A 107,263-nucleotide genomic window follows, 5' to 3' on the forward strand; every position below is an offset into this window, starting at 1 on the left:
TCCACCGCCACCTGCGCCGGCTCCACCGCCACCTGCGCCGGCTCCACCGCCACCTGCGCCGGCTCCACCGCCACCTGCGCCACCGCTACCGCCACCTGCGCCGGCTCCACCGCCACCTGCGCCCCCGCTACCGCCCCCATCTCCGCCCGCCGCGAAGGCCCAACGGTCGTTCTTGCCGGCGTTCGACCCTCCTCGGACTGCGGCGCTTGCCGTATTGCGGCCGCCGAATTGCGATGGCTGCATGACCTGGCCCGTCGACCTGGGCGCGTTCAGGCAGACGGCCTCGCCGAACGGGTTGTAGCGGTCGCAGTGGCTGGACGTCGTTGCGGCGCGCGTGGCCGTCTGGATCTGTGGCATCGGCCTGGATCGAAGCTCGCCCGCATCCGGCCGCGCCAGCGGCACCGGCGCGGATTCGTTCGGTTTCGGTTGCGCGATCTGCGCGGGCTCGGCGTCCCTTGCCGTCTCGGTCACATTGAGAGGCTCATGGACGTTCGCGGGTGGCCGGGCCACGGCCGTTGTTGTCACGCGCGTGGGCCGGGGTTGCGGCACCCGCGCGCGTTCGGCAGCGGGCGCGTAGGCTTCGGCGACCTGCGGCGCCGCCGAAGCTTCGGCCGGGGTGGGCGCTGGATCATCGACCGCCACCGTGGTGGCGACAGGATCGGCTGGCGTCGCAGCGACCGGCTCGCGCTCGGCCGCCGGGGGCTGCGATGCGGCAAGCTCCTGCGAAGTGCGCGATCGATCTGTGTCGGTGACGGCTTCGGTCGTCGGCCTGGCCGTCTGAGTTGCCTCGGCCGGTGGCCGGCTTTCCGGCGCCTGCGTCGACTGCCACGCGCCCGGGCTCGGCAGCGAGAGCGGCGGCCCTTGTGTCGCCGACCGGCCCAGGTACCAGAGCACGAAGGCCGCATGCAGCAGGGCCAGTACGATCAGCAGCCACACGATCGACGTGTCGACGCCGGGCGGCACCGGAATTCCCAGGACACGCCGGGCCGTGCCGGCTGCACGCTGGGCGCGTGCCGGGGGCCAGGTGTCCAGCAACGGTGGCCGAGCCTGTGTTTTGTCCGCATCGGCAGGCCCCTGCTCGATCGGCCAAAGCGTCTGCACCGGCGAAAGCTTTCGAGCGCAACTGCGGCAGTAGTGGGCAGTGTCCCGGTTGAGGGTCCGGCAGGCGTCGCAGACCCTGGTCATCTGGTGCGGTGGAATGGCGGGCCCCGGCGGCTGCCAGCCGCTCCAATCGGGCTGGGCCGGTGTGATCTGGCTTGCGTTGCTTCGCATCGCAGGACCTGCCAAGGCTATGACAGGACCGGCACGAGCACCGTCACGCCCGCCAGCGAATTGATGACCAGCCAGAAGGCCATCAGGTCCCAGACCCGGGCCCATCCGTGCACCACCGGCCGGGCACCCGCCTTGGTCGGCACCGTGTCGTTCGGTTCGCCGGCGTAGTAGGCCGGCAGCTTGTGAGAGCACCCCTTGCACAAGCGCGCGGAGCCGAGGTTGATGGTGCTGCAGGCTTCGCAGACTTCGGCGGAGACGGCGCCCGTGCGCAGCATCGCGAGATCGATCAGGTTGCCGAACGCGATCTCTCCGGAAGAGCTCGCGGTCCCGATGGCGGTGGATGTCATGGTGGCTCTCCTGAAGGATCAATGGACGCGGGTGCTAGGGCAGCCGGCGCAGGAGCCGTTGCTCTGCGACGGCCAGTCTCGCGAAGGTCAGGAGGTCTTCATCCGAGGGCCCGGGTCCGCAGCCGGCCAGATGCCTTCTGAAAGCCTCCACGATCCGCGCATGCACGGCCTTCCTCACGCGCATCGCCGCCATCCATGCGCTGCGCGCCTTCAGGCCTTCGGCGACTCTCGGCGGCCGCGCCGAGCCCGCCGGATCGTGAGCGGCGTTCAACGAGCGGCGCCGCCGTCCGGCGGCCGGCTTCTTCGGGTGCTGTGTGACAGTTCTCGGCATCGTTCTCAATGTTGGAAGAGAGGGTGTGAAAAATTCACATCCATGACGTTCTTGTCCTATAGTGGGACGCACGCCTTTGTCGGACAGTAGCGCGTGTCGCTGTCAACTTGGTAACGGCGCGTTGCCTGCCCCTTCGTCATCCCCGAGGAGATCCGTGTTGCACCTGCCATTGCGCGTTCTGTTCGAAATCCGGCTGCGCTGGTCCGATGAAGTTCCGCAAGAGGCCTCCGGCCGAGACGGTGGCTTGTGGTTTCCAGATACGCTCCACAACCGCATGAAGCTCGACGAGGCGATGGCAAGAGGGAACAGGCTGTATGGCGACCAAACGCACTGGGTTGAAAAGCGCCAGGCCTGAGGCTCACGTTTCCGCACGCGCCGGCGAGGCGCAGGGGGCCGGCGAACGCATGGGCTGGGCCCTGGAGGCTTGTGCCCGCGTCTTGCGCCCCGTGGTCCGGCTGGCACTGGCCTTCGGTCTCAAGCACGCCCATTTCGAATCCCTGCTGCGGGAGCTCCTGATCGACGAGGCGCGCCGTGCCTGGCGGGCCAAGGGCGCCGAGCCGAACATCAGCCAGCTGTCGGTCACCACGGGGCTGAACCGCAAGGTCGTGACGGCCAGCGTGCGCGAAGCCGAGGAACACCTGCCGCACACGGAGACCTCCGCCGCCGCCAAGACGCTCACGCTGTGGCTGCAGATGGTCACGGACGATCCGGCCCTGCGCAGCCTGCCCATCGTCGCGGACGGCGAGACCGCGTCCTTCGAAGCCGTGGCCCGGCATGCCAGCCGCGGCAACGTGCACCACCGCACGATCCTCGACGAGCTGGTGCGCCTGAACATGGCGACCGAGCAGGCCGGCCGCGTCGAGCTCGACGCGGCCGGCTTCGTGCCGGCGAAGGATCTCAAGAGCATGCTCGCCTTCCTGGGCGACAACGCCCGCGACCATCTTCTTGCCAGCGTGGGCAACACCCTGGGCGCCGCGCCGCCGTTGCTCGAGCGCTCGGTGTTCGCGGCCGGCATCGCCGTCGAGGATTGCGAACGGATCCACCAGCTGGCGCGGCAACGATGGGGCGCGCTTCACCATGAGCTGACGCGCGAGATGACGCGTGCGTTCGACGCGGCGGACAGCGAGGCCTCCGGCCGCATCCGTGTCGGCATTTACACCTACTATGAAGACGCGGCGGGAGAGGTAAACACCGATGCCGCGCCCCACTCGAAACGATCGGACGAACAAGCATGACGAATGCATTCCTGCGCGCTGGTCTCCTCGCGCTGTCGATGACGCTGCTGCTCTCGTGCGGCGGTGGAGGCGGCGGGGGGGGCGGTTTCGCCGTCGGCGGTGCCGGTATCGCGGGACAGCAACTGTCGGGCGCAGGTTCGAGCGATGGGAGCAGCCCGTCCGCCGGTGGCGGCGATGGCCAGGGCGGCAGCACGGCCGGCGGCACGTCCGGCGCGGGCAGCAGCGCCACCGCGTCCTCGGGCGGCGACGGCTCTGGCGTGGGCTCCGGCGGCACCGGCGTGAGCACCGCGGACGCGGCCGGCATCGGCGCGGTGGACGGCGCGGGCAGCATCATCGTCAACGGCGTGCGCTACAACACCGACACCGCCATCGTGAACGTCGAGGACGCACCCGCACTGCAACTGGGGATGAGCGCGAAGGTCACGGGGCCGGTCGATGCCGACTTCACGAGCGGCATCGCCCGCCGGGTGGATTCCGCGGCGGACGTGCGCGGTCCACTGTCCGCGATCGATCTGGCACAGGGCCGCTTCGTCATCCTGGGCACGACCATCACCACCGACGAGGCCACGGTCTGGGGCGATGCCTCCGGCCTGGCCGCCATCCCGCCGGGCAGCACCTTGCAGGTCTGGGGCCTGCCGGCTGCGCCGGGCGTGCTGCGGGCGACGCGGGTGGAGCAGCGCGGCGCTTCCACGCCGATCCTGACCGGCACGGTGCAGAACCTCGACAGCCTCCGGCGCACCTTCACCATCGGCAGCTTCACCGTCGACTACGGCGCGGCGGCGTTGTCCGGCAGCCTCGACGGCAGTCCGCTCGCCAATGGCACCCTCGTGCGCGTGCGTGCGAATGCCGTGCTGCCGGGCCGGCTGCAGGCCACGCTGGTGCAGTGGTGGTATCCGGTGCCGGTGGCCAACGGCACGCCGGTCCAGCTCGCGGGCATCGTCACCGACTTCGCGGGCCTCGGCTCGCTGCGCGTGCTGAACGTGCCGGTGAACGCGTCCTCGGCCAAGATCAACGGCGGCCCTGCCGGATCGGTGGGCAATGGTGTCAAGGTCGACGTGGCCGGCGTCATGCAGAACGGTGTCCTGCAGGCCTCGAAGCTCAAGATCCGCCACGTGCCGGGCACGGGCGGGCCGGTGTCCTTCACCCTCATCGGCACCGTCGGCAACTTCAGCTCGCCGGCCAGCTTCCAGGTGCGGGGCCAGCCCGTCGATGCCAGCGGCCCGGGCGTGGTGTTCGTCAACGGCACGGCTGCAAACCTGGGCAGCGGGGTCAAGGTCAGCATCGAGGGATCGCAGGTGGTGAACGGCGTGCTGATCGCCACGCGGGTGGTCATCGAATGACCTGGACTGAACGGCGACATGCGCACCCTCGGCCTTCCCACCAACGGCAAGATCCCCGTGCTCGGCCTGGGCACCTGGCGCATGGGCGAAGACCCCGCGCTGCGTCGCGAAGAGGTGGCCGCGGTGCGCGCGGCCATCGCCATGGGCTACCGCCTGATCGACACCGCCGAGATGTATGGCGAGGGTGGCGCGGAGGAGGTGGTGGGGCAGGCCATCGCCGAGGCGCTGCGCGCGGGGGACGTGAAGCGCGAGGCGCTGTTCGTCGTCAGCAAGGTCTATCCGCACAACGCCAGCCGCCGCGGCACGCCCGCGGCCTGCGCGCGCAGCCTGGCGCGGCTGGGCCTGGACCGGATCGACCTCTACTTGTTGCACTGGCGCGGCCAGTTCCCGCTGGGCGAAACCGCCGAGGCGATGCGTTCGCTCGTGGACAAGGGGCTCATCGCGCACTGGGGCGTGAGCAACCTCGACACGGACGACATGGAGGAACTGGCGGCGCCGGATTGCGCAGCCAACCAAGTCTACTACTCGATGGGCGCAGCCCGGCGTCGTGGCCATTCCGAAGGCGGTGCGCGAGGCCCACCAGCGCGACAACCTTGCTGCTGCCGCGCTCAGCCTGAGCGCGGACGAGCTCGCGGAGATCGACCGCCTGCATCCGCCGCCGCGGCGCAAGAAACCGCTCGCGATGATCTGACGCTGCGCGGAACCGCTACCGCTTGCGCACCGGCGCCTTGAGCGTGGGCGGCTTGGCGGAGGCCGGCTGCGGATAGAGCGCCGCGATGAATGCCTTGTCCGAGTCCGACAGGACCGTCCCGCCGTGGATGGCCTGGCGCGACAGCAGCATCTCCGCCGGGAAGTCGTGCAGCATCACCGAATGGGGGTCGAAGGGCCGGTACGGCGGCACGCTGGGCGGGTTGAGGCCCAGGATGTTGTGCTCGACCTGCTCGCGCGACCAGTGGTTGGGCGGGCCCGCGTACATCTTCATCACCGCCTCGCGGTCCCATTCGATGCCGCCGTCCGGATTCTTGTGTTCCTGCCACAAGCCCAGCGCGTGGCCGAACTCTTTCAGCACGACGCGCTGCAGCTCGGCATCCGGGGTGCTGGGGGTGAGCCACCCGAAGTTCATGGTCGGCTGGTTGGCCGGGACGCTGCGGGCATCGATGCCCACGTAGGACCAGCTGCCGGCCTGCGGGTCGAACGCGATGCGGATGTCGGCGGGCGTCCTGCTGCGGTCGGACAGCACCTGGTAGCGCAGGTTCGCATGCTCGAACCATTGCGCCGCGCAGCGCATCACCCGCTTGCGCAGGGCCGGATCGCCACCGATGAAGCGAATGCGCAGCGTGCTGCCGTTGGGCCACAGCTTGAGCGGCCCCGCCCGGGGCTTTCTCGCCGGCTTGGGCTTGGAGGCCCGCGGGTGCTCGGGCTGCTGGGTCATCGCCTCCACGTGCTCCCACAGCGCGTCGTCATCGGGGCGGCGCGCGAGCGCCTGCGCTGCGATGCCGCGCAGCCGGCCGCCGGTGGCGGCGTCCTGCACGAGCGCGGCGATGGCGCCCGAATCGCCTGCCTTGTCGGGGCGGCGGTCGCCGAAGAGCGTGCGCAGATCGGCGTCGCCGAAGGCAATGCCGAGCAGGGCGGCCAGGCGATCCAGGCCCCAACCGTCGGCGCCGAAGTCCTCCGGCAGGCCGTCCTCGATGCGTGCCACGGCCGCATCGCGCAAGGGGGCGAGCATCTCGCTCGCGCGGTCCGCCTGGAGCAGGGTCTGCTTCTGCGCTGGCGCCAGCGACAGCAGATCGGCCAATTCGTACCAGGCTGGCACGGGCGCGGCGCCGGCCAGCTCCACCGTCCTGCCCCCCGCGCCGCCGATGCGCACCAGCGCGCGCAGCGCCTGGACGAGCGAGTCGCGCTCCCACGAAAGCGCGTGCGGCTTTGAAAGCTCGGAGAGCGGGTCGGTGCGGACGAGCACGGCGCCACCCTCCGCCGGGTCCTGCATCGGCGTCCCCAGCGCGCGGGCGATGCCCGAGAGCGTCACCTGGGTGCCGGTCTCGGTGGTCTCGAAGTGCCTCACGGCGGCGATGGTTCCGACCTGACGCATGAGGCGCGGGTCGAAGGTATCGCCGGTGCTTTCGTCGAGCACGCAGAAGACCGCGTTGTCGCCGCCGTTCTGCACCTTGAACAGGCTGCTCGTCGACTCGGGCCGGGTCAGCAGCAACCGGGCCTCGCGTCCGGGGAAGAGCACCACGCCACGCAGGGGCATCAGCGGCAGGAAGTTGGGGTTGGCCTGCTGCCGCCGCTCGTCCAGCAGGCGGCGGGTGTCGCGCAGGACGAGGCCGCGATCGGTGTCTGCATCGCGCGAGGGAAGGCTTCGCTCGGCACGCAGCACGGCGGCGTTCACGTCGCCCAGCTCCGCGGCCGGCAACTGCCTGGCGGCTGCCTTCAGTGCGAGCAGCGCGTGGTAGGTGATGAAGGGCGTTTCCTCGCCCACCCGCTCGCCGAGCCAGGCGCAATGGCTGCCCTCCGGCCGCAACTGCAACAGCACCGCGGCGGCCAGGTGCAGGCCGGGACTGGCGCTTCCGGTCCATGCCTGCAGAGGCCAGTCCTCGCGCGAGGCCAGCAGCTCGCGCATGCGCCGGACGATTTCCTCCATCGCTTGCGTGCGCGCGGGGCCGGGCTGCATGTCGCCGCGGCGGCGTTCGTAGGCCTCGGCCAACTCGGTGATGGCTTCATCGGACGGCAGCACGAAGCCAAAAGGCGTCTCGGCCGCGGCCAGCACGTCGGGCCAGCGTACGCCGCAGCGCACGCACAGCTGCTCCAGAACCCGTTCCGGAATGCCGCCGGTGGCTGCCAGGATTTCTTCGGCCAGCTGCTCTGCCTCCTTGGGGGCCAAGCCGTCGAGGCCGGCTTCGCCGCCGTGGCGGTCGATCCAGTAGCGCAGGTCGTCGTGTGCGATACGGCCGAGCGGTGGGAGAAGCCCGCTCGAACCGGTGAGCAGCATCACGCTGGCCAGGGCGCCTTCGCCGATCACCGCCTCCGAGCCCTCGGCGCGGTCCAGCAGGTAGATGGAGGCGGGCAGCTCGGCGGCCAGCAGGTCTCGGAGATCGGTGCGCTGTGCGTCGTCCAGCCGCTCGACGCCGTCGATGGCGATGACCAGCGGCCGCGCCCGTGCCAAGTAGGTGGCGCGGTGGTGGATGGGCCACCAGGGCGCTCGCGCCTCCAGGCCCAGGGCGATGGCGAGCGAGGCCCGCAGGGGTCGCGAATGCGCGGAGTCGGGCGCCAGCCACAGCAGTGCGGGTGCGCGCTCGTAGTGGCCGAGCAGCCGCAGCAGCACCCAGCGGTGGCCATGGACGCGCGGTCCGCGGATCAGGTGCATTCCCGTTTCCGACTGGCGAAGCGCTTCGCGATGGGCCGCGCGCTGCGCCACGAAATCGAGCTCGCGCAGTGCCTTGCAGACCACCGCGGGATCGCCGCCCTGCGGCGCCGGCGGCAGCGCGGGCATGGCCTCGCGCATGGCCAGGAACCATTGCCTGGACAGGCTGGCCGATCCGCCGCCGCCCTCCGCCTGCGCCATCCAGGCCCGCGCGTACGCAGGGTCGACGAAGTTGACGGCCGTGAGCTGCTGCGCATGCCGGAGTTCCGAGCGCTCCATCCACGCGCCGTGCCGCTCGGCGTACAGCCACAACAGGGTGGCGACCGCCTCCAGGCGCTTCTGGCCATGGTGGGCCACCAGGCGCATCAGCAGCAGTTCGCGTACCGGCGCGTCCATCACGTAGAGCCCGTTGCCCTCGGCCTCGCGGCACAGCGTGGACAGCAGCAGCCGGGCCTCGACCCAATGCGGCACCCGCTCGCGGTCGAAGAAGAAGTTGATGCGCAGCAGGTGCAGCAGGCCCGGATCCAGGGCCACCGGCAGCGCTGCATGGGCCGCCAGGTCGAGTGCGGAGCGTGCCAGGCCGGCTGGATCAGCCTCGCCCATGCTGGCGGCTGCCGCCTGCAGTGCACGCTCGAACTGCGCGAGCCGCCGCTCGGCCAATCCGCGTGCCTCGCCGTCGCTCACAGCGGCCGCTCCAGCGGGACCGGATGCCCGCGCAGCGCGTTGACCGCGAGGTGGATGCCGGAGCGGTCCATCGCATACATGGGCACGTGCCGCGCCAGGTGGGCCGCGACGGTATGGGCCCACAGCGGCTGCGGCACCGGGTTGAGCCAGACCACGGCCGAGGCACCGCGGCGCAGGGCCTTGACGAAGGCCAGCGAGTCCTGCACGCGGCCGGCATCGGCACGGCCGCGCGCGGCGCCCGCATCGCTGACGATCAGCGCCGCGGTGCCCGGCGCCATGCCCGCCACCAGCGCGCGCAGCGGCTGGCCGTGCTCGAGCTGCGGATCGGCATACACCCGGCCGGCATCCAGCGGTTCGATGCGCGAGAGCACCGGATCGAGCGCGGGAAAGAAGTCGCCGGGGTCGAGCTCCGATAGCAGCGAGCGGTCCGTGCCCTCGGTCGGCATGTCATGGAAGTAGTGCAGCGAGGTCTGCTGAAGCAGGCCGGCTTCGCGCACCGCCGTGCAGAAGGCTTCGACAAAGGGCGCGTAGGGCGCCATCGAGCCCTCGACGTCGACGAAGAGCGCGAGCCGTGCGGCGTTGCGCCGCCGCGGCACCAGGACCGGCGGCATCGCGACGCCGGTGCGCAGGCGCTGCTGCAGCGTCTGGCCAAGGTCGAGCTCGCTCGGCGGGCCGAAGCGCATGGGCTTGCGCAGGCGGCGGAAGGCCTGGGCGATCTCGCGGTGCGTCAGCGGGTACTGCTCGACCAGCAGCAGCCGCGCATCCGCGATCTGGACGCGGGGCAGCGTGAGCGCCGGGATGCCGATGGCGTTGCGGCTGACGCTGAGCTGGATCTCCTCGACCCGCTCGGGTGGCGGCGGCTCGCGCGGGGCGCCGGCCTCGCCGCGCGCGGACGCGGGCCTGCCGGTGGCCGCGGCCGACGAGGTGCCGGCGACCGGCTCGGGCGTCCAGTGCTCCGGCCAGGCCAGCCGCGCGAACAGGGCGCGCACGATGTCGGCCTCGCGCGGCGACTTGGCCCACAGCGCGACCAGCAGGTCGCGCAGCGCATCCGGCGACGACCAGCCGAAGCCGGCGGTCAGCGCCAGGCGCAGCGCGTCCAGGTCGGGCGGGCCGATGGGCAGGCGCCGGCGCTGCAGCTGGGTGAACAGTTCGCGGATCAGCGCGAACGCGTTCGGCGGATCAGACACGGCGTGCCGTCGGCATCGAGGACGGAAAGGCCGCATGCGCCTTGTCCAGGTCCGCGACGTTCTTGATCAGCGCCTGCACCGCCGGCAGCCGGTCCAGCTCGGCCGGCTTGGTCTTGCGGGCCTGCAGGTAGCCGACCCAGTCGAGCAGCTCGGACAGGCCGGGCTTCTTCAGCAGCTCGCGCTCGCGCAGCTTGTTCACCACCTCGATGGCCTTCCTGCGCAGGTCGGCATCGTTGATGTCGTGCTGGGCCAGGATTGCCTCCAGCTCTTCCTCCGGGAACTTCACGTAGTGGAAGATGCAGCGGCGCAGGAAGGCGGTGGGCAGCGCCTTTTCCTCGTTGTGGGTCACGATGATGATGGGGCGCAGCGCCGGCTGGTCCGACGGCACCTTGAATGCGATCTCGGGCGCCTCGGCCACGTCGAACTCCAGCCGGTCCAGCTCGCGCAGCAGGTCGTTGGGGAAGTCGAGGTCGGCCTTGTCCACCTCGTCGATCAGCACGACCGATCGGCGCCCGTGGCTGGCGCGGATGATGGCGCGCCCGAGCGGGCCGAAGCGGATGTAGTCCGCCACGGTGTTCGCGCGGCGCGGCCGGCCCGCCGTCGTCGACAGTTGCACGTCGTGCAGGCGGCGCACGGCGTCGTAGGTGTAGAGCAGGTCCTGCGCCTTGCTGGTGGACTTGATGTAGCTCTCTTCGATCGGCAGTCCGAGCGCGTAGGCGACCGCATGGGCGAGCCGGGTCTTGCCGCAGCCCGGGTCGCCCTGCAGCAGCAGCGGCCGGCCGAGCGCGATCGCGAGGTTGACCACCTCCTCCAACGCCGGACTGGCCAGGTAGGCTTCGCGCTGCACCTCCGCCTTGGGCGGCCGGCTGGCGGGCACTTCGTCGGCGCCGGTTGCCTCGATCCTGCGCGTGGCGGGCAGTTTCGCGCGGCGATCGAAGCGCAGCGACAGATCGATCTGGTGGCGGGAGCTCATGGCGGATCCTCCTTCCGTGTGCGCCCGGTTCAGGGCGGCGTTCTGAAGCGCTCGCGCAGCACCGCCTGCGGCAGGTTCTGGCGCAGCAGCGCGATGGCGGTCTCGAGCGCGAAGTAGGCGACGTCGGTCGAGGGGGACTCAGCCTGGTCGGCGGCCTGGTGCAGCCAGAGCTTGAACTCGTCGCGCAGGTCCGCGGACCAGCCCTTGTCGCGCGTCACGTCCTCGACCCATTCGTAGAGGTCCGTTTCCTGGAACCGCGGCAGCGGGAGCCCCACGCAGCGTTCGGGCAGCCTGCCCTCCGCACGCGTGTTCAGCAGCAGGACCAGGTGGTTGTTCAGCACCTCGGCATAGGCCTCGAAGAGCTTGAGCAGCAACCGCTCGATCGCGTCGTCCGGCGCGTTGTCGGCGTCGACCATGCACACCACGTGCTCCACGGCGAGCCGGGGCTTGAGCCGGGCGATCAGATCGATGGTCTTGTCGACCGGCGTGAACCGCTCGTCGAGCCGCATGCGCGAGGCGCTGGTCGATGCCGGCACGCCCAGGTGCAGGCGCAGCCGCTCGATCACGTTGGTGACGACGTTCTGCTCGGCGCCGCACAGCACGAGGACCACCAGCCGCTTGCGCGGCATGGAGAGCTCCTTGCGCCACACCGCCTCCAGCGGCCGCAGGTCGAAGGCGCGGGTGTGCAGCAGCTCGGCCGCGCCGGCGGGGCGGTCGGCGCCCATCACGCGGGCGAAGGCGAGCAGGCTGTCGTTGCCCGGGCGCCGCGCGAGCGCCACCTCCAGCACCTTCGCCAGGCCGCTCTCGCCGCCCCTGGCCTGGACCAGGTCCAGGAATTCGTAGGCCATGTCGTCCAGTGGGCCCTCGGCCACGCTGGCGGCCAGGCTCCTGACCTGGCCGGTGGCCTTCGCGAACTGGGCCAGTGCGTTGCGCGTGGTGAAGGCGTCGACGAGTGCGTCGCGGAAGGCTTCGATGTGGTCGCCGTACCGCAAGTGGATGTCTCCGGCCGATGTTCAGCCCTGGGCCGGCAGGAGACCGAGCCTGCCTTTCGCGCGCAGGCGCTCGACGATCGCGCTGGTCGCGATGGCCCGGTTGCTCGGGTTGGCCTTCGGGCCCGTACGGTGATGCAGTCCCAGCAGGGTCCAGCCGGACGCGAAGCAGGGCGAGCCCGAGGAGCCCCTGTCGGTTTCGGCCGTGTGCTCGTAGATGGCCTGCTCGTGCCCCTGCAGCCAGCCGGTGACGGTGCCTGCCGCCACCTCGAGCGTGCGCCCGGCCGGATGCTGCAGGACGATGCAGCTTTCCTTGGGCAGTTCGAACTGGCGCGTGCCCAGCGCCAGCCAGCCGCGCTTCGTACCGTCGGGCATGGGCTCGTTGCCGATGTCGTGCGCGAGCTGGAGCAGCGCGTAGTCGAGTTCCAGCTTGTGGCTGGTGTCCAGGTAGTCGGCGACGGGATCGGCGGGCACCTCGATGCCGGGGTCCGCGGGCGCCTGCCCTTCGGCCGCGCGGAAATCGAAGCACGCGGCATAGTTCTTCGGCTCGCCCAGTTGGCCCGAGCCGGGCGCCGACTCGAAGACATGCCAGTTGCTCATCACCAGCCGCGGGCCGACCAGGAAGCCGGTGCCGATCGGCTCGCCGCCGGAGCGGATCTGGCAGACGCGCCGCTCGCACCGGATCATCTGCTGCCGCCAGCGGCCGGCGGATTCGAGGCCGGAGGCCTGGATGACCCGAGCCTGGAAGCCGGCATCGAGCGCTGCCGCCGCGGGGCCGGTGAAGGGGGCCGGCGCGAGGCCGTGCGCGGCGGCGATGTCGCCCAGCATCTCGTTGCCGGGATTGCGGGCGGCTGCATCGCGCAGCAGCATCTCGGTCCAGCCCTTGGCCTCGGTGAGTTCGAGCAGGTCGAAGGCAACGTCGTCGAGCGGACCCTTGCCGACCTTGGCCTCCAGGTTGATGTCCAGCGCGAAGGCCGCCAGTTGCTTCAGCGCCGCCCAATTGCGGTAGCCGTCGACCAGTGCGTCGCGTGCTGCCTCGAGCTGGTCCGGGGTGAGCCGTTTCATGGCGAAAACCAGCATATCAGGCAAAAGAGCGGCGTCCAACCGGAAGATCACCTTCCGGGTGGACGCCGCCCTGGCCTCGGCGCGCGAGGCGAAAGATCAGTGGGCTTCGGCCTGCCTGGCGGCCGCGATGATCGCGTCGTCGTCCTGCTTCGCACCGTTGAGGAACAGGTTCAGCGCCACCGCCGAGATCGAGGCCAGCAGGATGCCCGACTCCACCAGCGAGTGGATCCCGTGCGGCATCCATTGCTTGAAGTTGGGCGCGATCAGCGGAATCATGCCGATGCCGATCGACACCGCGACGATCATCGCGTTGTGCCGGTTGCCCTTGAAGTCCACGCCGCCGAGGATGCGGATGCCGGTGGCCGCGACCATGCCGAACATCACCAGGCCGGCGCCGCCCAGCACCACCGTGGGCAGCGACTCCACCAGCGCCGCCATCTTGGGCAGCAGGCCCAGCACGATCAGGATCGCGCCGCCGGCTACGCAGACGAAGCGGCTCTTGATGCCGGTCACCGCCACCAGGCCCACGTTCTGCGAGAAGCTGGTGTAGGGGAAGGTGTTGAACACGCCGCCGATCAGCGTGCCCAGGCCGTCGGTGCGCAGGCCGCGCGCCAGGTCCTTCTGGCTGATGTTGCGGCCGGTCATCTCGCCCAACGCGAGGAACATGCCGGTGGACTCGATCATCACCACGATCATGATCAGCGTCATGGTGAGGATCAGGATCGGGTCGAACAGCGGCATGCCGAAGTGGAAGGGCAGCACCACGTCGACCCAGGCGGCCTTGCCCACCTTCTCGAAGGTCATGAAGCCGAAGATCGTGGCCACGACGGCGCCGATCACGATGCCCAGCAGCACCGAGATGTTGGCGATGAAGCCCTTGGCGTACTTCACGATCAGCAGGATCGACACCAGCACCAGCGCTGCAATGCCCAGGCCGCCGAGGTCGGCGTACTTCGGGTTCGGCACCGAGGGCACGATCGCCAGGCCCTTGGGAATGGGCGGCACCGAACTGCCGGGCGAAGTGACCTCGGCCAGCCACTTGGCGTAGACCGGATCGACGATGGCGGGCGCCGTCGGGCCCACCGGGTTGCCGAAGATCCAGTTGATGCCCACGCGCATCAGGCTGATGCCGATGACCGCGATGATGGTGCCGGTCACCACCGGCGGGAAGAAGCGCAGCATGCGCGATACCAGCGGCGCGATCAGGATCGATATCACGCCCGCGCCGATGATGGCGCCGAACAGCAGCTGCGCGCCGTTCTGCCCCGGGTTGGCGTTGGCGATGGCGACCATCGGCGCGACGGAGGCGAAGGTCACGCCCATCATCACCGGCAGCTTGATGCCGAACCACTGCGTGGCACCCAGCGCCTGGATCAAAGTGGCGATACCGCAGCAGAAGAGGTCGGCCGAGATCAGCAGCGCAACCTCGTCGGGGCTGAGCTTGAGCGCGCGGCCCACGATCAGGGGCACGGCGACGGCGCCCGCATACATCACGAGCACATGTTGCAGGCCAAGGGCGGTCAGCTTGCCGGTGGGAAGGCGCTCGTCGACGGGATGGACGGCTGGCAGTGAGGTGTTGGCGCTCATGCAGGTGGACTCCTGGATGCGATGTCAGAGGGGTGCAAGGCCGCCTCGCCCCGGCGGCTCACAAGTTTGTACGCCAAACTGTATACACTTTAGGCGGAGCGGCGTATGGCGGAAAACCCGGGGGCGCCATCAGGCCGGCAGCGAACCCAGCCGATCCACCACCAGGTCATGCAAGGCCTGTGCCGCTGCCGACAGGCTGCCTTCGCGCCGCTGCACCAGGTAAATGCGGCGGCTGAGCTGGGGCAGGGGCAGCGGGCGGATGGCGATGGTGTCGCGCTTGAACTGGTAGAGGGTGAGCGTGGGCACGACGCTGATGCCGAGGCCGGCCTCGACCATGCCCATCACCGTGGCGAGCTGCTCGACCTCCAGCAGCGTGTTCATCGCCAGCGGGTGCAGTGCGGCCTCCAGGGCCTGGCGTACGCTGCTGTTGCGCGCCATGTGGATGAAGGGCCAGGGTGCCAGCTTGCGCAGCGTGAGGCGGGGCTCGGCGGCCAGCGGATGGTCGGCGCGGCACACCAGGTGGAAGCGGTCGGTGCACAACACGCGCAAGCGCAGCTCCGCCGCATCGGCGGCGCGGGTGCCGCCGGAGGCCAGGGCAAAGTCGGCCTGGCCTCCGCGCACGAGATCGATGCAGGCATCGGAGAGCAGGTCGCTCAGGGCCAGCTCGATGCCCGGCCAGCGGGCGTGGAAGTCGGAGAACAGCGCCGGCAGCCAGCCTGCCGCCAGCGAGGGCAGGGCGGCCACGTGCACGCGGCCCTTGCGGCGCTCCACGTGGTCGCCCAGGTCGCTGACCGCGCGCTGCATGTCGCCGAGCAGGCGCCGCGCCGAGGGCTCGAAAAGGCGCCCCTCCGGCGTGGGTTGCACGCTGCGCGTGGTGCGGTCGAACAGGCGGGTGCCCAGCTCTTCCTCCAGTGTTCGGATCAGCGTGCTGAAGGCAGGCTGCGAGAGGTGGCAGGCCTGCGCGGCCCGCGTGAAGTTGGGGAGGTCGACCAGCGCAAGGAAGGCGCGCAGCTGGCGGGCGGAAAGCTCTGGTGCAGGCATTGATCTGAATTCTGGATAAGCCCATCTGAACTTTCGATTTTACGAATCACTGTGCGCGGCCTACATTCACCGCAACGACACGAGCCGGCACATGAATTCATCACCTGCCTCCCCTTTGCTGATCGGCTGCGCAGCCGGCTTCTCCGGCGACCGGACCGATGCCGCCGGGCCGGTGGTCGAGACCTTGATCGCCCGGCTGGCGCAGGGCCCGTCGGGGCAGCGCGCCTTCCTCATCTTCGAGACCCTGGCCGAGCGCACGCTGGCGCTGGCGCAACTGCGCCGCCGCGCCGATCCCGAGGCCGGCTACGAGCCGCTGCTGGACGCCATGCTGCGCCCGGTGCTGGCGCGCTGCCTCGCGCACGGCATCCGGATCGTCAGCAACTTCGGCGCCGCCAACCCGCGCGCTGCAGCGCGCTGCATCGCCAGGCTGGCGCTCGAGCTGGGGGCGCCGGCACCGCGCATCGCGGTGGTGGAAGGCGACGATCTGTCGGACCCGGCGCACCGCGCGTTGCTGCGCGAGCAGCTCGGGGCGGCCATCGACGGCATGCGGGTGGTCAGCGCCAATGCGTACATCGGCGCGGAGCCGATCGCGGCGGCCCTCGATGCGGGCGCGGACATCGTGGTCTGCGGGCGCATGGCCGACCCGTCGCTGGCCGTCGGTCCGGCGATGTCGCATTTCGGCTGGGCGGCCGACGACTGGACCCGGCTGGGCCGCGCCACCATGGCGGGTCACCTGCTCGAGTGCGGCGCCCAGGTCTGCGGCGGCTACTTTGCCGATCCCGGCTTCAAGGACGTGCCGGACATGGCGTCGATCGGCTTTCCCATCGCCGAGATCGACAGCGACGGCGGCTGCATCGTCGGCAAGGCCGACGGCACCGGTGGCTGCGTGACCGAGGCCACGGTCAAGGAGCAGTTGCTCTACGAGGTGCACGACCCGGCCGCGTACCTCACGCCCGACGTGGTGGCGGACATCGCGGAAGCCGAGGTGCATGCGCTGGGACCGGACCGTGTGGCACTGTCGGGCGTTCGTGGCCATGCGCGGCCGGCGCACTACAAGCTCAACGTCTGCCACGAAGGCGGCTGGCTGGCGGAGGGCGAAATTTCCTATGCCGGCCCGCGCGCCGAATCGCGGGCCCGGTTGGCCGCCGACGTGCTGCGGCAGCGGCTCGCGGGCCTGAGTCTGCGGGTGGACCTGATCGGCGCGCTCAGCATCCTGGGCGACGATGCCGGCCGAGCACTGGCCGCCACGTCCGCCGGCGAGGGGCGCGACGTGCGGCTGCGCGTGGCCGCCACGCACGAGGCCCGCGAGCAGGCCGAGCGCCTCACGCGAGAGGTGATGGCGCTCTACACCTGCGGACCGGCTGGCGGCGGTGGGGTGCGCACGGCGCTCACGCCGCGGCTCAACACCCGCTCCTGCCTGCTCGCACGCGAGTTCGTGCCGGTGCGCTTCGAGATGCTGGAGGCTGCATGAGTTCACCGCTTCGCGTGCCCCTGTTCCGTGCCGCACACGGCCGCACCGGCGACAAGGGCGACCGCTCCAACATCAGCGTGATCGCCTGGCATCCGTTGCTCTATCCGCTGCTGGTCGAGCAGGTCACGCCCGAGGCCGTGGCCGCGCAATTCCGCCACCGCGCCCCCGACCGCGTGCAGCGCTTCCTGCTGCCGCGCCTCGCGGCGATGAACTTCGTGCTCGACGGGGTGCTGGATGGCGGCGTCAACGATGCGCTCAATCTCGACGCGCATGGCAAGGCGCTGTCCTTCCTGTTGCTCGACATGGCCATCGAGGTGCCCGAGGCGCTCGCGGACCTGCTGGCAGGACCCCCCGAGGGCTGAAGCGCCTTTTTCTTTCTTCTTCACCAGAACTCCCAGGAGACAAACAGCATGATTCGATCGCCATCCTTCGCATTCGGCCTGGCCGCGCTGCTGGCTGCCGGCGTCGCCGCGGCCCAGGGCTATCCCGACAAGCCCATCACCTTCGTCGTGCCCTTCGCGGCTGGCAGCGCGACCGACCAGATCGCCCGCGCCTTGGGCACCGGCATCACGGCCGAGACGAAGCAGCCCGTGGTGATCGACAACAAGGCCGGTGCGAGCGGCTTCATCGCCGCGCAGCAGGTGGCCAAGGCTGCGGCCGACGGCTACACGGTGCTGATCACCACCAACACCACCCACGCGGCCAACGAGCACCTGTTCAAGAAGCTGCCCTACGACCCGGTCAAGGACTTCGCGCCGGTCGCGGCGCTCGGCAAGGGCGGCCAGATCATGGTGGTGAACCCGAATTCGCCCGTGAAGACGGTGGCGGAGTTCGTGGCGCTCGCGAAGAAGGAGCCGGGCAGGCTCAGCTTCGGCAGCGGCAGTTCCTCCAGCCGCATGGCCGGCGAGCTGCTGCAGCAGATGGCCGGCATCAAGCTGCTGCACGTGCCCTACAAGAGCAACCCGCTGGCGGTGACCGATCTGCTGGGCGGCCAGATCGACATGATGATCACCGACACCGCCACCGGACTGCCCCAGGTCAAGGCCGGCAAGCTGCGCGCGCTGGGCGTCTCGGGTGCGAAGCGATCGCCGCTGGCGCCGGAGCTGCCCACCATCGCCGAGGCCGGTGTCAAGGGCTACGAGATGGGCTACTGGTTCGCAGCCTACGCGCCGGCGAAAACGCCGCCGGCGGTCGTGAACCGGCTCAACGAGCTGTTGGTGAAGGCGGCGAAGAGCGAGGCCGCCAAGACCGCGTTCTACGACCCGAGCGGCACCGAGGTGTTCACCAGCACGCCGGAGGAACTCGCGAAGTTCCAGGCGGGCGAGTCGCAGAAGTGGGGCCGCATCGTGAAGGCGGCCGGCATCGAGGCTGAGTGATTTCGGCGACTTGTCGTTGCGCAGGACTTCGGTAAGACCTTGGGCTGCGCGCCCAGCGCGCTCGATTGGTGCGCTGCAGCACGAGATGCACGTTTGGGAGGCACCCCTGTGGGAAGCCCCGTCCTGCCACGCATCGGCGAGTTGCCCAAGCTCTTTTCCACAACGTTATTCACCGGCCCGGGGGATAAATCGCCCTCGTAAACGGGGGGGCGAAGGGGGTTGGAGACCTTCGACTTAACCACAAGCCGGACTAACAAATAAGTCATGCCATGGCAAGGCTGTTAGCGCCAAGTGACAGCCGCTTCGTGGTGCATGGCGGCGCCTGAGAACGCAGATGCAAATCTGACCAATTCTCGCCAAACCCCGTGGGTTGAAAGACTCTTCCTGGGATGCGCCTCGCTGGGCCAAGGACACCGAAGCGGCAGAACGCCCCTTCCGCGTCGCGCCCCACGACTGCGCCTGGCGGATCCCGGCGGCCACGCATCAAGGCCGCGGGCTCGGTGCATCGAGTGGCCGCAGCGACCCCAGCACGGTCGGCAGCAGCTCCGACACTGTCGGGTGGATGAAGACGGCGCGCTGCACGGTGTCGACGGGCTGCCGCGCATACATCAGCGTGAGCAGCGCGTGCACCGCTTCGTCGGCTTCCACGCCGAGCAGGGTGGCGCCGACCAGGTGCCGCGTCTCTGCGTCCACCAGCACGCGCAGGAAGCCTTGTTCTTCGCCCTTCTGCACCGCCCGGCCGACGCGTGACATCGGCAGCTCGCCGATCAGCGCCGGTCGGCCGCTGCGCAGCGCTTCGGTCACCGAGAGCCCGATGCGGGCCAGCGGCGGGTCGGTGTAGAGGGCATAGGCGGGGATGCGGTCGCTCACCCGCCGCGCGTCGCCGTCCAGCAGGTTGGCCGCGACGATCTCGAAATCGTTGTACGCCGTGTGCGTGAACGCGCCGCGGCCGTTGCAGTCACCCAGGGCCCAGATGCCCTCGACCGAGCTGCGCAACTGGTCGTCGACTTCGATGTAGCCGCGTTCGTCGCACTTCACGCCAACGTGTTCCAGGCCGAGGTCGTCGGTGTTCGGCCGCCGTCCGGTCGCGTTGAGCACGTGCGTGCACAGGAACTCGTCGTGATCGTCGCCGCAGCGCCAGCGAACCGCGATGCGCTGGCCTTCCTGGCGCAGTGCGAAGCACTCGGTACCGGTGCGGATCTCGACGCCTTCGCGTTCGAGAATGGCCTGCACGGCGGCCGCCACGTCGGCGTCCTCGCGCGGCACGATCTGCGCGCCGCGCTGCAGTACCGTCACGCGGGCGCCGAAGCGCCTGAACATCTGCGCGAACTCCAAGCCCACATAGCTGCCGCCGACAACGGCCAAATGCTCGGGCAGGCTGCTCAGCGCCAGGAGGGAGGAGTTGTTGAGCGTGCTCACGCCGTTGGCGATCTCGGGCGCCAGCTCGTTCGCCCGCCCGCCGACGTCGAGGAAGACGCGTTCGCTGTGCAGCACCCGGTCGCCCACGCGCACCCGGCCGGGCGCCTCGAAGCGGGCGTGGCCCAGGACGACCGTCACGCCCGCCATGCCGCGCAGCCATTTCTCCACGTTCTCGCTGGAGCGCCCGGAGATGCGGCTCTTGCGCGCCATCACCGCGGGAAAGTCGACCTCCGCCTCGCCGCGGATCGAGATGCCGTAGTCCGCGCTCCGCCGCAAGATCGCCGCCACGTGCGCGCTCGCCACCAGCGCCTTGGTCGGAATGCAGCCGGTGTTGACGCAGGTGCCGCCGAAGCGGTGGCGCTCGATCATCGCGGTACGCCAGCCGGCCTGCGACAGGCGGTTGGCCAGCGCGGGCCCGGCCTGTCCGCTGCCGATGACGATGGCATCGAAGGTCTCGTCCATGGGCATCTCCTTGGAAGCGGGCAGTGTCTCAGGCCGGCGGCGCCTTGTGGAGCATGTCGCGCCGTTTGATACAAACTCGTACGCTCTGATGCCATGTCGACGCACCTCCCCATGACCCCACCCACTCTTGTCCGGCCGGTCTCTCAGGACGATCAGGCCGCCTGGCGACCGCTCTGGGACGGCTACAACGCGTTCTACGGTCGCCGGGGCGAGACCGCGCTGGCCGAGCACATCACGCAGACGACCTGGCAACGCTTCCTCGATCCCGCGGAACCGATGTTCGCCCTGGTCGCGGAAGACCGCGGCAGCCTCGTCGGCCTGGCCCATGGCCTGCTCCATCGCAGCATGACGCGCATCGAGCCGGTCTGCTATCTCTCCGACCTGTTCACCCTCGAATCGCTGCGCGGCCGAGGCATCGGGCGGCTGTTGATCGAGGCGGTGTACGCGCAGGCGAAAGCGGCCGGTGCCTGGCGTGTCTATTGGCAGACGCAGGAATCCAATGCCGCTGGCCGGCTGCTCTACGACAAGGTCGCGCAGCACCACGGATTCATCGTCTACTCGAAGGAGCTGTGAACACCATGCAATTCGTCACCTGCACGCACGACGCCCATGCCGGCGCCATCCTCGACATCTTCAACGACGCCATCGTCCACTCGACTGCGCTCTACGACTACAAGCCGCGCACGGCAGAGAACATGGTCGGCTGGTTCAAGGCCAAGGAGGCCGGCAACTTCCCCGTGATCGGCGCCGTCGGCGAGCAGGGCGAATTGCTCGGCTTCGCGAGCTACGGCACCTTCCGCGCCTGGCCCGCTTACAAGTATTCGGTCGAGCATTCGGTCTACGTGCACAAGGACCATCGCGGCAAGGGCCTGGGCCTTCTGCTCATGCAGGCGCTGATCGCGGCGGCCCGCGCCCAGCAGCTCCACGTGATGGTCGGTGCCATCGACCTGGCCAACAAGGGCAGCATCGCCCTGCATCAGCGGCTGGGCTTCGAGCATGCCGGCACCATCCGGCAGGCTGGCTTCAAGTTCGGGCGCTGGCTGGACGTGGACTTCTGGCAGCTCGTGCTCGAGACGCCGGTGCAGCCGGTCGATGGCTGATCGCTTCAGGCCAACAGGGCCTTGACCAGGTCGAGCTGGCGGTCCGGCGCGTCGCTGCCCAGCTGCAGGTTGGCTTCGATGCGCGAGAGGTGGTCGGTCATGCAGGCCACCGCGGCCTCCACGTCGCCGCTGCGGCATACCCGCAGGAAGTCCGAGTGCTCGTCCGAGGAGCAATGCGGGTCGTTGGAGGAGTGGTAGAGCATCGCGATCAGCGAGCTGCGCGCCACCAGTTCCCGCACCAGCTCGGCCAGCGTGCGGTTGCCGGCGGCCTCGGCGAGCGCGACGTGGAAGTCGCCCAGGAGCTTCTCGCGTACCGTGCCGGTGGTCGTCGTGGCGCTGAGCGTGGTGCGCTCGAACTGGATGTGCTGCTCGAGCGACCGGTAGTCCGCGGGGCGGGCCTTGGCGACGAACAGGCGCACCACCTCGCTCTCGAGGATGCGGCGCACGCCGAAGACCTCGCGCGCTTCCTCCACGCTGGGCTTGCTGACGAAGGCGCCCTTGTCGGGGATCATCTCGATCAGCTTGTCCTTGGAGAGGGTGAGCAGCGCGGCGCGGATCTTGGTGCGGCTGACGGCGTAGACCCGGCCCAGCGCCTCCTCGCGCAGCCAGGTGCCGGGCGGCAGGCGCTTCTCGACGATGGCGGTGGCGATGTCCTGGGCGATGCTCTCGATGGTCGCGCTCTTGTCGGGCGCGGCGGCGCCGTCGGGTGGAGCCGCGAGGGGACTTGCGGTGGCTTTGGTGACGCGGGGCATGAGGCGATTGTGGACGGACTGTGCTGGCGTTGTGAACGGGGCGATCGCCGTCAGTCTGCGGAGACGTCGAAACCGAGTTGCTTCTGATGCGTGATGGCCAGCAGATGCACCATCGTCGGCTCACCTTCCGCGCCATCGACCACGAGATAGAGCACCACATGGTCGTCCATCACGTACTCGCGCACCTCGGCGGTTTCCCCCAGCGCCGAGAGCCGCTTCGCGATCCGCGCGGCTACGGCCTGCGCCTCCACGGACTCCACGTCCCTGCGCAAGAAAGGCCGGCCGATGCGCGGGTGCCGCTGGAGGATGGGGACCACCGTATCGCCAAGGGCCTCGAGCAGGCGGTCGTAGCCATGCGCACACTGGTTCTCGATCCAGAACGACTCGATGTCTTCGAGATTCAGCGCAAAGTTGTGTGCATAGCGAACGAGCGCCAGAGGCGCGTCTGCCTTGGCGCCGGCCATCTCAATCGCGGGCGCCGCGGATGCCGGCTTTGCGCTTGCGTTTCAATGCCGCCAGACCCTTTGCTGCATCGATGGTGTGCCCGGCCGCCACGTCAGCCAGGCCCTTCTCGACCTCGTCCAGCAGCAGCAGGTGGATCCGCGCGCGTTCCAGCCGATGGTAGTGATCGAGACGCCTGGCATCGATCACGGCGACGGCCGGCTCCCCATTCTTGGTGATGATCTTTTCGGCGCCGTTCTGCACTTCGAGCACCAGGTCCGACAGGTGAGTGCGGGCAACGGAAAAGGGGACGATGTCGCGAACAGAAACAGCCATGCAGCCTCCGATGATCGGGAAAATGCGCAATATTCAGCGCATTCTAGCGACCTCGGCGTGGCTGCTAGGCCGCGCGCTTCAGCGCCGGCGCCGCGGGCGGCAGCGTAAAGCCTTCCAACACCCCCGCCATCGGCTTCGGCAGAGGACTTGCCAGCTCGCCGCGCTTGCTGGTGGCCAGGCGCAGGTTCACCAGCGACTCGACCAGCTGCGTGCCGGCCGCCACGCCGTCGACCACCGGCACCCCCAGCACCTGCCCGATGTGGGCGCACAGGTCGGCCATGCCGGCGCAGCCGAGCACGATGGTGTCCGACCCGTCCTGCTCCAGCGCGCGCCGGCATTCGTCGACGATGCGCTCGCGCGCCTTGCTGCCCGGCGCCTCCAGCTCCAGCACCGGGATCTCGCAGGCCCGCACGTTGGCGCAGAAGCGATCCATGCCGTAGGCCTGCGCCAGGTGGCGCGCCTGGCCGATGGTGCGCGACAGCGTGGTCACCACGCTGAAGCGGGTGCCGACCAGGCTGGCGACGTGCATGGCCGCCTGTGCGATGCCGACCACCGGCCCGCGCGCCAGCTCGCGCGCCGCTTGCAGGCCGGGGTCGCCGAAGCAGGCGATGACATAGCCGTCGATGCCATCGCGCTCGCCGGCCGCGATTTCCTGCAGCAGCCCGGGCACCGCCAGCGCCTCGTCGTAGTGGCTCTCGATCGAGGCCGGCCCCATCGCCGGGCTGACCGCCACGATCTCGGTGCCGGGCCGCGCGACGGAGCGCGCGCAGGCACCGATCTTCTCGGTCATGCTCCAGGTGGTGTTGGGGTTGATGATCTTGATGCGCATGGCGGACTCGGTACTTCTTCAGTTCAGGATTTGCGGTTGAGGAGGGTGTAGATCACGAAGCCCAGGCCCATGCCGATGAACCAGGCATAGTTGGCAGCGCCGCGCCAGGCGGGGATCAGCACGCACAGGATCGGGATCAGCGCCGAGGGGATCATGGTCCACACGGCCTTCATGTTGTAGCCCTTGGTGTACCAGTAGCGGCCCTTGCTGCTGAGCGTGTAGAGGTCGTCGACCACCACGTGCTGCTTCTGCACCAGGTAGAAATCGGCGATCAGGATGCCGAACAGCGGGCCGATGAAGGAGCCCAGCACGTCCAGCGTGTAGTGGATGACCTCGGGGTTGTTGTAGAGGTTCCACGGCGTCAGGAAGATCGAGCCCACCGCGGCGATCATGCCGCCCGTGCGCCAGCTGATGTGCTGCGGCGCGACGTTGGAGAAGTCGAAGGCCGGCGAAACGAAGTTGGCCACGATGTTGATGCCGATGGTGGCGATCATGAAGGTCAGCGCGCCCAGCACGACCGCGGTGGTGCTGTCGATCTTGCCCACGGTGTGGACCGGGTCGGTGATCAGCTCGCCGAACACCGGCAGCGTGGCCGCGGTGGTGACGACGGTCAGCAGCGAGAAGAACACGAAGTTGATCGGCAGGCCCCAGAAGTTGCCCTTCTTCACCGCCTCGAAGCTCTTGCCGTAGCGCGAAAAGTCGCCGAAGTTGAGCATCGGGCCGCTGAAGTAGCTCACCACCAGCGCGATGGCCGACAGCATCACGGGCAGGGCGTCCCAGCCCTCGAACTTGACGCCGCCGAGGTTGAGGTCGATGTTGCTCCAGCCGGCCTTCCACACCAGCCAGCCGCACAGGATGGCCATCACCACGTACACGCCCGGGCCGGCCCAGTCGATGAACTTGCGGATGGCTTCCATGCCGTGCCAGAACACGAAGGCCTGCAGCACCCACATGACCATGAAGGCGACCCAGCCCAGCGTCGACAGGCCGGCGAAGCCGTGCAGCTTGACGTCAGCGTAAGGCGCCAGGTGGGGGAACAGGTGCAGCGCCAGCACCATGAAGGCGGCCGAGGCCAGGTAGGTCTGGATGCCGTACCAGGCCACCGCGATCAGGCCGCGGATGATCGCCGGGATGTTGGCGCCGCGCACGCCGAAGGAGGCGCGGCAGATCACGGGGTAGGGCGTGCCCGTCACCTGGCTGGGCTTGGCCACCAGGTTGCAGAAGAACTGCACGATGCAGATGCCCACCAGCAGCGCGACCAGCACCTGCCAGCTCGACAGGCCCAGTGCGAACAGGCTGCCCGCGGTGATGTAGCCGCCGACGCTGTGCACGTCGGACATCCAGAACGCAAAGATGTTGTATTGGCCCCAGGTCTGCTTCTTCAGGGGCGCGAGGTCCTCGTTGGTGAGGGCCGGGTCGTAGCCCGGCTTGATGACGGCGTTGGATTCGGCATGCGATGCGTGGCCCGGGGTGGGCAGGTCCACGCTGGCTTGGCTGACGGCGGTGTTCACGGGTTTGTCTCCTCGTGGCGGGTGGCGGGTTTCCGGACGGTATGTCCGGTTCGGTGATTGCACCCTATATTTGTATACAAAAAATGCGTGCAATCAAGCCCGAATCACGATCCGAAGATCGGGGTTTACCCGGGGAGGTGGTGGCGCCGGTTCAGGCGCCGCGGCGGCGTGCCTTCAGCGTTTCGGCGATCAGGAAGGCCAGTTCCAGGCTCTGCGAGCCGTTGAGGCGCGGGTCGCAGGCGGTGTGGTAGCGCTCGGACAAGGCGGCCTCGGTGAGGCCCTGGGCACCACCGGTGCATTCGGTGACGTCTTGCCCGGTCATCTCGAAATGCACGCCCCCCGCGTAGCTGCCGGCCGCTGCGTGCACGGCGAAGAAGCTGCGCACCTCCGCGAGGATCCGCCGGAAGTCGCGGGTCTTGTAGCCGGAGGCGGTGGTCACTGTGTTGCCGTGCATCGGGTCGCAGCACCACACCACGGTGCGCTGTGCCCGCTGCACGGTCTCGATCAGCGCGGGCAGCCGCTCGGCCAGCGTCTCGGCGCCCATGCGGGTGATCAGGACGATGCGGCCGGGTGCGTTGTCGGGGTCCAGGGCATCGAGCAGGCGCAGCACGTCCTCGCCTGTGGCGCTCGGACCGAGTTTGATCCCGAGCGGGTTGTCGATCCCCCGAAGGAACTCCACGTGCGCGCCGTCCAGCGCGCGCGTGCGCTCGCCCAGCCACAGCATGTGCGCGGACCCGCCGTAGCAGCGACCGGTGCTTTCGTCGCGGCGCGTCAGCGCCTCCTCGTAGTGCAGGTGCAAGGCCTCGTGCGAGGTGAAGAACTCCACTTCCTTGACCTGCGGCGTGCGGCGTGCATCGAAGCCGCAGGCCTCCATGAAGGCCAGGGCCTCGCCGATGCTCTGTGCCACGGCCTCGAAGCGCTCGCCCTGAGGGCTGCGGCGCACGAAGTCCGCGGTCCAGCGGTGCACCTCGTGCAGGTCCGCGAAGCCGCCCTGGGCCAGGGCGCGCAGCAGGTTGAGCGCGGCGGCCGAGTGCGAATAGGCGCGCAGCAGGCGCTGGGGGTCGGGCTCGCGCGCATCGGCGCTGAACTCGGCGCCATTGACGATGTCGCCGCGGTAGGAGGGCAGGGTGAGGGTGCCGTCGGACTCGACCTCGGAAGAGCGCGGCTTGGCGAACTGCCCCGCGATCCGCCCCACCTTGACCACCGGGCAGGCGGCCGCGAAGGTCAGCAACACCGCCATTTGAAGGATCACGCGGAAGGAGTCGCGCACCGCCTCGGTCCGCAGGTCCTCGAAGCTTTCGGCGCAGTCGCCGCCCTGCAGCAGGAAGGCATCGCCGTGCGCCACGTCGGCCAGGCGCTGGCGCAGCGTCGCCGCCTCGCCCGCGAAGATCAGCGGCGGCCAGCCCTGCAACTGGCGCAGCGCGCCGTCGAGCGCGCTCGCGTCCGCGTAGCGTGGCATCTGTGCCGCGGGGAACTGCCGCCAGCTTTGCGGCGACCAGGGCGCCCGGGGTTCGACCGTGTTCATCGCTGCGCCTTTCGTGCACGTTCGATGCGACGCAGGATAGCGCGGCGCATGCCACCGTGGCGCGCCGGCTTGATCAACAATCGCGCGATGGATGCCAGGAACGGGAACGTCGCCGAAGAGGCCCGCCTCGTGCGGGTGCGCGGCGTGGTGCAGGGCGTGGGCTTTCGTGAGAACTGCGTCCGCTACGCGCGCCGGCACGGCATCGCCGGCTGGGTGCGAAACCGACATGACGGCTCGGTCGAGGCCCTGCTGCAGGGCGCACCGCAGCAGCTCGCGCAGATGTGCGCCTGGCTGCGCGCCGGCGTTCCGGGGGCGCGGGTCGATGCGCTCGAGGTGGAGGCGGCGGGGGTGCCGTCGCCGCGGCTGGAAGGCTTCGGGCGGCTGCCGACGATGTAGGCGCGCGCAGCCCACCTCAGGCCGAAAAGCGCATCACTCCATCTTCCAGCGCCCCGAAGCGCAGGCTCAGCAGGTCCGCCACGTAGTTCTGGTTCAGCTTCCACGGCTTGTGCAGACCCTGCTTGGGCAGCGTGTCCAGCGCGCGCTCGAAGTAGCCCGAGGAAAAATCGGTCCAGGGCGCGAGGGGCATGGACGGGTCGTCCGTCTGCGGCACGCATTGGCGTGCGCCGGTGCGCCGCATGTGCCGCAGCAGGCGGCAGACGAAGATGGCGGCCAGATCCGCCTTCAGCGTCCAGGAGGCATTCGTGTAGCCGAAGACCGACACCAGGTTCGGCACGCCGGCGAACATCAGGCCCTTGTAGCTGAGCAGTTGGCCCGATGCGAGCCGGCGGCCGTCGACGCTGACCTCGAGTGCGTCGAGCGACTTGAGCTTCAGCCCGGTGGCGGTAACCACCAGGTCCGCCGGCAGCTCGGTGCCGCCCGCCAGCTTCAGGCCCGTCTCGGTGAAGCGATCGATGCGGTCGGTCACGATGCTCGCGCGGCCCGCGCGGATGGCCTTGAACAGGTCGCCGTCGGGCACCAGGCACAGGCGCTGCTCCCAGGGGTTGTAGCGGGGCGTGAAATGCGTGGCGACGTCGTAGTCGGGTCCGAGCTGGCGGCGCACCAGCTTGATCATCATCGACCGCGCAGCCTCCGGCCGGCCCCGGCACAGGCGGAAGACATACATGGCCAGCAGCACGTTCTTCCAGCGAGACATCGCATGACCTGCACGGGTTCCCGCGACGCGCTGCAGCCAGCGGGCCAGCGGGTCCGCGGACGGGCGGGACAGCATGTAGCTCGGTGAGCGCTGCAGCATGGTCACGTGAGCCGCGCGCTCGGCCAGCGCGGGCACCAGCGTCACCGCGGTGGCGCCGCTGCCGATCACGACCACCCGCTTCCCGTCGTACGCGATGTCTTCATCCCAGTGCTGGGGATGCGCGATGCGGCCCTTGAAATCCCCGCGGCCCGCGAACTCGGGCGTGTAGCCCTCCGCATCGTCGTAGTAGCCGACGCACATCAGCAGGAAGCTGCAGCGCAGGTGGAGCGGGCCTTGCCCCTCGCGCTCGATCTCCACCGTCCACGCGGCATCCTCGGAAGACCAGGCCGCGCGACGCAGGCGGTGGCCGTAGCGGATGCGCTGCTCGATGCCGTGCTCGCGCGCGGTGTCGCGCAGGTACTGCAGGATGGTGGGGCCGTCGGCGATGGCCTTGTCGCCGGTCCAGGGGCGGAAGGCATAGCCCAGCGTGTACATGTCGGAATCGGAGCGCACGCCGGGGTAGCGGAACAGGTCCCAGGTGCCGCCCAGCGACTGGCGCGCCTCGATGATCGCGACGCTGTGGCCGGGACACCGCCGCTGCAGGTGGCAGGCGGCCCCGATGCCGGACAGCCCGGCACCCACGATCAGCACATCGACGAACTCATCGGCCATGCGGCGACTCCGTGGCGCCGCGCCTCAGGCGTAGCGCTCGCGCGCGAGGCGCGCGCCTTCGGCCAGGGCCTGCAGCTTCTTCAACGCGATCTCGCGTTCCATCGGCGCCAGGCCGCAGTTGGTGCAGGGCAGGAGCCGGTCCCTGGGCACGTAGCGCAGCGCCTCGCCGATGGTGTCGGCGATCTGCTCGGGCGTCTCCACCGCATCGCTGGCGACGTCGATCACGCCGACCATCACGTCCTTGCCCTCCAGCAGCGCCATCAGCTGCGCCGGCACGTGCGAGTGGAAGCATTCGAGGCTCACCTGGTCGATGCGGCTCTTCGCGAGGGCCGGGAAGACCGCCTCGTACTGGCGCCATTCCTCGCCCAGCGAGGCCTTCCAGTCGATGTTGGCCTGGATGCCGTAGCCATAGCAGATGTGGATCGCCGTGGTGCAGCGCAGCCCCTGCGCGGCGCGCTCCAGCGCCCGCACGCCCCAGTCCGCGGCCTCCTTCATGTAGACGTTGAAGGCCGGCTCGTCGAACTGGATGACGTCGATGCCGTCGGCCTCCAGCGCCAGCGCCTCCTGGTTCAGCAGCTCGGCGAAGGCCATGGCGAGTGCGACGCGATCGCCGTAGTGCCGGTCGGCCACCGTGTCGACGATGGTCATCGGCCCCGGCAGCGTGAACTTGGTGCGGCGCTGCGTGTGGGCGCGCAGCAGGCGCGCCTCGGCCTCGTGCACGCGCCCCTTGAGCCGCAGCGGCCCGATCACCTGCGGCACCATCGCGTCGTAGCGGTTGTTGCGGATGCCCATCTTCACCCGGTGCTCGAAGTCGATGCCCTCGACCTGCTCCAGGAAGCCGTGGACGAAATGCTGGCGCGACTGCTCGCCGTCGCCGATCACGTCGAGGCCCGCGTCTTCCTGGGCCTTGATCCACAGCAGGGTGGCATCGGCCTTGGCCTGGGCAAGCTCGGCGCCTTCGAGCTTCCAGGCCGGCCAGAGCTTCTGCGTTTCGGCCAGCCAGGCGGGCTTGGGCAGGCTGCCTGCGATGGTGGCAGGGAAGAGGGGGCGCGGCATGGGGGCTCCTCGTGGACGGCGGAGGCCCGAGCGTAAACCCAACGCGCACCGGCTGCTCGTTGAACAGGCAATCCGGCCGCAGGCCTTGCAGGACAAGGCTTGTGCGAGTTGTTCCGGCGGTTGTCCACAAGCTTGTCCCCGGTTCGCGGGGACAGGTGACGCGGGTCCATCCGGGGCCGATGTCAGGCCATGGCGTCCTGTTGCAGCATCTTCAGCAGCACGGCCGCGCCGCACTGCTTCGACACGCTCTCCGGATCGAACACATGGTCCGCGACGAAGCGACCCTTGACATAGACAGGCGAGAAGCTCCAGAGATAGGGCGACGGCAGCCCGCGCCGGCGGTACCCGAAGCCGTTGAAGGCTTCCCAGCGAAACAGCATGCGCGCCACGCTCCAGTCGGTCTGGCCGACGTAGCCTTTCATGGCCAGGGCGTCGCGCGCACTGTCTTCCCATCGGAACGGCGGATTGCCGGACTGCGGCCGCCCGGCCGGAACATGGATCGTGCGTGCCGTGAGCGGGTCGCCGTTGTGCAGGTGGCCGTTGAAGTTCATGTTGGCTTCGAGCGCATGCATGATGCCGATGAAATGCCAAGGCATCCCCAGCTTCTCGCCCAGCGCACGGTAGCGTGGGGCGCTGGCCAGCAGCCGGGCCACCTGTTTCTGGACCGCGGCCGCGCGCTCGGGCCGCACCTGGCAGCGGTCGAAGTAGATGCGGTACTCCGCCGCGATGTCGGCAAAGTCCGTCGATTTCGCGATCGGGGGCAGTGGTGCGTCGGGCGACGAAGGCAGGATCGCCAGCGACTCGGCCTCGCTGTCCGTGGCGACCGGGGCGAGATGGACAGCGCCATCGAAGTTGGCAGTCACGGTGAACATGCCGTTGGGCTGCATCGTCCTGGTCACCGTGGCACCGATGGCCTGGAAGTCCGACGTCACTTGGTCGACTTCTTCGGCCGGCACGTCGCGCAGTATTTCCTGTGAGCTCATGGCATGTTCCTAGCGGTCGAGTCTGAAGAAGGCCGCCGCTTTCGCGCGCTCCTGGGCGAAGCTGGCGCCGCGGATGAAACTCACGACGCTCACGCGGATGCCCCGGTCGGCGAGATACTTCTCGAGTTCGCGGCGCCGCTCGACATCAACGCGACCGTTGGGAAAGACGAAATTGCGCAGCAGCATGCCGCTGTCGTCATTGCGAAAAGCCTCGTCGGAGGTGACCACTGTCACGGCGTTCGTGACGCTGGGCGGTTGGCCTTTCGATGGGTCTCCCTTGTCGACCGAAGGCTCGGCCTTCTTGACGGAGAGATTGACCTCCGCCTCGATATTGGACGGCACGCACAGGATGGCGTAGCTGCGGATCGCGCTCATGGCCGCCGGCCGGTTCCTGTAGCCGGGTTGAAGATTCTTGCGGTAGTTCTCTTGCAAGGTGCGGACCATGCTTCGCACAGACGAGGGGTCGAGGTCATACAGCAAGTTGCTGCTGAGGTTGTCCACGGTCGCGCCGGCCAATCCGAAGGCGATGGCCACGATGGATACGTCCCTGGCTGCGGATTTCGCCGCCGCCATCACGCCGGCCGCGGCCGCGCCGAGCAGGCCGATCTCCGACACCACGGTCCGCCTGTCGCGATTGAGGCGGAACAGCGCATGCATGTAGCTCTCGCACTTGCGATCTGCGTAGTCCATGCCGGCGGCAACGACCAGATCCCAATCTGTGTTTCCCGGCGCCGGGGCCGCTACCTGGGCTAGCAGGTACAGTTCCGCCAGCACCTGGTCCTGGGCCTTGCGATGCGCTTCCATCTCTCCCGGGACGAATTCCAACCCGGGGCCAGCCTCGAGCTGGGAGACATTGCGGTAGGTCGCGCAGCCCCCGGCCAGCAGACACAGAAGCCCCAGTACGAGCATGCGGGCGAATACGGAGGGGGACATGGCAGCCACTCGTTGCGTGCGACAGGGCGAAGCTACGCCGTCGTGCGCAGCCGCACATCCTCCATTGAAAGGAGCCTGCGTGCTCCAAGCAAATCGGCCCGCGCGCGACGCCGGTCGCGGGCGGGCCGATCGGGCGGACGATTCGGCGTCAGCCCAGCAGGTCGTGCAGCGTGCGCGCCACCACCTTGGTCGCGCGGCGCAGGTCTTCCAGCACCAAGCGCTCGTCGCTGCGCTTGGCATGCGATTCGAGCACGGTGCGCGGGCCGGCGCCGTAGATCACGCCGGGAATGCCGGCCTCGACGTACAGCCGAACGTCGGTGTACAGCGGCGTGCCCATGGCCTTGATCGGCTCGCCGAAGACCTGGTGGCCGTGCTTCTGGATCGCGTCGACCAGGGGCTTGTTGCCGGGCAGCGGCTTCATCGAGTTGGCCAGCAGGATGCGGCGGATCTCGACCGAGATGCCGGGGCACTGCTCGGCCGCGTCGGCGATCACCTGGCGGATCGTGGCCTCGACCTCCACGGGGTTCTCCTCGGGAATCATGCGGCGGTCGAGCTTGAAGCTCACCTTGCCGGGCACGACATTGGTGTTGGTGCCTCCCTCGATGCGGCCGACGTTGAGGTAGGGGTGCGTGATGCCCTCGACCTTCGACGTGACCTGCTGGTAGAGCTGGTTCTGCGCGTAGAGCGCGTTGAGGATGTGCACCGCGCCCTGCAGCGCATCGACGCCGGTGGTGGGCACCGCGGCATGCGCCATCTTGCCGTGCACCGTCACGTCCATCTGCAGGCAGCCGTTGTGGGCCGTCACCACTTCGTAGCTGAAGCCCGCGGCGATCATCAGGTCGGGCTTGGTCAGCCCGTTCTTCAGCAGCCAGCCCGGGCCGAGGATGCCGCCGAATTCCTCGTCGTAGGTGAAGTGCAGCTCGATGCCGCCCTTGGCCGGCTTGGCCACCGCCTCGAGCGCGCGCAGCGCGAAGGTGAAGGTGGCGAAGTCGCTCTTGCTCACCGCCGCGGCGCGCCCGTAGAGACGGCCGTCCTCGATCTCACCGCCGTAGGGGTCGTGGGTCCAGCCCTCGCCGGGCGGCACGACGTCGCCGTGTGCGTTCAGTGCCACGGTGCGCCCGCCGCCGCCGTACTGGCGGCGCACGATGAGGTTGGTGATCGATTCCAGGCCGTAGTCCTTCACTTCCTGCGCGGGCACCACGTGCTTCTCGGCCGCGAAGCCGTAGGCCTCGAGCAGCTCGGCGGTGCGCTCGGCATGGGGCGCGTTGTTGCCGGGCGGCGTGTCGGTGGGTACGCGCACCAGCTGCTGGAGGAAGCGCACCTCTTCGTCGAAATGGGCGTCGATCCAGGCGTCGATCTTGTCGTAGTCGGTACTCGTGGTCATGTCAGTGCGCCTTTTCAGCAGCGAGGTTGTCGAGCAGGAGCTGGAAGGCTTCCACCGCCAGCTGCATGTCGTTGTTGGTGCTCGATTCGAGCGGGTTGTGACTGATGCCGGAATTGATGCCGCGCACGAAGAGCATGGCCTGGGGCATCACCTCGTGCAGCTTCATCGCGTCGTGGCCGGCGCCGCTGGGCATGCGGAAGAGCGGCACGCCCAGCGTGTCGACTGCCTTCTCCCAGCGCTGCTGCCAGTCGGCCGCGCTCGGTGCGGCGGAGGCGCGCATGCTTTCCTCCAGCGTGTAGCGCACGCCGCGGCGCTCGCAGATGGCCTTCAGCTCGGCGATCACGTCGGCGGCCAGCGCGTCGCGCTGCGGGTTGTTGGGCGCACGCATGTCCAGGCTGAACTTGCAGTGGCCCGGCACCACGTTGATGGAGCCGCTGGGCACTTCCAGCATGCCGACGGTGGCGACCGAGTCGCCGTCTTTGGCGGCACGCTTCTCGGCGAAGAGGATCAGCTCGGCCACCGCGGCGGCGGCGTCGCGGCGGCGGTCCATCGGCGTGGTGCCGGCGTGGCTGGCCATGCCGATCACCTCGCCGACGTAGCGCACGCCGCCGTTGATGGACGTGACGATGCCCAGCGGCAGGTCGAGCTCGTTGAGGACAGGGCCCTGCTCGATGTGGACCTCGACGAAGCCCAGGTACTTCGACGGATCGCGCTGGAGCTTGGGGATGTCCTCCTCCTTCAGGCCGGCGATCTTCCGGGCCTCGCGCATGGTGATACCGTCGGCGTCCTTCTGGTCCAGCCACTTGGGGTCGAAGTGGCCGGTCAGTGCGCCCGAGCCCAGGAAGGTGGCCTTGTAGCGCTGGCCTTCCTCCTCGGCGAAGCCCACCACCTCGAAGGCGTAGGGCAGCCGGCGGTTCTGGCGCTTGAGTTCGCGCACGCAGGCGATGGGCACGAAGATGCCCAGGCGCCCGTCGTACTTGCCGCCGTTGCGCACGGTGTCGTAGTGCGAGCCGGTCAGCAGGGTCTTCGCGTCGGGCGTCGCGCCATCGTAGCGGCCGACCACGTTGCCCACCGCATCGATCTTGACGCTGTCGAAACCGGCGTCGCGCATCCAGCCCGCGATCATCTGCGCGCAGGCGCGGTGTGCCTCGGTCAGGTAGGTGACGGTGAGCTGGCCCTTCTCGGCATAGCCCGGGTCGGTGTGCGTGGCGAGCTGCTCCTGCCAGTCCCACACGTCGTTGCCCAGGGTGGGCGTGACGCCGAACTTGTCGTCCAGCCGGATCTCGGCGATGCGGTGGATGTTGCGCAGCGCCTCGGCGCGCTCGAAGTCCGGATGGTGGTGCACCCGGCGCTCGAAGGTGTCGATGATCTCGCGCTTCGGCAGGCCCGTGCCGCGCGGCCCGCGCACCGCGAGGATGAAGGGGAAGCCGAACTTCGCGTTGTAGTCGGCGTTGAGCTGCTGGATCTTCGCGAACTCGTCGGGCGTGCACTCGGTCAGGCCGGCCTTGCCCTGCTCGTGCGTGGATTCCGCGGTCAGCGTCTTGCTGACCATGGCCTTGCCCGCCAGCTCGGGGTGGGCGCGGATCAGGCCCAGCTGTTCCTCCGCCGAGGCCTGCGCCACCGCCTGCACCAGCGCATGCTTGAGATGCGCCAGCGAACGGAAGGGCCGCGCGGCGGCGGCGCGCTGCGCGATCCAGGGCGAGTGCTCGTAGGTGCCGTCGAGCAGCGCGGCGACCTCGTCGGCCGATGCGGCGTTCAGTTGTTCGATGGTGAGTGCCATGTCAGGCTCCCTTCGTGTCGGAGTAAGGATGGGTCGCCTTCCAGTGGCGCGCGATGTCGAGCCGGCGGCAGACCCACACGCGGTCGTGCTTCGCGACGTGGTCCAGGAAGCGCTGCAGCGCCGCGATGCGGCCGGGGCGTCCAAGCAGGCGGCAGTGCATGCCGATGCTCATCATCTTGGGCGCCTCGTCGCCCTCGGCGTAGAGGGCGTCGAAGCTGTCCTTCATGTACTGGAAGAAGGGGTCGGCATGCGAGTAGCCCTGCGGCAGCGCGAAGCGCATGTCGTTGACGTCCAGCGTGTAGGGCACGATGAGCTGGGGCACCACGCTGCCGTCGGTCTTCTGCACCTTCATCCAGAAGGGCAGGTCGTCGCCGTAGTAGTCGCTGTCGTACTCGAAGCCGCCGTAGTCGGCCACCAGGCGGCGGGTGCGCGGGCTGTCGCGGCCGGTGTACCAGCCCAGGGCGCGCTCGCCCGTCAATTTCTCGATCGCTTCCATGCCCAGGCGCATGTGCTCGCGCTCGCCGGCTTCGTCCATGTTCTGGTAGTGGATCCAGCGCCAGCCGTGGCAGGCGATCTCGTGGCCGAGTTCCTTGAAGGCGGTGGTCAGCTCGGGATGGCGCTCCAGCGCCATCCCGACGCCGAAGACGGTGAGCGGCAGGCCGCGCTTCTCGAACTCGCGCAGGATGCGCCAGACGCCGGCGCGCGAGCCGTATTCGTAGATGCCCTCCATGCTGATGTGCCGATCCGGGTAGCTGGCCGGGTTGAACATCTCGGAGAGGAACTGCTCGGAGCCCGCGTCGCCGTGCAGCACGCAGTTCTCGCCGCCTTCCTCGTAGTTGAGGACGAACTGCACCGCGATGCGCGCGCGGCCGGGCCATTGGGCATGGGGGGGATTGCGCCCGTAGCCGACCAGGTCGCGCGCATAGGGCAGGGTGGAGTCGTAGATGGTGCTCATGGAAGGGCGTGGGTCAGGCGGCCAGTGCGACCGAGATGTCGTGGGTGGGGACCTTGCGGTCGAAAACGAGGTTGGCTTCGACGTTCAGCAGGTGCTCGGTCATCAGTTGCACCGCGCGGTCGGCGTCCTTGGCGGCCAGGGCCTTGACGATGTCGGCGTGCTCGTCGTTCGAGTGCTCCGCGGCGGTCGCGCTCTGGTACATCAGCGTGATCAGCGCGCAGCGGGAGATGAGCTCGCCGAGGATCTGCGCCAGCACCTTGTTGCCCATGAGCTCCGCCATGCGGACGTGGAAGTCGCCCAGCAGCTCGGTGCGATCGGAAATGTCTTCGCCGGAAACGGCGGCCTTTTCCAGCGCCACATGCTCCTTCAGCGCCTTGATCTTGGCGGGCGTGACGGTGCGCACGAACTCGCGCGTCATCTCGGCCTCGAGCATGCGGCGCACCGCGAAGACCTGCTTGGCCTCGTCCACCGCCGGCGCCGCGACGAAGGCGCCGCGGGCGGGCTCCAGGCGGATCAGCTTGTTCTGCGAGAGCTGGAACAAGGCCTGGCGCACCAGCGTGCGCGACACGCCGAAGTGGTCGGCCAGCTTCTGCTCGGCCAGCTTGCTGCCGGGCTGGAGCCTGTGCTCGACGATGGCCTTGGTGAGCGCGTCCACGATGGCGCGGGTGGTGGTCGAATCCATGGTTTCCATGATAGACCCAAAGCCAAGAAGTGTATACACTTTTGTCCACCGGAATTTCCCCAATGCCTTGAAGGAGCATCACCATGGGCTTGAGCACCCACGTCCTGGACACCATGCACGGCGGCCCCGCGGCCGGCATGGACGTCGCGCTTTACACCACCGACGGCCCCGGCGAGGACGCCCGCGCCACGCTGGTGAAGCGCTTCAACCTCAATTCGGATGGCCGCAGCGACGGCCCGCTCTATGGCGACGGCGCGCTGAAGGCCGGCACCTACCGGCTGGTGTTCGACGTCGCGGGCTATTTCAAGTCACGCGGCGTGAAGCTGCCGGAACCGAATTTCCTCAACCGCGTCGCGCTGGATTTCGGCGTGGCGAACCCCGACCAGCACTACCACGTGCCGCTGCTCGTCAGCCCGTGGAGCTACTCGACCTACCGCGGGTCCTGAAACTGAGAGAGCTGTCCCTCGCTGAGCGTATCGAGCTGGAAATGCCCGCCCTTGTCCCACAGCCAGGTGTCGGTCCAGGTCAGCTTGCCGATGCGGCTGGCGGCCGGGTAGGGCGCTGCGGAAAGCACCGTGCGCTCGATCTCGGCGATCACCTCGGGCGCATGCTGGGGTGCGCGCATCCAGTGCATCGAGGTCACGCGGCCATTGGCGTCGAGGTTGACCTGCAGCGTGCCGATCGCATAGAGCAGCGGTGGCAGCTTGCCGGCGTAGATGCGCTGCGCGTTGCGTGCATAGATGTGGCGCGCGGCGTCCTGCCTGTACTCGCGGGGGGTGCCGGCAGCCGAGGGCCGCGGGATGGCGTTGGAGCCTGGTTCGACCTTGGCCTCGCTCAACTGGCCGGGCACGGAGCCCTTCTGTCCGGCCGGGCCGAGGCCGCCACAGCCGACGAGACCGAGGGCCGTGGTCAGGACGGCCGCGAAGGCGCGGCGCAGTGGCGTGGTGGGCAGCGTGAATGTCATGCAGGGATTTATACCGTGCGCGCATGGCCCTTCCGCAACCGGAGGTATCGCAGATGAATGGTCTGGTCGACGACCTGCTCGCGCACCTCGCGCGCGGCGAAGAAGGCGTGCTGGTGAGAGTCGAAAACACACAGGGTTCGGCACCGCGCGAAGCCGGCACCTGGATGGCGGTGTGGGCCGATGGCCTGACGGCCACCATCGGCGGCGGCCAGCTCGAGTTCCAGGCGATCGGCGAGGCGCGAGACTTCCTGGCCGGCCGCACGGACGTCCAGGGCGTGCGGCGTTACCCGCTCGGCCCGAGCCTGGGCCAGTGCTGCGGCGGCGTGGTCTTCCTCTCGTACCGGCGCATCGGGCCGGCGGACGTCAAGGCGCTGCAGGCGGAGCTTCTGGCGCACCTGGAACCGGTGGCCCTTTTCGGCGGCGGCCACGTGGGCGCGGCGCTGGCACGCCTGCTCTCCACGCTGCCCTTCAAGGTGCGCTGGATCGACAGCCGCGACGGCGTGTTCCCCGACGCCTTGCCGGCGCAGATCGAGACCGAGCATTCCGACCCGGTGCAGGACGCGGTCGCCCAGGTCGCCCCCGGCTCGCGCGTACTGATCATGAGCTTCAGCCATGCCGAGGACCTGGACATCGTGATCGCCTGCCTCAAGCGGCTGCGCGCGCGGGGCGACCTGCCCTACGTGGGCCTGATCGGCAGCAAGACCAAGTGGGCCACCTTCCGCCACCGGCTGGAAGCGCGCGGCTTCACGGCCGAGGAGCTGGCGCGCATCACCTGCCCGATCGGCGTGCCCGGCATCACCGGCAAGGAGCCGGAGGTGATCGCCGTGGCGGTAGCGGCACAACTGTTGATGCAATGACGCTCTCCCCCAGGCTCCCCCACTTCGTGTGGTTCGCCAACCCCCTCACCGGGGGCAACACCGGCGGCCCGGCAAAGCCGGTTCCGCGGTGTTCCTGGACCGGAGCTTGCTTGTGGCGGTCGAGGGTTTTCCTGCATGCCATGCGCGAAAAAATTGCTCGAACTCAAGGCAAAAAGTGTATACACTTCAGTCCACAAGCCGCAGCGGAGCGAGGCACCCACAGCCTGCGTTCGCGGCCATTTCCCTGCTTACAGCGCCCGCGGTGGTGAGCAGTCCAAACCAGGGTTAGCACATGGAAAGCTACTACCTCGACTGGGCCAATCTGCTGCTGCGCTGGGTCCACGTCATCACCGCCATCGCATGGATCGGCGCCTCCTTCTACTTCGTGATGCTGGACAACAGCCTCGAGAAGCCGCAGGACCCCGAATCGCTGGACAAGGGCGTCGGCGGCGAGCAGTGGGCGGTGCACGGCGGCGGCTTCTACAACATGCAGAAGTACACGCTGGCGCCCAAGAAGATCCCGGACCACCTGCACTGGTCCTTCTGGGAAAGCTACTCCACCTGGATCAGCGGCTTTGCGCTGTTCACGATGTCCTACCTGTGGAACGCGAGCACCTACCTGATCGACAAGTCGAAGATGGACTGGCAGCCGGGCGCCGCGATCGGCGTGGCGCTGGCCTTCTTCGTCGTGTTCTGGATGGTGTACGACGGCATCTGCCAGATCTTCGGCCGCCGCAAGAACGGCGACACCATCGTCGGCGTGCTGGTGGCGGTCTTCATCGCCTTCGCCACCTGGCTGGCCTGCCAGTGGTTCGCCGGCCGCGCCGCCTTCCTGCTGGTGGGCGCGATGATGGCCACGACGATGAGCGCGAACGTGTTCTTCTGGATCATCCCGGGCCAGCGCAAGAGCGTGAAGGCGCTGCGCGAGGGCAAGCCGGTCGACCCGATCCACGGCCAGCGCGGCAAGCAGCGCAGCGTGCACAACACCTACTTCACGCTGCCGGTGCTGTTCGCGATGCTGAGCAACCACTACAGCTTCACCTACACGCACAAGTACAACTGGCTCGTGCTGCTCTTGATCATGCTCGGCGGCGCGGCGATCCGGCAGTTCTTCGTGGTGCGGCACCGCTTCAAGCTGGGCAACGCCGGCAATCCGCTGCCGTACGCCATGGTCGGCGTGGTGGTGCTGGGCCTGTCGATCATCTGGATGCGCCCCGAGCCGGCCGCCGCGCCGGTGGCCAGCGCCGCCGCTGCGCAGAAGGTGGCCTTCGGCGACGTGAAGAAGGTGCTGGAGCAGCGCTGCTACATGTGCCACGGCGCCCAGGTGCAGATGAAGAACGTGCGGCTGGACACCCCTGACCAGGTCGCCGCCCATGCCCAGGCCGTCTACCAGCAGGCGGTGGTGACGAAGATCATGCCGATGAACAACTCGACCGGCATGACGGATGCCGAGCGGACATTGCTCTCGAAGTGGTTCCAAGAGGGCGCCAAGACGAACTAGCAAGGCCCGGCGCCACGCGGCGCGTGGACAATCGGGCCCCGGAGACTGAAAGCACATGAACGCATCCAAGGTCCTGCCCGATCCGCGCACCGCACCGCGCGATTTCCTCCGATATCTCTACGGCGTCGCGGTCGAGCGCGCGCTGCCGCTGGCCAGCATGGGGCCGCACCTGCCGAAGCCGCCCAAGGGCCGCACGCTGGTGCTCGGCGCTGGCAAGGCCGGCGGCTCGATGGCGCAGGCGCTCGAGGCCCTGTGGCCGGCCGACGCGCCGCTGTCGGGCCTGGTGGTCACGCGCTACGACCACATCCCGCCGCGCCCGGAAGGCCTGGCGAAGCGCATCGAGATCGTGGAAGCAGCGCATCCGGTGCCGGACGAGGCGGGCCTGAAGGCCGCCGAGCGCATCCTCGCGCTCACGCAGGGCCTGACGGCGGACGACCTGGTCCTGTGCCTGATCTCCGGCGGCGGCTCGGCGCTGCTGACGCTGCCGGCCGAAGGGCTGACGCTGGCCGACAAGCAGCGCATCAACAAGCAATTGCTCGAATCGGGCGCGCACATCGGCGAGATGAACTGCGTGCGCAAGCACCTCTCGCGCATCAAGGGCGGCCGGCTCGCGGCCGCCTGCGGGCCGGCGAAGGTGGTGACGCTCACCATCAGCGACGTGCCGGGCGACGACCCGGCCGTGATCGCCAGCGGCCCCACCGTGCCCGATGCCACCACCTGCGCCGACGCGCTGGCGATCCTCGACCGCTACGGGATCGAGGTGCCGGCGCCCGTGCGCGCCGGCCTGGAGAGCGGGGCGCTGGAAACACCCAAGCCCGATGACGCGGTGTTCAAGGGCCACGAGGTGCATCTGATCGCCACCCCGCAGCAGTCGCTCGAGGCCGCGGCCGCGGCGGCGCGCGCGGCGGGCATCGAGGCCCACGTCCTCAGCGACGAGATGGAGGGCGAGTCGCGCGAAGTGGGCAAGGTCCACGGCGCGCTGGCACGTGCCGTCGCGCTGCGCGATGCGCCCTTCGCGAAGCCCTGCGTGATTCTTTCGGGCGGCGAGACCACCGTCACCATCCGCCCCCGGCAGCCTGGCCAGGCCAAGGGGCGGGGCGGGCGCGCGGGCGAGTTCTGCCTGGGCCTGGCGGGTGCGCTGGCCGGGCAGCCCAAGGTGTGGGCACTGGCCGCCGACACGGACGGCATCGACGGCGTCGAGGACAACGCAGGCGCCTTCGTCACGCCCGACACCCTGAAGCGCGCGGAGGCGGCAGGGCGCAAGCTGGCCGACCACCTGGACCGCAACGACGCCTACGGCTACTTCGACGCCATCGGCGACCTGTGCGTGACGGGGCCGACACACACCAACGTCAACGACTTCCGCGCGCTGCTGGTGCTCTCTGGTCTTTGTCCAGAAGACAGTCGATAAACGCACCGAGGACGGCTGGTCGATGCTGCCTGTTTGGGTAATAGAGAAACAACCCGGGGCGCGAAATCGACCAGTCCGCCAGAACTTGGACCAACCGGCCCTGTGCCAGAAGCTCACCCACGCCATCTCGCTCGAAGTGATAGGCAATGCCTAGCCCGTTTAGCGCTGCAGCAACGCCAATGTCTGCGTGATTGGTGACGACGGGGCCGTCCACCGTTACTTCAAGTCGTTGCCCCCTTTTTTCGAATTCCCAGCGATAGTGCCTGCCGTCCATCTGGAGACGCCAGTTGATGCATGCGTGGTTGTGCAAATCGGCGGGTGTCTTGGGTATGCCTCGACCAGCGAGGTAGTCGGGAGACGCCACGGCAACCATGTTCAGGTCTGGCGTGAGGCGCACGGCGATCATGTCCTTCTCAAGCTGGCCACCCACGCGGATGCCCGCGTCAAATCGGCCGACGACGATATCGGCCAGCGCGTCATCGACCACGATGTCGAGCACCACGTCAGGATATGCCTGATGGAAGCGTGAAAGCCTGGGCGCAATGACGGTTCTCGCTGCGATCCCCAACGTGTTGATTCGAAGCGTGCCCGTGGTGTGTCCCGCGGCTTCACTGGCTTCAGCGACTGCAACAGCCATCTCTCGAAACAGCGGGGCTATGCGCCCATAGAGCAGCTCGCCACTCGCCGATGGCGCGACGCTTCGTGTCGTGCGATTCAGAAGGCGTGTGCCGATCCGTCCTTCAAGCTGTCGAATAGTCTGGCTGAGCGCAGAGGGCGACAGGCCCAGATGCTCTGCCGCCCGGGCAAAGCTCTTGCGTTCCACCACCGCGGCGAAGGCCTTCAGTTCAGCGAATTCGGACCCGCGCATTATGTATTCCGTTCTACACAGCCCGTTTAGATTCTAGAGTATTCCCTACATTGATCCCGGCGCGCATCCTAAGGCCATCATCAACCACATGGAGCCATCGACATGGACGCCTTGACCCTTCCCGAGCCAATTGCCGCGTATTTCGCGGCTGAGAACAACCCTGAGGCATTGGCGCATTGCTTCACGGCGCAAGCCGTCTTGAAGGACGACGGCCACACCTACACGGGCATCGCCGCCATCAAGGCGTTCATGGCTGCTGCATCGGCCAAATACAGCGCAACCATCGTGCCTTTCGCGCTGGAGCGGGAGGACGGCTTCCATGCCGTCCGCGCACAGGTGACGGGCAGCTTTCCTGGCAGCCCGATCGATCTGTCTTGTCGCTTTGGACTCGAACGCGGTCTGATTGCATCGCTGGAGATCACTGCATGAGCTTCGATCTCCAACTGAATGGGCAGCGTGCCCTGGTCACGGGCGGCACAAAGGGCTTGGGCGCTGCTCTCGTCACGAGCCTCCAGGATGCCGGAGTACAGGTGATGACGACTGCACGCTCTGCTCCCGAGAAGCCTCTCGAGGGTGTGGCGTATGTCCAGACCGACTTGACGACCGCGGAAGGCGTAGCGCAGCTTGCGCGTGCGGTAACCGAGCGCTGGGGCGGCGTGGACATCTTGATCAATTCCCTCGGAGGCTCGAGCGCACCGGCAGGTGGTTTTGCGGCCCTCAATGACGAGGTGTGGTTCTACGAACTGAACCTGAACTTCATGTCTGCAGTTCGACTCGACCGTGCACTGCTCCCCGCAATGCTGGCAAAGGGCGCAGGCGTCGTCCTGCATGTGACCTCGATCCAGCGTGTGCTTCCGCTTCCCGAGTCGACTACCGCCTACGCCGCGGCGAAGGGTGCGCTCTCGACGTACAGCAAATCCTTGTCGAAGGAAGTCACGCCGAAAGGAGTTCGCGTTCTGCGAGTCTCGCCAGGCTGGATCGAGACTGAAGCTTCGGTTGCATTCGCCGAGCGAATGGCCGCCCAGGCAGGCACAGACTACGAGGGTGGCAAGAAGATTGTCATGGACTGGCTCGGCGGAATTCCGGTCGGTCGGCCCGCCAAGCCGCAGGAGGTCGCAGACCTGATTGCCTTCCTTGTCTCTCCGCGAGCGGCGTCGGTGTCAGGCACCGAACACGTGATCGATGGCGGGACGGTTCCCACGGTTTAAGAATCTTCGCCCTCACCCGCTTGAACCGCTCAATGTCGACGGTCGCGTGCGGGAACCCTTCGGTCAGGGGCCAGGAGTTGCACTGGCCGTGATGTGCCCGAGATGTTCATCGCCGGAAGACCCCGACAGCGCAACCTGGGCGACACATGTTTATTGCGTGGATAGGGATCCTGAAGAAATTAATGGCCGCTTTGATGGCCGAACGACGGCGAGAGGTGCAACGGGTTCGATTTTTTTGCAACCCTATGAAGCGGCTATTTCCATACGATTTCGATCACTCTCTTCAACTTCACAGGACTCTTCAATGAACACCGGAATTCGCAAGTTCATCGTCGCCGCGGCTGCAACTGCCAGCATCATCGGCCCGATTGGTGGCGCGCATGCCCAGCCGATACAGGCCAAGAACGTCGTGCTGGTGCACGGTGCCTTCGCCGATGGCTCGGGGTGGCGCAGTGTCTACAACGAACTGACGGGCCGAGGCTATCGGGTGACCATCGTGCAAAACCCGCTGACATCTCTCGCCGACGATGTCATGGCAACCAAGCGCGCGATCGCCCGCCAGGACGGTCCCACGGTCCTGGTCGGCCACTCATGGGGCGGTACCGTGATCACCGAGGCTGGCGTCGATCCGAAGGTCGTCGGTCTCGTCTATGTCTCCGCCCTATCACCCGACGCCGGCGAGACCACCGCCGAGCAGTACGCCGGTTTCTCGGCCCCCGAGTTCGTCATCGACACGCACGCTGACGGTTTCGGCTTCGTCAACAGGGACAAGTTCAAGATCGGGTTCGCCGGCGATGCCAGCGATGCAGACGCCGCGTTCTTGAGGGACTCACAGGTGCCTATCAACATGTCGGTGTTTGCCACCAAGCTCAATCACGCCGCTTGGCGGACCAAGCCGAGTTGGTCGGTCATTGCAACCGACGACAAGGCCTTCGATGTCCGGATGCTGCACAAGATGGCGAAGCGCATCGGCGCGACGGTCACCGAGGTCAAAGCCAGTCACGCCGTCTTCATGACACAGCCCAAGGCCGTTGCAGACGTGATCGATCGCGCGGCGCGGGAAGCCGAGCCCGCAGGGTCGAAAGCGGCGAATCGCGGCGCAAAGTCACAGTAGTCGCTGACTGGCGGCTGTAGGCTCAGCATTGGCCATCGAGGCCGGACCATTGGACCATTTCAAAAGGCCGTCCAATGCTGGGCAGAGTTCCTGGCCCCACGCCGTCATACCGGTTCTGGCCTTGCCGGCTCGTGGCATGCGCAATCAGACTCTCAAACTTCCGACCGTGATGCGAGAGTTTCCAGGCGATGCGCTTTGCGCAGCGTCATTGGGGAAGGTTAGGACTTGGCCATCACATCTCGCAGCTTCACTTCATCGGATGCGATGGCAGCCAGTTCCAGCAGTGTTCGCTTCTGGCTCTTGTCCAGCTGGCGGGGACGGAAGTCAATGACGCAGATCGACCCAAGGGCAAAACCGTCCGGGTCATAGACCGGCGCGCCTGCATAGAAGCGAAAGTGCGGCGCATCCGCTACTGCAGGGTTGAGGGCGAAGCTGGGATGTTCTTTGAGGTCACGGACTTCAAAGATTCCTTTTTGCAGGACCGTATGGTTGCAGAAGGCCCAACTGCGCGGCGTCTCCACCATGTCCAGACCTTGGCGAGACGAGCCTGCGCCTGACTTGCTGGTGCGTTGGCAACACTCACCAGCCCGGTCTTCGCCAGGCGACCATCGGTCGCGAGATTTATCGACGCGTGGAGAACTACGGCGGCACGCCCGATTCGACACGTCGCGGCGTCGGCGGCCCGGTTCATGTCGCTCCCGCTCGCGCGGCGCAACCGATTGCGAACGCCATGATCTCCGCCGCTGACACGCTGGGCATCCCGACCTTCGACAATCCGAACGGCGCGATGATGGAAGGCCCCGGCGGTGCGGCCCTCAACGACCTGATCGTCAAGGATGATCGACGCAATTCCATCTACCGGGCCTATGTGCATCCTCGTCGTGGGCAGCCCAACCTCATGCAGTCGGGCGTGGGTTCTGAAGATGAACTGAGTCGCCACGGCATTCCGGTGGTCCAGCACCTGCCAGGCGTGGGCGCCAACCATCAGGACCACGTGTCGTTTGCTGTGATCTTCGAGGAACATCCGCTTCGTCCAAGAACTCGGTGCGCAAGCGTCGTTCAAGGGTTTGGTCAAAGGCGAGAGCCTTCCCGGAAAGTTGGACACGAAGGCGCTCGAAAACTACGCACGCAACGCAGCCGTGACCTATTGGCACCAGTGCTGCACGGCCAAAATGGGCCGAGACACGATGCCTGTGGTCGATGCGCAGCTCCGGGTCTATGGAGTGAAGGGCCTGCGTATTGCAGACGCATCCATCATGCCGCACGTGACGAGCGGCAACACGATGGCACCGTGCGTCGTCATCGGCGAGCGCGCAGTCGAGGAGATTCGCGCCAGCCATGGCATCTGAGCATTGTTCGAGATCCCCTCGTTGACCCACATGGCGGGCGGGCATGTTTCGCTGTGCCTTCGACAACCGGCTCACTGCGCGAGGCAGCCCCCGCCGGCCCTTGCCTTCTTCCATCACCAGAATCTTTTCAACACAGGAACCATCAGAATGAACACGACGCAATTCTTCAGCGGTTGCCCTCGCCGGAATGAGGGGAAGGTGTCCGAGGAAGCCGATGCTTGCAGGTTAAAGACATGACAGAGCGAGGTCTGAACGCCTGTGCCGCTGCCTCGGCCTATGGAGTGACGCCGCCGACAGCGCGCAAATGGCCGCAGGCGCCGCTGGCCTGGCCGATGCCTCCAGCCGCCCGGCGTGCTCGCCGCGGGCGATCTCGCCAGCCACGGTGGGAAGGGTTCGGGCCCGTGCGGGCTTGTCGCACCTGAGCGATCTGCAGCCAGCCGAGCCGGTGGTGCGCTATGAGCACGAGGCACCCGGGCAGATGCGGCACATCGACACCAAGAAACTCGGGCGCATCGAGCGGCCCAGCCATCGCGTCACCGGCAACCGGCGCGATTCGCTCGATGGTGCCGGCTGGGAGACGCTGTTCGTGGTCATTGACGATCACGCGCGCATCGCCTTCACGGACGTGTACCCGGACGAGAAGACGCCCCAGGCGGTGCAGTTCCTGCATAACGCGGTGGCCTACTACCGCAGCCTGGGGGTGACGGTTGAGCGGCTGCTGACCGACAACGGCTCGGCCTTCCGCTCCAAGGAGTTCGCCAAGGCGTGCCAGCAGTTGGGCATCCGCCATCGCTTCACGCGGCCGTGCCGGCCGCAGACCAATGGCAAGGCCGAGCGGTTCATCCAATCGGCGCTGCGCGAGTGGGCCGATGGCTTTATCTACCAGAACTCCAGCGAGCGAACCCAAGCCCTCGATCACTGGCTGCACCACAACTGGCATCGCCCACACCAAGGCATCGGAGGCGTCGCTCCCATGACCAGACTCAACAAGTCAAGAAAAAACCTCTTGACGCTTCACAGCTAGTGCGCCGTCGTTCTTGCGGCGGCGGCATCACTCCCTGATGTTCGCCGCCTGCACGATCTTCTGGTTGCGCGCGTACTCCGCCTGCACGAACTTCCCCAGTTCCTCGGCCGAACCGCTGCCCGGCACGGCGCCCTGTTCCTGCAGCTTGGCGCGCACTTCCGGATCTTTCAGCACCGCGTTGAGCTCCTCGTTGAGCCGCTTGACGACCGGCCCCGGTGTCTGTGCCGGCGCAAAGATGCCAGTCCAGCTCACCATCGAATAGCCCTTGAGGCCCGGCATCTCGTCGAAGGCCGGCACCTGGGGCAGGGCCTCCAGCCGCTTGCTGCCGGTCACGCCCAGGGCCTTCAGCCGGCCGCCGTTCACGTGCGGGATGGCGCTGGTGCTGACCAGCATCGCCAGGTCGACCTGGTTGCCGATCACGTCGGTGGCGATCTGCGCCCCGCCGCGATAGGGCACATGGGTCACGAAGATGCCGCTCTTCTCCTTGAGCAGTTCCATCGCGAGCTGCAGCACCGTGCCCACGCCCGAGGTCGCGTAGTTGTACTTGCCGGGCGCTGCCTTGGCGAGCTTGACGAAGTCGGGATAGCTCTGCACGGCCAGGCCGGGGCGCGCCACCAGCACCATCGGCGCGGTGTTGAGCATGCCCACCGGCGCCAGATCCTTCAGCGGATCGAACTTGAAGGCGGCGGGGTTGATCAGCCGGCCGATCGCGATCGCGCTGTCCGGGCCGGCCACCAGCGTGTAGCCGTCCGGCGCCGCGTTCACCGCCTTGGCCACGCCGATGGCGCCGCCGGCGCCGGTCACGTTCTCGATCACCACCGACTGCCTGAGCCGTTCGCCCAGCTTGGTCGCGATCAGGCGGGCGTTGAAGTCCACGCTGCCACCCGCCGAGTAGGGCACGATCAGCGTGATGGGCTTGGCGGCGGGCCAGGCGGCCTGGGCGATGGCGGCACCGGGCAGGGCGGCGGCCAGCAGTGCGGCAAGAAGCAGGGGCTTGAGCTTGGGCATGGTCAGTTTCCGTGAGGGAGGGCGTCGGGGGGCAGCTGGGCGCGCAGCGCGTCGAATTCCTGGCTCCACTGCGCGCGCCATGCACGGCGCGTGCCGTCGTCGATCCAGGCGCCGTCGAGTCCGTTGTGCATGAAGGCGCGCAGGTCGTCCGCGCCGAAGCCGAAGTCCCGCACCATCATGGTCCAGGCCTGGGTGGGCGTGACCTTGTGCAGCGTGGGATCGTCGGTGTTGGGATGGATGCGCAGTCCCAGGCCAGGCATGCGTCGGATCGGGTGATCCAAGGCCCAGCGCTCGGGCGGCAGGGTGCGCAGGTAGTAGGAGTTGGTCGGCACCACGGTGAAGAGCACGCCGCGCTCGGCGCACTCGCGCGCGAAGTCCGGCTGGTCCACCACCGTGTAGCCGTGGTCGATGCGGTCGACCTGCAGCAGGTCGAGCGCGGTGCGCACGTGGGTCCAGGGCATGCCGAACTCGCCGGCATGCGCGGTGGTCTTCAGGCCGGCGCGGCGGGCGTTGCGGTAGGCCTTCAGGAAGAGTTCCGGCGGGCGGTCCACCTCGCGGTAGTCGATGCCGATGCCGATGACTTCCTCGCAGCGGTTCGCCGTCACCCATTCGACCATTTCGACGGCAGCCTCGGGGCTGGCCTCGCGGTCGATCGCCGCGATCAGGCGGCCGGTGATGCCGAAGTCCCGCTCTGCATCGCGGATGGCGCGCACGATCGCTTCCTGCGCCGCGCGGTAGGCGATGCCGGAGGCGTGCGCGGTGCCGGTCGGGTTCCAGAAGAACTCGCTGTAGCGCACGTGGTGGGCGGCGGCATCTTCCAGGTATTCGTAGCTCAGGCGGTGCAGGTCGTCCGGTTCGCGCACCAGTTGCGCGTCCAGCGCGCGGAGCACGCGCAGCACGCCCACCGGCTTCTCTCCGCGCGTGTAGAAGTCCTCGACCTCCTGCTCGGCCAGCGGCGCGCCGGCGCGGCGGTTGAGCGCTGCGAAGGTGTCGTGGCGCACGGTGCCGAACAGGTGGCAGTGCAGCTCGACCTTGGGGATCGCGTGCAGGAAGGCGTCGAGCGGGGTGGGTGCAATTGGCATGCGGGCCAGTCTAGTGAGCGCATGGTCATAAGAAAAGTTTTGAATTTCTATAATTTGATTCAACCAGTTGATGAGCGAGTGCCATGGCCTCCCTGCCCCTGCGTGCCCTGACCCTGCGCCAGCTGCAGTTCTTTTCCGTGCTGGTCCAGGAGGGCCAGTTCGGCCGCGCCGCGCGGCGCCTGTCCATCACCCAGCCGGCGCTGAGCAACGCCATCAAGCAGATGGAGAAGCTGCTCGGCGCGGAACTGCTGACCCGCACCACCCACCGCCTGGAGCTCACGCCTGTGGGCGCCGAAGTGCTGGCGCGCACCGACTTCCTGGTCAACACGGTGGAAGTGGCGCTGCGCGACATCGAGAGCACCGTGCGGCGCGGCCGCGCCTTCGTGCGCATCGGCGTGATTCCCTCGGCGAGTTCCAGCGTGGCGACGGCGGTGAGCGGCTTCCTGCGCGAGACCGGTCACGAGGCCGAACTGGCCTGGCGTGACGCGCCCTCGACCACGCTGCTGGCGGAGGTGCGCAGCGGCCAGCTCGACATGGCCGTCGCGGCCATCACCGAGCCGCCGGGCGGGCTGGCCTGCGTCGACCTGTTCCGCGATCCGCTGGTGCTGGTGTTGCGCCGCGACCACCCGCTGGCAAAGGCGCAGGAGGCGAGCTGGGAGGCCATCGGCCGCGAGCGGCTGGTGCTGTTCGAAAGCGGCAGCATGCCGGCCCTGGGCGACCCGGCGCGGGCGCAGTTCGCGCAGGGCGCCGAGCCCTACCGGGTCAGCTACTCGGAAACGCTCTACGCGCTGGTGCGCGGCGGGCTGGCGCTCGGGCTGATGCCGCGGCTCTACACCGACTCGCTGCGCGATCCGGAATTGAAGGTGCTGCCGCTGGCGAAGCCGCGCGTCGAGCGGCGGGTGGTGCTGGTGTACCTGCCGGGGCCGATGCGCAACGTGGTGGCGCAGGCGCTGATCGCCTTCCTGCGGCAGCGTCTGCCTGCGCCCTCGGCGGCCCCCGTTCGCGCACCGCGTCGCCGTGGCGCGAACGCGGGGTAGCTGAAGATATCGTCGCAGCTGTCACAACAGGCGTTCACGGCACGTCTTGAAGATGATGGGCAGCCGAATCAAGATGAAGCTGTCCTCGATCTCAACGAACCAAAGGACCAGCCATGAAAGTCGTGATCATCGGAGGCAGCGGCCTCATCGGAAAGAAGCTGTCGGCCCTGCTTCGGCCGGCCGGCCATGAAGTGATGTCGGCCTCGCCGTCCTCGGGCGTCAATGCCGTGACGGGGGAAGGGCTGGACCAGGCGCTGGCGGGTGCGCAGGTGGTGGTCGACGTGACCAATTCGCCTTCTTTCGAGGACAAGGCCGTGCTGCAGTTCTTCCAGGCGTCGACCCGCAACCTGCTGGCGGCCGTCGCCAAGGCCGACGTGGGTCACCTGGTGGCCCTGTCGGTCGTGGGCGCCGACCTGCATCCCGACAGCGGCTATTTGCGCGCCAAGGTGGCGCAGGAATCGCTGATCAAGGGCGGCGACGTGCCCTACACCATCCTGCGGGCGACCCAGTTCTTCGAGTTCCTGGCGCCGATCGCCGATTCGGGCACGCGCGGATCGACCGTGCGCGTGTCGTCGGGCATGTTCCAGCCGGTGGCGGCGGCCGACGTCGCGGCGGCGCTCGCCGACATCGTGGGCCAGGCGCCACTCAACGGCTTCTGCGAACTGGGCGGGCCCGAGCGCGCTCCGCTGGACGACCTGGTCCGCCGTGTGCTCCAGGCCAAGCGGGACGCGAGGACGGTCGAGGGGGATGCCGATGAACCCTACTTCGGAACGCGGGTGAGCGACGATTCCCTCATGGCGGGCGAGAAGGCCAGGATCGGCAGCACCTCCCTCGAGAGCTGGCTGGCGGCACAGGCGAGCGCGGGCTGAGCGGCACGGTCCGGCGGCGCGCCGGGTGGGGTGGGGCGGGCCCGATCAGTGCAATTCGGCCGCCATGTGGATCGTCTCGCGCACCCGCGGGTAGATCTGTGCGTTCCACTTGCTGCCGCTGAACACGCCGTAGTGGCCGACGCCGGCCTGCAGGTGGTGGACCTTCAGGTAGGGCCGCACGCTGGTGCACAGGTCCTGCGCGGCCACGGTCTGCCCGATCGCGCAGATGTCGTCGCGCTCGCCCTCCACGGTCAGCAGGGCGGTGCGGCGGATCGCGGCAGGATCGACCCTGCGCTCGCCCACCGTGAGCGCGCCGCGCGCCAGGTCGTAGGTCTGGAACACGCGCTCCACCGTCTGGAGGTAGAACTCGGCCGGCAGGTCGTTCACCGCCAGGTACTCGTCATAGAAGTCGCGGATCACCGCCGCCTGGTCGAGTTCGCCCGCGGCCAGGTGCTCGTAGAGGCGCTGGAACTGCTGCCGGTGGCGCTGCGGGTTCATGCTCATGAAGGCCGCGAGCTGCAGGAAGCCGGGGTACACGCGCCGCATGCAGCCCGCGTGCGGCCAGGGCACGCGGCTGATCAGGTTGCGCTCGAACCAGTCGATGGAGCGCTCGTTGGCCAGCTTGTTCACGGCCGTGGGATTGATGCGGCAATCCACCGGCCCGGCCATCAGCGTGAGGCTCCGCGGCGCGGCGGGGTGGTCGTCCTCTGACATCAGCGCGGTGGCGGCCAGCGCGGCCACGCAGGGCTGGCACACCGCCACCATGTGCGCGCCGGGGCCGATCGCCTCCAGGAAGGCGATGAGCTGCAGCGTGTAGTCGTCCAGGCCGAAGCCGCCCTCCCACAGCGGTACGTCCCGGGCGTTGTGCCAGTCGGTCACGTAGACGTCGTGGTCGCGCAGCAGGGTGCGCGCGGTTTCGCGCAGCAGCGTTGCGAAATGGCCCGAAAGTGGTGCAGCCAGCAGCACCGGCGGATGCACCACGGCGGTGTTCTTGCGGAAATGCAGCAGCGTGCCGAAGGGGGCGCGGAGGAAGACTTCCTCGTGCACCTCGACCGCCTCGCCGTCCACCATGACGCTGTCGATGCCGTAGGCGGGCCGGGTGTGCGTGAGGCGCAGGCGCGAATAGACATCCGCCAGCGCAGCGAACTGCCGCAGGGCGCCACGGGCGGCGGCCTCGTCCCAGGCCGGGCCCCCGAGGTACTGCGCGGCGAGCCGGGAGGGCGAAAGCAGGTCGGCATTGGTCTGGTAGGCCCGGTACAACATGCACCGGCCGAAGGCAATTTGCGGGCCAAGGCCGGCAAATGGCCGCGGGCGCCGCGCACTGTTCTGGCACAGGCCTTGCACGGTTCGTGCTGCCCATCCCGGCAGACCAGGAGTCAGCATGGCCGCCAAACCCGTTCTCACCATCAGCAGCCGCAACTATGGGGCCTGGGCGCTGCGCGGCTGGCTGATGTGCCGGCTGGCTGAACTGGACTTCGTCGAGAAGGTGATCCCGCCCGACGACCCGGCGATGAAGGCCGAGATGCTGCTGCTCTCGTCGTCCATGCGGGTGCCGTCGCTGCAGCACGGCAAGGTGACGGTGTGGGACACGCTGGCGATCGGCGAGTACCTGCACGAGATCAAGCCCAAGGCCGGACTGCTGCCGGCAGACATCGGCGCGCGCGCCCATTGCCGCGCGATCTGCGGCGAGATGCATTCGGGCTTCGCCTCGATGCGTGGGGCTTTGCCGATGAACATCAAGGCGCACTTTCCGGGCTTCAAGATCTGGTCGCGCGCGCAAGCCGACATCGACCGCATCGTGCAGATCTGGCTCGAATGCCTGCAGGCCTACGACGGTCCGTTTCTCTTCGGCCGCCAGCCCTGCATGGCCGATGCCATGTACGCGCCGGTGGTCACCCGCTTCATCACCTACGACGTGGCGCTGGACAAGCTTTGCGCCGCCTATGCGAAGCGCATCGCCGAGCTGCCGGCGATGCAGGAATGGGTCGCGGCGGCAAAGCTGGAGCCGGAGGAGATCGACGAGCTGGATGCGGAGTTCTGAGACGAAGCTCTCCCCCCGGGCTCCCCCACTTCGTGTGGTCCGGGCCGACGGTGCGGTTCATCTCGAAACTCAGAGCTCGGTGGCGAACTCGCGCAGGTCGCGCGGCGGCCGGCCCAGCCATTCGGCCAGCGGCGCGTTGTCCGCGACGTTGTCCAGCTCCAGCATCACGCGGGTGTCGGTGCACCAGGGCAGGGCGGGAATGAAGTCGCCGATGCGCGCGCTCAGCGCGCCCATCCAGGCCGGCAGGCGCAGCAGATGCGCCGGCTGCGCGGTGCCGGCGCGGCGCGCGCCACGCAGCGTGGCGATCAGCTCGGCCAGCGTCATCTGGCGTGCGCCGCCGAACTCGATCACGCCGCGGAAGGGTGAAGCCGGGTCGGCCAGCGCCGCCGCCGCGTGGGCCAGGTCCTCGACGTAGACCGGCTGGAGCCTGGCGCCGAGTGCGGGACCGGGCATCGCCAGCACCGGCAGCATGGCCAGGGTGCGGAACAGCTGGGCCGCATCGCCGCCCGCGCCCAGCACCACCGAGGGCCGCAGCGCGATCCAGGAGGGGCCGTCGGCAGGCAGGGCCTGGAGAGCGGCCTCGGCGGCGCGCTTGGTGCGCGCGTAATGCGTGGCGTTGTCCTGGTCGCCGCGGCCGATGCCCAGGGCCGAGATCTGGACGATGCGGCGCACGCCGGCCTGGGCGCAGGCCTGGAAGAGCGCGGCCGGCACGGCAGTGTGCACGGCCTGCATCGGCCGGCGCGCGCTGTCGCGCAGCACGCCGACCGCGTTGACGACCGTGTCGACGCCCGCAAGCCGCGGCAGCCACGTCGGGACCTCGGTGTCGCGCGAGAAGTCGATGGGCACATGCGGCAGGTCGGTGCGAAGCCGCGTGGCGCTGCCGCAGCTCACGCGGTGGCCGGCCTGCAGCAGTGCGGCGGCGATGCGGCTGCCGATGAAGCCATTGGCGCCGCAGACCAGGACATGGAGGGGCGTGCTCATGGTCGTCTCTTTCATCGGCGGCCGGGCGACGGCAGCTCGCAGGAACCAGGCGCGAAGGCCGGGGACGGGCGGGTCATCGAAACTGCCTTTCTCGATATTTCAGTCAAAACAGAAACTAACAGTCAAAAAAATGTTCACATGGGCAGGCTTGCATGGTGGGCGTCCGGATCGTCGCTGCCCTTGTCGCTGTCGCCGCGCACGAACCTCTGCACGCTGGCGCCCAGCGTGAGCACCTTGTCCAGCGTGGACGGCGACAGGCGCAGCATCTCGTCGGCCCAGCTGCCCAGCTTGGCCATCAGTTCCATGGTGGCGCGGATGCGGTCCTGCGCGTCCGCCGGCTCTCCGGCGAAATCGGGGCTGGCGATCACCTCGCGCAGCATGCGGATCGTCGGGTCGAACTCGCGTTCCTTGCGCTCGCGCACCACGGTGCGGAACAGCTCCCATACGTCGACGCTGGTCTCGAAAAAGTCGCGCCGGTCGCCCAGCACGTGGGTGATGCGCACCAGGTTCCAGGCCTGCAGTTCCTTCAGGCTGTTGCTGACGTTGGAGCGGGCGACGTTGAGCGTCTCCGACAGCGCCTCGGCATGCATCGGCCTGCCGTGGACGAAGAGCAGCGCGTGGATCTGGGAGACGGTGCGGTTGACGCCCCACAGCGACCCCATCTCGCCCCAGTGGAGTACGAACTTGCGTTGGATATCGGTCAGTTGCATGTATGGCCTCGGGATCGAGTCTACGGTTTTCGATATTTCTGTCAATAGAGAAACACAAAACCAGTGCAGGCCTTCGCGATTGGTGAAATACTGGATGTTCATCCAGCATTCAAGGTTGGCGACATGACCGATGCCTTCATCCCCATCCATGCCATCAAGGGCCGTGGCGCGGCCACCCGGCTGGCCCATCGCTTCGAGCGCGAGGCGCGCGACGCCTACGACGACGGCTGGGGCACGCTCGAGGATGGCGCCGCCGAGGCCGAGGACCTGCAGCCGCTCCAGACCGAGGTGCGCTTCGAGGACGTGAAGTCGGTGCTCGGCGGCAACGAGTCGCCCGACATCTACTTCGACCGCTCGATCAACCCCTACCGCGGCTGCGAGCACGGCTGCATCTACTGCTTCGCGCGGCCCACGCACAGCTACCTCAATCTCTCGCCGGGGCTGGACTTCGAGACCAAGCTCATTGCCAAGCGCAACATCGTCGAGGTGCTGCGTGCGGAACTCGGGCGCCGCAACTACCGGCCGAACCAGATCGCGATCGGCACCGCGACCGACTGCTACCAGCCGATCGAGCGCGAGCTGCGCCTCACCCGATCGGTGATCGAGCTGTTGGGCGAGGTGCGCCATCCCTTCGGGCTGGTCACCAAGTCCAGCGCGGTGGAACACGACCTGGACCTGATCGCGCCGATGGCGGCCGCGCACCTGGCGGCGGTGTACGTGACCATCACCACGCTGGACGGCGAGCTGGCGCGCAAGCTGGAGCCGCGAGCCGCCGCGCCGCATCGTCGGCTGCGCACCGTGCGCACGCTGGCGGAGGCCGGCGTGCCGGTCGGCGTGAGCGTGGCGCCGCAGATCCCCTTCGTCACCGAGGACATGGAGCAGGTGCTCGAAGCCGCCTGGGAGGCCGGCGCGCGCAGCGCCTTCTACACCGTGATCCGCCTGCCTTGGGAGGTGGCGCCGCTCTTCAAGCAGTGGCTGGAGCTGCACTACCCGCAGCGCGCGGGCCGCATCATGGCCCGCATCCGCGAGATGCGTGGCGGCAAGGACTATGACGCCGACTTCGGCACGCGCATGACCGGCACCGGCCTCTGGGCCGAACTGATCCGCCAGCGCTTCGAGAAGGCGACGCAGCGCATCGGCTTCAACCGCGAGCGCATCACGCTGGACCTCAGCGCATTCCGGCCACCCGGCGCAGCGGGGCAGGGCAGTCTGTTCTAGCGTCGGGGGTCGCGCTGCGGGATTCGACGCCGCACCAGTCGCCGCCCAGCGCCTTGACCAGGAACACCGCGACCAGCAGGCGCTGACCCTGCAACTGTGCGGCCTGGCGCTCGGCCGTGAGCAGCGACTGCTGGGCGCTGATCACGTCCAGGTAGGTCGAGGCGCCGCCCTCGTAGCGCGCGGTCGCCATGTCGAGCACGCGGCTTGCCGAGGCAACGGAGGCCTGCGACTGAGCCACAGCACGGTCCAGCGCGGCCAGGCCGCTGATGCCGTCCTCGGCTTCCTGCATGGCGGTGAGCACCACCCGCCGGTAGTTGGCCACCGAGGCGGCGTGGCCTGCCTGCGCGAAGTCCACGTTGGCGCGGATGCGCCCGCCGTCGAACAGGGTCTGCGTGGCCGAGACGCCGACGGACCACAGCAGGCTGGGCGCATCGAAGAGGGTCTCGATCATGCGGCTGTCCACGCCGACGACGGGCGCCAGCACCACGCTGGGGTAGAAGGCCGCGCGCGCCACGCCGATCTGCGCGTTGGCCGCGGCCATGGCGCGCTCGGCGGCGGCCACGTCGGGCCGCCGCTCCAGGACCTCGGACGGCACGCCCAGCGGAATCGGCGGCGGCGTGATCGGCCGCAGGTCCGTTGCCAGCGTGAAGCTGGGCGCGGGCGTGCCGGTCAGCGTGGCGATTGCATGCTCGTACTGGGCGCGCTGCCGTCTCACCACGTCAACCTGGGCCAGGGTGCTGTCCAGCAGCGCCTGCTGCTGCGCGACGTCCAGCCCGGAGACGGCGCCGAGCTCGTGGCGCGCGCTCACCAGATCGAGCGCGCGGCGCTGCAGTGCGATCGAGCGCGACAGCACGTCCAGTTCGGTGTCGGTGGCGCGCAGGTTGAAGTAGGCCGAGGCCAGGTCGGCGGTCAGCAGCAGCCGCGTGTTCTCCAGGTCGGCCTCCGACTGCGCGGCGGAGGCGGTCGCGCCTTCGACCGAGCGCTGCACGCGGCCCGCGAGGTCGATCTCGTAGCTGGCGTTGAGCGAGAGCGCGAAGTCGTTCTGCACCGTCGAGAAGTTCTGCGTCGCGTAGTTGGTGAGCGGGCGGTTGGCCGAGATCCTCAGACGCGAGGCGCGCGTGCCCAGGCCCAGCTGCGGATAGCGCGCGGCATCGGCCGCGGCCAGCGTGGCGCGCGCCTGCGCGAGTCGCGCACCTGCCAGATCGAGCGTGGGGCTGTTGGCGAGGGCCTGCTGTTGCAGGCGGTCGAGCCCCGCGTCGCCGAAGCGCCGCCACCACGGGCCCTTGTCTTCGGTGTCGCTGGGCGCGGCCTCGCGCCAGGGCGACTCCACCTGCCAGCTCACCGGCACTTCAACGGCCGGCTTTTGGTAGTCGGGGCCGGCCGCGCAGCCTGCGGCGAGCAGCAGAGCGACGGCGGCCGCGAAACGCAAGCTCACGCCGGCTCCTTCGCGACCGAAACGATGTCGCCCTCAGCCAGCGAGTCCGAGGGATTGAGCACCAGCCGATCGGTGGGGCCGATGCCGTCGATCACCTCCACCGTCTCGCCGTAGTTGCGGCCGAGCTGGACCGTGCGCAGCCGCACGCGGCCCTCGCCGTCGACCACGGCCACGCGCGTGCCGTCGCCGCGGAACAGCAATGCATTGGCCGGAATGCTGAGCGCGCGGCTGGCCGCCAGGGGCAGCGAGACCTGCACGTAGGCGCCCGGCAGCAACAGGCCCTCGCGGTTGGGCAGCGCGACCTCGACCTGCATCATCCGTGTGGCGGTGTCGATGGCGCCCGAGGTGCGCGCCACCTCGCCCTTGAAGCTCTGGCCGCGCAGCTCGGCCTGCGTCACCACCACCGGCTGCCCGGCTTTCACCAGCTGCGCATAGGACTGCGGCACGTTGATGTACACGCGCAGCGGATCGGTCTGCGCCAGCAGGAACAGCGGCCGGCTGCCGCCGGCGTCGATCAGGTCGCCCACGTCCACGTTGCGCCGCGTGATCACGCCGTCGAAGGGCGCGACGATGCGCTTGAAGCCCTCGGTCTGGCGCAGCCGCTGCACGTTGGCATCGGCGGCCGCCAGGTTGGCGGTGGCCTGGGCCAGGCTGCTGCGGCGCTCGTCCAGGTCCTGCTGCGAGACCACGTCCTTCTTGCGCAGGTTCTCCCAGCGCGCCACCGTGCTTTTCGCGAGCTCCAGGCTCGATGCCGTCTGCTGGCGCGCGGCGATGGCCTGCGAGAGCTGCTGGTCGATCTCCGGCGTCTCGATCTCCGCCAGCAGCTCGCCCTTCTTGACCTGGCTGCCGATGTCGCGGGTCCAGCGCTTGAGGTAGCCGCTCGCGCGCGCCGAGATCGGCGCCTGCACGAAGCCCTGCAGCGTGCCCGGCAGCGCCAGCGTCTGGCCGGCGGCGGCGGTCTGGGGCAGGGCGGTCTTCACGTACTGGCGGGCCAGCTCGGTCGAGGAAGCCTCGAGGTCCTTGGCATTGGCGATGCGCACGAACACCGTGCGCGCCGCGCCGACGGCCAGCAGCACCGCGACGACGATCACGCCGATGCGGGCGCGGCGGACGATCTGGCGCCGCCGCAGCAGCGCATGGTGGTCGCCGCCCTCGTCGTCGATCGGGTGGATGGCCAGGCCCGCGTGGCGTTGTTCGGTCATGGTTTCAACTCTCCTGCGGCGCGGCACCACCCGGCGGGGATGGCGGCGCCGGCGATTCGGCTGCGCGCGCGGCCTTGCGATGGGCCAGGCGGCTGTGGATGCCGGCATACACGGCCGGCACGAAGAACAGAGTGGAGACGGTCGCGAACAGCAGCCCGCCGATCACCGCGCGGCCCAGCGGCGCGTTCTGCTCGGCGCCTTCGCCCAGGCCCAGCGCCATCGGGATCATGCCGATGATCATCGCCAGCGCCGTCATCAGCACCGGGCGGATGCGGGTGGCGCCGGCTTCCAGCGCGGCCGACAGCGGCGGCACGCCGGCGGCCAGCCGCTCGCGCGCAAAAGCGATCAGCAGGATGCTGTTGGCGGTGGCCACGCCCATGGTCATGATCGCGCCGGTGAGCGCCGGCACGCTCAGCGTGGTGCTGGTGAGGAACAGCATCCAGGCGATGCCGGCCAGCGCCGCCGGCAGGGCGGTGATGATGATCGCGGCGTCCAGCCAGGACTGGAAGGTCACGACGATCAGCAGGTAGACCAGCACGATCGCCATCGCCAGCCCGACGCCCAGGCCGATGAAGGAGGTCTGCATGGTCTCCACCTGGCCGCGGATGGTAACCTGGCTGCCGCGCGCGAGCTTGGGCCGCATCTCGTCGACCAGCGTCTTCACTTTCGCCGCGACGCTGGCGAGGTCGGTGCCCTGCACGCTGACGTACACGTCGACCACCGGCGAAATGTTGTAGCGCGAATACACCGCCGGCGAGCGCCCGGCCTGGGCTTCCACCAGGTTGCCCAGCAGCTGCGGCGGCGCGGCCGAGGGGCCCGAGGCGCCCACCGGGATGTTGAGCAGCGAGTCCAGCGAATCGACCTTGTACTGCGGCGTCTGCACCGCGACGTTGTAGACCACCCCGTTCTGCGGGTTGAGCCAGAAGGCCGGCTGGGTCTGCGAGCTGCCCGACAGCGCGATCAGCACGTTCTGCCCCACGTTCTGCGCGGTCAGGCCGACCTGCTGCAGCCGCGTGCGGTCCATCTGCAGGTTGAGGCCGGGCCCGTCCAGGCGCTGGTGAACGTGCGCATCGACCGCGCCGGGGATCTTGCGGATCTCCTTGACCAGCTCGGCCGCCCGCGCCGCATTGCCTGCCAGGTCGTTGCCGCTGAACTGCACGTCGATGGCCGCGGGCAGGCCGAAGTTCAGAATCTGGGTGACGATGTCCGCCGGCTGGAAGAAGAACTCCACGCCCGGAAAGCGCTTGGGCAGCTCGGCGCGCAGGAGCGAGACGAATTCCTCGGTCGGCCGGTGGCCGTCGCGCAGCGACAGCAGGATCTCGCCGTCCAGCGTGCCGATGGTGCCGGCGTTGCTGTACGAGAGGTTGATGCCGCTGTTCGGCACGCCCAGGTTGTCGAGGACGGTCTCCAACTGGTCCTTGGGGATCAGTGTGCGGATGGCAGCCTCCACCTCGTCGGCCAGGCGCGCCGTCTCCTCGATGCGGGTGCCGGTGGGCGCACGCATGTGCAGGCGGATCTGGCCCGCGTCCACGGTCGGGAAGAAGTCGCGGCCCAGCGCCGGGTAGAGCAGGCAGGAGAGCAGGCAGAAGCCGAGGAAGACGGCGATGAATCCCGTGCGCTTCGACAGCAGGGCCGACAGCACCAGCGTGTAGGCGCGGCGCACCCGCTCGAAGCGCCGGTCGAAGCTGCGGTAGAGCCGCTGCAGTGCGCCGGGCCGTGCCTCCGCCGCGGCGCCGGCCTGCGCGTGCACCCCGCCCATCAGCAGCATCACCAGGGTCGGCACCAGCGTGCGCGACAGGATGTAGGAGGCCAGCATCGCGAACACCACCGCCTCGGCCAGCGGCACGAACAGGAAGCGCGCCACGCCGGAGAGGAAGAACATGGGCACGAACACGATGCAGATGCACAGCGTGGAGACGAAGGCGGCCGGGCCGATCTCGCCGGCGCCGACGAGGATGGCCTCTTCCAGCGGCGTGCCCATGTGCAGATGGCGCTCGATGTTCTCGATGGTCACGATCGCCTGGTCGACCAGGATGCCGACCGAGAGCGCCAGCCCGCCCAGTGTCATCAGGTTGAGCGTCTCGCCCAGCGCGTACAGCGCCAGGATGGAAGCCAGGATCGACAACGGGATGGTCAGCCCGATGATCAGCGTGCTGCGCCAGTTGCCCAGGAAGAGCAGCACCATCGCCGCCGTGAGCAGGGCCGCGATCACCGCCTCGGCCACCACGCCCTGCACCGCCGCTTTGACGAACAGCGACTGATCGAACAGCGGCGTGACCTTGATGTCCTGCGGCATGCCCTGCTGCGCCACCGGCAGCATGGTGCGCAGGTTGTCCACGATGTCCAGCGTGGACGCGCCGCCGTTCTTGATCACCGACAGCAGCACGCCGCGCACGCCGTCCTGCCGCACGATGTTGGTCTGCGGCTGGAAGCCGTCGCGCACGTAGGCCACGTCGCGCAGGTAGGTGGTGGCGCCGCCTGAGGTGCGCACCGGCAGGTCGTTCAGGCCGGCCAGCACCTCGGGCGAGCCGTTCATGCGCACGCTGTACTCGGTGGCGCCGAACTTGGCGGTGCCCGAGGGCAGGATCAGGTTCTGCGCGTTGACCGCGTTCACCACGTCCGCCGGCGTCAGGCCGCGCGCCTGCATCGCCTGGGTGTCGAGGTCCACCGAGATCACCCGGTTCTTGCCGCCGTAGGGGAACGGGATGGCCACGCCGGGGATGGTGATCAGCTGCGGCCGCAACTGGTTGATGGCCGAGTCGAACAGGGCGTTCTCCGGCCGCTCGGTGCTCGACAGCGCCAGCTGGATCACTGGGATGCTGGAGGCCGAGTACTTGATCACCAGCGGCGGCGTGATGCCCGGCGGCAGCTGGCGAACCTGGGTCTGCACCGAGGCGACGGTCTGCGCGATCGCGGTCTCGATGTTGGCGTTGGGCTGGAAGAAGATCTTGATCACGCTCACCCCGGCCAGCGACTGCGACTCGATGTGCTCGATGTCGCTGACCGTGGTGGTCAGCCCGCGCTCGGTCTGGCCGGCGATGCGCTGCCCCATTTCCTGGGCCGGCAGGCCGCCGTAGTTCCAGATGATGCTGAGCACCGGGATGTTGATCTCCGGGAAGATGTCGGTGGCCATGCGCTTGAGCACCAGCGGTGTGGCCAGCACGATCAGCATCGCCATCACGATGAAGGTGTAGGGGCGGCGCAGCGCGAGCGAGACCATGGACACGGCTTGTTACTTCCCGGGAAGGGGGCCATCATAAGGAGCAATGGCTAGACAATAGTTCCAATGCAGGAGATTTACCTTTCTTCATCGACGGCCGCCCCCTTCCGGCTGGTGGTCATGGGCGTCTCGGGCTGCGGCAAGTCCAGCATGGGCGCGGCGCTGGCCCGCGAATTGGGCCTGCCGCTGGTCGAAGGTGACGACTTCCATTCGGCCGAGAGCGTGAGCAAGATGCGCGCCGGCACCCCCCTGACCGATGCCGACCGGGCCGGCTGGCTGGATCGGCTGGGGCAGGAACTCGCCGCCCATGCCGGCGACGGAGTGGTGCTGAGCTGCTCCGCGCTCAAGCGCGACTATCGCGACCGGCTGCGGGCGGCGGCGCCCGGGTTGCGCTTCGTCTTCATGGAACTGACGCCCGAGGAGGCAGAGCGCCGGGTGGCGGGGCGGTCCGAGCACTTCTTTGCGGCCAGCCTGGTCGAGAACCAGTTCGCGACCCTCGAATCGCCGGTCGGCGAGGCTGGCGTGCTGGCGGTCGATGCGACCGCGCCGATCCCGCAGCTCGTGGCGCAGGTCCGGGCCTGGCTGGTGTCGGAGGCCCCGGCCGGGACGTAGCCAGTTCCCGCAAGCCCGGTCGCGGGAGGGGGCGCTAAGTTCGCCTCATGTCCGACACCCCGCCGCCCGGTCACTATGGTGCCGCCGGTGGTGGCGGGCGAGGCCATCATCGCGCTGGCCATCACCGAGCCCGGCGGCGGCTCCGAGGAAATCATGAAGGACCTGGCCGCGCGCCAGTGGGGGATCTGAATCCATGGCGGTGATCGAATCCACGCTCTCGCCGCACGGCGAAGCCTTCCGGGCCCAGCGCGACGGCATGCTCGCGCTGATCGGGCGCATCCGCGACGTCGAGGCCCGCACCGTGCAAGCCTCGGCGGCGTCGCGCGAGCGTTTCGAGAGGCGCGGGCAGTTGCTGCCGCGCGAGCGGCTGGCGCTGCTGCTCGATCCCGGCGCGCCCTTCCTGGAGCTGTCCACCCTGGCGGGCTTCGGGCTGGACAACCCCGACCCCGGGAAGAGCGTGCCCGGCGGCGGCGTGATCTCCGGCATCGGCTTCGTCTCGGGCATCCGCTGCATGGTCAGCGCCTCGGATTCCGGCATCGACGCCGGCGCGCTGCAGCCGATGGGGCTGGACAAGCAGTTGCGCGTGCAGGAACTGGCGCTGGAGAACCGCTTGCCCTTCGTCCAGCTGGTCGAGAGCGCCGGCGCCAATCTCATGGCCTACCGCGTGGAGGACTTCGTGCGCGGCGGCAACATCTTCCGCAACCTCGCGCGGCTGTCGGCGGCGGGCCTGCCGGTGGTCACGGTGACGCATGGCTCCTCCACCGCCGGCGGCGCCTACCAGACCGGCCTGTCGGACCACATCGTGATGGTGCGCGACCGCACCCGCGCCTTCCTGGCGGGCCCGCCGCTCTTGATGGCGGCCACCGGCGAGGTCGCGAGCGAGGAGGAACTGGGCGGCGCGCTGATGCACACCGGCATCTCCGGCCTGGGCGACTACCTTGCCGAGGACGATCGCGATGCGCTGCGCATCGCGCGCGAGATCCTGGCCGGGATCGACTGGAACCGCGGGCCGCCGCGCGAGCTGCGCGACTTTCGTCCGCCCCGCCATGACGCCGAGGAACTGCTGGGCATCATGCCGCTCGACCCGAAGCGGCCGGTCGACATGCGCCAGGTGATCACGCGCATCGCCGACGACTCCGACTTCCTCGCCTTCGGCGAGAACTACGGCCCGGCCACCGTCTGCGGCACGATCCGCATCGAGGGCTGGCCGCTGGGCGTCATCACCAACAACGGGCCGATCGACGTGCCCGGCGCGAACAAGGCCACGCACTTCATCCAGGCCTGTTGCCAGGCGCGCACGCCCATCCTCTATCTGCAGAACACCACCGGCTACATGGTCGGCCGCGCCCACGAGGAGGCGGGCATGATCAAGCACGGCTCGAAGATGATCCAGGCGGTGACCAACGCCACGGTGCCGCAGTTCACCATCCACTGCGGCGCTTCCTACGGTGCGGGCAACTACGGCATGTGCGGGCGCGGCTTCCATCCGCGCTTCTGCTTCTCCTGGCCCAACGCCCGCACGGCGGTGATGGGCGGCGAGCAGGCGGCGCGCACCATGGCCATCGTCACCGAGGCCGCGATGCGGCGAAAGGGCGAGGTCGACCAGGCGAAGCTCGACGCGCTGCAGCGCCAGATCGTCGAGCGCTTCGAGCGGCAGACCAGCGTGTTCACCACCAGCGCGCTGCTGCTCGACGACGGCGTGATCGATCCGCGCGACACCCGTCCCCTGCTGGCTCAGCTGATGTCGATCTGCCGCGATGCCGAGGCGAAGGTGCCGCAGCCCATGCAGTTCTCGGTGGCGCGGCCATGACGACAGGACGCGTCGCCACCATGAAAATGATCCTGACCCCCGCCCGCAACCCCGACGAATACCTTGAGCAACTGGACGGCTGGCAGCAGGCCTATGTCCGGGCACTGCGGCAGGCGATCGAAGAGGAACAGGACACGCCTCTGGGCCGCGACACCGTGCAGACCCTCGTGCAGGAAGCGAGCCGGCTCAATCGTGTTCTCGGGGATCCGACCGTGAAGTCCGCGCCGTGATGCCTGGATGAAGCAGCGATCGCCTTTCAGCGCCGCTTGCCGTCCTTCCTGGCGGCAGGACGCTTCGCAGCAGGGCGTGCCCGCTTCGGCGGCGCGCCGGAGCGCAGCGCGGCCTCCCAGGCCATGCGGCCCCATCGCAGGGCCGCTTCGCGATCCTCGAAGATCTCTTCGGGCGCCTGCCGGTACGACATCTCCGTGCGCCGGCCTTCGCGCTCGTAGCCGAAGGCGGGCAGGCCGCGTCGCTCGAAGGCCGCGAGCGTCTGGTCATCGGCCTTGAGGTAGAGGGTGTCGTTGGCCACCAGCCCGAACATGCGGCCATCGTGGTACACGCCATGCCCGCCGAACATGCGGCGCGCCTCGATGCGCCCCATGCGCTCGAAGACTTCGTGAAGACTCTGGACGAACTGGCTCATCGTGCGTGCTGTCGCCTGCCATCACGCGGCGGCTTGCTTTCCGGCCGGTTCCCCGGATTTCATACCTTGCGGATGGGACCCGGATAGCGCGAAACATTGGCATCGGCGGTCAGGAGCGTCATGCCTTCCGCGGTGGCTTGCGCGACCAACAGCCGGTCGAAAGGGTCCTTGTGGATGGGGGGCAGGCTTTCCACGGCCAGCGAATGCTCTCCCGTAATCGCCAGTTCGGCATAGCCGTTGTCCAGCAAACCCCGCCGCAGCAGAGGCGCATCCACCTGGAAGTCCGGCCGGTCGAGCCCGCGCTTGATGACGACCTCCCAGATACTCGCAACACTGAAGAAGAGCCTGTTGTCGGGCGATTCGATCATCTTGCGCGTCGAGGCGGAGAGTCGCTTCGGCGTCCCTGCCGCCCACAGCAGCAGATGCGTATCCAGAAGCAGTCTCATGGGGCGATGCCGAACAGGCGTTCGATCTCCGTTGAACCCATCGTGTCGAAGTCATCCGGCACGCGTAACTGACCAGCGAGGAATCCAAGACGCTTGGGCGGCGAATCTTCCGGCACATCGAGCGGCACCACCTTGACCATGGGTTTGCCCGCCTTGGCGATCACGAAAGACTCCCCGCGCGCCACGCGCTCGACGATGCGCGACAGGTGCGTCTTGGCTTCGTGGATGTTGATCGTTTGCATGGCGGATGCTTGCACAAGGGTGCAGGGGTGGACTAAGTTTGGTTAGTTTAGTCGATCCTGGGGAGGGCGGCGATGGCGACAGAAGGCGGGCGCGGCGGGCATGCGCACTCAGCCCTGCAGGATCGCAGCGTGGTGCGCGAGGTGGTCCGCCACGAAGGTCTGGACGAAGTAATAGCCGTGGTTGTAGCCCTCGTGCCGGCGCAGTGTGAGCGGCTGGCCCGCCGCGCGGCAGGCGGCCTCGAGCCGGTGCGGGTGCAGCTGCTCGGCCAGGAAGTTGTCGGCCAGTCCCTGGTCCACCAGGATGCCCTCCGGGTAGGGCGCCGCGGTCTGCGACTGCATCAGCGCGCTGGCGTCGTGCGCGAGCCATGCCGCGCGGTCCGGGCCGAGGTAGCCGCCGAAGGCCTTCTCGCCCCACGGGCACTCGGTCGGCGCGCAGATCGGCGCGAAGGCCGACAGCGAACGGAAGCGGCCCGGGTGGCGCAATGCCAGCGTGAGCGCGCCATGGCCGCCCATCGAGTGGCCGAAGATGCCCAGGCGATGCAGGTCGATGGGGAAGTGCCGGCCCAGCATCGGCAGCAGTTCGTTCACGAGCCAGCTTTCCATGCGCCAGTGCGTGGCCCAGGGGGCCTGGGTGGCATCGAGGTAGAAGCCGGCGCCGACGCCGAAGTCCCAGTTGTCGCTCTCGCCCGGCACCCGCGCGTCGCGCGGGCTGGTGTCGGGCGCGATCAGTGCCAGGCCGCGCTCGGCCGCCAGCCGCTGGGCGCCGGCCTTGACCATGAAGGTCTCCTCGTTGCAGGTGAGGCCCGCCAGGTACATCAGGGCGGGCACTGGCCCCTGCACGGCCTGCGGCGGGAGGTAGACCGAGAAGCGCATCGGCAGCCCGATCTCGCGCGATGCATGTTCGAAGAAGCCTTGGGTGCCGCCGAAGCAGCGATGGTCTGAGAGGGTCTTGATGTCGGGGCTCATGTCGGAGAAGGCGTCACCAGTTCGAAGACCGCGTCGGCGAAGGCCTGCGGCTTTTCCTGCGGCAGATTGTGGCCGGCGCCAGGCACCACGCGATGCTGGTGCGGGCCGGTGAAATGGCGTGCGTGCGCGGCGGTGCCGCCGATCGCCATCACGCCGTCGTCGGCGCCGTCGAAGGTGATGGCCGGAACAAGGATCGGCGGCTGCACGGCCAGGCGGCGCTCGATGCCGTCATAGGCCGGGTCGCCGGGCACCAGGGCGTAGCGATGGCGGTAGGAGTGGATCACCACGTCGACGAAGTCGGGGTTGTCGAAGGCGGCGGCGCTGCGCGCGAAGGTGGGAGGGTCGAAGGCCCAGGTTGGCGACCACAGCTTCCACAGCAGCCCGCACAGCGCGCGCCGGTCCTGCGCCAGCCCGGCGCGGCCGCGTTCGCCGTGGAAGTAGTACTGGTACCAGTAGCGCTGCTCGTTCTCTGGCGCGGCCGGCTTCGCCGAAGCGGCGATGTCCTGGATGTTGTAGCTGTTGAGCGAGACGAGCCCTGCACAGCGCTCGGGCCACAGTGCCGCCACGATGCAGCAGGCGCGCCCGCCCCAGTCGTAGCCCGCCAGCACCGCGCTCGGGATCGCCAGCGCATCCAGCAGCGCGAGCAGGTCGGCGCCGAAGGCCCCCTGCTGGCCGGAGCGGGGCGTCGCCGCGTCGAGGAAGCGCGTCGTGCCGTAGCCGCGCATGAAGGGCACGATGACCCGGCACCCCTTGGCCGCCAGCAGCGGCGCGACCTCCGCGTAGGCATGGATGTCGTAGGGAAAGCCATGCATCAGCACCACCGGCGGCCCGTCGGCCGGGCCGCTCTCGTGGTAGCCGATGTCCAGCACGCCGGCGCGGACCTGGCGCAGCGGCGTCATGGTCGTCGCCACGGCTGCGCCCTCAGTAGATCACCACGCCGCGGATCGACTCGCCGCGCTTCATCAGCTCGAAGCCCTCGTTGATCTTCTCCAGCGGCATGGTGTGGGTGATCAGGTCGTCGATGTTGATCTTGTTCTCCATGTACCAGTCGACGATCTTCGGCACGTCCGTGCGCCCGCGTGCCCCGCCGAAGGCCGAGCCTTCCCACTTGCGCCCCGTCACCAGCTGGAACGGCCGCGTGCTGATCTCCGCACCCGCTTCCGCCACCCCGATGATGATGCTGCGGCCCCAGCCCTTGTGCGTGCACTCCAGCGCCTGGCGCATCACCTGCGTGTTGCCGATGCACTCGAAGCTGTAGTCGGCCCCGCCGTCGGTCAGCTGCACGATGGCGTCGACGACGTTCGCATGCTCCTTCGGGTTGATGAAGTGCGTCATGCCGAACTGGCGCGCCATGGCTTCGCGCGCCGGGTTGATGTCCACGCCGATGATCTTGTCGGCGCCCACCATCCTGGCGCCCTGGATCACGTTCAGCCCGATGCCGCCCAGCCCGAACACCACCACGTTGGCGCCGGCCTCCACCTTGGCAGTGAAGATCACCGCGCCGATGCCGGTGGTCACGCCGCAGCCGATGTAGCAGACCTTGTCGAAGGGCGCGTCCTCGCGGATCTTGGCCATCGAGATCTCGGGCGCCACCGTGTAGTTGCTGAAGGTGGAGGTGCCCATGTAGTGGAAGATGGGCTTGCCATCGAGGCTGAAGCGGCTGGTGGCGTCGGGCATCAGGCCCTTGCCCTGGGTGCCGCGGATGAGCTGGCACAGGTTGGTCTTGCGCGAGAGGCAGAACTTGCACTGGCGGCACTCGGGCGTGTAGAGGGGAATGACGTGGTCGCCCTTCTTGAGCGAGGTGACGCCGGGGCCGACGTCGACGACGATGCCGGCGCCCTCGTGGCCGAGGATGGCGGGGAAGATGCCCTCGGGGTCGGCGCCCGAGAGGGTGTAGTAGTCGGTGTGGCAGATGCCGGTGGCCTTGATCTCGACCAGCACCTCGCCGTGCTTCGGACCTTCCAGGTCGACGGTTTCGATGGTGAGCGGTTGGCCTGCTTTCCAGGCGACGGCGGCTTTGGTTTTCATGGGAGGGCAGGAAGTGGATGGGCGCGGAAGGGGTCCGCGAATCACTTTATGCCATAGAAGTTTGCAGCGTTCGTGCCTCGGATGGCGGCCTGCGCCTCGACGGACTGTGAGGCCAGCAGCGTGTCTGACGCGGCATGCCATTGCAAGTAGTCGCCGGCCAGGTTGAGCACCGGCCAGTCGCTGCCCCACATGAGGCGCATGGGGCCGACGTGCTGCAGCAGGTGGTCGACATAGGGTTGAAGGCGTCGCGCGTCCCAGCCGGGGCCGGTCTCGTTGGCCAGGCCCGAGAGCTTGCAAAGGGCCGGCGTCTCCGCGGCGAAGCGCTCGATCTGCGTGGCCCAGGGCTCGAAGCAGCCGCCCGCGATGTCCGGCTTGGCCGCGTGGTCGCGCCTGCGCGAGCCGGTGGATGCGCGCGGGGGCGTCCGGTGCGGCGAGGTCGGTCCAGCGGACCACGGCGCGCACGCGGCTGTCGGACGGTCGGCCAGCGCCGGCAGGCGCCAGGTCTCGGCCTCGTTGGGCGCGGCCTGGACGAGGACCGTGCCGGCGGACCATGCCCTTTTGCTGCAGCACACTGCCACAAAATGGTCCTCGCGGACTGCTCGCAAGCCTGCCCCAAGGGAGGCTACACCTGCTACAAACGCGTCATGAAAAAGATCCTTGTCCTCAACGGCCCCAACCTCAACCTGCTCGGCACCCGCGAGCCCGCGCAGTACGGCTACGAGACGCTGGCCGACGTCGAGCGCCTGTGCGCGGAGGCCGGCACCAAGCTGGGCGTGGCCATCGAATGCCGGCAGTCGAACCACGAAGGCCAGCTCATCGACTGGATCCACGAGGCTGGTCGCGAAGTGGCCGCCGGCCGCATGCTCGGGGTGGTGATGAACCCGGGCGCCTACACCCACACCTCGATCGCCCTGCACGACGCCATCAAGGGCGCGAGCGTGCCGCTGGTGGAACTGCACATCTCGAACGTCCACGCGCGCGAGGAGTTCCGCCACCACTCGTACATCTCGCCGGCAGCGCGCGGCATCATCGTCGGCTTCGGCGTGAAGGGCTACGGGCTGGCGATCGAGGCGCTGGTGCGGGTAAGCGAAACAGCGTGAGCGTCGATCGGACGGGGCTGTTCGCAGGCGCCGACGGCGCGCTGCGCTGCCGCTGGTGCGAGTCGACGACGGCCTACCAGCACTACCACGACCATGAGTGGGGTTTCCCGGTCACGGACGACCGGCGCCTGTTCGAGAAGCTGTGCCTGGAAGGCTTCCAGGCCGGCCTGAGCTGGCTCACCATCCTCAACAAGCGCGAGGCCTTCCGGAGCGCCTTCGCGCAGTTCGATGCAGAGCGCGTGTCGCGTTTCGGTCCGAACGACGTGGAGCGGCTGCTGGGCGACGCCGGCATCGTGCGGCACCGCGGCAAGATCGAGTCGGCCATCAACAACGCCCAGCGCGTGCTGGCGCTGCGCGAGGAGTTCGGATCGCTGGCTGCCTACGCCTGGCGCTTCGAGCCCGATCCGGCCTCGCGCCCGCGGCGCATCACCTACGAGGCGCTGCGGACCATGACCACCTCGCCGGAGTCGATCGCGATGTCGAAGGACCTGAAGAAGCGGGGCTGGAGTTTCGTCGGGCCGACCACGGTCTACGCTTTCATGCAGGCCATGGGGCTGGTCAACGACCACGTGGAACAGTGCCACGCCCGTGACCTGGCGCTCCAGGCCCGCGCCGGGCTGAAGCGGCCGGCCTAGGTGGCCTGCGGCCCCGCTACCTTGCGGTGGTTGATGCGGCCCTGGCTGTCGATGCTCTCGAGGTGCACGTCGAAACCCCACAGGCGAGCGACGTGCTTGAGCACCTCCGACGCGTCGTCGTGCAGCGGGCGGTCGTTGTGCTGGGTATGGCGAAGCGTCAGCGCCCGATCGCCGCGCAGGTTGACGCTCCACACCTGGATGTTGGGCTCGCGGTGGTTGAGGTCGTACTGGCGCGACAGCGACTCGCGCAGTTGCCTGTAGCCGCTGTCGTCGTGGATGGCCGAGACCTCGAGCTCGGGTTCGCTTTCCTTGTCGGTGATGGCGAAGAAGCGGAAGTCGCGCATCAGCTTGGGCGAAAGGAACTGGCCGATGAAGCTCTCATCTTTGAAGTTGCGCATGGCGTAGTCCAGCGCCGGCTGCCAGGGCGTTCCCGCCATGTCGGGAAACCAGCGGCGGTCTTCCTCGGTCGGGTTCTCGCAGATGCGCCGCAGGTCGGTGTACATCGCGAAGCCCAGCGCATAAGGGTTGATGCCGCTGTAGGCACGGTGGCCGATGGGCGGCTGGAACACCACGTTGGTGTGCGACTGCAGCCACTCCATCATGAAGCCGTCGGCCAGCAGGCCCTCGTCGTACAAGGTGTTGAGCAGGGTGTAGTGCCAGAAAGTGGCCCAGCCCTCGTTCATCACCTGCGTCTGGCGCTGGGGATAGAAGTACTGCCCGATCTTGCGCACGATACGCACCACTTCGCGCTGCCAGAAGTCCAACAATGGTGCATTTTTCTCGATGAAGTAGAGCAGGTTCTCCTGCGGCTCCGGCGGGAAGCGCTTGGCCGCTTCTTCCTCCTCCGCCGTGCGGCCGGCGCGCCGGGGCAGAGTGCGCCAGAGGTCGTTGACCTGCTGCTGCAGGTGATGCTCGCGCTCCTCGCGCCGGGTCTGTTCCTGGCTCAACGACAGGCGCTGTGGTCGGCGGTAGCGGTCCACGCCATGGTTCATCAGGGCGTGGCAGGAGTCGAGCAGGTCTTCGACCGCAGCGACGCCGTGCCGCTCCTCGCACTCGCTGATGTAGTTACGGGCATAGACCAGGTAGTCGATGATGGACGAGGCATCCGTCCACATCTTGAAGAGGTAGTTGCCCTTGAAGAAGCTGTTGTGGCCGTAGGCGGCGTGGGCGATCACCAGGGCCTGCATGGCCATGGTGTTCTCTTCCATCAAGTACGAGATGCAGGGATCGGAATTGATGACGATCTCGTAGGCCAGGCCCATGTGGCCGCGCCGGTAGTTCTTCTCGGTGCTGATGAACTGCTTGCCGTAGGACCAGTGGCGGTAGATGACCGGCATGCCCACCGAGGCGTAGGCGTCCATCATCTGCTCGGCGGTGATGATTTCGAGCTGGTTGGCGTAGGTGTCCAACTTGTAGCCGCGCGCGACGCGGGCGATCTCGGAGTGGTAGCGCTCGATGAGCTCGAATGTCCAGTCCGAAGGACTGGGAAGGGCTTCTCGTTTCCTGGCGTTCACACCGTCCCCCTCTCCTTCTTGAACAGGTCCCGGAACACCGGGTAGATGTCCGCCGCGTCGGCCACCTTGCGCATCGCGAAGTTCTTGTGGGAGTCCACCAGCTGGGTGTATTCCTCCCACATGTTCTGCTCGGCCTCCGCCACCTGGACGTAGGCGTAGTAGCGCACGGATGGCAGGATGTGGTCGGCCAGCAGCTCGCGGCAGCGGCCGCTGTCCTGGTGCCAGTTGTCGCCGTCGCTGGCCTGTGCCCCGTAGATGTTCCACTCGGAGCTGGGAAAGCGCGCGCGGATGATGTCCTGCATCAGCGTGAGCGCACTGGACACCACGGTGCCGCCGGTCTCGGTGGCGTGGAAAAACTCTTCTTCGCTCACCTCGCTGGCCTGCGTGTGGTGGCGGATGAAGACCAGCTCGATCTTCTCGTAGTGGCGGGTCAGGAACAGGTACAGCAGCATGAAGAAGCGCTTGGACATGTCCTTGCGCGCTTCGTCCATGGAGCCCGAGACGTCCATCAGGCAGAACATCACCGCCTTGGCCGAGGGGATCGGCACCCGCACCCGGTTGCGGTAGCGCAGGTCGATCGGGTCGAGGTAGGGGATGTGCTTGGCCTTGGCCTTCAGCTCCTCGATCCGGGCCTCGGTGTCGCGGATCTCGCGTTGCACCAGCGCATCGGCCGCGCGCGGGCTGCGCTGGAGGTGCAGCAGGTGGGCCTCGAGCTCGCGAATCTCGCGCCGCGAGTCGCCCCCGAGCGCAATGCGCCGGGCCAGTGCGCCGCGCATGGAACGCACCACGTGCAGGTTGGTGGGCATGCCGTCCTGCGTGAAGCCGGCGCGGTGGCTCTTCCATTCCGGCACTTCGGCCAGTTGAGTGCGGATCAAGTGGGGCAGTGCAAGGTCCTCGAAGAAGACCCGCATGAACTCTTCCTTGGTGAGGCGAAAGACGAAGTCGTCATCGCCCCCTTCGCCGTCACCGGCCTGTGAGCCGCTGCCGGAGCCGCCTCCGCCGCCCTGCGGCCGCTCGATGCGGTCGCCCTTGACGTACTCGCGGTTGCCAGGGTGCACGTACTCGCGGTTGCCGCCGGGGCCATGCCCGAACACGGGTTCGGACACGTCGCGGCGTGGCAGCACGATGTCTTCGCCCTGCTCGAGATCGCGGATGTTGCGGCCGCTGACCGCGCGGCGTACGGCCTCTCCGATCTGCTCGCGATAGCGCCGCAGGAAACGCTCGCGGTTGCCGATGGACTTGTTCTTCCCCGACAGCCGGCGGTCGATGATCTGCTGCAGCATGGCCACGGCCGAAACTCCTCGTGTCAGTTCATCATGAGCTCTTGCGCACGCGCAGGTACCACTCGCACAGCAGGCGGACCTGCTTGGCGGTGTAGCCCTTCTGCACCATGCGGTTGACGAAGTCTTCGTGCTTCTTCATCTCGTCGGCGCTGCTCTTGGCATTGAAGCTGATGACCGGCAGCAGCTCCTCGGTGTTCGAGAACATCTTCTTCTCGATCACCGTGCGCAGCTTTTCGTAGCTGGTCCACACCGGGTTCTTGCCGGCGTTGCCGGCGCGCGCGCGCAGCACGAAGTTCACGATCTCGTTGCGGAAGTCCTTCGGGTTGCTGATGCCCGCGGGCTTCTCGATCTTCTCCAACTCGGCGTTGAGCGAGCCGCGGTCGAACACCTCGCCGGTGTCCTGGTCGCGGTACTCCTGGTCCTGGATCCAGTAGTCGGCATAGGTCACGTAGCGGTCGAAGATGTTCTGCCCGTACTCGGAATAGCTCTCGAGGTAGGCGGTCTGGATCTCCTTGCCGATGAATTCCGCATAGCGCGGCGCCATCAGCTCCTTGATGTAGGACAGGTACTTCTGCTCCGTCTCGGGCGCGAACTGCTCGCGCTCGATCTGCTGCTCGAGCACATACATCAGGTGGACCGGGTTGGCGGCGACCTCGCTGCTGTCGAAGTTGAAGACCTTGGAGATGATCTTGAAGGCGAAGCGCGTGGACACGCCGCTCATGCCCTCGTCCACGCCCGCATAGTCGCGGTACTCCTGGATCGACTTGGCCTTGGGGTCGGTGTCCTTGAGGTTCTCGCCGTCGTAGACCTGCATCTTGCTGAAGATGCTGGAGTTCTCCGGCTCCTTCAGCCGGGTCAGCGCCGAGAACTGCGCCATCATGCGCAGCGTGCCGGGCGCGCAGGGCGCCAGCGCCAGCGAGGAGTTGCGCACCAGCTTCTCGTAGATCTTGATTTCTTCCGAGACGCGCAGGCAGTACGGCACCTTGACGATGTAGATCCGGTCGAGGAAAGCCTCGTTGTTCTTGTTGTTGCGGAAGGCCTTCCACTCGCTCTCGTTGCTGTGCGCCAGCACGATGCCGTCGAAGGGGATGGCGCCGAAGCCTTCGGTGCCCTTGAAGTTGCCTTCCTGCGTGGCGGTCAGGAGCGGGTGCAGCACCTTGATCGGCGCCTTGAACATCTCGACGAATTCCAGCAGGCCCTGGTTGGCCAGGCACAGACCGCCGGAGTAGGCGTAGGCATCGGGGTCGTCCTGCGCATAGGTCTCCAGCTTGCGTATGTCGATCTTGCCGACCAGGGAGGAGATGTCCTGGTTGTTCTCGTCGCCTGGTTCGGTCTTGGCGACCGCGATCTGACGCAGCACGGAAGGGTAGCGCTTGACGACCTGGAACTGGCGGATGTCGCCGCCGTATTCCTCCAGCCGCTTCACCGCCCAGGGCGAGAGCACGCGCTGCAGGTAGCGGCGCGGGATGCCGTATTCCTTCTCGAGGATCTCGCCGTCCTCGGCGGCATTGAAGAGGCCCAGCGGAGACTCGTTCACCGGCGAGCCTTTGATCGCGTAGAAGGGCACCTGCTCCATCAGCTGCTTCAGGCGCTCGGCGATCGAGCTCTTGCCGCCGCCGACCGGGCCGAGCAGGTAGAGGATCTGCTTCTTCTCTTCCAGGCCCTGGGCCGCGTGGCGGAAGTAGGAGACGACCTGTTCGATCGCGTCCTCCATGCCGTAGAACTCCCGGAAGGCCGGATAGATCTTGATGACCTTGTTGGCAAAGATGCGCGACAGGCGCGGGTCGTTGCGCGTGTCGACCAGCTCCGGATCCCCGATGGCCTTGAGCATCCGCTCCGCCGCGGTCGAGTAGGCCGCGGGATCCCGTTTGCAGATATCGAGGTACTCCTGCAGGGACAGGACCTCTTCGCGAGTCCGCTCGTAACGGGCGGCGAAGTTACTGATGACATCCATAAACACCTCCATCGAGTCAGCGGGGCGCTGCCCGGAGTCTCCGTGCTGCACACGTCGCATCGTTCGCAGGAATGGTGCCAGGTGAGTTGAGCACGTTTAGGAAAAACTCCTCGAGCAGTAACTTGGCTCAAAGCATAGAACAAACGACGCGTCGAGCAAATTGGTTTTCAAAAATAAGAACGATACGAACGCCCAAAAGTTCCAGAGCGAAAGAGCAGGCCGGCGACAGCGGGCATACGTCCATCATGCAGTGCCTTCGCCCGCAGGTATAGCGCTTTCGGCACTTGCACAACAGGTGTCGATGTAGGACAGCATCGTCGAATGGCCGACGTCGCATCGGTGACGCATGAGCAAAGACTATTCCCGCCATAACGCGGCTGCGGGATTTTTCGGTGACCTGTAAAAAAGCGGCCTTCCGGGGCCGCTTTTTACATGCGTCGTGGCACCGCGGTTACTCGACCTTGCCAATCTTTCGGACGGCTTCGGTCATCCGGCCTGCGTCGGCATCCCAGTAGGCCTGGAACTCCGGCGCGTCGAGATAGGCCATCGGGCTGCCCGCCTTTTCGATCACCTGCGTCACTGCCGGATCCGCCGCCGCCCTGGCGGAGGCGGCGCGCAGCCGCTTCACGACTTCGTCCGGTGTCGCCGCCGGTACGAACAGGCCGGACCACTGGGCGAAGCCGATCCTGTAGCCGGCGTCCGCGAGGCTGGGGACATCCGGCAGGGCGGCCAGCGGCCGGTCGCCCCAGTGCGCCAGCGCGCGCAGCTTGCCGGCCTTGACCTGCTGCACCACGGTCGCCGGTCCGCTCGCCACCGCGTCGACCTGCCCGGCGAGCAGCGCGACCACCGCGGGGCCAGCACCGGTGTAGGGGATGTGCGTCATGCGGAAGCCCGCAGCGCTCTTGAGCATCTCCATCGGCACATGCATCGTGCCGTAGTTGCCGGAACTGCCGTAGTTGTAGGTGCCCGGCTTGCGGCGCGCGTCGGCAATGAACTCGTCCAGCGTCTTCCATGGTGCGTCGGCCCGCACGGCCAGCACGGTCGGGTCTGCGGTGAAGCGCGCGATCGGCTTGAACTGGCTCATCTGGTAGGCCGGCCTGCGCGCCAGGATGGCGTCGGCTTCCGGCAGGATGGAGATCGATGACAGCGAAAGCAAGACGGTGTAGCCGTCGGCCGGCGCCCGGGCCACGAAGCCGATGCCCACCGCCCCGCCGGCGCCGGCCTTGTTGTCGACGATGACGGACTGCTTGAGCTCGCGCGCCAGGGCTTCCGCCACCGGCCGCGCGACGGTGTCGGCCACGCCGCCCGGCGGGAAGGGCACGACCATGGTGATCGGCTTGTCGGGCCAGGCAGGCTGGGCCACGGCGGTTGCGGCAATGCAGCAGGCCGCAGCGAGCAGGGCAGCGCGCAGCGAGGCGCCGGGAGGTCGGTGCATGTTCTTGTCTCCGTGCTTCTATCTATATATGAGGGGGCTTCAGGCAGGCTCAGGCAAAGGGGTTTTCCAGGGCCCCCAGCCCGTCGATCTCGATGCGGACCCGGTCGCCTGCCTTCAGGTAGCGCGGCGGCGTGAAGCCCATGCCGACCCCGGCCGGCGTGCCGGTCGCGATCATGTCGCCCGGGTACAGCGTGATGCCGCGCGAGCAGGTCTCGATGAGGGTGGGGATGTCGAAGATCAGGTCGGTGGTGCTGGCGTCCTGGCGCAGTTCGCCGTTGACCCAGCAGCGCACGCGGGTCTGGGTGCCGTCCAGTGCGTCGGCGCTCACGATCCACGGGCCCATCGGGCAGAAGGTATCGAAGGACTTGCCGAGGTCCCATTGCTGGTGGCGCATCTGCACGTCGCGCGCGGTGACGTCGTTGACGATGGTGTAACCGAATACATGGTCCATCGCGTCGGCGCGCGCGATGTTGCGGCCGGCCTTGCCGATGACCACGGCCAGCTCGGCCTCGTAGTCGATCTGGGCGGACACCGCGTCGCCGGGCAGCCGGACCGCTTCGTCAGGCCCGATCACGCACTCGGGCACCTTGGTGAAGACAATCGGCCAGGCCTCGGGGTTCGTGGGGCTGCTCTTGAAGACGGAGCCGGACAGCTCCTTGGCATGTGCGTGGTAGTTGCGGCCTACGCAGAAGATGTTGCGCCGCGGCAGAGGCAAGGGCGCTTCGAGCCGGACCGCATCCAGCGGCAAGGCTTCGCCGGTGGCGTTCGGCCAGGCCGTGCCGGCTGCATGGTCCTCGATCAGGGCCAAGGCGCCGCGCCGGGCCCGGGCTTCGTCCAGGGGCAGCGGACGCACGGTGCTGCCATCATCAGACACCACGCCGACGTGGCGGCGCCCTTGATATTGGTAGGTGGCAATGCGCAAAATGATCTCCTTTTGGAGACCAAATGCTACCAATCGAATACCAATTGCACAACCAAGGCAGGGCGCCACGGTGCGGTTGATACGATAGCCGCCGGCCACAACCAGCCCGAACTCGCGACCGTGTACACCCCCCTGACCCTGCGGGAAGCCATTCTCGAAAAGCTGCAGTCACGCACGTGGCGTGCCGGCCAGCGCCTGCCCACCGAGCGCGAGCTGTGCGGGCAGTTCGGCCTGAGCCGCTCGGCCGTGCGGCGGGTGTTGGCGGAGTTGAAGGAGCGCGGCCTGATCACCCAGACGGTGGGCAGCGGCACTTACGTCAGCGAGGAGGTCGCGCAGGCGCTCGCGGCGCTGAGCCAGGGCGATGCGCCGCTCGCCACCAGCCCGGCGGAGCTGATGAGTGCGCGCCTGGTCCTCGAGCCGGCCGTGATCGCGATGGTGGTGGGCAATGCGACGGCGGCCGATTTTTCCCGGATGGAAGAATGCTGCGACCGGGGCGAGGCCGCGACAACGCTCGAGGAATTCGAGCTGTGGGACGGCCGCCTGCACGAGGCGATCGCCGATGCCGCGCACAACGCCATCATCTCCGCCGTGTTCCAGCGCATGAACGAGGTGCGGGCGCAGAGCGAATGGGGCATGCTCAAGCGCCGCAGCGCGACGCCCGAGCGCCGGCTCGAATACCAGTGCGAGCATCGCCAGCTGGTCGGCGCGCTCAAGGACCGCGACGGGGTGCGGGCCGGGCAGCTCTGCGTCGAGCACCTGACGCACGTCCGGCGCAACCTGCTGGGCTACTGAGCACCCGGGCTTTTGAACCAATTGCGCCCAATTGGGCGCCCTGGGTCAGCTGAAGAATTCCTTCGCCTTGTCGAACCAGCCTTTGTCTGTCGGGCTGTGCTTGCTGCCGCCCTTCTTCAGCGATTCGTCGAGTTCCTTCATCAGCTTGCGCTGGTGCTCGGTGAGCTTGACCGGCGTCTCGACGCGGATGTGGCAGTACAGATCGCCGGGATAGCTGGAACGCACCCCCTTGATCCCCTTGCCGCGCAGGCGGAACTGCTTGCCGCTTTGTGTGCCGTCCGGGATGTCGATGGCCGCCGGCCCCTTGAGCGTGGGCACGCTGATCTCGCCGCCCAGCGCCGCGGTGGCGATGCTGACCGGCACCACGCAGTGCAGGTCGTCACCGTCGCGCTCGAACAGCTCGTGCTTCTTGAGCCGGATTTCGATGTAGAGGTCGCCGGGCGGCCCGCCGTTGGTGCCGGGTTCGCCGTTGCCGGTGCTGCGGATGCGCATGCCGTCGTCGATGCCGGCCGGGATCTTGACCTCCAGGGTCTTGGAGTTTTTGATCTTTCCCTGGCCGTGGCAGGTGGTGCAGGGCTCGGGAATGATCTTGCCGGTGCCGTGGCAGACCGGGCAGGTCTGCTGCACGCTGAAGAAGCCCTGGCGGATCTGCACCACGCCGTTGCCGTGGCAGGTGGTGCAACTGATGGGCTTGGTGCCAGGCTTGGCGCCCGAGCCCTTGCAGGTGCCGCAGTCGTCCCAGCTCGGGATGCGGATCTGCGCCTCCTTGCCGTCGGCCGCTTCTTCGAGCGTGACTTCCATCGCATAGCTCAGGTCACTGCCGCGGAACACCTGGCGCCCACCGCCGCCGCGGCCACCACGCGCGCCGAACACGTCGCCGAAGATGTCGCCGAAGGCTTCCGCGAAGCCGCCGAAGCCCTCGGCGCCCGGGCCGCCGCGCATGTTGGGGTCCACGCCCGCATGGCCGTACTGGTCGTAGGCGGCGCGTTTCTGCCCGTCCGACAGCATCTCGTAGGCTTCCTTGACCTCCTTGAACTTGGCCTCGGCTTCCTTGCTGGTGTCGCCATGGTTGCGGTCGGGGTGGTGCTTCATCGCAAGCTTGCGATAAGCCTTCTTGATTTCGTCCTCGCTCGCGTTCTTGGGAACGCCGAGGGTTTCGTAGTAGTCGCGTTTGGTGGCCATGGTCGATGGGCGGGGTAGGTCGAAAACGGAAAAAGGCCGGACCGCCTTGTCAGGTGATCCAGCCCTGCGTCAGGGTTGCGAACTCAACCCTTCTTGACTTCCTTGACCTCGGCGTCGACCACGTTGTCGTCGGCTGGACCGCTGCTTGCAGCTTCCGGGCCAGCGCCCGTCGCCGCGCCGCCGGCCGCTCCGGTCGCGGCCTGGGCATCGGCGTACATCTTCTCGCCCAGCTTCTGGCTCACGGTCATCAGCGCATTGGTCTTTTCCTCGATCTGGGCCTTGTCCTCGCCCTTGAGCACTTCTTCCAGCTCCTTGATCGCGGCCTCGATCTTTTCCTTTTCGCCGGCTTCCAGGCTGGCGCCATGCTCGCCGAGCGACTTGCGCACGCTGTGCGCCATCGCCTCGCCCTGGTTGCGCGCCTGGACCAGCTCGACCTTCTTCTTGTCCTCGGCCGCGTTGAGCTCGGCGTCCTTCACCATCTTCTGGATCTCGTCTTCCGACAGGCCCGAGTTCGCCTTGATGGTGATCTTGTTCTCCTTGCCGGTGCCTTTGTCCTTGGCGCCGACGTGCAGGATGCCGTTGGCGTCGATGTCGAAGCTCACCTCGATCTGCGGCGTACCGCGCGATGCCGGTGGAATGCCTTCCAGGTTGAATTCGCCCAGCAGCTTGTTGCCCGCTGCGACCTCGCGCTCGCCCTGGAAGACCTTGATGGTCACGGCCGGCTGGTTGTCCTCGGCGGTCGAGAAGGTCTGGGCGAACTTGGTCGGGATCGTGGTGTTCTTCGTGATCATCTTGGTCATCACGCCACCCATGGTCTCGATGCCCAGCGACAGCGGGGTCACGTCGAGCAGCAGCACGTCCTTGCGGTCGCCGGACAGCACCTGGCCCTGGATCGCGGCGCCCACGGCCACGGCCTCGTCGGGGTTTACGTCCTTGCGCGGCTCGCGGCCGAAGAACTCCTTCACCTTCTCCTGCACCTTGGGCATGCGGGTCATGCCGCCGACCAGGATCACGTCGTGGATGTCGTTGACCGACACGCCGGCGTCCTTGATGGCGGTGCGGCAGGGCGCGATGGTGCGCTCGATCAGCTCGTCCACCAGGCTCTCCAGCTTGGCGCGGGTGAGCTTGATGTTCAGGTGCTTCGGACCCGAGGCGTCGGCCGTGATGTAGGGCAGGTTGATGTCGGTCTGCGCGCTGTTCGACAGCTCGATCTTGGCCTTCTCGGCCGCTTCCTTCAGGCGCTGCAGGGCGAGCACGTCCTTGCTCAGGTCGACGCCCTGGTCCTTCTTGAACTCGCCGATGATGTAGTCGATCACGCGCTGGTCGAAGTCCTCGCCGCCGAGGAAGGTGTCGCCGTTGGTCGACAGCACCTCGAACTGCTTCTCGCCGTCGACGTCGGCGATCTCGATGATCGAGATGTCGAAGGTACCGCCGCCCAGGTCATACACCGCGATCTTGCGGTCGGCGCGGTCCTGCTTGTCCAGGCCGAAGGCCAGCGCGGCCGCCGTCGGCTCGTTGATGATGCGCTTGACGTCCAGGCCGGCGATGCGGCCGGCGTCCTTGGTGGCCTGGCGCTGGCTGTCGTTGAAGTAGGCCGGCACGGTGATCACCGCCTCGGTCACGGCTTCACCGAGATAGTCTTCGGCGGTCTTCTTCATCTTGCGCAGGATCTCGGCGCTGACCTGCGGCGGCGCGAGCTTCTTGCCGCGCACCTCGACCCAGGCGTCGCCGTTGTCGGCCTTGACGATGCTGTAGGGCATCAGGTCGATGTCCTTCTGGACTTCCTTCTCCTCGAACTTGCGGCCGATCAGGCGCTTGACCGCGTAGACGGTGTTCTTGGGGTTGGTGACTGCCTGGCGCTTGGCCGAGGCGCCGACGAGGACTTCGCCGTCTTCCTGGTACGCGACGATCGAGGGCGTGGTGCGCGCGCCTTCCGAGTTCTCGATCACCCGCGTGGTGTTGCCTTCCATGATCGACACGCACGAGTTGGTGGTGCCGAGGTCGATGCCGATGATTTTGGCCATGTTGTGAGCTCCTGAACGCGAAAAAGATGTTGTTGTGAACTTGTGGATAACCCGTCTCGATTCAAGGGGAAGAAGCGGGGATTTCCTGTGGGTTTCGTGAGGATCAGTTGGCCGGGCTGACGGTTACCAGCGCGGGGCGCAGCACGCGCTCGGCGATGGTGTAGCCCTTCTGCAGCACGCCGACGATGGTGTTGGGCTCCTGACCCGGGGCCGGCACCACCGAGATGGCCTGGTGCTGGTGCGGGTCGAACTTGCTGCCGGCCGGCGGGGCGATTTCGATCACCTTGTTGCGCTCCAGCGCGCTCTTGAGCTGGCGCAGCGTCGCTTCGGCGCCTTCGCGGATCTGCTCGGGGGTGCCGCCCTCGTGGCTCAGGCCGGCCTCCAGGCTGTCCAGCACGGGCAGCAGGCTCTCGGCGAAGGACTCGATCGCGAACTTGCGGCCCTTGCTCACTTCCTCGTCGGCGCGGCGGCGTGCATTCTGCACGTCGGCCTGGGCCCGCAGGAACTGGTCGGCGAGCTCGGCGTTCTTCGCCTTGAGCGCCGCGACCTCGGCCGTGGCGGCTGCCAGCGCATCCGCCTCGTTGGCGGCTTGGGCGGCCTCCAGCTCTTCGGGGCTGGGGTCGCCTTGCAGGGTCTCTGGATTCGATGAAGGGTTTTGCGGGTCAGACATGCTCAAAAAGCCGGCTGCCATGCCGGAAGACAGAAAAAACAAAGGGACCCGGGCCAACTGGGGCCACCAGGGCTGATTTCAAGAAAAAAATGCGCCTCGGAAGGCGCATTTCGCGGGCGGCGCCAGGGCAGGCGCCGCGGCCGGGGATCAGTGCGTGTCGAGCAGCTCGACGTCGAACTTCAGGGTCGCATTGGGCGGGATCACGCCGCCGGCGCCGCGCGCGCCGTAGCCCAGCGAGGGCGGGATGATCAGGGTGCGCTGGCCGCCGATCTTCATGCCGGCGACGCCTTCGTCCCAGCCCTTGATCACCTGGCCGGCGCCCAGCGAGAAGGCGAAGGGATCGTTGCGGTCGCGGCTGGAATCGAACTTGGCGCCTTGCACGCCGTCGTTGTAGAGCCAGCCGGTGTAGTGCACGTGCACATGGTGGCCGGCCTTGGCTTCGGCGCCATCACCGACGACGGTGTCTTCGTACTGGAGGCCGGAGGGAGTGGTGGGCATGGCGGATCCTTGGGGTGGAGGGGAAAGCCCGGCAGTGTAACGAACCTCGTACGGCGTACTAGTGGGGCTGGGCGGGTGCCGGCGGCGCTTCCGGCGCGGACGGCTCCGTCGCGACAGGGCGGGACGGCGGTTGGGGGCTCTTGCGGGCCTGGTTCAGCTGCCATCTCACCGCGAAGGCCTGCAGATCGGACAGCCGCTTCAGCAGGTCCTGGCCGCTGGGCGTGAGGCTGTAGCCGTCGCCGCCATGGCCGACCAGGCCGGCCTCGCGCAGTTCCTTGATGCGGGTGTTGAGGGTGTTGGGCGTGATCTGGCCCACGCTGTCCTGCAGCAGCCTGAAGGTCTGGGCATGGCCGTCGCGCAGTGCCCAGAGCACGCGCAGCGCATAGCGGCCTTCGAGGAGCGCGAGCAGTTGGCCGATTGCCGCGTTTTCCTTGCTGCTCATGGGACAGGGTCTCCTCTGGACGAGGGCGGCTGCCATGTCTCTGAATCCCCTGGCGGCGCCCGTTCTTGTGCTCGGCCCGGCCACCCGACCGGGTCGGGGACTATAGCCCAGAAGACGGCGTGCTACAAGTTTCATAGCTGGCCGCCGAGGCCAGCCGTGGGCTGCGGGAGGAGGCGGAAGCTCAGCCCGCGGGACGGCGCGCCATCGCTTCGCCGAGCCGGATCGCGCGCCCCGGCGCCCAGGCGGGGTTGAATTCCAGCGCCGGCTTGGGGAACAGCATCACGACGGTTGAGCCCAGCAGGAAGCGGCCCATTTCCTCGCCTTTCGACAGCACCACCTGTTTGTCGGCGTAGTGCCATTCGCGCAGTTCGCCGCTGCGCAGCGGATTGACCACGCCATGCCAGACGGTGGCCATGCTGCCGACGATGGTGGCGCCGACCAGGGCCAGCACGAAGGGCCCCTGCGCCGACTCGAAGACGCAGACCACCCGTTCATTGCGGGCAAACAGGCCCGGCACGCCGCGTGCGGTGACCGGGTTCACCGAGAACAGGTCGCCCGGCACGTAGATCATGCGCATCAGCCTTCCGTCGCAGGGCATGTGGATGCGGTGGTAGTCCCGGGGGCTCAGATAGAGGGTGGCGAAGCTGCCGTGCTCGAACTGCCCGGCCAGCGCCGCATCGCCGCCCACCAGCGCGGTGGTGCTGTAGCTGTGGCCCTTGGCCTGGATGATCTGGTCGCCTTCGATGGTGCCGAACTGGCTGATCGCACCGTCGACCGGGCAGACCAGGTCGGCCTGCGCGATCGGCCGCACGCCGGGTCGCAGTGCGCGGGTGAAGAAGTCGTTGAAGCTGCGGTAGCTTGCGATGTCGCTGTCCAGCGCCTCCGCCATGTCGACGCCGTACTTGGCGACGAAGCGCCGGATGATCCAGGTCGTGAGCGCCCCGCGCTCCCGGCCCGCCACCCAGCCGGCGAAATGGGTCAGTGCCTGCTTGGGGATCAGGTACTGGGGCAGGACGGCGAGGCGGTCGGACAAGTCGGGAGCTTCCGGAAAAGGAAGGCGATTCTAGCCAGCGCCCCTCTTGTCGCCTGCGGGACGGCGCCTACTCCGGCTTGATGTTGGCCGCCTTGATCACCTGCGCCCATTTCTCGACCTCGGCCTTCTGGAAGGCCGCGATCTGCGTGGTCGTCATGTCGGCCGGCTCCATGCCGAAGCCCTTGAGCTTGTCCTGCATGTCCGGCTGGGCCAGGATCTTGCGGATCTCGGTGTGCAGCCGGTCGATGACGGGGGCGGGCGTGCCGGCCGGCACGAAGATCGCCTGCCAGGACAGCACCTCGAAGTCCTTCAGGCCCGGCAGGCCGGATTCCGCCACCGTCGGCACGTCGGGCATCGAGGCCAGGCGCTTGGAGGAGCTCACCGCGATCGCGCGCAGCTTGCCGCTCTGGATGTGCGGGCCCGCCACCACCGTGGTGTCGAACATCATGTCGACCTGGCCGCCGATCACGTCCTGGATCGCCGGGCCGCTGCCCTTGTAGGGCACGTGCGTGAACTTCACGCCCGACCGGTAGGCCAGCAGCTCCAGCGTCAGGTGCTGCGAGGTGCCGGTGCCGGCCGAGGCCGACGACAGCCCGCCCGCCTTGGCGCGGCTGGCGTCCAGCACGTCCTTCAGCGTCTTGTAGGGGCTGGCCTGGTTCACCACCAGCACCACCGGGTTGGTGCCGATCAGCGTCACCGGCGAGAAGGACTTCTGCGGGTCGTAGCCGATCTTCGGATAGAGGCTGACGTTGATCGCGTGCGAGCTGATGGTGCCGCCCAGCATGGTGTAGCCGTCGGGTGCCGCGCGTGAGGCGATCTCCGAGCCCACGCTGCCGCCGGCGCCGCCCTTGTTGTCGATGACCACGCTGGTGCCCAGCACCGGGCCGAGCTTCTGCCCGATCAGGCGGCCCAGCACGTCGGTCGTGCCGCCGGCCGGGAAGGGCACGAGGTAGGTGATGGCCTTGCCCGTGGGCCACTGGCCCTGGGCGAAGGCGGGCAGGGCGGGGAGCCCGGCGGCCAGCGAGGCGATCGCGCTCTGGATCAGGGTGCGGCGTTGCATATCAATGTCTCCTTGAGGTTCGGTTGGGGACAGGGCTCGGGGACCGGCTCATGGGAACTCGACGATCTCGACCCAGTTCGCGTCACGGCTTGTCAGGGCATGTACTGCCCGCATAGGCGCGGGCCACGGCGGCGCCGATGCCGGTGCTGCCGCCGGTGACGAGCGCGATCCGGCCTTTCAGGTCTTCCATGCTTGTCGTCCTTTCAGGTCACGGGTGCGGGGTTGAACAGCACCAGCGCGTTGTGCAGCTTCCAGTGCTCGGCCCAGGTCTTCTTCCGGCCGCTGGCCACTTCGAGCATCAGGCGGAACAGCTCCCAGCCCACCTCCTCGATGCTGGCCTCGCCGTCGGCGATGCGCCCGGCGTTGACGTCCATCAGGTCGTGCCATCGCCGCGCGAGCTCGCTGCGCGTGGCGACCTTGATCACCGGCACCTGGGCCAACCCGTAGGGCGTGCCGCGGCCGGTGGTGAACACGTGCAGGTTGATGCCGGCCGCCAGCTGCAGCGTGCCGCAGATGAAATCCGAGGCCGGCGTCGCGGCGTAGAGCAGGCCCTTCTGCCGCGCCTTCTCGCCGGGCGCGACCACGCCCGAGATCGGCGAGCTGCCCGACTTCACGATCGAGCCCATCGCCTTCTCCACGATGTTGGAGAGCCCGCCCTTCTTGTTGCCCGGCGTGGTGTTGGCGCTGCGGTCCACGCGCCCGCGCTCCAGGTAGGCGTCGTACCAGGCCATCTCGCGGATCATGGCCTCGGCCACCTCGGGCGTGGTGGCGCGCGAGGTCAGCTGGTCGATACCGTCGCGCACCTCGGTGACCTCCGAGAACATCACGGTCGCGCCGGCGCGCACCAGCAGGTCGGTGCAGAAGCCCACGGCCGGATTGGCGGTGACGCCCGAGAAGGCATCGCTGCCGCCGCACTGCACGCCCACCACCAACTCGCTGGCCGGCACGGTCTCGCGCCGCCGGGCATTCAGGCGCTCCAGATGCTCCTCGGCCTGGCGCAGGATCGAATCGACCATCGACATGAAGCCCACGTGGGCCTCGTCCTGCAGGCAGACCACGTCGAGCTCGCTCTCGGCGCTGTCGCCCACGTCGGCGATGTTGCGCTCGTCCACCAGCGGGATGGTGCCGGGCGGCAGCAGCCGCTCGGGCTGCAGCTTCTCGCAGCCCAGGCTCACCACCATCACCTCGCCGCCGAAGTTGGGGTTCAGGCTGATGTTGCGCAGGGTGCGGATCGGCACCACCGCATCGGGCGCGTCGATGGCCACGCCGCAGCCGTAGCTGTGCTCGAGCGCCACCACGTCGTCCACGTTGGGAAAGCGCGGCAGCAGCTCGGCCTTGATGCGCTGCACCGCGAAGTCGGTGACGCCGGCCACGCACTGCACGGTCTGGGTGATGGCCAGGATGTTGCGCGTGCCAACCGAGCCGTCGGGATTGCGGTAGCCCTCGAAGGTGTAGCCCTCCAGCGGCGGCTGGGCGGGCGGCCTGACGGTGGCGATGGGCAGGCCTTCGAGTGCGCGCGCCTCGGGCATCTTCAGCAGGCGCTCGTGCACCCAGCTGCCGGCGGCGATGGGCCGGAGCGCATAGCCGATCACCACGTCGTAGCGCCGCACCTCGCCGCCCTCGGGGATCTCGACCAGCGCCACCTTGTGCGCCTGCGGCACCTTCTCGACCAGGGCCAGGCCCGAGGGGAAGACGGTGCCCGCGGGCAGGCCGCCCTCGTTGGCCACGATCGCGACGTTGTCGCGCTCGTGCATGGCGATGTAGAGGGGAGTGCTCATTTGGGTGCGGAGAAGAGGTCGGGCAGCCACAGCGAGAAGGCCGGCACGTAGGTCACCAGCATCAGGCACACCAGCAGCGCCCCGTAGAAGGGCCAGATCGACCGCATCACCTGCCCGACCGAGACACCCCCGATCGCGCAGCCGATGAACTGCGTGGTCCCGACCGGCGGCGTGTTCAACCCCAGCGCGCAGTTGATCAGCATCACGATGCCGAACTGCACCGGGCTCATGCCGAACTGCATCGCGATCGGCAGGAAGATCGGCGTGCAGATCAGGATGGTGGCCGCCATGTCCAGGAAAGTGCCCAGCAGAAACAGCAGCACGTTGATCATCAGGAAGATCACCCAGGGGCTGCTGGACACCGAGGTCATCAGCTCGCCGGTTTTCTGGGGCACCTCGTACAGCGCCATGAAGTAGCCGAAGGCCGAGGAGATGCCGATCAGCAGCAGCACCACGCCGGTGGTCTTGCAGGCCTTGGCGCAGGCCTTCAGGAAGTCGTGCCAGTTGAGCGAGCGGTACACCAGCACCGTCACGGCCAGGGCCCACAGCACGGCGGTGGCCGCCGATTCGGTGGCGGTGAACACCCCCGACAGGATGCCCACCAGGATGATCGCCACGATCAGCAGCCCCGGCAGCGCGCCGATGAAGGCCGCCAGCACCTCGCCCCAGCCGGGGAAGGCGCCGCGGGTCGGGTAGCCCCGCTTGACCGCGACGTAGTAGGCCGCCGCCAGGTTGCACAGCGTCAGGATCAGCGCGGGAATGAGGCCGGCCAGGATCAGGCTGAGCACGCTCACCGAGGCGATGCCGGTGGTGGCCAGCGTGAAGATGATGAGGTTGTGCGAGGTCGGCATCAGCGCGCCGACCAGCGCGGCATGCGTGGTCACGTTGACCGCATAGTCCGCGTCGTAGCCCTCCTTCTTCATCAGCGGGATCATCACCGAGCCCATGGCCGACACGTCCGCGACCGGCGAGCCCGCCACGCCGCCGAAGAGCGTGCAGCCCACGACGTTGCTCATGCCCAACCCGCCGCGCACGTGCCCCACCAGGCTGTTGGCAAAGCGCACGATGCGCTGGGCGATCCCGCCGTAGAGCATCAGCTCGCCGGCGAACACGAAGAAGGGGATGGCCAGGAAGGAGAAGATCTGCATGCCGCCGACCATCTTCTGGAACACCACCGCGGTCGGCAGGCCCGCATACCAGACCGTGGCCACGGAGGCCAGGCCGATCGAGAAGGCCACCGGCACGCCGAGGATGAGGAGCGCCGCGAAGGCGATGGTCAGGACTGTCAATTCCACGCTGGCACCACTTCCTCGCCGCGCAGCAGGGCGACGATATGTTCGATGGAGAAAAGCACGATGAGAATGCCGGCGACCACCAGCGCGAGATAGTCCGCGCCGACCGGGATGTGGAGCATCGGCTTCAGGTCGGTCCACTTGAGCGTGGTCCACATCCAGCCGCTCCAGATCATGATGGCCCCGAAGAACGCCACCAGGGCGTGAATCAGGATCTCGATCTTCAGGCGCATGCCTTCGGGCAGCAGGGACACGAGGGAATCGAGGCCGATGTGCCCCGCATCGCGCACGCCCACGGCCACGCCCAGCGCGGTGACGTACAGCACCAGCTGCAGGGCCAGGTCTTCGGCCCAGGTCGGCGTGTCGTTGAACACGTAGCGGCCGACCACCTGGTACTGCACGCACACGATGATGGCGATGAGCATCGCCACGGCCAGCATCAGGCTGTACTTGGAAAGAAAGGCGCAGAAGCGCGAATAGACATGGCGCGCGGGCGGACGATGCACGTCCTGCAGCTCGTGGAGCTGCAGCGGCGCGTCGTTCACGTCCGTGGCCGTCTCTGCCGGAGGAGCGGCGAGGGTCATGGAGGTCTCTTCAGGGTGATCCGGGTCCATCCCCGCGGCGCGCGGGGACGGGCCTCGGGCTTACTTCTGGCTGTCCTGCACCGCCTTGACCAGGCGCTGCAGGTCGGGCGTGTTGATGAACTTGGCATACACCGGGGCCATGGCCTGGCGGAAGGAGGCCTTGTCCACGTCCGACACGATGGTCGAGCCGGCCTTGGTCACCACCTCGAGCGACTTGGCTTCCTGCTCGTCCCACTTCTTGCGCTGGAAGGGCACCGAGTCCTTGGCCGCCTGGCGGAACAGTTCCTGGTCGGCCTTGGGCAGCTTGTCGTACACGGCCTTGGACATCACCAGCATCTCGGGCGCCATCGAGTGCTCGGTGCGCGAGTAGAACTTCACCGCCTCGTAATGCTTGAAGCCGTCGTACGAGGGGATGTTGTTCTCGGCGGCGTCGATCAGCCCGGTCTTGAGGGCCGTGTAGACCTCGCCGGCGGGCATGGGCGTCGGGTTGGCGCCCATGGCGCCGGCCAAGGCCACCCACAGGTCGGACTGCTGCACGCGGATCTTCAGGCCCTTGGTGTCGGCCACCGATTTCACCGCCTTCTTGGCGTAGATGGATCGTGCGCCGCTGTCGTAGAAAGCCAGGCCGACCAGGCCTTCATGCTCGCAACCCTTGAGGATCTCCTCGCCGACCGGGCCGTCCAGCGTCTTGCGCATGTGCTCGATGGAGCCGAACAGGAAGGGCATGGTGGGCACCAGCGTCTTCGGGCACATGGAGTTGAGCGCGCTGATGTTCACGCGGTTCATCTCCAGCGCGCCGATCTTCACCTGGTCCAGCGTCTCCTTCTCCGAGCCCAGCGCGCTCTTGTTGAAGACCTTGATCTTGTATTTGCCGTTGCTGCGCTTGTCGAGCAGCTCGCTCATGTGCTTGACGGCAGCCACGGTGGGGTAGTCGTCGCTGTTGTGCACGTCGGCCGAGCGGAACTCGACCGCATGCGCGGCCACGGCGCAGGCGCTCGCGGCGATCGCGATCAGGTGGCGGGCGTATTTCATTTGTCTTCCTCTTTGGTGGGTGGTTGAAATCGGATGGGGCGCCTGAAAGTCAGAACCGGCAGTCGGGCTCCGGCAGCCCCTTGACGCCCGGGCGCAGGGCGAACACGCCGCCGGCCAGCGGTTGGTCGGACAGGTCGCCGCCGGGACGGATGGAGGTCACGAAGAGCGTGTCGAGCCCGCTGCCGCCGAAGGCACACATGGCGGGCTTCTTTACCGGCACGGCCAGCGAGCGGTCGAGCTTTCCTTCGGGGGTGAAGCGGTGCACCAGTCCGGCGTCGTTGCCGCAGATCCAGTAGCAGCCCTCGGCGTCGACCGCGGCGCCGTCGGGACGGCCGGGCAGCGGCTTCATGTCGACGAACAGGCGCCGGTGGTGGGGCGTGCCGGTGTCGATGTCGTAGTCGAAGGCCCAGATCGCCTGCACGCCGGGGTGCGAGTCCGACAGGTACATGGTGCGGCCGTCGGGGCTGAAGGCCATGCCGTTGGGCACGATCATCCGGTCGAAATGCACGCGCAGCGCCGCTTCGGCGTTGACGTCGCTCTGGTAGCGGTAGACCCGGCCCACCTCGCGTGCCGCCGCCATGTCCATCAGCATGGTGCCGGCCCAGAAGCGGCCCTGGCGATCGCAGCGCCCGTCGTTGAAGCGCATGCCCGGCTGTTCGTGGGCCGCGTGCGCCAGCCGCGTGGCTGCCAGGCGGCCGTCCTCGCGGGTGGCGATGGCGAACAAGCCGCTTTCCATGCCGGCGATCCACTGGCCCGGATGGTCGGCGCGCGGCGCGATGCAGGCGAGCATCTCGTCGCCGGTCCAGGCCTGGTGGGCGCCGGTGGTCGGGTCGATGCGATGCAGCTGGCGGGCAGGAATGTCCACCCAGTAGAGGGCCTGTTCCTGCGCGCTCCACACCGGGCTCTCGCCCGTGCCGCAGCGCGCGTCGAGGATGAGTTCGGCTTGCATGTCCCAGGGGCGCGGCAAGCGCGTCAGTCGCCGAAAGGCCCCTGGGCGGTGAAGGCCCCGCCCTGGTAGATGGCGTTGGGGTCGGTCGGCGCCACCGGTGGCTGGGCCTCGATCTTGGCGCGGAAGACCTCGGATGTGTCCTGCGGCACGAAGCCCAGGTGTGCGGCCGCGCTGTTGTCCCACCACAGGTCTCGGTTGGCGGAGGCGCCGAAGACGACCGTGTGCTTCACGCCGGGTGTGAAGAGCGACTTCTCGATCAGCGAGGTGAGGTCGCGGTAGCTGAGCCAGGTGCTCATCATGCGGCGGTTGGCCGGCTCCGGGAACGAAGAGCCGATGCGGATGCTGACGGTCTCGATGCCCCAGCGGTCGAAATAGAACTGCGCCACGTCCTCGCCGAAGGACTTCGACAGGCCGTAGTAGCCGTCGGGCCGGCGCGCGGCATGCGCGTCGATGGTCTCGCTCTGCTTGTAGAAGCCGATCACGTGGTTGGAGCTGGCGAAGACGACCCGCTTCACCCCGTGGCGGCGCGCGCCTTCATAGAGATGGAAGACGCCCTTGATGTTGGCTTCGAGGATCTCTTCGAAGGGCCGCTCCACCGAGACGCCGCCCAGGTGCACGATCGCGTCGCAGCCGGCGACCAGGGCATCGACCGCGGCCTTGTCGGCGAGGTCGCAGGGCAGCACTTCCTCGTGTGCACCCGTGGCGGGCGGCAGTGCCGCGATGTCGGAAACGCGCAGGGTCCGGGCGTAGGGGCGCAGGCTTTCGCGCAGAACCTTGCCGAGGCCGCCGGCGGCGCCGGTCAGCAGCAGGCGGTTCAGCGGCTGGACCGAAGACGTGGAAGAAGCGGGTGCACTCATGTGTCTCTGGATTTGAAGATGTCGTAAGTTATCGGTTGTCGTACAACGCTCGGTTGATTATCATCACCGCATGTCGAGCGTGTCAACGGGGTCAACCTCAGCCGCCGAAGCCCTGGCGCCGGCGGCTGCGCCGCGCCGTCGCGCCCGCGGCCTGGCGCATGGCCTGGTGGACGACCTCGGCGAGAAGATCCGCAGCCAGCAACTGCGCCCGGGGGACAAGCTGCCCACCGAGTCGGCCATCATGCAGGCCTACGGCGTGAGCCGCACCGTGGTGCGCGAGGCGCTGTCCAAGCTGCAGGCCGCGGGCCTGGTCGAAACCCACCACGGCATCGGCACCTTCGTGCTGCAGCCGCGCGCAGCAGGCATGTTCAGGCTGGAGGCCTCGGAGATCGCCGCCACGGTCGACGTGCTGGCCGTGCTGGAACTGCGCATCAGCCTCGAGACCGAGTCGGCCGGCCTGGCCGCCACCCGCCGGACCGAGGGGCATCTCGCGGCGATGCGCGAAGCGCTCGACGACTTCGAGCGCAACGTGGCGGTGGCAGGGGACACCGTGGCACCGGATTTCCGCTTCCACCTGCAGATCGCGCAGGCCACCGGCAACCCCTATTTCGCGGACATCATGAGCCACCTGGGCACCACGATCATCCCGCGCACGCGCATCCCTGCCATCCGCAACCAGGACCGGCGCGGCGAGTACCTCAGCCGCGTCAACCGCGAGCACGAGGAGATCTACGCCGCCATCGCGCGGCGCGATCCGGAATCGGCCCGTGCGGCGATGCGCATCCACCTGACCAACAGCCGCGAGCGGCTGCGGCTGGCGCAGGAGGCGGCGCAGCGCGAGGCGGGTGCCGCGGCGCCGGCCGCTTAGGAATCCGGCGGCCCTCGGGCGGGTGGGTGCGAGTCGTCTTTTTTTGCTGGACATGCTGTTGCCCAAGTTGTACGATGACTGATAACTTAAATACAACCAGAAGCACCCCAGAACGTGCCGCCTTCGGCACTTTTCATCCATTCCTTCAGGAGACACTGGACATGAGCCTCCATCGACGCGATCTCGTGCTCGGCGCCATGGGCGCCGGCCTGCTCGCCGCAGCACCCGCCCGGGCCGCAGACGCCTGGCCCGCCAAGCCCATCCGCATCGTGGTGCCGTACCCGCCGGGCGGCTCCTCCGACATCATCGCCCGCGCCATCAGCCAGCCGCTGTCGGAAGCGCTCAAGCAATCGGTGATCGTGGAGAACCGCGCCGGCGCCAACGGCAACCTCGGCGCCGAGCTGGTCTCGCGCGCGCCCGGCGACGGCTACACGCTGCTGCTGTGCGACGTGGGTGCGCTGGCCATCAGCCCCTCGGTCTACACCAAGCTGTCCTTCGACCCATCGAAGGACCTGCGCGGCGTGACCATGCTGGCCTACTCGCCGCACCTGCTGGTGGTGCATCCCTCGGTGCCGGCGAACAACCTCAAGGAGCTGATCGCGCTGTCGAAGAAGTCCGACCTCAACTTCGCCGTCACCGCCACCGGCAGCGCACCGCACCTCGCGGGTGTGGCGCTGGAGCGCGCCAGTGGCGCGCGCTGGCAGTACGTGCCCTACAAGGGCGGCGTGCAGGCCATCCAGGACACGGTCGGTGGCCAGACCCAGGTGCTGATGAACGGCATGCTCGCCACGCTGCCCCACGTGCAGAGCGGCAAGCTCAAGGTGCTGGGTGTGTCCAAGCCGACGCGCATGCCGCTGATCGGCGACGTGCCGACCATCGCCGAGCAGGGCGTGCCGGGCTTCGACTCGGGTACCTGGCAGGGCGTGCTGGCGCCGCGCGGCACGCCCGACGCGGTGATCCAGCGCCTCAACAAGGAGCTGGTCTCGATCATCCGCTCGGCCGACATCCGCTCGCGCATGGCGGGGCAGGGCGCCGAGGTCGTGACCATGACGCCGGCCGAGCAGGAGCAGTTCTTCAACAAGGAGCGCGCGCGCTGGGCCAAGGTGGTCGACGCCGCCCAGATCAAGCTGGATTGAGCGTCCTTTTTTGTTTCCCTACCCACACCACCGCACCCGCATGAATCCGCAAGAACTCAAATCCATCATGGGCTCCGGCCTGCTGTCCTTCCCGCTGACGGACTTCGACGCCGAGGGCAACTTCGACAGGAAGGGCTACATCGAGCGCCTGGAGTGGCTGGCCCCCTATGGCGCCAGCGCGTTGTTCGCCGCCGGCGGCACCGGCGAGTTCTTCTCGCTCACCGCCGACGAGTACCCCGGCATCATCGAGACGGCGGTGCAGACCTGCCGCGGCAAGGTGCCGATCATCGCCGGCGCGGGCGGTCCCACGCGCTTCGCGATCCAGTGCGCGCAGGCGGCCGAGAAGGCCGGCGCGCACGGCATCCTGCTGCTGCCGCACTACCTGACCGAGGCCGGACAGGAAGGCCTGGCCGCGCACGTGGAGGCGGTCTGCAGGAGCGTGAAGTTCGGCGTCATCGTCTACAACCGCGGCCAGAGCAGGCTCTACCCCGACACGCTCGCGCGCCTGGCCGAGCGCTGCCCGAACCTGGTGGGCTTCAAGGACGGCATCGGCGACATCGAGCTCATGAGCTCGATCTACCTGAAGATGGGCGACCGCTTCGCCTACCTGGGCGGCCTGCCCACGGCCGAGGTCTACGCGGCCGCGTACAAGGCGCTCGGCACGCCGGTGTATTCCTCGGCCGTCTTCAACTTCATCCCGAAGACCGCGATGCAGTTCTACGAGGCCGTGCGCACCGACGACACCGCCACGCAGCATCGTCTGCTGAAGGACTTCTTCATGCCCTACCTGGCCATCCGCAACAAGGGCCATGGCTATGCGGTGAGCATCGTGAAGGCAGGCGCGAAGATCGTCGGCCACGACGCCGGTCCGGTGCGCACGCCGCTGACCGAGCTCAAGCCCGACGAGTACGCGGCGCTGGCGCGGCTCATCGAGACCCTGGGCCCGCAATAGGCGCGCAGCGGGCGTAGAGTCCATGGTGCGCAGGGGTCGCTCGAGCGGCCCCTTCTTCTTTTGCTACATCTTTTTTCTCCCGAGGACCCGGCCATGCAGAACTTCGACAACCTGATCAACGGCGACTGGCGCCCCGGCGCGAGCTACAGCCCCAACATCAACCCCAGCAACCTGGAAGACGTGCTGGGCCACTACGCCCAGGGCGATGCCGCCCAGGTCGACGAAGCCGTGGCCGCCGCCACCGCCGCCTTCCCCGCCTGGTCCACCGGCAGCGTGCAGGCGCGCTCCGACGCGCTGGACAAGATCGGCAACGAGATCCTCGCGCGCAAGGAAGAGCTGGGCACCCTGCTCGCCCGCGAGGAGGGCAAGACCCGCGCCGAAGGCATCGGCGAAGCCACCCGCGCCGGCCACATCTTCAAGTTCTTCGCCGGCGAGTGCCTGCGCCTGTCGGGCGAACTCATTCCTTCGGTGCGCCCCGGCATCGGCGTCGAGATCACGCGCGAGCCGGTCGGCGTGGTGGGTCTCATCACCCCCTGGAACTTCCCCATCGCCATCCCGGCCTGGAAGATCGCCCCGGCGCTGGCCTTCGGCAATTGCGTGGTCCTCAAGCCCGCCGACCTGGTGCCCGGCTGCGCCTGGGCGCTGGCCGAGATCATCAGCCGCTCGGGCATCCCGGCGGGCGTGTTCAACCTGGTGATGGGCCGCGGCAGCGTGATCGGCAATGCGCTGGTCGACCATCCCGGCATCCATGCCATCAGCTTCACCGGCTCGGTCGGCGTCGGCCGCAACATCGCCGTGCAGTGCGCGACGAAGGGCAAGAAGGTGCAGCTGGAGATGGGCGGCAAGAACCCGCAGGTCGTGCTCGACGACGCCGACCTGAACCAGGCGGTGGAGCTCAGCGTGCAGAGCGCCTTCTACTCCACCGGCCAGCGCTGCACGGCGTCGAGCCGGCTGATCGTGACCGAGGGCATCTACCCGAAGTTCATCGAGGCGATGAAGGCCCGCATGGCGAAGATCAAGGTCGGTGATGCACTGGCGCAGGGCACCGACGTCGGGCCGGTGTCGAGCGAGAGCCAGCTGCGCCAGGACCTGGACTACATCGAGATCGGGCAGGGCGAAGGCGCCACGCTGGCGGCCGGCGGCGAGCGGCTCAGGCTGGCCACCGAGGGCTACTACATGTCGCCGGCGCTGTTCAGCGAGTCGGTGGCGGGGATGCGCATCAACAAGGAAGAGATCTTCGGGCCGGTGGCCAGCGTGATCCGGGTGAAGAACTACGAGGAGGCGCTGGCCACCGCCAACGACACGGAGTTCGGGCTGTCGGCGGGGATCGCGACCACGTCGCTGAAGTACGCGACGCACTTCAAGCGGCACTCGCAGGCGGGGATGGTGATGGTGAACCTGCCCACCGCCGGCGTGGACTACCACGTGCCCTTCGGCGGGCGCAAGGGGTCGAGCTACGGGCCCAGGGAGCAGGGGCGCTATGCGCAGGAGTTCTTCACCGTGGTGAAGACGGCCTATACGCTTTCGTGACCTGATCCGGGGGGACCGATCACGACGCCTTCGCAGGGCGCCAGGACCAGCGTCCCTCCCTCGATCGGCCTGGCGCGCGCGGGGTCCGTCGATGCCAGCACGATCGATCCGGCCGGCCACAAGGCGGGCGACACGGCTGTCGCGCTGGTGCCGAAGTTCAACAGCACGACCAGCCGTTGCCCCTCGTACCGGCGCGCGTACGCCAGCACGTCCGTCTCGCTCTGCAGCGCCTCGTAGTCGCCCCGGTTCAGCGCCGGCTGCGCGCGGCGCAGCGCGATGAGCCGCCGGTAGAGCGTCAGCATGGAGGCGGCATCGCCCGCCTGCGATTCGACGTTGTGCGAAGGCCAGTCGCTCGCCAGGCGCAGCCACGGCGTGCCGGTGGTGAAGCCGGCCTGCGGCGCGCCGCTCCACTGCATCGGCGTTCGCTCCGGATCGCGGCCCCGGCCTTCGCCCGGTGCATTCTTCTCGATCGGGTCCTGCACTTCCTCTGGCGGGATGGCGACGTCGGTCATGCCGATCTCGTCGCCGTAGTAGAGCGTGGGGGTGCCGCGCAGCGTGAGCAGCAGCATCGCCGCCAGCCGCGCCATCTGCGGGCCGACGCGGCTCGCGATCCGGGGCTTGTCATGGTTGCCCAGCACCCAGTTCGGCGCGGCGCCGGCGGGCAGGGCGGTTTCGTAGTCGCGCACCAGCTGGTCGATGTGCCGGGCCTGCCAGGACGCCCCGATCAGCTGGAAGTTGAAGGGCAACTGGACCCCTTCGAGCACGCCGTCGGCGTTCAGCCCGTAATAGGCGACCATGCGCGCGAGCGACAGGTAGAGCTCGCCGATCAGCACGCGCGAGGACGTCGCATCGTTGAAGGCGTTGACCACGTGCCGCATCTGCGCCATGACCTGCTGCATCTCCGGCTGGTCCGTGTTGTGGAGCAGCAGCCAGGGTTGCGCGGGTTCCTGGCCGGCGACGAAGGCCGGGTTCGGCGGGTTGTCGCGGAACTGCGCGTCCTTGACGAGGTCGGAGAGCACGTCGACGCGAAAGCCGTCCACGCCGCGCCGCAGCCAGAAGCGCAGCACCTCGTGCATCGCGGCGCGCACCTCGGGGTTGCGCCAGTTGAGGTCGGGCTGTTCCTTCAGGAACGAATGGCAGTAGTACTGGCCGGTGGCGGGATCGAGCGTCCAGGCCGGGCCGCCGAAGTTGCTGAGCCAATTGTTGGGCGGACCGCCGTCCGGCGCCGGGTCGCGCCACAGGTACCAGTCGCGCCGCGGGTCATCGCGCGCGCTGCGGCTCTGCAGAAACCAGGGATGCCGGTCGGACGTGTGGTTGGGCACGAAGTCCAGGACCAGCTTGAGTCCCCGCGCATGGGCCTCGCCCACCAGGGCATCGAAGCCGGCCAGCGTGCCGAAGCACGGATCGATGTCGCAATGGTCGGAAATGTCGTACCCGAAATCCGCCATCGGTGACGGATAGATCGGCGAGATCCAGACGGCATCGACACCGAGCGCGACCAGATGGTCGAGCCGCGCGCGGATGCCGTCGAGGTCGCCGATGCCGTCGCCGTTGCTGTCCTGAAACGACCGCGGGTAGATCTGATAGAAGATTCCGTGCCGCCACCAGTCGTCTGCCGACATCCGCATCCTTTCAACACAGTTCGATGGTCTGGCGCAGCAACCCCGTCGGCTCGGCGCTCGGCCCTACGAGGATCTCCGCCTCGCCTGCCTCGAACAAGGTCTGCAGGTCCGGCCCGAGGTGGCGCAGATCGACCGCCGGCAGTTCCAGCTTCACCGTGCCGGCCTCGCCGGGCTTCAATCGCAGCTTCGCGTAACCCTTGAGCTCCAGCAGCGGGCGGGTGATGCGGCTGAGCTTGTGGCGAACGAACAGGAAGACGGTCTCTTCGGCCTCGCGCGCGCCGACGTTGCGCAGGCTGACGCTGATTTGCAGCAGGTCCTGCTCGCGCAGGCGCCGCGGCTCGACCTGGAGCGCGTCGTAGTCGAACCGCCCGTAAGTCAAGCCGTGACCGAAGTCATAGAGCGGCGTGTTGGCCACGTCCAGGTACTTGCTCGTGAAGTGGTCGGCGGGATTCATCGGCCGGCCGGTGGGCCGCTGGCCGAAAAAGATCGGCACCTGCCCGAGGGCGCGCGGCCAGCTCATCGGCGTGCGACCGCTGGGCGACACCCGCCCCGTCACCACGTCGGCAATCCCGTGGCCGGCCTCGACGCCGAGGAACCACGCAGCCAGCAGCGCATCGACATGCTCGGACAGCCAGGGCACGACGAGCGGGCGGCCCGAAAACAAGACCGCGACAACGGGAATGCCGAGCGCACGGGCACGGGCCACCACCGCTTCGGCCAGCGCCTGCTGCCGCCCCGGCAGCACGGGCGCGGCGCGGCTTGCCGCCTCGCCGCTCATCGTGGCGCGTTCGCCCAGGCACAGCACGACCGCGTCGGCGCCGTCGCACAGCGCGACCGCTGCATCGATGCCGCTGTCGTCACCGCCCTCGACGGCCACCCCGGCTGCATGGCGGATGTCGGCCTGCGGCAGCGCGGCGCGCAGGCCGGCCAGCACGCTGACGGCCGGTTCGTGCTCGCCGGCCCCCCACCACGGGCCCTTCATCTCGGTGCTGGCGTCGGCCAGCGGGCCGATGACGCAGAGCGCCTTGGCCGCCGCGGGCAAGGGGAGGGCGTCGCTCTCGTTCTTCAGCATGACGATGGCCTTGCCCGCGACCTCGCGCGACAGCGCGTGCCGCTCGGCGATCGCGGCCGGGGTCTCCGCTGTCGTGCCGCGGCGGTAAGGGTCATCGAACAGGCCGAGCTGCTCCTTGAAAAGCAACACGCGGCGTACGCTCGCGTCGATCTCCTCGATCGTCACCCGGCCCTGCTCGAGCGCGATCGGCAGGCCCTTGCGGTACGCGTCGGCCATCATGTCGATGTCGACGCCGGCCTTCAGTGCCAGCACCGCGGCATCGGCGAGGTCGGCGGCCACGCCGTGCTTGATCAGCTCCGCGATCGCGTTGTAGTCGCTGACGATGACGCCGTCGAACCCCATCTCGCCGCGCAGCCAGTCGCGCAGCAAGGGGATGTGCGCCGTCATCGGCACGCCGTTGAGATCGGTGAAGGCGGGCATCAGCGTCGCGACGCCGGCCCGGACCGCGGCCGCGAAGCCCGGCAGATGGACTTCGCGCAAGGTGCGCTCGGAGATGTCGACGGCGGCGTACTCCCGCCCCGCGTTGACGCCGCCGTATGCGACGAAATGCTTCGCGCAGGCGGCCAGCGAATCGGCCGAGGACAGGTCGGCCCCCTGGAACCCGCGCACCTTGGCCTGCGCGATGCGCGCGTTGAGCCAGGCGTCTTCGCCCGGGCCTTCCGCGGTGCGGCCCCAGCGGGGATCGCGCGACACGTCGAGCATCGGCGCGAAGGTCATCGCCAGACCGTCGGCCGCGCCTTCGCGCGCGGCCTCGCGCGCCGTGCGCTCCCAGAGGCCTTCGTCGAAGAGGCCGGCCTCCGCGAGCGGGATCGGGAAGAGCGTGCGATGGCCATGGATGATGTCCAGGCCGATGAGCAGCGGAATGCCGAGCCGTGACTTCTCGACGGCCAGCCGCTGCATCTCGTGCGTGGGGCCGGGGCCGACCATGTTCAGCAGATTGCCGACGGTGCCGTCGATGATGGACTGCGTGGAGTCCCCGGCGAGCACCGGTCCTGTGATCGTGTAGCTGGAGGCAACCATCGTCAGCTGGCCCAGCTTTTCGGCCAGCGTCATCCGGGCCATGAGGGTATCGATGCGACTGCTCATCAGGATTTCGAATGGAACCCAAGGGGGTCTAATGATGGCATGCTGCGGGGGGCCGTCGGCCGTGTCGTGCCGACGGCCCGGTGAAACCAAACGTGACACCCTGGACGACAACGAAAGGAGCGCGCGTGTTGAAGGATGACAGGAACCCGAAGGCCCTGGCGGCCCTGCCCGATGAGGCTTTGATCGAGGCCGTGCAGCGCCAGACCTTCCGCTATTTCTGGGACGGTGCGGATGCCGCCAGCGGCCTGGCGCTCGACCGCCGCACGCTGGTCGGCGCCACGGGCCAGGACCTGGCCGACCCCAGGGTCGCGATCGGCGGCACGGGCTTCGGCATCATGGCCATGATCGTTGCGGTGGAGCGCGGCTGGATCACACGCGACGCCGCGCTGGAGCGCCTGGCCCGCATGCTCGAAGCGCTGAAGCGCGCCCAGCGCTACCACGGCACCTTCCCGCACTTCATGGACGGGGCGAGCGGCGCGACGATCCCGATGAGCCCCAAGGACGACGCAGGTGACCTGGTCGAGACCTCCTTCCTCTGCATGGGCCTGCTGTGTGCGCGCCAGTACTTCAGCGAGGACACGGCCGCCGCGCGCCGGCTGCGCGACGACGCCAACACGCTGTGGCACGAGGTCGAATGGAACTGGTTCACCCAGGGCGGGCAGGACGTGCTGTATTGGCACTGGAGCCCGAACCACGGCTGGGCCATGAACCATCAGATCCACGGCTGGAACGAGTGCCTCATCACCTACTTCCTGGCAGCCGCCGCGCCGCGCCATGCGATCGACCCGCGGGTCTACCACCGTGGCTACGCTTCCGGGCCCGACTTCATCAACGGCAGGCAGTACTACGGCATCGACATGCCGCTGGGCTCGGCGTACGGCGGGCCGCTGTTCTTCACGCACTATTCTTTCCTGGGCCTCGATCCGCACGGCCTGAAAGACCGCTACGCGGACTACTGGGACCTCAACACCCGCCACGTGCGCATCAACCGTGCGCACTGCATCGCCAATCCCAAGGGCTACGCGGGTTACGGCGAATCGTGCTGGGGCCTCACTGCCAGCGACGACCCCGACGGCTATCTCGCGCACGACCCGAGCAACGACAACGGCACCATCTCGCCGACGGCCGCGGTGGCCAGCCTGCCCTATGCGCCCGCCGAGGTGATGCAGGTGCTGCGGCACCTCCTGACCGCGCACGGCACGAAGGTGTGGAAGGACTACGGCTTCGTCGATGCCTTCAACGAAAGCCGCAACTGGTTCGCGGAGACCTACCTGGCCATCGACCAAGGCCCGATCGTCGTGATGATGGAGAACCATCGAACGGGCCTGTTGTGGAAGCTGTTCATGAGCGTGCCCGAAGTGCAGGAAGGTCTGCGCCGGCTCGACTTCAGCACGCCGTATCTGGCGCAAACAGACGCATGACTTCGAGCGCGGCGAGCCTCGAGCCGTGGCTCGAAACACAGCTGAGGCGATCGGCGAGCGCGATGCTGACCAGCATCTCGCCGCTGTCGATCGTCAAGCATCGGGGAGGCTTCGGCCAGACCGTGCGGCCTGTCGCGGGATCCATCGTCGCCTCGCCCGTGCTCGGCAACTACGACCCGGATCCGGACTATTTTTTCCATTGGTTCCGTGACTCCGCCGTCGTCATCGACGCGCTGCGCCTGCTCCACATCGACAGGCGCATCGGCGACGAGGCCCTGCGGCACCTGCGCGACTTCACCCGATTCAGCCTGGCCTTGAACCGCCTCGACGGCCGCGTGGATGCCGCGGTGCCGGGCCGCGCGCAGCGCGTGGAACCGGGGCTGCTTCAATACCTGCGCGAGGATCACGATCTGGCGCGCGCCCACGGCGATGCCGTCGTCGGCGAGACGCGGGTCAACCCCGACGGCACGCTCGACATCCTGCGATGGGCGCGCCCGCAGCATGATGGGCCGCCGCTGCGCGCGCTGGCGCTGCTGCGCTGGGTGGCCGGCGGGCAGCTCGATGCATCGCTGCTGGCCGACGTTTCCGAGCTGATCCGCTTCGACCTCCACTTCACGCTGCGGCACTGGCGAGAACCTTCCTTCGACATCTGGGAAGAAGAAAGCGGACATCACTACTACACGCTGCGCGTTTCGGCCGCCGCGCTGGCCGAAGGCGCCACCTGGCTGCAGGGTGGAGGCGACACGGTGCAGGCGCAGCAGTGCCGCGAGGCGTCGCAGGCCGTGCTGCGATGGCTCGACGACTACTGGGTGGATGAAGGCACGGACGAACACGGCGCGCCGAAAGGCTACTACCGCTCGCGCGTGCTGGAGGGCGGCAAGCCGAGCCCGAAGGCGCTGGACATCGCGGTGATCCTCTCGGCGATCCACGGCGTCGGCGCCGAGGCCCTGCACGGCCCGGCCGATCCACGCATGCAGGCCACGCTGGCGCGCCTCGACGCGTTGTTCGATGCGGCCTATCCGATCAACCACGGCCGCCCCCCGGGCCGCGGCACGGCGATGGGCCGCTACGCCGGCGACGTGTACTGCTCGGGCGGCGCCTACTACTTCTCGACGCTCGGCGCCGCCGAATTCTGCTTCCGCGCAGCGGCGCTGGGCGGCGACGAGGCGCGCTCCTGGTTCGATCGCGGCGATGCCTACCTTGCCACCGTGCGCGCCTACACGCCGGTCACCGGCGACCTGTCGGAGCAGTTCGATCAGCGAAGCGGCGCGCAGACCTCGGCGAAGCACCTGGCCTGGAGCTACGCCGCCTTCATTTCGAGTGTCCGGGCACGCCGCATCGCGGCCGAAAGCCAGGCACCGCGGGGGTGATGGACGCATCGACGCCGAGCCATGCCGAACCGGGGTTGAAGACCGGTGTCTTCCGCCAGGTGGGCGAACTGCTTGGCGCCTTGCGCAGGTCCACCGTCGGCAAGACGCTCGTCGCGCTGGCGGCCGGCATCGTCGTGGTGGTCGCGCTCACGGCCTATGGGCAGATCGAGCTCAACAGCTGGAACAAGCCCTTCTACGACGCGATCTCGCGCCGCGACCTGGGTGACTTCATCGACCAGCTCGTCATCTTCGCGGTGATCGCGGGCGTGCTGCTGGTCCTGAACGTGGCGCAGCGGTGGCTGACCGAGACCTTGCAGCTCAGGTTGCGCGAAGCGCTGGTGACCGACCTGGTGGGGTTGTGGCTGCTGCCGCGCCGGGCCTTCTGGCTCCAGGGCAGCGGCCCCATGGGCGCGCATCCGGACCAGCGCATGCACGACGACACGCTGAAGCTGTGCGACCTGTCGATCACGCTCGGCGTGGGCCTGCTGCAGGCGGCGATGCTGTTCGGCAGCTTCGCGGGCGTGCTGTGGGTGCTGTCGAAGGACTTCAGCTTCTTCTACGACGGCCAGGACCATCCCGTGCCGGGCTTCATGCTGTGGGCTGCGATTCTTTATGCGGTCGCCGGCTCGCTGATGACCTACTGGATCGGCAAGGGGCTGATCCCGCGCAACGCCGAGCGCTACGCGCGCGAAGGCGAAATGCGCTTCTCGCTGACCCGCATCAACGAGCATCTCGACGGCATCTCGTTGGCCGGCGGCGAAGCCGACGAGAAGCGCCGCGTGGCCTTGCACCTCGGCGAGGTGCTGCGCGCCACGTCGCGCGTGGTGCTCGGCCTCACCAACCTGACCTGGGTCACGGCCGGTTTCGGCTGGGTCACCGTCATCGCGCCGATCCTGGTGGCAGCACCGCTCTACTTCTCTGGCAAGGTGTCCTTCGGCGGCCTGATGATGGCTGCCGCCGCCTTCACACAGGCGCAGTCGTCGCTGCGCTGGTTCGTCGACAACTTCAGCGCCATCGCCGACTGGCGCGCCACGCTGCTGCGCGTGGCCGGATTGCGCCAGGTGCTGGCCTCCGACCTGGAGGCGCAGCAGAGCGGCAGCCGTATCGGCTACGCGGAGAGCGAGGCCGGCACGCTCGAGATCGAGGCGCTCGAAGTCCGTTCCTGGACCGGCCACGATCGCCTGGATACGCCCGACCTCGTCGTGCATGCCGGCCAGCGCCTGTTGATCCTCGGCGCGCCGGGAACCGAGAAGACGCTGCTGTTCCGGGCGCTCGCGGGGCTCTGGCCGTGGGGCTCCGGCACCGTGCGCCGGCCGCACGGCGAGACGATCCACTTCATGCCGCGCGGCACGCCTTACCTGCCGCGGGGTACGCTGGCAGAAGCGCTGACCTACGCGATGGAGTCCGAGAGCTACCCGAGGGAGGCCATGGTGGACGCGCTGGCCAGCGTGGGCCTGCAGCGGCTGGCGCCCTTGCTGGACAAGACGGGCCGCTGGGAACGCGAGCTCAGCATGGACGAGCAGCTGCGGCTGGGCTTCGCCCGCGTGGTGCTGCAGACGCCACCCTGGCTGGTGATGGACGAAGCCTTCGGGGCCTTCGACGACGACACGCTCGCGCTCATCATCGAGGTGTTGAACGGCAGGCTCGCGCAGACCGGCATCGTCCACATCGGCTCGGCGGGCGAGGCGCACGATCGGCTGTTCACCCAAGTGGCGCGCCTGGTCAAGGTGCCGGAACCGGAGGAGGACTTGCAGCCATGAGCCGCAGGGCCGCTCCCAAGGCGAATGCCGTAGCCGAAGGCGGAGGTACTTCAGTGGGCCTTCTCGCGCGCCGCGCCCTCCTGCTGCTGGTGCTGGCACTGCCCGCCTGGGCCTGGGCGCAGAACTTCGGCTTCAAGCCGCCGAGCGATCCCGACGATGTCGCCGCCGTGGAGGTGATGCGCGACCTGGCGCAGCGCATCGTGCCGGTCTACCGCGACAGCGACACCGACGTCTTCCTCGCCAACCTGACGGCCCTGCAGATGGTGAGCGGTACCTACCGCGCGGCCAACGACAGCAACAGGTCGCTGCGCAGCCGCTACCAGGGCAAGCCCTTCAACGGGCCGGTCGAGCGCGCCATCGTCGACGGCATCTATGCGAATGCGCGGGCGATCGAGACGAACGAGCGCATGGGCTTCCCCAAGGCCTTCGCGCGCTCGTTCCAGGAGCTGGTTGCGCCGCTCGACAACGTGCAGGCTGCGGCCGTCATGGCGCAGCTCGAGATCTCCCCGGCCTCGCTGAAGGAGCCGTTGCGGCGTGAGTTCGATCGCTGGCGCGCCAGGGGCAGCGTGCCGCAGGTCGACGCCATCGAGCTCGTGCGCACCTGGCTCGCCTACGACGCCCGCCGGGCCTACAACGTGCTGCTGCCCGAGCTGATCGCAGCGGAGAACCGCATCCGCTACGTGGCAGAGGACGACGTGCGGATTCGCGTGCGCGGGGGTGTCATCCATGCCCGCTTCGTCCGGCCGGGCCGCGCCACGGGCCCCTTGCCGGCGGTGCTGCGCTTCACGCTCGACCCCGCCGAGGACGATGCGCACCGCAGCGCCGTCAAGGGCTACGTCGGCGTCACCGCGTACGTGCGGGGACGCACACCCGACGGCAAAGGCGCCGTGCGGCCCTTCGTTCGCGATGGCGAGGACGCCGCGGCCGTCATCGACTGGATCGCCAGGCAGCCATGGAGCGACGGCCGCGTTGCCATGCTCGGCGACGGCTACTCGGGCTTCGCCGCCTGGGCTGCCGCACGCCGCAAGCCGGCGGCCCTCAAGGCCATCGCCACCACCGCGCCGATGGCACCGGGCATCGACTTCCCGATGGCCGGCCAGATCTACCGCAACGCCATGGTCCGCTGGGTGCAGGAGCACGCGATGGCCGGCGTCGTGCGGACCGAAGGCGATGCCGCCGGCGGCGCCGGTGCCGACGCGCGCTGGCAAGCGCTCGACGAGCGCTGGTACCGCGGCCGCCGGCCTTACTGGGACATCGACCGCGTGCTGGTGGGCAAGCGCAACCGGGTGGTCCGGAGCTGGCTGACGCACCCCAGCCACGATCGCTTCTGGCGCAAGTTCCTGCCGGCGCCGAAGCAGTTCGCGCAGATCGACATTCCGGTGCTCAACATTGCCGGCTACTACGGTGCCGAGGCCGGCGCGCTGTACTACCACCAGGCGCATCACCGCCACCGGCCGGAAGCAGACACGACGCTGCTGCTGGGCCCCTACGACGCGGACTCGATCCGGCTCGGCACCGCGGCGCAACTGCGTGGCTACACGCTGGACCCGGCCGCGCGCGTCGATCTGCCCGAGCTGCGCTACCAATGGCTCGACCATGTTCTGCGGGGCGCGAAGAAGCCCGCATTGCTGCAGGATCGCGTCAACTACCAGGTGATGGGCGCCGACCGGTGGCGGCACGTGCCCTCGCTCGATGCGCCGGACCGCACGAGGATGCGCCTCTACCTCGACCCGCGCGAACAGGACGGTGCGCACCGGCTGGCGCCATCGCAGTCCGAGCCAGGCCGCAGCGCGCGGCTCTCGATCGATCTGGCCGATCGCCGTGATGGGCAGGTCCCGTGGCCGGACTCGCTGCGCTCGAAGCAACTGCCGATGCGCAACAGCATCCGCTTCGTCAGTGACCCGCTCGCCACGGAGACCGAGATCGACGGCATCCTGCGCGGCGTGTTCGACATCACGCCCTCACGGCAGGACGTGGACCTCAACGTCTCGCTCTACGAGCAGACCGCCAGCGGCGACTACCAGTTGCTGTTCGAGCCCTACGACTTCCGCGCCAGCTATGCCGGCCATCGCACGCATCGCCGGCTTCTTCGCGCCGGCGAGCGCCAGTTGCTGCCGTTCACGGTGGAGCGCGCGACCGCCCGCAAGCTGGCGGCGGGCAGCCGCATCGTGCTGGTGATCGGCATCAACAAGCGGCCCGACCGGCAGATCAACTACGGCAGCGGCAAGGACGTCAACTCGGAGACCATCGCCGATGCGAAGCGGCCCATGCGCGTGCGCTGGCACGAGCGCAGCCACGTCGAACTTCAGGCCGGCAAGCCGTGATTCGGCCCCCGCCGCGAGCGTCCGGCATCAGGGGGAGGGCGCCGGGCGCGCATCGAAGGCAGAATCCGCGGTTCAGCTTCACAAACAAGAGGCCCCCATGACCGACCTGTCCGCCTACACCATCACGAAGAAGTGGCCCGCCGCGCACCCGGACCGCCTGCAGCTCTACTCGCTGCCCACGCCCAACGGTGTGAAGATCTCGATCATGCTGGAGGAGACCGGCCTGCCCTACGAGCCCCACCTGGTCAGCTTCGAGACCCACGACCAGATGTCGCCCGAGTTCCTCTCGCTCAACCCCAACAACAAGATCCCGGCGATCCTCGATCCTCAGGGGCCCGGCGGCAAGCCGCTGGCCTTGTTCGAATCGGGCGCGATCCTGGTCTACCTCGCCGACAAGACCGGGCAGCTGATGCCCGCCGATCCCGCCGCCCGCTACGAGACCCTGCAGTGGCTGATGTTCCAGATGGGCGGCATCGGCCCGATGTTCGGCCAGGTCGGTTTCTTCCACAAGTTCGCCGGCAAGTACTACGACGACAAGCGTCCGCGCGACCGCTACGTGGCCGAGTCCCGGCGCCTGCTCCACGTGCTGGAGACGAGGCTGGCGGGCCGCGACTGGATCATGGGCGACGACTACACGATCGCCGACATCGCCACCTTCCCCTGGGTGCGCAACCTGGTCGGCTTCTACGAGGCGGCCGAGCTGGTGGAGTTCGAGGCCTTCCCGCATGTGCGGCGGGCGCTCGAGGCCTTCGTGGCGCGTCCTGCGGTGGCGCGGGGGCTGGGTATCCCGAGCCGCACTCCCGCTGCCGCCTGAAAGGGCGATGGCGGCTGGAGCAGCACCGCGCTCCTCGCAGGAACGCCGCCAACGGCACTTCACTTCCAATTGGCGGCAAACACCGGTGCCAGGCTGTTCTGGTAGCCCGGCAGCAGCGTTGTCTGCCCCGCCGACGGTGGGGCGAAGCTGGCCAT

At 68.3% G+C, this 107,263-nt stretch carries 97 protein-coding genes and 2 pseudogenes; 38 read left to right on the forward strand and 61 right to left on the reverse strand.

Annotation, left to right across the window (positions count from 1 at the left end; genetic code table 11):
- Positions 1-1,289 precede the first annotated feature (1,289 nt).
- Complete coding sequence (locus A8M77_RS20260; protein WP_086923318.1) at positions 1,290-1,619, reverse strand: hypothetical protein; 330 nt, start codon at positions 1,617-1,619, stop codon at positions 1,290-1,292.
- A 488-nt stretch (positions 1,620-2,107) separates the two neighbouring features.
- Between A8M77_RS20260 and A8M77_RS20265 the strand changes: the two genes are divergently transcribed.
- From A8M77_RS20265 to A8M77_RS20280, 4 genes and pseudogenes are all read left to right on the forward strand, one after another.
- Complete coding sequence (locus A8M77_RS20265) at positions 2,108-2,305, forward strand: hypothetical protein (RefSeq protein ID WP_086923319.1); 198 nt, start codon at positions 2,108-2,110, stop codon at positions 2,303-2,305.
- A 49-nt stretch (positions 2,306-2,354) separates the two neighbouring features.
- Entirely contained in the window at positions 2,355-3,185 is an 831-nt protein-coding gene (locus tag A8M77_RS20270; RefSeq protein WP_086923320.1) for a DUF6502 family protein, read from the forward strand.
- Positions 3,182-4,525 carry a DUF5666 domain-containing protein gene (locus tag A8M77_RS20275; RefSeq protein ID WP_086923321.1) on the forward strand — a complete coding sequence of 448 codons (1,344 nt, stop codon included), beginning with the start codon at positions 3,182-3,184 and terminating at the stop codon, positions 4,523-4,525. The genes A8M77_RS20270 and A8M77_RS20275 overlap by 4 nt, the downstream gene beginning before the upstream one ends.
- Before the next feature lie 18 nt (positions 4,526-4,543).
- Positions 4,544-5,216 (forward strand): annotated as a pseudogene (locus A8M77_RS20280) (aldo/keto reductase).
- A gap of 15 nt (positions 5,217-5,231) precedes the next feature.
- Here the strand turns inward: A8M77_RS20280 and A8M77_RS20285 are convergent.
- The 7 genes from A8M77_RS20285 to A8M77_RS20315 all read right to left on the reverse strand — a co-directional run bounded on the left by A8M77_RS20285 (position 5,232) and on the right by A8M77_RS20315 (position 15,412).
- Entirely contained in the window at positions 5,232-8,570 is a 3,339-nt protein-coding gene (locus tag A8M77_RS20285) for an LON peptidase substrate-binding domain-containing protein (RefSeq protein ID WP_086923322.1), read from the reverse strand.
- Positions 8,567-9,757, reverse strand: a complete 1,191-nt coding sequence (locus tag A8M77_RS20290) for a VWA domain-containing protein (protein ID WP_143694679.1) — start codon at positions 9,755-9,757, stop codon at positions 8,567-8,569. Before A8M77_RS20290 ends, A8M77_RS20285 begins: the two co-directional genes overlap by 4 nt.
- Complete coding sequence (locus A8M77_RS20295) at positions 9,750-10,730, reverse strand: AAA family ATPase (RefSeq protein ID WP_086923324.1); 981 nt, start codon at positions 10,728-10,730, stop codon at positions 9,750-9,752. Before A8M77_RS20295 ends, A8M77_RS20290 begins: the two co-directional genes overlap by 8 nt.
- Positions 10,731-10,759: 29 nt before the next feature.
- Positions 10,760-11,722, reverse strand: a complete 963-nt coding sequence (locus A8M77_RS20300) for an effector-associated domain EAD1-containing protein (protein ID WP_086923325.1) — start codon at positions 11,720-11,722, stop codon at positions 10,760-10,762.
- 21 nt (positions 11,723-11,743) lie between these two features.
- Positions 11,744-12,784 (reverse strand): trypsin-like peptidase domain-containing protein, encoded by a 1,041-nt coding sequence (locus tag A8M77_RS20305; protein ID WP_143694680.1) that lies wholly within the window; start codon positions 12,782-12,784, stop codon positions 11,744-11,746.
- A gap of 96 nt (positions 12,785-12,880) precedes the next feature.
- Positions 12,881-14,371, reverse strand: coding sequence for a nucleobase:cation symporter-2 family protein (locus A8M77_RS20310; protein WP_086923327.1), 1,491 nt, complete (start codon positions 14,369-14,371; stop codon positions 12,881-12,883).
- A 129-nt stretch (positions 14,372-14,500) separates the two neighbouring features.
- Positions 14,501-15,412 carry a LysR family transcriptional regulator gene (locus A8M77_RS20315; protein ID WP_086923328.1) on the reverse strand — a complete coding sequence of 304 codons (912 nt, stop codon included), beginning with the start codon at positions 15,410-15,412 and terminating at the stop codon, positions 14,501-14,503.
- Positions 15,413-15,503: 91 nt separating this feature from the next.
- Between A8M77_RS20315 and A8M77_RS20320 the strand changes: the two genes are divergently transcribed.
- Genes A8M77_RS20320 through A8M77_RS20330 form a run of 3 tightly spaced genes read left to right on the forward strand, consistent with a single transcriptional unit; the run spans position 15,504 to position 18,259 of the window.
- Positions 15,504-16,883 carry an acyclic terpene utilization AtuA family protein gene (locus A8M77_RS20320; protein WP_086923329.1) on the forward strand — a complete coding sequence of 460 codons (1,380 nt, stop codon included), beginning with the start codon at positions 15,504-15,506 and terminating at the stop codon, positions 16,881-16,883.
- Positions 16,880-17,245, forward strand: coding sequence for an AtuA-related protein (locus A8M77_RS20325; RefSeq protein ID WP_086923330.1), 366 nt, complete (start codon positions 16,880-16,882; stop codon positions 17,243-17,245). The genes A8M77_RS20320 and A8M77_RS20325 overlap by 4 nt, the downstream gene beginning before the upstream one ends.
- A 48-nt stretch (positions 17,246-17,293) precedes the next feature.
- The gene (locus A8M77_RS20330) at positions 17,294-18,259 is read left to right on the forward strand and encodes a Bug family tripartite tricarboxylate transporter substrate binding protein (protein ID WP_086923331.1); all 966 of its coding nucleotides are present in this window, start codon (positions 17,294-17,296) and stop codon (positions 18,257-18,259) included.
- A 483-nt stretch (positions 18,260-18,742) separates the two neighbouring features.
- Here the strand turns inward: A8M77_RS20330 and A8M77_RS20335 are convergent, their stop codons facing one another.
- Entirely contained in the window at positions 18,743-20,140 is a 1,398-nt protein-coding gene (locus tag A8M77_RS20335; RefSeq protein WP_086923332.1) for an FAD-containing oxidoreductase, read from the reverse strand.
- 111 nt (positions 20,141-20,251) lie between these two features.
- On the opposite strand from A8M77_RS20335, the gene A8M77_RS20340 reads away from it, so the two are divergent.
- Complete coding sequence (locus A8M77_RS20340) at positions 20,252-20,713, forward strand: GNAT family N-acetyltransferase (RefSeq protein ID WP_192871644.1); 462 nt, start codon at positions 20,252-20,254, stop codon at positions 20,711-20,713.
- A gap of 5 nt (positions 20,714-20,718) precedes the next feature.
- Positions 20,719-21,240 (forward strand): GNAT family N-acetyltransferase, encoded by a 522-nt coding sequence (locus A8M77_RS20345; RefSeq protein WP_086923408.1) that lies wholly within the window; start codon positions 20,719-20,721, stop codon positions 21,238-21,240.
- Between the two features lie 5 nt (positions 21,241-21,245).
- Here A8M77_RS20345 and A8M77_RS20350 read toward each other — a convergent pair whose 3' ends face one another.
- The 6 genes from A8M77_RS20350 to A8M77_RS20375 form a co-directional block, all read right to left on the reverse strand.
- Positions 21,246-21,992 carry a GntR family transcriptional regulator gene (locus tag A8M77_RS20350; RefSeq protein ID WP_086923334.1) on the reverse strand — a complete coding sequence of 249 codons (747 nt, stop codon included), beginning with the start codon at positions 21,990-21,992 and terminating at the stop codon, positions 21,246-21,248.
- Between the two features lie 50 nt (positions 21,993-22,042).
- Positions 22,043-22,456, reverse strand: a complete 414-nt coding sequence (locus A8M77_RS20355; protein WP_086923335.1) for a type II toxin-antitoxin system RelE/ParE family toxin — start codon at positions 22,454-22,456, stop codon at positions 22,043-22,045.
- 1 nt (position 22,457) lies between these two features.
- Entirely contained in the window at positions 22,458-22,769 is a 312-nt protein-coding gene (locus tag A8M77_RS20360; protein WP_086923336.1) for a type II toxin-antitoxin system Phd/YefM family antitoxin, read from the reverse strand.
- Positions 22,770-22,833: 64 nt separating this feature from the next.
- Entirely contained in the window at positions 22,834-23,598 is a 765-nt protein-coding gene (locus tag A8M77_RS20365) for an aspartate/glutamate racemase family protein (protein WP_086923337.1), read from the reverse strand.
- 23 nt (positions 23,599-23,621) lie between these two features.
- Complete coding sequence (locus tag A8M77_RS20370) at positions 23,622-25,109, reverse strand: NCS1 family nucleobase:cation symporter-1 (RefSeq protein WP_086923338.1); 1,488 nt, start codon at positions 25,107-25,109, stop codon at positions 23,622-23,624.
- Positions 25,110-25,260: 151 nt separating this feature from the next.
- Positions 25,261-26,634, reverse strand: a complete 1,374-nt coding sequence (locus A8M77_RS20375; RefSeq protein WP_086923339.1) for a class II 3-deoxy-7-phosphoheptulonate synthase — start codon at positions 26,632-26,634, stop codon at positions 25,261-25,263.
- Positions 26,635-26,721: 87 nt separating this feature from the next.
- On the opposite strand from A8M77_RS20375, the gene A8M77_RS20380 reads away from it, so the two are divergent.
- Positions 26,722-27,030: an acylphosphatase gene (locus A8M77_RS20380; protein WP_192871647.1), complete on the forward strand. Its 309-nt coding sequence runs from the start codon at positions 26,722-26,724 to the stop codon at positions 27,028-27,030.
- Positions 27,031-27,046: 16 nt separating this feature from the next.
- Here A8M77_RS20380 and A8M77_RS20385 read toward each other — a convergent pair whose 3' ends face one another.
- The 8 genes from A8M77_RS20385 to A8M77_RS20420 all read right to left on the reverse strand — a co-directional run bounded on the left by A8M77_RS20385 (position 27,047) and on the right by A8M77_RS20420 (position 36,280).
- Positions 27,047-28,498, reverse strand: coding sequence for a flavin-containing monooxygenase (locus A8M77_RS20385; protein ID WP_086923341.1), 1,452 nt, complete (start codon positions 28,496-28,498; stop codon positions 27,047-27,049).
- A gap of 24 nt (positions 28,499-28,522) precedes the next feature.
- The gene (locus tag A8M77_RS20390) at positions 28,523-29,554 is read right to left on the reverse strand and encodes a methionine synthase (RefSeq protein WP_086923342.1); all 1,032 of its coding nucleotides are present in this window, start codon (positions 29,552-29,554) and stop codon (positions 28,523-28,525) included.
- 182 nt (positions 29,555-29,736) lie between these two features.
- The gene (locus A8M77_RS20395) at positions 29,737-30,537 is read right to left on the reverse strand and encodes a hypothetical protein (RefSeq protein ID WP_086923343.1); all 801 of its coding nucleotides are present in this window, start codon (positions 30,535-30,537) and stop codon (positions 29,737-29,739) included.
- Between the two features lie 9 nt (positions 30,538-30,546).
- Positions 30,547-31,470, reverse strand: a complete 924-nt coding sequence (locus tag A8M77_RS20400) for a hypothetical protein (RefSeq protein WP_143694681.1) — start codon at positions 31,468-31,470, stop codon at positions 30,547-30,549.
- Between the two features lie 148 nt (positions 31,471-31,618).
- Positions 31,619-32,854, reverse strand: coding sequence for a M20 family metallopeptidase (locus A8M77_RS20405; protein WP_086923345.1), 1,236 nt, complete (start codon positions 32,852-32,854; stop codon positions 31,619-31,621).
- Position 32,855: 1 nt separating this feature from the next.
- On the reverse strand, positions 32,856-34,634 hold the full coding sequence (gene uraD / locus A8M77_RS20410) for a 2-oxo-4-hydroxy-4-carboxy-5-ureidoimidazoline decarboxylase (protein WP_086923346.1): 1,779 nt from the start codon (positions 34,632-34,634) through the stop codon (positions 32,856-32,858).
- Between the two features lies 1 nt (position 34,635).
- Positions 34,636-35,589 carry an allantoinase PuuE gene (gene puuE / locus A8M77_RS20415; RefSeq protein ID WP_086923347.1) on the reverse strand — a complete coding sequence of 318 codons (954 nt, stop codon included), beginning with the start codon at positions 35,587-35,589 and terminating at the stop codon, positions 34,636-34,638.
- Positions 35,590-35,602: 13 nt separating this feature from the next.
- A complete protein-coding gene (locus tag A8M77_RS20420; protein ID WP_086923348.1) occupies positions 35,603-36,280 on the reverse strand; it encodes a GntR family transcriptional regulator in 678 nt (225 codons plus the stop codon).
- Positions 36,281-36,354: 74 nt separating this feature from the next.
- Between A8M77_RS20420 and uraH the strand changes: the two genes are divergently transcribed.
- A complete protein-coding gene (gene uraH, locus A8M77_RS20425; protein WP_086923349.1) occupies positions 36,355-36,717 on the forward strand; it encodes a hydroxyisourate hydrolase in 363 nt (120 codons plus the stop codon).
- On the opposite strand, the gene A8M77_RS20430 is transcribed toward uraH, so the two are convergent.
- Entirely contained in the window at positions 36,702-37,235 is a 534-nt protein-coding gene (locus A8M77_RS20430) for a hypothetical protein (RefSeq protein WP_086923350.1), read from the reverse strand. The genes uraH and A8M77_RS20430 overlap by 16 nt on opposite strands.
- A 53-nt stretch (positions 37,236-37,288) precedes the next feature.
- On the opposite strand from A8M77_RS20430, the gene xdhC reads away from it, so the two are divergent.
- The 3 genes from xdhC (at position 37,289) to A8M77_RS20445 (ending at position 41,004) form a co-directional block, all read left to right on the forward strand.
- The gene (gene xdhC, locus A8M77_RS20435) at positions 37,289-38,092 is read left to right on the forward strand and encodes a xanthine dehydrogenase accessory protein XdhC (protein WP_086923351.1); all 804 of its coding nucleotides are present in this window, start codon (positions 37,289-37,291) and stop codon (positions 38,090-38,092) included.
- 292 nt (positions 38,093-38,384) lie between these two features.
- Complete coding sequence (locus A8M77_RS20440) at positions 38,385-39,593, forward strand: urate hydroxylase PuuD (protein WP_086923352.1); 1,209 nt, start codon at positions 38,385-38,387, stop codon at positions 39,591-39,593.
- A gap of 55 nt (positions 39,594-39,648) precedes the next feature.
- The gene (locus tag A8M77_RS20445) at positions 39,649-41,004 is read left to right on the forward strand and encodes a glycerate kinase type-2 family protein (protein ID WP_086923353.1); all 1,356 of its coding nucleotides are present in this window, start codon (positions 39,649-39,651) and stop codon (positions 41,002-41,004) included.
- Here A8M77_RS20445 and A8M77_RS20450 read toward each other — a convergent pair.
- Positions 40,946-41,872: a LysR family transcriptional regulator gene (locus A8M77_RS20450; RefSeq protein ID WP_086923354.1), complete on the reverse strand. Its 927-nt coding sequence runs from the start codon at positions 41,870-41,872 to the stop codon at positions 40,946-40,948. The two genes, A8M77_RS20445 and A8M77_RS20450, sit on opposite strands and share 59 nt — an antisense overlap.
- A 102-nt stretch (positions 41,873-41,974) precedes the next feature.
- Here A8M77_RS20450 and A8M77_RS20455 point away from each other — a divergent pair, with 102 nt between their 5' ends.
- The 3 genes from A8M77_RS20455 (at position 41,975) to A8M77_RS20465 (ending at position 44,194) form a co-directional block, all read left to right on the forward strand.
- The gene (locus tag A8M77_RS20455) at positions 41,975-42,301 is read left to right on the forward strand and encodes a nuclear transport factor 2 family protein (RefSeq protein WP_086923355.1); all 327 of its coding nucleotides are present in this window, start codon (positions 41,975-41,977) and stop codon (positions 42,299-42,301) included.
- Complete coding sequence (locus tag A8M77_RS20460) at positions 42,298-43,080, forward strand: SDR family oxidoreductase (RefSeq protein ID WP_086923356.1); 783 nt, start codon at positions 42,298-42,300, stop codon at positions 43,078-43,080. The genes A8M77_RS20455 and A8M77_RS20460 overlap by 4 nt, the downstream gene beginning before the upstream one ends.
- Before the next feature lie 304 nt (positions 43,081-43,384).
- Entirely contained in the window at positions 43,385-44,194 is an 810-nt protein-coding gene (locus A8M77_RS20465) for an alpha/beta fold hydrolase (RefSeq protein WP_086923357.1), read from the forward strand.
- A gap of 218 nt (positions 44,195-44,412) precedes the next feature.
- On the opposite strand, the gene A8M77_RS20470 is transcribed toward A8M77_RS20465, so the two are convergent.
- Positions 44,413-44,718, reverse strand: a complete 306-nt coding sequence (locus tag A8M77_RS20470) for a GAF domain-containing protein (protein ID WP_143694682.1) — start codon at positions 44,716-44,718, stop codon at positions 44,413-44,415.
- Positions 44,719-45,291: 573 nt separating this feature from the next.
- Here A8M77_RS20470 and A8M77_RS36610 point away from each other — a divergent pair.
- Together A8M77_RS36610 and A8M77_RS20480 are read left to right on the forward strand one after the other, a co-directional pair.
- Positions 45,292-45,543 (forward strand): GMC oxidoreductase, encoded by a 252-nt coding sequence (locus A8M77_RS36610; RefSeq protein ID WP_238136897.1) that lies wholly within the window; start codon positions 45,292-45,294, stop codon positions 45,541-45,543.
- Between the two features lie 233 nt (positions 45,544-45,776).
- A pseudogene (locus A8M77_RS20480) lies at positions 45,777-46,567 on the forward strand (IS481 family transposase).
- Positions 46,568-46,594: 27 nt separating this feature from the next.
- Here A8M77_RS20480 and A8M77_RS20485 read toward each other — a convergent pair.
- Positions 46,595-47,575, reverse strand: a complete 981-nt coding sequence (locus A8M77_RS20485; protein WP_086923358.1) for a Bug family tripartite tricarboxylate transporter substrate binding protein — start codon at positions 47,573-47,575, stop codon at positions 46,595-46,597.
- Positions 47,576-47,577: 2 nt separating this feature from the next.
- Complete coding sequence (gene add / locus A8M77_RS20490) at positions 47,578-48,657, reverse strand: adenosine deaminase (RefSeq protein WP_192871646.1); 1,080 nt, start codon at positions 48,655-48,657, stop codon at positions 47,578-47,580.
- A gap of 83 nt (positions 48,658-48,740) precedes the next feature.
- Here add and A8M77_RS20495 point away from each other — a divergent pair, with 83 nt between their 5' ends.
- Together A8M77_RS20495 and A8M77_RS20500 are read left to right on the forward strand one after the other, a co-directional pair.
- Positions 48,741-49,694, forward strand: coding sequence for a LysR family transcriptional regulator (locus A8M77_RS20495; protein WP_086923360.1), 954 nt, complete (start codon positions 48,741-48,743; stop codon positions 49,692-49,694).
- A 113-nt stretch (positions 49,695-49,807) separates the two neighbouring features.
- Positions 49,808-50,563, forward strand: coding sequence for an SDR family oxidoreductase (locus A8M77_RS20500; RefSeq protein ID WP_086923361.1), 756 nt, complete (start codon positions 49,808-49,810; stop codon positions 50,561-50,563).
- A gap of 45 nt (positions 50,564-50,608) precedes the next feature.
- On the opposite strand, the gene A8M77_RS20505 is transcribed toward A8M77_RS20500, so the two are convergent.
- Positions 50,609-51,826 (reverse strand): polyhydroxyalkanoate depolymerase, encoded by a 1,218-nt coding sequence (locus A8M77_RS20505; protein WP_086923362.1) that lies wholly within the window; start codon positions 51,824-51,826, stop codon positions 50,609-50,611.
- 118 nt (positions 51,827-51,944) lie between these two features.
- On the opposite strand from A8M77_RS20505, the gene A8M77_RS20510 reads away from it, so the two are divergent.
- Positions 51,945-52,604, forward strand: coding sequence for a glutathione S-transferase (locus A8M77_RS20510; RefSeq protein WP_086923363.1), 660 nt, complete (start codon positions 51,945-51,947; stop codon positions 52,602-52,604).
- A gap of 69 nt (positions 52,605-52,673) precedes the next feature.
- Here the strand turns inward: A8M77_RS20510 and A8M77_RS20515 are convergent, their stop codons facing one another.
- Together A8M77_RS20515 and A8M77_RS20520 are read right to left on the reverse strand one after the other, a co-directional pair.
- The gene (locus A8M77_RS20515) at positions 52,674-53,585 is read right to left on the reverse strand and encodes an NAD-dependent epimerase/dehydratase family protein (RefSeq protein WP_086923364.1); all 912 of its coding nucleotides are present in this window, start codon (positions 53,583-53,585) and stop codon (positions 52,674-52,676) included.
- A 134-nt stretch (positions 53,586-53,719) separates the two neighbouring features.
- A complete protein-coding gene (locus tag A8M77_RS20520) occupies positions 53,720-54,295 on the reverse strand; it encodes a GbsR/MarR family transcriptional regulator (RefSeq protein WP_086923365.1) in 576 nt (191 codons plus the stop codon).
- A gap of 123 nt (positions 54,296-54,418) precedes the next feature.
- Here A8M77_RS20520 and A8M77_RS20525 point away from each other — a divergent pair, with 123 nt between their 5' ends.
- Entirely contained in the window at positions 54,419-55,513 is a 1,095-nt protein-coding gene (locus tag A8M77_RS20525; RefSeq protein ID WP_086923366.1) for a PA0069 family radical SAM protein, read from the forward strand.
- Here A8M77_RS20525 and A8M77_RS20530 read toward each other — a convergent pair.
- From A8M77_RS20530 to A8M77_RS20540, 3 genes are read right to left on the reverse strand one after another with little or no spacing between them, the layout of a single operon-like run.
- The gene (locus A8M77_RS20530) at positions 55,464-56,948 is read right to left on the reverse strand and encodes an efflux transporter outer membrane subunit (RefSeq protein ID WP_086923367.1); all 1,485 of its coding nucleotides are present in this window, start codon (positions 56,946-56,948) and stop codon (positions 55,464-55,466) included. The genes A8M77_RS20525 and A8M77_RS20530 overlap by 50 nt on opposite strands.
- On the reverse strand, positions 56,945-58,150 hold the full coding sequence (locus tag A8M77_RS20535) for an efflux RND transporter periplasmic adaptor subunit (protein ID WP_086923368.1): 1,206 nt from the start codon (positions 58,148-58,150) through the stop codon (positions 56,945-56,947). The genes A8M77_RS20530 and A8M77_RS20535 overlap by 4 nt, the downstream gene beginning before the upstream one ends.
- Before the next feature lie 4 nt (positions 58,151-58,154).
- A complete protein-coding gene (locus A8M77_RS20540) occupies positions 58,155-61,376 on the reverse strand; it encodes an efflux RND transporter permease subunit (protein ID WP_086923369.1) in 3,222 nt (1,073 codons plus the stop codon).
- A 60-nt stretch (positions 61,377-61,436) separates the two neighbouring features.
- On the opposite strand from A8M77_RS20540, the gene A8M77_RS20545 reads away from it, so the two are divergent.
- The 3 genes from A8M77_RS20545 (at position 61,437) to A8M77_RS20555 (ending at position 64,022) form a co-directional block, all read left to right on the forward strand.
- Positions 61,437-61,982, forward strand: coding sequence for a gluconokinase (locus tag A8M77_RS20545; RefSeq protein ID WP_238136898.1), 546 nt, complete (start codon positions 61,437-61,439; stop codon positions 61,980-61,982).
- A 193-nt stretch (positions 61,983-62,175) separates the two neighbouring features.
- A complete protein-coding gene (locus A8M77_RS20550; RefSeq protein WP_086923370.1) occupies positions 62,176-63,792 on the forward strand; it encodes an acyl-CoA carboxylase subunit beta in 1,617 nt (538 codons plus the stop codon).
- 20 nt (positions 63,793-63,812) lie between these two features.
- Positions 63,813-64,022 (forward strand): hypothetical protein, encoded by a 210-nt coding sequence (locus A8M77_RS20555; protein ID WP_143694683.1) that lies wholly within the window; start codon positions 63,813-63,815, stop codon positions 64,020-64,022.
- A 26-nt stretch (positions 64,023-64,048) separates the two neighbouring features.
- Here A8M77_RS20555 and A8M77_RS20560 read toward each other — a convergent pair whose 3' ends face one another.
- The 7 genes from A8M77_RS20560 to A8M77_RS20590 form a co-directional block, all read right to left on the reverse strand.
- Positions 64,049-64,435, reverse strand: coding sequence for a TfoX/Sxy family protein (locus tag A8M77_RS20560; protein ID WP_086923372.1), 387 nt, complete (start codon positions 64,433-64,435; stop codon positions 64,049-64,051).
- Positions 64,436-64,494: 59 nt separating this feature from the next.
- Positions 64,495-64,881, reverse strand: a complete 387-nt coding sequence (locus A8M77_RS20565) for a type II toxin-antitoxin system VapC family toxin (RefSeq protein WP_086923373.1) — start codon at positions 64,879-64,881, stop codon at positions 64,495-64,497.
- Positions 64,878-65,123 carry a type II toxin-antitoxin system Phd/YefM family antitoxin gene (locus A8M77_RS20570; RefSeq protein WP_086923374.1) on the reverse strand — a complete coding sequence of 82 codons (246 nt, stop codon included), beginning with the start codon at positions 65,121-65,123 and terminating at the stop codon, positions 64,878-64,880. The genes A8M77_RS20565 and A8M77_RS20570 overlap by 4 nt, the downstream gene beginning before the upstream one ends.
- A 108-nt stretch (positions 65,124-65,231) precedes the next feature.
- The gene (fghA, locus tag A8M77_RS20575; protein WP_086923375.1) at positions 65,232-66,089 is read right to left on the reverse strand and encodes an S-formylglutathione hydrolase; all 858 of its coding nucleotides are present in this window, start codon (positions 66,087-66,089) and stop codon (positions 65,232-65,234) included.
- Positions 66,086-66,988, reverse strand: coding sequence for an alpha/beta fold hydrolase (locus A8M77_RS20580; RefSeq protein WP_086923376.1), 903 nt, complete (start codon positions 66,986-66,988; stop codon positions 66,086-66,088). Before A8M77_RS20580 ends, fghA begins: the two co-directional genes overlap by 4 nt.
- 22 nt (positions 66,989-67,010) lie before the next feature.
- Positions 67,011-68,117 carry an S-(hydroxymethyl)glutathione dehydrogenase/class III alcohol dehydrogenase gene (locus A8M77_RS20585; RefSeq protein ID WP_086923377.1) on the reverse strand — a complete coding sequence of 369 codons (1,107 nt, stop codon included), beginning with the start codon at positions 68,115-68,117 and terminating at the stop codon, positions 67,011-67,013.
- A gap of 41 nt (positions 68,118-68,158) precedes the next feature.
- Entirely contained in the window at positions 68,159-68,689 is a 531-nt protein-coding gene (locus A8M77_RS20590; RefSeq protein ID WP_238136899.1) for an amidohydrolase family protein, read from the reverse strand.
- A gap of 72 nt (positions 68,690-68,761) precedes the next feature.
- On the opposite strand from A8M77_RS20590, the gene aroQ reads away from it, so the two are divergent.
- Both aroQ and A8M77_RS20600 read left to right on the forward strand, forming a co-directional pair.
- Positions 68,762-69,217, forward strand: coding sequence for a type II 3-dehydroquinate dehydratase (aroQ, locus tag A8M77_RS20595; protein ID WP_086923378.1), 456 nt, complete (start codon positions 68,762-68,764; stop codon positions 69,215-69,217).
- On the forward strand, positions 69,214-69,852 hold the full coding sequence (locus tag A8M77_RS20600; RefSeq protein ID WP_086923379.1) for a DNA-3-methyladenine glycosylase I: 639 nt from the start codon (positions 69,214-69,216) through the stop codon (positions 69,850-69,852). The genes aroQ and A8M77_RS20600 overlap by 4 nt, the downstream gene beginning before the upstream one ends.
- On the opposite strand, the gene A8M77_RS20605 is transcribed toward A8M77_RS20600, so the two are convergent.
- The 5 genes from A8M77_RS20605 to A8M77_RS20625 all read right to left on the reverse strand — a co-directional run bounded on the left by A8M77_RS20605 (position 69,849) and on the right by A8M77_RS20625 (position 76,960).
- Positions 69,849-71,477, reverse strand: a complete 1,629-nt coding sequence (locus A8M77_RS20605; protein ID WP_143694684.1) for a SpoVR family protein — start codon at positions 71,475-71,477, stop codon at positions 69,849-69,851. The genes A8M77_RS20600 and A8M77_RS20605 overlap by 4 nt on opposite strands.
- Positions 71,363-72,655: a YeaH/YhbH family protein gene (locus tag A8M77_RS20610; protein WP_086923381.1), complete on the reverse strand. Its 1,293-nt coding sequence runs from the start codon at positions 72,653-72,655 to the stop codon at positions 71,363-71,365. The genes A8M77_RS20605 and A8M77_RS20610 overlap by 115 nt, the downstream gene beginning before the upstream one ends.
- A 25-nt stretch (positions 72,656-72,680) precedes the next feature.
- Positions 72,681-74,603 (reverse strand): PrkA family serine protein kinase, encoded by a 1,923-nt coding sequence (locus tag A8M77_RS20615; RefSeq protein WP_086923382.1) that lies wholly within the window; start codon positions 74,601-74,603, stop codon positions 72,681-72,683.
- Positions 74,604-75,054: 451 nt separating this feature from the next.
- A complete protein-coding gene (locus A8M77_RS20620) occupies positions 75,055-76,038 on the reverse strand; it encodes a tripartite tricarboxylate transporter substrate binding protein (RefSeq protein ID WP_086923383.1) in 984 nt (327 codons plus the stop codon).
- Positions 76,039-76,087: 49 nt separating this feature from the next.
- Positions 76,088-76,960 carry a fumarylacetoacetate hydrolase family protein gene (locus A8M77_RS20625; protein ID WP_086923384.1) on the reverse strand — a complete coding sequence of 291 codons (873 nt, stop codon included), beginning with the start codon at positions 76,958-76,960 and terminating at the stop codon, positions 76,088-76,090.
- A 120-nt stretch (positions 76,961-77,080) separates the two neighbouring features.
- Here A8M77_RS20625 and A8M77_RS20630 point away from each other — a divergent pair, with 120 nt between their 5' ends.
- Positions 77,081-77,752, forward strand: coding sequence for a FadR/GntR family transcriptional regulator (locus tag A8M77_RS20630; protein ID WP_086923385.1), 672 nt, complete (start codon positions 77,081-77,083; stop codon positions 77,750-77,752).
- Between the two features lie 45 nt (positions 77,753-77,797).
- On the opposite strand, the gene dnaJ is transcribed toward A8M77_RS20630, so the two are convergent.
- From dnaJ to A8M77_RS20695, 13 genes are all read right to left on the reverse strand, one after another.
- Entirely contained in the window at positions 77,798-78,934 is a 1,137-nt protein-coding gene (gene dnaJ / locus A8M77_RS20635) for a molecular chaperone DnaJ (RefSeq protein ID WP_086923386.1), read from the reverse strand.
- Positions 78,935-79,017: 83 nt separating this feature from the next.
- Complete coding sequence (gene dnaK, locus A8M77_RS20640) at positions 79,018-80,958, reverse strand: molecular chaperone DnaK (RefSeq protein WP_086923387.1); 1,941 nt, start codon at positions 80,956-80,958, stop codon at positions 79,018-79,020.
- Positions 80,959-81,061: 103 nt separating this feature from the next.
- Complete coding sequence (gene grpE / locus A8M77_RS20645) at positions 81,062-81,628, reverse strand: nucleotide exchange factor GrpE (RefSeq protein WP_086923411.1); 567 nt, start codon at positions 81,626-81,628, stop codon at positions 81,062-81,064.
- A gap of 147 nt (positions 81,629-81,775) precedes the next feature.
- Positions 81,776-82,126, reverse strand: coding sequence for an FKBP-type peptidyl-prolyl cis-trans isomerase (locus A8M77_RS20650; protein ID WP_086923388.1), 351 nt, complete (start codon positions 82,124-82,126; stop codon positions 81,776-81,778).
- A gap of 58 nt (positions 82,127-82,184) precedes the next feature.
- Positions 82,185-82,568 carry a winged helix-turn-helix transcriptional regulator gene (locus tag A8M77_RS20655; protein ID WP_086923389.1) on the reverse strand — a complete coding sequence of 128 codons (384 nt, stop codon included), beginning with the start codon at positions 82,566-82,568 and terminating at the stop codon, positions 82,185-82,187.
- A gap of 181 nt (positions 82,569-82,749) precedes the next feature.
- Positions 82,750-83,601: an archaetidylserine decarboxylase gene (gene asd / locus A8M77_RS20660; protein WP_086923390.1), complete on the reverse strand. Its 852-nt coding sequence runs from the start codon at positions 83,599-83,601 to the stop codon at positions 82,750-82,752.
- A 67-nt stretch (positions 83,602-83,668) separates the two neighbouring features.
- Complete coding sequence (locus tag A8M77_RS20665; protein ID WP_086923391.1) at positions 83,669-84,661, reverse strand: Bug family tripartite tricarboxylate transporter substrate binding protein; 993 nt, start codon at positions 84,659-84,661, stop codon at positions 83,669-83,671.
- A gap of 203 nt (positions 84,662-84,864) precedes the next feature.
- Entirely contained in the window at positions 84,865-86,439 is a 1,575-nt protein-coding gene (gene garD / locus A8M77_RS20670; protein ID WP_086923392.1) for a galactarate dehydratase, read from the reverse strand.
- Positions 86,436-87,734: a TRAP transporter large permease gene (locus A8M77_RS20675; protein WP_086923393.1), complete on the reverse strand. Its 1,299-nt coding sequence runs from the start codon at positions 87,732-87,734 to the stop codon at positions 86,436-86,438. Before A8M77_RS20675 ends, garD begins: the two co-directional genes overlap by 4 nt.
- Positions 87,725-88,171, reverse strand: a complete 447-nt coding sequence (locus A8M77_RS20680) for a TRAP transporter small permease (protein WP_238136902.1) — start codon at positions 88,169-88,171, stop codon at positions 87,725-87,727. Before A8M77_RS20680 ends, A8M77_RS20675 begins: the two co-directional genes overlap by 10 nt.
- 204 nt (positions 88,172-88,375) lie before the next feature.
- Entirely contained in the window at positions 88,376-89,347 is a 972-nt protein-coding gene (locus tag A8M77_RS20685; RefSeq protein WP_086923395.1) for a TRAP transporter substrate-binding protein, read from the reverse strand.
- A 49-nt stretch (positions 89,348-89,396) separates the two neighbouring features.
- Entirely contained in the window at positions 89,397-90,296 is a 900-nt protein-coding gene (locus tag A8M77_RS20690; RefSeq protein WP_086923396.1) for an SMP-30/gluconolactonase/LRE family protein, read from the reverse strand.
- 23 nt (positions 90,297-90,319) lie between these two features.
- Positions 90,320-91,153, reverse strand: a complete 834-nt coding sequence (locus A8M77_RS20695; protein ID WP_086923397.1) for an NAD-dependent epimerase/dehydratase family protein — start codon at positions 91,151-91,153, stop codon at positions 90,320-90,322.
- Positions 91,154-91,223: 70 nt separating this feature from the next.
- Between A8M77_RS20695 and A8M77_RS20700 the strand changes: the two genes are divergently transcribed.
- The 4 genes from A8M77_RS20700 to A8M77_RS20715 all read left to right on the forward strand — a co-directional run bounded on the left by A8M77_RS20700 (position 91,224) and on the right by A8M77_RS20715 (position 95,639).
- Complete coding sequence (locus A8M77_RS20700; RefSeq protein ID WP_086923398.1) at positions 91,224-92,021, forward strand: FadR/GntR family transcriptional regulator; 798 nt, start codon at positions 91,224-91,226, stop codon at positions 92,019-92,021.
- A gap of 161 nt (positions 92,022-92,182) precedes the next feature.
- Complete coding sequence (locus A8M77_RS20705; protein WP_086923399.1) at positions 92,183-93,157, forward strand: Bug family tripartite tricarboxylate transporter substrate binding protein; 975 nt, start codon at positions 92,183-92,185, stop codon at positions 93,155-93,157.
- 40 nt (positions 93,158-93,197) lie between these two features.
- Positions 93,198-94,109 carry a 5-dehydro-4-deoxyglucarate dehydratase gene (gene kdgD / locus A8M77_RS20710; protein ID WP_086923412.1) on the forward strand — a complete coding sequence of 304 codons (912 nt, stop codon included), beginning with the start codon at positions 93,198-93,200 and terminating at the stop codon, positions 94,107-94,109.
- Between the two features lie 93 nt (positions 94,110-94,202).
- Entirely contained in the window at positions 94,203-95,639 is a 1,437-nt protein-coding gene (locus A8M77_RS20715) for an aldehyde dehydrogenase family protein (RefSeq protein WP_086923400.1), read from the forward strand.
- Here the strand turns inward: A8M77_RS20715 and A8M77_RS20720 are convergent.
- Both A8M77_RS20720 and A8M77_RS20725 read right to left on the reverse strand, forming a co-directional pair.
- Positions 95,624-97,261, reverse strand: coding sequence for an alpha-amylase family glycosyl hydrolase (locus A8M77_RS20720; protein WP_086923401.1), 1,638 nt, complete (start codon positions 97,259-97,261; stop codon positions 95,624-95,626). The two genes, A8M77_RS20715 and A8M77_RS20720, sit on opposite strands and share 16 nt — an antisense overlap.
- 10 nt (positions 97,262-97,271) lie before the next feature.
- Positions 97,272-99,419, reverse strand: a complete 2,148-nt coding sequence (locus tag A8M77_RS20725; RefSeq protein WP_086923402.1) for a glycoside hydrolase family 3 N-terminal domain-containing protein — start codon at positions 99,417-99,419, stop codon at positions 97,272-97,274.
- 128 nt (positions 99,420-99,547) lie between these two features.
- Between A8M77_RS20725 and A8M77_RS20730 the strand changes: the two genes are divergently transcribed.
- The 5 genes from A8M77_RS20730 to A8M77_RS20750 all read left to right on the forward strand — a co-directional run bounded on the left by A8M77_RS20730 (position 99,548) and on the right by A8M77_RS20750 (position 107,108).
- A complete protein-coding gene (locus A8M77_RS20730) occupies positions 99,548-100,840 on the forward strand; it encodes a glucoamylase family protein (protein WP_443271943.1) in 1,293 nt (430 codons plus the stop codon).
- Positions 100,841-100,902: 62 nt separating this feature from the next.
- Positions 100,903-102,210 (forward strand): glycoside hydrolase family 15 protein, encoded by a 1,308-nt coding sequence (locus A8M77_RS20735; protein ID WP_238136900.1) that lies wholly within the window; start codon positions 100,903-100,905, stop codon positions 102,208-102,210.
- Positions 102,210-103,970, forward strand: a complete 1,761-nt coding sequence (locus A8M77_RS20740) for an ABC transporter ATP-binding protein/permease (RefSeq protein ID WP_086923405.1) — start codon at positions 102,210-102,212, stop codon at positions 103,968-103,970. Before A8M77_RS20735 ends, A8M77_RS20740 begins: the two co-directional genes overlap by 1 nt.
- A complete protein-coding gene (locus A8M77_RS20745; RefSeq protein WP_086923406.1) occupies positions 103,967-106,294 on the forward strand; it encodes a CocE/NonD family hydrolase in 2,328 nt (775 codons plus the stop codon). Before A8M77_RS20740 ends, A8M77_RS20745 begins: the two co-directional genes overlap by 4 nt.
- Before the next feature lie 97 nt (positions 106,295-106,391).
- On the forward strand, positions 106,392-107,108 hold the full coding sequence (locus tag A8M77_RS20750) for a glutathione binding-like protein (protein ID WP_086923407.1): 717 nt from the start codon (positions 106,392-106,394) through the stop codon (positions 107,106-107,108).
- The last annotated feature ends 155 nt before the right edge of the window (positions 107,109-107,263 follow it).

The organism is Variovorax sp. JS1663, from assembly GCF_002157355.1.
Lineage (GTDB): Bacteria > Pseudomonadota > Gammaproteobacteria > Burkholderiales > Burkholderiaceae_C > Variovorax.

Bases quoted from the DNA above. Each gene is read 5' to 3' on its own strand.
- A8M77_RS20260 (WP_086923318.1), bottom strand. From the start codon at position 1,619: ATGACATCCACCGCCATCGGGACCGCGAGCTCTTCCGGAGAGATCGCG.
- A8M77_RS20270 (WP_086923320.1), top strand. From the start codon at position 2,355: ATGGGCTGGGCCCTGGAGGCTTGTGCCCGCGTCTTGCGCCCCGTGGTC.
- A8M77_RS20275 (WP_086923321.1), top strand. From the start codon at position 3,182: ATGACGAATGCATTCCTGCGCGCTGGTCTCCTCGCGCTGTCGATGACG.
- A8M77_RS20295 (WP_086923324.1), bottom strand. From the start codon at position 10,730: ATGAGCTCCCGCCACCAGATCGATCTGTCGCTGCGCTTCGATCGCCGC.
- A8M77_RS20305 (WP_143694680.1), bottom strand. From the start codon at position 12,784: ATGAAACGGCTCACCCCGGACCAGCTCGAGGCAGCACGCGACGCACTG.
- A8M77_RS20310 (WP_086923327.1), bottom strand. From the start codon at position 14,371: ATGAGCGCCAACACCTCACTGCCAGCCGTCCATCCCGTCGACGAGCGC.
- A8M77_RS20315 (WP_086923328.1), bottom strand. From the start codon at position 15,412: ATGCCTGCACCAGAGCTTTCCGCCCGCCAGCTGCGCGCCTTCCTTGCG.
- A8M77_RS20320 (WP_086923329.1), top strand. From the start codon at position 15,504: ATGAATTCATCACCTGCCTCCCCTTTGCTGATCGGCTGCGCAGCCGGC.
- A8M77_RS20325 (WP_086923330.1), top strand. From the start codon at position 16,880: ATGAGTTCACCGCTTCGCGTGCCCCTGTTCCGTGCCGCACACGGCCGC.
- A8M77_RS20330 (WP_086923331.1), top strand. From the start codon at position 17,294: ATGATTCGATCGCCATCCTTCGCATTCGGCCTGGCCGCGCTGCTGGCT.
- A8M77_RS20335 (WP_086923332.1), bottom strand. From the start codon at position 20,140: ATGGACGAGACCTTCGATGCCATCGTCATCGGCAGCGGACAGGCCGGG.
- A8M77_RS20340 (WP_192871644.1), top strand. From the start codon at position 20,252: ATGACCCCACCCACTCTTGTCCGGCCGGTCTCTCAGGACGATCAGGCC.
- A8M77_RS20345 (WP_086923408.1), top strand. From the start codon at position 20,719: ATGCAATTCGTCACCTGCACGCACGACGCCCATGCCGGCGCCATCCTC.
- A8M77_RS20350 (WP_086923334.1), bottom strand. From the start codon at position 21,992: ATGCCCCGCGTCACCAAAGCCACCGCAAGTCCCCTCGCGGCTCCACCC.
- A8M77_RS20355 (WP_086923335.1), bottom strand. From the start codon at position 22,456: ATGGCCGGCGCCAAGGCAGACGCGCCTCTGGCGCTCGTTCGCTATGCA.
- A8M77_RS20360 (WP_086923336.1), bottom strand. From the start codon at position 22,769: ATGGCTGTTTCTGTTCGCGACATCGTCCCCTTTTCCGTTGCCCGCACT.
- A8M77_RS20365 (WP_086923337.1), bottom strand. From the start codon at position 23,598: ATGCGCATCAAGATCATCAACCCCAACACCACCTGGAGCATGACCGAG.
- A8M77_RS20375 (WP_086923339.1), bottom strand. From the start codon at position 26,634: ATGAACACGGTCGAACCCCGGGCGCCCTGGTCGCCGCAAAGCTGGCGG.
- A8M77_RS20380 (WP_192871647.1), top strand. From the start codon at position 26,722: ATGGATGCCAGGAACGGGAACGTCGCCGAAGAGGCCCGCCTCGTGCGG.
- A8M77_RS20385 (WP_086923341.1), bottom strand. From the start codon at position 28,498: ATGGCCGATGAGTTCGTCGATGTGCTGATCGTGGGTGCCGGGCTGTCC.
- A8M77_RS20390 (WP_086923342.1), bottom strand. From the start codon at position 29,554: ATGCCGCGCCCCCTCTTCCCTGCCACCATCGCAGGCAGCCTGCCCAAG.
- A8M77_RS20395 (WP_086923343.1), bottom strand. From the start codon at position 30,537: ATGAGCTCACAGGAAATACTGCGCGACGTGCCGGCCGAAGAAGTCGAC.
- A8M77_RS20400 (WP_143694681.1), bottom strand. From the start codon at position 31,470: ATGTCCCCCTCCGTATTCGCCCGCATGCTCGTACTGGGGCTTCTGTGT.
- A8M77_RS20405 (WP_086923345.1), bottom strand. From the start codon at position 32,854: ATGACCACGAGTACCGACTACGACAAGATCGACGCCTGGATCGACGCC.
- uraD (WP_086923346.1), bottom strand. From the start codon at position 34,634: ATGGCACTCACCATCGAACAACTGAACGCCGCATCGGCCGACGAGGTC.
- puuE (WP_086923347.1), bottom strand. From the start codon at position 35,589: ATGAGCACCATCTACGACTCCACCCTGCCCTATGCGCGCGACCTGGTC.
- A8M77_RS20420 (WP_086923348.1), bottom strand. From the start codon at position 36,280: ATGGAAACCATGGATTCGACCACCACCCGCGCCATCGTGGACGCGCTC.
- uraH (WP_086923349.1), top strand. From the start codon at position 36,355: ATGGGCTTGAGCACCCACGTCCTGGACACCATGCACGGCGGCCCCGCG.
- A8M77_RS20430 (WP_086923350.1), bottom strand. From the start codon at position 37,235: ATGACATTCACGCTGCCCACCACGCCACTGCGCCGCGCCTTCGCGGCC.
- xdhC (WP_086923351.1), top strand. From the start codon at position 37,289: ATGAATGGTCTGGTCGACGACCTGCTCGCGCACCTCGCGCGCGGCGAA.
- A8M77_RS20440 (WP_086923352.1), top strand. From the start codon at position 38,385: ATGGAAAGCTACTACCTCGACTGGGCCAATCTGCTGCTGCGCTGGGTC.
- A8M77_RS20445 (WP_086923353.1), top strand. From the start codon at position 39,649: ATGAACGCATCCAAGGTCCTGCCCGATCCGCGCACCGCACCGCGCGAT.
- A8M77_RS20450 (WP_086923354.1), bottom strand. From the start codon at position 41,872: ATGCGCGGGTCCGAATTCGCTGAACTGAAGGCCTTCGCCGCGGTGGTG.
- A8M77_RS20455 (WP_086923355.1), top strand. From the start codon at position 41,975: ATGGACGCCTTGACCCTTCCCGAGCCAATTGCCGCGTATTTCGCGGCT.
- A8M77_RS20460 (WP_086923356.1), top strand. From the start codon at position 42,298: ATGAGCTTCGATCTCCAACTGAATGGGCAGCGTGCCCTGGTCACGGGC.
- A8M77_RS20465 (WP_086923357.1), top strand. From the start codon at position 43,385: ATGAACACCGGAATTCGCAAGTTCATCGTCGCCGCGGCTGCAACTGCC.
- A8M77_RS20470 (WP_143694682.1), bottom strand. From the start codon at position 44,718: ATGGTGGAGACGCCGCGCAGTTGGGCCTTCTGCAACCATACGGTCCTG.
- A8M77_RS20485 (WP_086923358.1), bottom strand. From the start codon at position 47,575: ATGCCCAAGCTCAAGCCCCTGCTTCTTGCCGCACTGCTGGCCGCCGCC.
- add (WP_192871646.1), bottom strand. From the start codon at position 48,657: ATGCCAATTGCACCCACCCCGCTCGACGCCTTCCTGCACGCGATCCCC.
- A8M77_RS20495 (WP_086923360.1), top strand. From the start codon at position 48,741: ATGGCCTCCCTGCCCCTGCGTGCCCTGACCCTGCGCCAGCTGCAGTTC.
- A8M77_RS20500 (WP_086923361.1), top strand. From the start codon at position 49,808: ATGAAAGTCGTGATCATCGGAGGCAGCGGCCTCATCGGAAAGAAGCTG.
- A8M77_RS20505 (WP_086923362.1), bottom strand. From the start codon at position 51,826: ATGTTGTACCGGGCCTACCAGACCAATGCCGACCTGCTTTCGCCCTCC.
- A8M77_RS20510 (WP_086923363.1), top strand. From the start codon at position 51,945: ATGGCCGCCAAACCCGTTCTCACCATCAGCAGCCGCAACTATGGGGCC.
- A8M77_RS20515 (WP_086923364.1), bottom strand. From the start codon at position 53,585: ATGAGCACGCCCCTCCATGTCCTGGTCTGCGGCGCCAATGGCTTCATC.
- A8M77_RS20520 (WP_086923365.1), bottom strand. From the start codon at position 54,295: ATGCAACTGACCGATATCCAACGCAAGTTCGTACTCCACTGGGGCGAG.
- A8M77_RS20525 (WP_086923366.1), top strand. From the start codon at position 54,419: ATGACCGATGCCTTCATCCCCATCCATGCCATCAAGGGCCGTGGCGCG.
- A8M77_RS20535 (WP_086923368.1), bottom strand. From the start codon at position 58,150: ATGACCGAACAACGCCACGCGGGCCTGGCCATCCACCCGATCGACGAC.
- A8M77_RS20545 (WP_238136898.1), top strand. From the start codon at position 61,437: ATGCAGGAGATTTACCTTTCTTCATCGACGGCCGCCCCCTTCCGGCTG.
- A8M77_RS20550 (WP_086923370.1), top strand. From the start codon at position 62,176: ATGGCGGTGATCGAATCCACGCTCTCGCCGCACGGCGAAGCCTTCCGG.
- A8M77_RS20555 (WP_143694683.1), top strand. From the start codon at position 63,813: ATGAAAATGATCCTGACCCCCGCCCGCAACCCCGACGAATACCTTGAG.
- A8M77_RS20560 (WP_086923372.1), bottom strand. From the start codon at position 64,435: ATGAGCCAGTTCGTCCAGAGTCTTCACGAAGTCTTCGAGCGCATGGGG.
- A8M77_RS20565 (WP_086923373.1), bottom strand. From the start codon at position 64,881: ATGAGACTGCTTCTGGATACGCATCTGCTGCTGTGGGCGGCAGGGACG.
- A8M77_RS20570 (WP_086923374.1), bottom strand. From the start codon at position 65,123: ATGCAAACGATCAACATCCACGAAGCCAAGACGCACCTGTCGCGCATC.
- fghA (WP_086923375.1), bottom strand. From the start codon at position 66,089: ATGAGCCCCGACATCAAGACCCTCTCAGACCATCGCTGCTTCGGCGGC.
- A8M77_RS20580 (WP_086923376.1), bottom strand. From the start codon at position 66,988: ATGACGCCGCTGCGCCAGGTCCGCGCCGGCGTGCTGGACATCGGCTAC.
- A8M77_RS20585 (WP_086923377.1), bottom strand. From the start codon at position 68,117: ATGAAAACCAAAGCCGCCGTCGCCTGGAAAGCAGGCCAACCGCTCACC.
- aroQ (WP_086923378.1), top strand. From the start codon at position 68,762: ATGAAAAAGATCCTTGTCCTCAACGGCCCCAACCTCAACCTGCTCGGC.
- A8M77_RS20615 (WP_086923382.1), bottom strand. From the start codon at position 74,603: ATGGATGTCATCAGTAACTTCGCCGCCCGTTACGAGCGGACTCGCGAA.
- A8M77_RS20620 (WP_086923383.1), bottom strand. From the start codon at position 76,038: ATGCACCGACCTCCCGGCGCCTCGCTGCGCGCTGCCCTGCTCGCTGCG.
- dnaJ (WP_086923386.1), bottom strand. From the start codon at position 78,934: ATGGCCACCAAACGCGACTACTACGAAACCCTCGGCGTTCCCAAGAAC.
- dnaK (WP_086923387.1), bottom strand. From the start codon at position 80,958: ATGGCCAAAATCATCGGCATCGACCTCGGCACCACCAACTCGTGCGTG.
- grpE (WP_086923411.1), bottom strand. From the start codon at position 81,628: ATGTCTGACCCGCAAAACCCTTCATCGAATCCAGAGACCCTGCAAGGC.
- A8M77_RS20650 (WP_086923388.1), bottom strand. From the start codon at position 82,126: ATGCCCACCACTCCCTCCGGCCTCCAGTACGAAGACACCGTCGTCGGT.
- A8M77_RS20655 (WP_086923389.1), bottom strand. From the start codon at position 82,568: ATGAGCAGCAAGGAAAACGCGGCAATCGGCCAACTGCTCGCGCTCCTC.
- A8M77_RS20665 (WP_086923391.1), bottom strand. From the start codon at position 84,661: ATGCAACGCCGCACCCTGATCCAGAGCGCGATCGCCTCGCTGGCCGCC.
- garD (WP_086923392.1), bottom strand. From the start codon at position 86,439: ATGAGCACTCCCCTCTACATCGCCATGCACGAGCGCGACAACGTCGCG.
- A8M77_RS20680 (WP_238136902.1), bottom strand. From the start codon at position 88,171: ATGCTGGCCGTGGCGATGCTCATCGCCATCATCGTGTGCGTGCAGTAC.
- A8M77_RS20685 (WP_086923395.1), bottom strand. From the start codon at position 89,347: ATGAAATACGCCCGCCACCTGATCGCGATCGCCGCGAGCGCCTGCGCC.
- A8M77_RS20690 (WP_086923396.1), bottom strand. From the start codon at position 90,296: ATGCAAGCCGAACTCATCCTCGACGCGCGCTGCGGCACGGGCGAGAGC.
- A8M77_RS20695 (WP_086923397.1), bottom strand. From the start codon at position 91,153: ATGAGTGCACCCGCTTCTTCCACGTCTTCGGTCCAGCCGCTGAACCGC.
- A8M77_RS20700 (WP_086923398.1), top strand. From the start codon at position 91,224: ATGTCGAGCGTGTCAACGGGGTCAACCTCAGCCGCCGAAGCCCTGGCG.
- A8M77_RS20705 (WP_086923399.1), top strand. From the start codon at position 92,183: ATGAGCCTCCATCGACGCGATCTCGTGCTCGGCGCCATGGGCGCCGGC.
- kdgD (WP_086923412.1), top strand. From the start codon at position 93,198: ATGAATCCGCAAGAACTCAAATCCATCATGGGCTCCGGCCTGCTGTCC.
- A8M77_RS20715 (WP_086923400.1), top strand. From the start codon at position 94,203: ATGCAGAACTTCGACAACCTGATCAACGGCGACTGGCGCCCCGGCGCG.
- A8M77_RS20720 (WP_086923401.1), bottom strand. From the start codon at position 97,261: ATGTCGGCAGACGACTGGTGGCGGCACGGAATCTTCTATCAGATCTAC.
- A8M77_RS20725 (WP_086923402.1), bottom strand. From the start codon at position 99,419: ATGAGCAGTCGCATCGATACCCTCATGGCCCGGATGACGCTGGCCGAA.
- A8M77_RS20735 (WP_238136900.1), top strand. From the start codon at position 100,903: ATGCTGACCAGCATCTCGCCGCTGTCGATCGTCAAGCATCGGGGAGGC.
- A8M77_RS20740 (WP_086923405.1), top strand. From the start codon at position 102,210: ATGGACGCATCGACGCCGAGCCATGCCGAACCGGGGTTGAAGACCGGT.
- A8M77_RS20745 (WP_086923406.1), top strand. From the start codon at position 103,967: ATGAGCCGCAGGGCCGCTCCCAAGGCGAATGCCGTAGCCGAAGGCGGA.
- A8M77_RS20750 (WP_086923407.1), top strand. From the start codon at position 106,392: ATGACCGACCTGTCCGCCTACACCATCACGAAGAAGTGGCCCGCCGCG.